The sequence below is a fragment of the Streptomyces sp. NPDC005141 genome (assembly GCF_053599975.1).
The window spans coordinates 1-80920 of sequence record NZ_JBSFYW010000042.1 but is presented as its reverse complement, the minus strand read 5'-3'; the positions used below and the strand labels follow the sequence as shown (position 1 = coordinate 80920).

Below are 80920 nucleotides of genomic sequence, written 5' to 3'. Positions count from 1 at the left end.
CGGCACCATCGCCGCCGAAGGCACCGCCGACGAACTCAAACGCCTCATCCCCGGCGGCCACGTCCGCCTCCGCTTCACCGACCCGACCACCTACCAGTCAGCCGCCCTCGCACTCGACGAAACCACCCGCAACGACGAAACCCTCACCCTCCAGATCCCCAGCAACGGCAGCCAACGCCACCTGCGCACCATCCTCGACCGACTCGACACCACCGGCATCGAAGCCGACGAACTCACCGTGCACACCCCCGACCTCGACGACGTCTTCTTCGCCCTGACCGCCAACACCACCATGCCCACCCAGCCCAACCAGCCGGACCAGCCCAACCAGCCCAAGGAGACCGTCCGATGAGCACCCTCCCCCTCGCCGTACGCGACTCGACCACGATGCTCCGCCGCAACCTCCTGCACGCCCGCCGCTACCCCTCCCTCACCCTCAACCTCCTGCTGACGCCCGTGATGCTCCTGCTGCTGTTCGTCTACATCTTCGGGAACACCATGAGCGGTGGCGCGGGTCGCTCCGCCTACATCGCGTATCTCGTGCCGGGCATCCTGCTGATGACGATCGGCTCCACAGTGGTCGGCACCGCGGTGTCGGTTGCCACGGACATGAACGAGGGCATCATCGCCCGCTTCCGCACGATGGCCATCCACCGCGGGTCGGTGCTCTTCGGCCACGTCGTGGGCAGCGTGCTGCGGGCGATCGTGAGCGTGGTCCTCGTCGGCGCGGTCGGTGTCGCCATGGGTTTCCGCTCCACGGACGCCGGCGTTCTGGAATGGCTGGCGGCGTTCGGGCTGCTCGCGTTCTTCGCTCTGGCGTTCACCTGGATCGCGGTCGGCATGGGCATGGGCAGTCCCAATGCCGAGGCGGCCAGCAACAGCGCCATGCCGCTGATCCTGCTGCCCCTCATCTCCAGCGCCTTCGTCCCGCTGGATTCCATGCCGGGCTGGTTCCAGCCGATCGCCGAGTACCAGCCCTTCACCCCCGCCATCGAGACCCTGCGCGGACTCCTCCTCGGTACCGAGATCGGCAACAACGGCTGGATCACCATCGCCTGGTGCCTGGGCTTGAGCGTCCTCGGCCACCGCTGGTCGAAGGCGCAGTTCAACCGCGACCCCGAATAGACGACGTGACAACGCCTCCCCCACCCGCAAACCCGTTCCGCCGCAGGGCGGCGCCGCGGCTCCCCGAACCGGGACAGGGACAAGGGCAGGGACAGGGATACGCAGAAGGGGTGCCGCTCCGGAGAGTGGCACCCCTTCTGATCTGCACAGCCGCTGATCCGCACAGCCTCTGATCCGCTGCGGTGGGTGTGGGATTTGAACCCACGGTGACTCGCGCCACGACGGTTTTCAAGACCGTTCCCTTAGGCCGCTCGGGCAACCCACCTGCGCCCCGGCCCACCTGGGACGGAGCGGGTACAGCGTACCCGGCCCCGAGCGTCTCGCGGGGGCGTGGTCCCCGCGAGGCCCGCCTTCTCCGATCCCGTCCACCTCCATGCGTACGAACCCCTGGGGTACGAACGCACTCGCCAACGCGGCAGCCCATCGGACCCAGTTCACGAAAAGACGCTTTCGTGAATACTTCCGCCGCGTTGCGCTCACTCATTTGCCACACATCTGACGAAGGGGGCACGGCGTTAGCGAAATATGGCGAAAGCAAGCCCCCTCGGCCCACCCACCTCCAGAACCGCGGCGGAGGATTCGGGCGCGGACCGCACGGTGACAGTCGGGCGATACACCTACACGCCTGCCACCGCGTCCTCATCACCTGACGCCCGTAGCCCGGTGCACGGAGACGGCGCGCGAGTCGAACCGCGTGGCAGTGCGTCGCTGCTCGGTGACTTCCTGACGGTGCTGGACCTGGTTCAGGAGGAACTCAACCAGCGATGGAAGGCCAGGGACGCTCCAGCCACTACGCGGTCCTCTCGTGACGGGGCGAAATTTCAGTGAATGACGAATATCCGGATCTCTCCTTCGCTCGGTACGAACAGCATCCCGGATACCCCACCGAGACGGCCGCCGGTCGATACGGCGATCCTGTCGACGCCCGATACGAACAGGGCTGGGACCCGGTCGAGGAGCTCACCTACCTCCTGCAGGATGCCGCGGCGGAGCAGGAGGCCTTCGTGCCGCCACCCCGCAGCGAGCCGTCGTACGGCGAAGAGTCCGCCGGTGACACGATGGAAAACCTGGTGCACATCACCGCCGAAGTGCCGCCCTTCCGGCGTTCCTCGTCCGGACATCGAAAAGTGCGCGTCCGCAAGCCCCGCTTCGCCTGGCTGCAGACCGTCAGCTTCGTGATAGCCGCATGCGCTGCCGTCATCGTCTCGATGGTGAGCGTCTGCAGTGGCATGGCGGCGTATGCGCCTCTGCAGCACATCGCGTCCTCCACCGGGACGAACACGGGATCCTGGTGGCCTCTACTGATCTACGGCCCCTGGATGGTGGCCTCGCTCTCCATCCTGCGCGCTGCCCTGCACCAACGCCGTGCTGTGCACTCGTGGTACGTCGTGGTGCTGTTCTCCTCCATCGCCGTGCTGTTCTGTGTGGCCGCCACCCACAAGTCCATCACCGGTGTCGCCGCAGCCGTCGTACCGGCCCTCGCGTCCCTGACCTGCTTCCAGCAACTGGTCCGTCAGATCACACTGACCCGGCCCCCTCGACAGAGCCTGTCCCGCCATCGGCAACGCCCCGGTCCCGCGTCTCCGGAGCGCGTTGAGGGCAAGGTCGGCAGGACCACTCCGAAACCGCGTCGTACCTGATGCGAGCCGCGCGTCTTCCCGACCGGTCTCTCCACGAGGGTTCCCCCTGTTGCCACGCGGAGGACGCGACAGTTCCAGCGATGTCGGCCACATGGCTCGAGACCGCACCCCGGACAAAAGAGGAGCCCCCGTGCCGCCGGTGAACGGGGGCACGGGGGCACAGGTCCGGTGTCGGACGCTCAGGTCAGCTGTCGCCCTCTCGGGAGCCGAGGGTGACGTCGGCGGTGTGGGTCTTGCCGTCGCGCGTGAAGGTGAGCTTCACGGTGTCGCCGGGCTTGTGGGTCCAGATCGCGCCGATGAGCGTCGGGCCGCTGTCGATCACCATGTCGTCGACCTTGGTGATGACGTCGCCGGGCTTGAGACCCGCCTTGGCGGCGGGGCCACCGGACTCGACCGCGGCCGAGCCGCTCGCACCCTGCTCGGTGATCTCCGCGCCGCCCGTGCCCTCGTTCAGGGAGACCGACGCGCCGATCTTCGCGTACACCGGCTTGCCGGTCTTGATCAGCTGCTGGGCGACGTACTTGGCCTGGTTGACCGGGATGGCGAAGCCCAGGCCGATGGAACCGGACTGACCGGAGCCGCCGAGGCCGCCGCTGCTCGACGACTGGATCGCGGAGTTGATGCCGATGACCGCGCCCGAGGCGTCGAGGAGAGGCCCGCCGGAGTTGCCCGGGTTGATCGAGGCGTCCGTCTGCAGGGCGCTCATGTACGAGGCCTTGCTGCTGGAGCTGCCGTCACTGGAGGCGACCGGACGGTTCTTCGCGCTGATGATGCCCGTGGTCACCGTGTTGGACAGACCGAAGGGCGCGCCGATCGCGATCGTGGAGTCGCCGACGGCCACCTTGTCGGAGTTGCCGAGCTGGAGCGGCTTCAGGTCCGAGGGCGCGTTCTTCAGTTTGATGACCGCGACGTCGTAGCCCTGCGCGTGGCCGACCACCTCGGCGTCGTACTTCTTGCCGCTCGGGAAGGTCGCGGTGAGCTTGCCGCCGTCGACGGCGTCAGCCACCACGTGGTTGTTGGTGAGGATGTGGCCCTGCGTGTCGAAGACGAACCCCGTGCCGGTGCCGCCCTCGCCGTTGCTGCTCTGGGCCTCGATGGTGACGGTGCTCGGCAGCGCCTGGGCAGCCACGTTGGCGACCGTGCCCGAGGCGCGCTTCACCTCGCCGCTGCTGCTCGGCGCGGAGACCGTCGTCGAGTCGGTGGAGTCGTCGTTGTTCTTGGCCAGGGAGTAGCCGAGGCCGCCGCCCACTCCGCCGGCGACCAGCGCGGCCACCAGAATCGCGGCGACCAGGCCGCCGCGCCCGTTCTTCGGCTTCGGCGCGGGCTGCTGGTAGGAGGAGCCCCAGCCGCCGGCTCCCGAACCGCCGCCGTCGGCGTACGAAGGAGTGGCGGGCGGCGGAGGCGGCCAGCCCGCCTCGGGCGCGGAGCCCTGGACCCCGGCTCCCTGCCCGTAGGGGTCGGACCCCTGTCCGGCTCCGGCCGACGCGTACGCCGGCATGCCCGTGGGCGCCGACGGGTGCTCCGGTGCGCCGGGGGCACTGGGCACCGCGGGGATCGGAGCGGTCGGCTCGCTCCCCGTGTGCGAGGCGCCCTGTGCGGAAGCAGCGGGAGTTTCCACCGGCACAGGAGGTGCGGACGGGGCCGGGGGTACTGCAGTGCCCTCGTTCTCGGTGCTCACAGCTCTTCTCCTCGATCCACGGCTGTTGTTCTCGGTCGCACTCGGTCACGCCCACTCACACTTGTCGATGGCCCGGCGCGATGCAGCTGTGCATGTGCTTTTGTACGCCGTCAGCTTTTCCCACGAGGCGTCAGGGCACCATAAGCGGTGGCTGTGCGTCCAAGACCATCCTTTATAACGGGCCTTTAATGTCAAAAGGGTCGAATTGCGACGCATCTCACCTCACACCCGCACCCCGACGGTGGCACCATGACGCGGTGACCCTCGCACGACAGCACCCGATTCAGGTCGTCGCCCACCGCGGAGCCTCCGAAGAGGCCCCGGAGCACACGCTGGCCGCGTACAAGAAGGCGATCGAGGACGGTGCGGACGCCCTCGAGTGCGATGTACGGCTGACCGCCGACGGCCATCTCGTCTGCGTCCACGACCGCCGCGTGAACCGGACGTCCAACGGCCGCGGGGCCGTCTCCGCCCTGGAGCTCGCCGAACTCGCCGCCCTGGACTTCGGTTCCTGGAAGAACCGCGACGAGTCGCCGGACTGGGAACACGCCCCCGGTGACCTCGAGGACACCTCCGTCCTCACCCTGGAGAGACTGCTCGAGCTCGTCGCCGACGCCGGCCGCCGCGTCGAGCTGGCCATCGAGACGAAGCACCCGACGCGCTGGGCGGGCCAGGTCGAGGAGCGGCTGCTGCACCTGCTGAAGCGCTTCGGTCTGGACGCCCCCGAGTCCGCCGGCGATTCCCCGGTGCGTGTCATGAGCTTCTCGGCGCGCTCGCTGCACCGTGTCCGGGCCTCTTCCGCGACCTTGCCGACGGTGTATCTGCTCCAGTTCGTCTCGCCCCGGTTGCGGGACGGACGGCTGCCCGCGGGTGTCCGGATCGCGGGCCCCTCGATGCGGATCGTACGCAGTCACCCCGGGTACATCGAACGACTGAAACGAGCCGGACACCAGGTGCATGTCTGGACCGTGAACGAGCCCGAGGACGTGGATCTCTGCGTTGAACTGGGCATCGACGCCATCATCACCAACCGCCCGCGCGCCGTGCTGCGGCAGTTGGGCCGCTGAGCTGGCCTTGCCGCAGGGCGGACCCTCACGGAAAACACCAGGATCGCCCATCGAAAACCACCGAGAATCAGCCATCCGATCACAGGGAGTGCTCCGGCGCGTTCGCTCCGCATTCGATCGTTACGAGTGCGTCAGCAGACGTTGATTGGCCGGTTTCCGGTCCAGTCCAAAGGGGCATTCACACCGTGGCGTGGGGCAAAGGAGGTCTCGGGGGTGGCGTTGGTGGTGGCACAGGAGGTGCCCACGTCGTCGAGCATGGCCGTACCCCATGGCCCTGCGGGCGTGGGGGAAGCAAGACACCGGATGCGTGATCAGCTCCGCTCCGGCGGTGTGGCGGAAACGGTCATCGACGACGCCGTACTGATCCTTTCCGAACTGCTCAGCAATGCCTGTCGGCATGGCAGGCCCCTGGGCGACGCCCTGGCGGGCGACGGCGATGTGCGTGCGACGTGGCGCGTCGACCCGGCCGGACGGCTGACGGTCGAGGTGACGGACGGCGGTGGTCCTACCCGCCCCGTTCCCGCGACGCCCTCGGTCACCGCACGCGGCGGCCGCGGGCTGAACATCATCACGGCGCTGGCCAAGGACTGGGGTGTACGGGACGACATCCACGGCGAGGTCACGGTGTGGGTGGTCATCCAGGACGACGTGAAAACGGCGCGCCGGCACGACGACTTCGCTACGCGCGTCGCGTCACCGAGGGTGTCCGGGATATCCGACCTGGACTTCACGGACGCCTTCGACGATCTGGACTGAGGCGCACGCAGGCGCACGCGGACCGAAGCACCGGGTTCCAGGACGACGCGGTGCGTTGTCCACAGGATCCCGTCGACCCCCGTACGAACGGCTAGGCTCGCGCCAGTACGAGACGAGCCGTGATCGGGAGACACCCACGATGGCCAAGAAGCGACCCCAGACGAAGGCCAAGCAGCCGCAGCCGAAGGACGGCGGCGAGATCCCGGTTGTCGGCGCTCGCGAGCCCTGCCCCTGTGGCAGCGGCCGCCGCTACAAGGCCTGCCACGGCCGAGCTGCCGCGCACGCCGTGACCGAGCTGGTGCACCGCCCGTTCGAGGGCCTGCAGGGCGAAGGGGACTGGGTCGCGCTGCGCGAGCTGGTGCCCGCCGCGACGGTCGAGCTCAAGCTCAAGGAGAGCCTGCCCGAGGGCGTCCCCTCGGTCACCCTCGCCACCGTCCTGCCGATGGCGTGGCCGGCGCTGCGCCGCGACGACGGCTCGGTGCTGCTCGGCCTCCAGAACGACACGGCGTCCGGTGACATCAGCCGCGACCTCGCCGACACCCTCCGGCGCGCGCTCACCGCGCCGCCCGGCACCCCGGTCGAGGGCCGGCGCGCCCCGGCCGACGGTCCGCGGCTCCAGGACCTGCTCGATCCCGAAGGCACGTTCGAGCCAGTTGTGCACAGCGGCTTCGAATTCTGGGTCCCCGACGCGGAGAACGCGACGGCCGAGGTGACCGCCTCGCTGGAGCGGGCCAACGCCGCCGCCATCCCGACCGTGAAGCTCTCCGGCGTCGACGCCGCCTACTGGTGCGAGACGCCCGACAAGAACCACCTGCGCTGGGTCATGCCCTACCCGGAGGAGCAGCTTCTGGACGCCCTCGCGCGACTGCACGCGGCGGGCCGGTCGAGCCTCGGGGAGGGCACCCGGCTGGTCGGCTCCTTCCGTGCGCACGGGCTCACGGTGCCGGTCTGGGACCTGCCGACCGGTGTCACGGCGGACGACATCGAGAAGCCGGCGGCCGAGTTCGCCGAGCGCCTCACCGCCGCTCTGGCCACGGACGCGCCGCTGACGGCGGACGAGCGCCGTGCGCGCGGGGGGCTCACCAACCGACAGGTGACGCTCAGCTGACACACAGCGGACCCGCAGATCCAGAAACTGACCGACCGGTCAGCTGGTCAGGGTCTCGGAAACGGGTGACTCCTGTCACAACTCCCCGTTGTGACAGGTAAATCCGTGTCCGAATAGCCGAGATCGAATTTGCGAACCGCCGATCTCTTGTTACCGTTCGAGTAGCCCGGTTGCTGGTGCATCCCCCGTCGCCAGCAACCGGGTCTTTCCATGTGCGGAATCCCGTACGACATCAACAGCCTTGCTACTGGGCCGAGTTGCTCCCCGAGCGCAGCAGCAGCGGCCCGGCGGAGCCGGTGCCTTTCGCGAACTCCGCGACCGCCGTGTACGCACCCGCATCCCCCGCCGTACGTTCCCTGGGCGTCTCGCACACCCCCGGATCGTCCTCCGCGTCCACCGCGCAGTTCATCTGCACCGTGCGGCCGCCGGGGCCCATCAGACTCAGTACGGAGCTCAGCGCGTCGCCGGTCGCGTTGCGGTAGTAGGTACGCGCCCAGGTCTCCTCGCCCTGCGTCAGGACACAGGTCTGTGCCTCGACGCCGTCGGGCGAGGAGAGCTCGGGGCCGCACCGGGCGGCGGTCGCGAGGCCGAGGCCGAGCAGCCGGGGAGAGCGTCCGGGTTCGGGTGTCGCCGGCCGGTCGTCCGAGCGAACCGTCTCGCGTACGGCCGTGGTGTCGTCGTCGCCGACGGAGCCGGCCGAGGCCACGGCCAGCGGCAGGGCGAGGACGAACGCCACGACGCCTGCCAGCGCCACAAGTCGAACTCTTCGGGGGTCCGGCCCGCCGGGCGGCGGCGATGAGGCGCTGTGCCCCCCAGAATGACGCTGCATACGCGGACGATAACGAGCGGGGGCGGGCGCGCGGCTCACCGCGCGCCGGACGCCCCTACAACTCGGGCGCGCTCACACCCGTACGAGTGAGTGCCTCAACCACGGCGTCCACCACGGCCTCCACATCGGGCACCCAGGGGGCGGCGGAGCCGGGCAGCGGAGCGCGCTCCCAGCGGATCTGGCCCTGGCCCGTCTCGGACGGCGGCAGGGCGATGTAGCCGCCCTCGCCGTGGAAACGCAGGGAGCCGGGAACGAAGTCCTTCGCGTAGAGGAGTTCGCCGAGCTGTTCCATGGAGTACGGGGCGACGAGGATCGCCCAGCGGGTGGGGGACGCGACGACCGGGCCGAGGCGCATGCCGTTGCGGTCGAGGGCGTCGAGAGCGCGGGCCGCCGCGAGGGCGGGCAGGCTCACCGCGCACGGGGCGCTGCCTCCGGTCGCCAGCACGATGGGTGCCGACGGCCGGTTGGTCCACCACCAGCGCACCATGCGCTCGTCGGTGGTGGCCGCGAGGAGGCCGGGGTCGAAGGGATGGGCGCCGGGCACCGTGCACTCCGGGTCGGGGCATCCGCAGCGGGCACGCCCCTGCGGGTCCGCCGCCACACCCGGGAGTACGGGCCACCGCCATTCGGTCGCGAAGGTCAGGGCCGCGCTGAGCATCTCAGGCCTCCCGTTGTTCCGCCTGGACAGGAGCCTGCGTCGCCTTCCGAGGATCTCGCGCATGAGCGCTCGTTCCTTTCCGTTGCACGCCTGGCAACACCGAGGATCACATCACACCATGTGTCGATCACTTCACTGTGCGTACCTGCTGGCGCATCACACCCCTGCTGGAGACAAGGGGAACCCCTCTGGGCCGAGCATGTGGCTGCGTCCGCGCCCATACCGCGTGTACCAAAGCATGGGCATGGCGTGGGGTGGCGGCGCCTGGCGTTTTGCGTCCCGCGTATTTCTTGCCGCCTCCGCCACGGGGAGGATGGGGCACGGTCGTCGGTGGTTAAGACGCCCGGGTCCGTCGCCAGGTTCCGGGCGGATCTCAACCACCCCTGGCCTTCACCGAGTACGTACCCATCACGACCGCTGTGACGCTCCGTCGAACGAGGCCAGTCGACCTCAATAAGCCGTTGCCCGAGTCAGTTTTAGGCCAACTTTGTTTTCCCGCAAGGGTTACCGACGGTCTCATGGACACCAGTAATCCCAGCAGGACAATGCTGGACATCCCCTCACGAGTACGTGTACATGTGGAGACACCGCTAGCGGCGCAGAACGACATGGGGGTTTGCGATGCTATTGAGCAATACGCACCGGTCGGAAAGCCGGACGTCATGAACGCCCCTCACCTTCCGAAAGTGGCTGGAATCGATTCAACGGTTCCTTCGCCCGCACACACTGTCGCGCCGACGCCCGCTCCCACGGGGGCCTCCTCGGCCGTTTCCCCGGTCGACGCCGGGGCCGTTCTCCAAGATCGCCTCGCGGGCTGGGTCTCGGATCTCACCACGCTCCACGAACTCACCGAGCGCCTGGCACGCACCGCGACACTGAGCGACGCACTGCAGGAACTGCTGCGCGCCGGAGCCGCCCTCGTGGGCGCCCGGCGCGGTCTCGTCGTCATGGAACCCGGCGACGGACTGGGTCCCGACACCACGATCGGACTCGGCCTCGCCCGAGCGGATCTCGGCCACATCGAGACGGTGCCGCGCAGCTCCATGTCGTACGGGAAGATCCTGGACGGGCTGCCGGGCGGCGAGAGCGAGATCACCCAGCCGGACCTCCTCTCGGAGGACGGGCTCGACCCGCGCCACCGCGAGGTGGCCGCCCGTCTCGGCTACGCCGCGAGCTACGCGCTGCCGCTGTCCACCGAGGCGGCCGGCCGCCTCGGTGCCGCCGTCTGGCTGTACGACGAGCCCGCCGAACCGGTGGAGCGCCAGCGCCACCTCGTCGGCCTCTACGCCCGGTACGCCACGGAGCACCTGGCGCGGCTGGTGGAACTGGAACGCACGCGGACGGCCATGACGACCATCTCCACCGAACTGCTTCCCCCGCGGCTGCCCCGGGTCCCCGGCGTCCAGCTCGCCGCCCGGCACCGCACCGGCCCGCGCGGTGGCGGCGACTGGTACGACGCGCTGCCGCTGCCCGACGCCGCGCTCGGTCTCGCGGTCGGCTCCGTCAGCGGGTCCGGCCCCAGCGCGATCGCCGCCATGGGCCGGCTGCGGGCCTCACTGCGGGCCTACGCCGTCATGGAGGGCGAGGACCCCGTCGCCGTGCTCTCCGACCTCGAACTGCTGCTGCGGCTGACCGAACCCGCGCGCTCCGCGACCGCTCTCTTCGCCTACTGCGAACCGGCCCTGCGCAGGCTCACCCTCGCCGGTGCCGGACACAGCCCGCCCCTGGTGATCGGCCCGCGGCGCACCGAGTTCGTGGAGACCTCCCTGTCGGCCCCCCTGGGCATGCTCGCCTGCTGGGAGGCCCCGAGCGTCGAACTGACCGCCGACGCCGGCGAGACCGTGCTGATCTACACCGACGGTCTGCTGCACCGCACCGGCGATCCGATGGACCGTGGCTTCGCGCGGCTGCACGCGGCGGCGGCGAGTGTCCCGAGGTCCGTCCGCGACGACCCCGGCGCGATCGCCGACCACGTCCTGCGCTGTGTACTGCCGGACGGTCTCGACGAGGCGGACACCGACGAGGACATCGTCCTGCTGGCCGCCCGGTTCGAGTGAGGGGACGAATACCTCGTGTAACAGGCCTTCCGGCCCTGGGCCCCCTTCAGTACGACCGTACGATGGGAGGCGGTCCACAGTCGTATCTAGGAGGCAGACCGTGTCGGAGGCGCTCACCCCGGAGACCCCGGAAGCCGTGCTCGACGAAACCGCTGACGGCGAGGAAGAGCCGATCAAGCAGCGCAAGAACGGCCTGTACCCGGGCGTGTCCGACGAGCTGGCCGACAGCATGAAGTCCGGCTGGGCCGACACCGAGCTGCGGGGCCTCACCCCGATCGCGCAGGCCGAGTACACCGCGGCCCGCCGCGCCGCGCTGTCCGCGCGCTTCCCGGGCGAGCGCCTGGTGATCCCGGCGGGCAACCTGAAGACCCGCTCGAACGACACGGAGTACCCCTTCCGTGCCTCGGTCGAGTACGCGTACCTCACCGGCAACCTCACCGAGGACGGCGTCCTCGTGCTGGAGCCGGTCTCCGAGGGCCACAAGGCGACGATCTACCTGCTGCCGCGCTCCGACCGCGAGAACGGCGAGTTCTGGCTGTCCGGGCAGGGCGAGCTGTGGGTCGGCCGCCGTCACTCCCTCGCCGAGGCCGAGCAGCTGTACGGCATCCCGGCGTCAGACGTCCGCGAACTCGCGGCGGCGCTGAAGGAAGCCACCGGTCCCGTCCGGGTCGTGCGCGGCCACGACGCCGCCATCGAGGCCGCCCTGACCGACAAGGTCACCCGCGAGCGCGACGACGAACTGCGCGTCTTCCTCTCCGAGGCACGGCTCGTCAAGGACGCGTTCGAGGCCGGCGAGCTGCAGAAGGCCGTCGACTCCACCGTGCGCGGCTTCGAGGACGTCGTGAAGGTCCTCGACAAGGCCGAGGCCACCAGCGAGCGCTATATCGAGGGCACCTTCTTCCTGCGCGCGCGGGTCGAGGGCAACGACATCGGCTACGGCTCGATCTGCGCCGCGGGCCCGCACGCCTGCACGCTGCACTGGGTGCGCAACGACGGCCCGGTCCGCTCCGGCGATCTGCTGCTGCTGGACGCGGGCGTGGAGACCCACACCCTCTACACCGCCGACGTCACGCGCACGCTGCCCGTCAACGGCACGTACACGGAGATCCAGAAGAAGATCTACGACGCCGTGTACGAGGCCCAGGAGGCCGGTATCGCGGCCGTCCAGCCGGGCGCCAAGTACCGCGACTTCCACGACGCCGCGCAGCACGTGCTGACCGAGAAGCTCGTCGAGTGGGGCCTCGTCGAGGGGCCGGTCGAGCGCGTCCTGGAGCTCGGCCTCCAGCGCCGCTGGACCCTGCACGGCACCGGCCACATGCTCGGCATGGACGTCCACGACTGCGCCGCCGCGCGCACCGAGACGTACGTCGAGGGCACGCTGGAGCCGGGTATGTGCCTGACCGTCGAGCCCGGCCTGTACTTCCAGGCGGACGACCTGACCGTGCCGGAGGAGTACCGCGGCATCGGCGTCCGCATCGAGGACGACATCCTCGTCACCGAGGACGGCAACCTGAACCTGTCGGCCGGCCTGCCGCGCCGGTCGGACGAGGTCGAGGCATGGATGGCGTCCCTCAAGGGCTGACATAGTGCCCGCGAGGGCTGATACGAGACTGATGGCCGGGTGCCCTCCAGGGTGCCCGGCCATCGGTGTGTCCAGGGGGCGGCGGTGGCCCCCGGACGTCGGCGTGCCCGCGGGCCCGGCGGCGCGCCCGCGGGTTTTCGGTGTGCCTAGGGGGCGGCTTTTCGTGGACGACGACTTCTGGTCCGGCGTCGGAGTGGACCTGCATCTGGAACCGGACGCGTCGGCCGGGCGCAGAGCCGGGCTCGAACGGGCCCTTCGGGACGCCGTCCGCACCGGACGGCTCACCCCGGGCACCCGGCTGCCCGCGACCCGGCGGCTCGCCACCGAACTCGGCATCTCCCGGGGCACGGCGAAAGCGGCGTACGACCAGCTCATCGCCGAGGGGTATCTGACGGCCCGGCAGGGCTCGGGCACCGAGGTGGCCCCGCTCCCGGCCGACGGCGCGGCGGCCCACGTACGGGCACCACGCGCGCGTGCGCCCCGTTTCGATCTGCGCCCCGGCAGCCCGGACGTCGGTACGTTCCCTGCGGCGGCCTGGCTGCGGGCACTGCGCCGCGCCATCGCGACGGCGCCCTCCCTGGCGTACGACTACGGGGATCCACGCGGCCGGATCGAACTGCGGACGGCGTTGTCGGGCTACCTCGGGCGGGCACGCGGGGTGATCGCGCCGCCGGAGCGGATCGTCATCACCTCGGGCTACGTCCAGGGGCTCGCCCTCCTCACCCGTCTGCTGGACGGCGGGACGGTGGCCATGGAGGACCCCGGGCTGCCGTTCCACCGGGACGTGGTGCGCAAGAGCGGCGGAAACGTGGTGCCGCTGACCGTCGACGAACACGGCGCCCGCGCCGACGGGTTGGCGGCGCTCGGGGCGGACGCGGCCGTCGTCACCCCCGCGCACCAGTATCCGACCGGTGTCACGCTCCACCCCGAGCGGCGGCGGGCGCTCACCGACTGGGCACGCACACGGGACGGGCTGATCATCGAGGACGACTACGACGGGGAGTTCCGCTACGACCGGCAGCCGGTCGGCGCCCTCCAGGGAATGGCACCGGCCCACGCCGTCTACCTCGGCACGGCTTCCAAGACACTCGGCCCCGCCCTGCGGCTCGGCTGGATGGTGCTGCCCCCTCACCTGGTCGAACCGGTCGCCGACATCAAGCTGCACAGCGACCATCACACCGAGTCCATCGGCCAGTTGGCGCTCGCCGAGATGATCGAGAGCCACGCGTACGACCGTCATGTGCGCGCGTGCCGGCTGCGCTACCGGCGCCGCCGCGACCAGCTTCTCGACCGGGTGGGGGCGCGCAGGGGCGTACGGGGGATCGCCGCGGGGCTGCACGCGTTGGTCGAGGTGGCGGACGAGTCACGGGTGCTGGCGCGCGCCGAGGAGGAGGGCCTCGCGGTCGGGCGCCTGGGCGACCACTGGCACACGCCGGGCGACGGCCGGACGCAGGGGCTGGTCGTCGGGTACGGGACGCCCCGCGAGCGGATGTATCCCGAAGCCCTGGAGGTACTGGGGCGGGTGCTGGAAGGGGCCGAAGGGCGCCGGGGCGGGCCGATGTGATCCGGAGCGGGCCGCCGAGCGGGGTGGTCCGGCCAGGCGTCGGGTCCTGAATTGGACCATCGAAAGTCTCGGCGAATGGGCCTGCCGACCGGTCCATCCGGCTCGTAGCGTCGAAGCCATGACGCATCGCGCCGCACGATCCGCAGAGCTCGCGCAGAGCAACGCTTCGGGTACCCCCTCGGGGAAGGACGCGTACGAATCCTCCGCGCACGAGTCCTCCGTGCACGAGACTTCCGCGCGCCAGGCCTCCGCCGACGAGGCCTCTTCACCGCTCGCGGCGGCGCGTGACCTCTCGGGAGCTCGTACGCCGCGCGGCTCGGCCCGGGCGAGCCGTCTCCTCCCGCCCTCCGGGCCGCAGCGGGTGCTCGCGCTCGCGCAGCTGAGCAACTCCGTGGGTGACGGCGCCTATTACGTGTCGTCCGCGCTGTACTTCACGCACGTCGTCGGGCTGTCTCCCGAGCGCGTGGGGCTCGGGCTGACCGTCGCCTGGGCGATCGGTTCGCTCGTCGGTGTGCCGCTGGGCGGGCTCGCCGACCGTCGCGGACCGCGCGGCACGGCGGTGCTGCTGGCGCTGGCCACCGCGGCGGCGGTGGCGTCCTTCCTGGTCGTCCAGGGCTTCGTCCCCTTCGTCGTCGCGGCCTGCGCGTACGCGTCCGCGCAGTCGGGGCTCGGGGCGGCCCGACAGGCCCTGCTCGCCGCGCTGATACCGGCAGGGGAGCGCACCGGGCTCCTCGCGCATCTCCAGTCGACGCTCAACGCCGGTCTGGCGGTGGGCGCGGGCCTCGGCGGTCTCGCCCTGCACGCCGGGACGCGGTCGGCGTACCTCGGGGTGTTCGCGCTCGACGCGGTGGGTTTCCTGGTGTGCGCGGCGCTGTTGTGGCGGCTGCCTTCGGTGGCGCCGGCTCGCGGGGACCGAAAGGGGAATCGGGGGCCCGGCGTGCTGCGGGACCGCCCGTATGCGCTGGTCACGTTCCTCAACACCGTGCTGCTGCTGCGGATGCCGCTGCTCAGCCTCGGCGTACCGCTGTGGATCACCGAGCGCACCGAGGCGCCCGTCTGGCTGGTGTCCGCCCTGTTCGTGCTCAACACCGTTGCGGTGATGGCATTCCAGGTGCGGATGGCCCGCGGTGTCACGGGCCTCTCCACGGCGACCCGCGCCATTCGCCGCTCCGGGATCGTGATGGCGGCGTCCTGCGCGGTGTTCGCGCTGTCGTCCGGTGCCTCCCCCTGGGTCGCGGCCACCGTCCTCGTGGCGGGTGCGGTCCTCCAGGTCGTCGCCGAGATGCAGCAGTCCGCCGGCTCCTGGCAACTGGCATTCGATCTGGCCCCGTCCGACCGCATGGGCGAGTACCAGGGCTTCTTCGGTACGGGGGTCACGGTGGCCCGCACCATGGGCCCCCTCGTCCTGACGGCGCTTCTGGTGGGCTGGGGGACACCGGGGTGGCTGCTGCTGGGGGCTCTGACGGCCGGGGCGTCGTACGCGATGGGACCGGCGGCGAGGTGGGCGGCTTCCCGCGACGCGGGGGCCACGGGTCACCGGGCCGACGTCCGTCCCCGTAACGGCGGAGCCCGACGCACGCCGCTCACCGCGACCACCCGGAACTGAGCCCCGAAGCACGTCGATACCGGTCCGGTCTCCTCAGGCGACGCGGACCGGCACAGGTCGCGCCGTCTCAGGCGACGCGGACCGATGAGCGGGTCCTCACCGGCAGGGAATCCACGAACAGCGCCCCGGCGAGCAGGGCGCCGCTTCCCCGGGGGCTCCACGCGCGCGCGTGGAGATCGTCGTCGAGGGCGGACAGACTCGCGCGCCCCTCCTCCGTGGAGGAGCCCCCCGCTTCCAGCACCCCCCGGGCGCCCGCCTGGACGTGCCGGAGGCCGTGGGGACCGGCGGTGTACAGCAACTCGGTGTCCTGGAGGGTGGACATGACGGTGAGGAGTGCGTCGAGGCGGGCGCGCGGTTCGGGCACGCCGGCCGAGCGGGCGGTGGCGAGCGCGTCCAAGGCCCGCCGCACGTGGGGGAATCCGGCACGCGCCTCACCGCGCGCACCGGCCGCCCCGTACTTCGCGGAGACCGACGAGCCGCGGGAGGGCCGCCGCGGTGCGCGCCGGTCGGTGTGTGCCGCGATCCGCTTGGCGGTCGCGGTGACGTCGGGCCCGGTGGCCCGGGGGTCCAGGGCCGCCGCGGCGACCAGGAGGCCGAGAGCCCACAGGGCACCACGGTGCCCGCCGCCCGTCAGGGCCACCGAGTGCTCGGTGCAGCGGCCTATCGCGCCCAGCTCCGCACGGAGTTCGGGCGTGGGCCGGCCGGTGCGGCGGGCGGCGGCCGCCATGGCCGCGAGACCGGGTGTCAGCGCCTTGGCGGACCAGCGCAGGGAGCAGAGATCCCGCCGGGTGGCCCGGGCGCGAAGGTCGCGCGGGTCGGGCAGTCCGGGTTTGGGAGCCAGCTCCAGTTGCCGGGTCAGCGCGGCCACGGCGGCCCGCGCCAGCGCCTCGTCGTCCTCGCGGCTGCTCATGGACGTACCCCTTCTTGTGAGGACGCCGGCGGTGAAGGCGCCCATGGACGAACTCGGCTACGAGCGAAGGAAGTCACGGACAAAAGAGGTTCCGGCAAAGAGGGTTCCGGCAAAGGAGGTCGGGGCGAAGGAGGTTACTGACGGGGACGGCCGTGGGGGAAGACGGCGGGTTCACGAGGACGCGGAGGCCGACGGGCTCGCGCTGTCGCTCGGGGCGTCACTCGGCGGTGTACCGGTGGGGGCGTCACCCGGCGCGCCGCTCGGGGGCGTGCCACCGCCCGCGCTCGCCGAAGCGGTGGCCGCCGCGTCGGTGGTGGCCGTCCCGCCGGCGAACGCCGTCCGGTAGCCGGCGGCCGCGAGACCTCCGGCGGCGACCGTGCCTCCGGTCACCGTGATCGCTCGGCGCCGGGTGATCGACTTGGCTTTGTGGCTTCCCGTCATGCCGGGAAACCTAGGAACGTCAGCCCTCAGGAGCGTGGGTGAGCGCTGTGACGGGCCTGTGGGCCCTGAGAAAGCCGAAGTCGCGTCACGCAGCGTCCCGCCGGACGTCAAACCGGCAGCAACGAAGGGACCTTCCTCCACTTGAGGATCTTGTCGAAGCTCACCACCGCACCGCCGCGCCCCGGCTTGTTGCCGATGTGGACATGGTCGGCGAGCTCCTGGATGAGACACAGACCGCGACCGTGCTCGGCGTCCTCCCCGGCCGGGCGGAGCAGGGTGCGGGCGTTCCCGGCCGGAAAGCCGGGGCCGGAGTCGGCGACTTCGATGCGGCACTGATCACCGTCGAGGTAGGCCGTCACGCGGTAGGCCTCGGCCTCGCAGGAGGTGCCCCGCACGGTGTCCCCGCCGTGCTCGACGGCATTGGCGCAGGCCTCGGTGAGAGCGACGGAGAGGTCGTACGAGATGTCCGGGTCGACGCCCGCGCTCTCCATCGTGCCGAGCAGCAGACGCCTGGCGAGCGGAACACTCGCAGCCTCGCGCCGCAAATGGAGTGACCACCAGATGCTCATGCTCCAGCCTCCTGGGCGCGGCTCGACATACCGTTACGTATTGCCGCAACCACCCGTGCGCAATCGCCTACGGGACGTGATGCCGCCCATACGGCGGACGCGCTCACCTGAGAGGTCGGTGTATGCGCGGGCGAATCACGGCCGGATGACGACCTTTCGGCCGTACGCCGCGTTGCGGACGGACCGGCCGCATGCCATCGATCGGACCTGCCGTCCGTGGCGGGTGGGCCCAATGCGATGATGAGCCCGCCATGACTGCCCCCCACCAGCGTTCGGCGCGCTCCGGAGCCGGCCTCCGGACCCTGAGGGCCGCGGTGTTCGCCGCGGTCTGCGTCGTGCTGGCCGCGGCCGGTCATGGGATCGCCTCCTGCACCACGGTCCCTCTCTGGACGGTGGGCGCCGGCTTCCTCGCGGTCTTCGCCGTCGCCGCCGCACTGGCGGGACGGGAACGCGAGCTTCCGGGCATCGTGGCGGTCCTCGCGTTCGGCCAGACCGTGCTGCACACGCTCTTCGGACTCGGCCCGCACGCCAGTACGACGGCCACCGGGTCCATGGGCTCGATGGCCTCGGGGATGTCGATGTCCGACGCCTCGCTCGTGGCGCGGGCCGCCCGCCTGGTGTGCGGGACGACCGCGGCGGCGATCAGCCCCGTACAGGCCCAGAAGATCCTCGCCGACGCGCGGATCGACACGGGCACGACGGACATGACGTCGTCCATGCACCATGCCGCCGACGCCGTACCGGCAGCCGCGGGCACCCCGATGTCGGTGCTGCCCTCTCTGCCGATGCTGCTCGGCCACGTCCTCGCGGCCGTCGCCGCCGGGTGGGTGCTGCGCCGCGGCGACCTCGCGCTCCTGCGTCTCATGCGCCTGTCGGCGCAGGGAGTCGCGGAAGGGGCGCTCGTTCGGTCCTTGCGCGCGGCCCTCACCCTCGTACGCGCCCTGCGCATGGGACTTCCCGGGGCGCCCGAGATCACGCGCACGCCTCGCACCGCGCTGCTCGCGACCCCCACTCCACGGACGACCGCCCTCCAGCACACGGTCGTCCGACGCGGGCCGCCCGCCTCCACCGCACTCGTCCTCGCCGCCTGACACGACGCGCCGCTTCACGGAATCCACGGAAGCCCCTGAGTCCATGCCTTCACGGACTCCACGGACTTCCCGGACCTCTCGGAGGGGACGCGGTCGTGCCGCACGCGCGCGTGCCCGCCCGGCTCCCCCGGACACGGATTCATCCCTCTCCCGGGACACCGAGGCGCACCCGCACGCGCATCCCCTCTGTCACCGGACTGAAAGTGGAGTGTTCTCTTCCATGAAGGCTTCTCGCATCGCCGCCGTCTGCACCGTCGCCGCCTCGGCCGTTCTCGCCGTCTCCGCCCCCGCGTTCGCGCACGTCAGCGTGCAGCCCGAGGGCGTGGCGGCCAAGGGCGACTACGCCGTCGTGAACTTCAAGGTTCCCAACGAGCGCGACGACGCCTCGACCACCAAGCTCGAGGTGAGCTTCCCGGCCGACCACCCGCTCTCCTCCGTCATGCCGCAGCCGCTCGACGGCTGGAGCGTGAAGGTCACCAAGTCCAAGCTGGCCAAGCCGCTCACCGCGCACGGCAAGAAGATCGACGAGGCCGTCACCAAGGTCACCTGGACCGCCGACGGCAAGGGCATCGAGGCAGGCTTCTTCCAGAAGTTCCCGCTCTCCATCGGCGCGCTGCCCGAGGACACCGACGAACTCGTCTTCAAGGCCGTCCAGACGTACTCCAACAAGGAGGTCGTGCGCTGGATCGAGCCGCAGAAGGAGGGTGCGGAGGAGCCCGAGAACCCGGCTCCGGTGCTCGCGCTCTCGGCCGCGGCCGCGGCCGAAGGGGGCCACCACGGGGCCGGCGCCGCGGAGGAGACCTCGCACGACGAGAAGGCCGAGGACGCCGAGAAGACCGCCAAGGACACCACCGAGGCGGCCTCCTCCACGGACAGCAGCGACACCACCGCGCGCGTGCTCGGCATCGTGGGCATCGCCGCCGGCCTGGCGGGCGTGGCCTACGGCGTGCTGGCCGGTCGGCGGCGTACGAACGCCTGAGGTGCCGCACGGCACCTGAGGTACTGAGACACACCCGCTCTCGGTGCGCACCGGGGGGTCGCTGGACGCGGCTCCCCGGGCCGGACCGGACCCGGCCGAACCGGCTCGCGGCGCGGACCGGACCTGCTCGACCCGGTCCGGCCCGGACCCGCCCCGGTCACGTCCGACCTGGCCCTTCGGCCTCGTGCGGCCCCCGGTGCGCACCGGAGCGCTCACATCTGGGACATTTTTCTATGCGCAAGAAGACGTACGCAGTGGCCGCCCTGTTCGCCGCCGCTCTGACCCTCTCCGCCTGCGGCAGTGGCGACGACAGCAACAAGCCGGTCGCCGACGTGTCTGCCGAGGCCGGCTCCGGCAAGGCCGCGACGGTCCTCGACAAACCCTTCGAGAAGCCGGACCTCGTGCTCACCGACACGACCGGCGAGAAGTACGACCTGCGCGCGCGGACCAAGGGCCGGCCGACGCTCGTCTACTTCGGCTACACCCACTGCCCCGACGTCTGCCCGTTGACGATGAACAACCTCGCGGTCGCCAAGAAGCAGTTGCCGAAGGCCGAGCAGGACAAGCTGCGCGTCGTGTTCGTCACCACCGACCCGGACCGCGACACCCCCGCCGCGCTCGGCAAGTGGCTCAAGGGCATCGACTCCGACTTCATCGGCCTGACCGGCGACTTCGCCACGATCCAGGCCGGTGCCCGCACCCTGGGCATCTCCATCGAGCCGACCTCGAAGGACAAGGACGGCAAGCTCGTCTCCGTGCACGGCACCCAGGTCATCGCCTTCTCGCCGAAGACCGACGGCGGCTATGTGCTGTACGGCGAGGGCGCCACTGTCGACGACTACACCAAGGACCTTCCCAAGATCGCCGAGGGGAAGACCCCGTGAGGCGCCGTCCGGGCCGTCCCGCGGGGCTCCTCGCCCTCGGCGCGCTGGTGATAGCCGCCGCGGGGACGCTGACGGGCTGCTCCTCGGACGACGACGGCTCCTCGGGCTCCTCGTCGTCCTCCTCGTCCTCCGCTGCCAGGCCCGAGCTCGAGGTCAGCGGCGCCTACATGCCCGCCCCGAGCATGGACACCATGGCGGCGGGCTTCTTCACCGTCACCAACTCAGGCGGCGCCGACACCCTGACCTCGGTCACCAGCGACCTCTCGGACGACGTGACGCTGCACTCGACCAAGGGCGGTGCGATGCAGGAGGAGAAGTCCTTCACCGTGCCCGCCGACAGCACCCTGGACTTCGCGAGCGGCGGCAACCACCTCATGTTCGCAAAGCTCACCCACAAGCCCCGGCAGGGCGAGAAGGTGTCCGTGGAACTGCACTTCGCCAAGTCCGGCACGGTGAGGATCTCCATGCCGGTGAAGTCCGCGACGTACAACCCGAAGACCGGGCACTGAGGGAGGCATCACCGTGACACTGACCATCGCCTCCCGCTTCCGGACCCTCCTGCTGCTGTTCCTCGCCGTCACCGGCGTGCTCCTGGCCGGCGCCGCGCCCGCCTCCGCGCACGCCGCGCTGACCGGGAGCGACCCCAGGCAGGGATCGGTGGTCGACAAGGCACCCACCCAGATCTCGCTCACCTTCTCCGAGCAGGTCTCCCTCAGCGACGGCTCGCTCCGCGTGCTCGACCCCAAGGGCAAGCGGGTCGACGCCGGCGGCGCGAGCAACCTGGGCGGCACCACGTACGGCGTGAAGCTGCACGCGGGGCTGCCCGACGGCACGTTCACCGTCACCTACCAGGTGGTCTCGGCGGACAGCCACCCCGTCTCCGGCGCCTTCACCTTCTCCATCGGCGCCCCCTCGCAGACCTCCGTCGCCCTGTCCGACCAGGCGGTGGGCGGCGGCGTCGTGGGCTTCCTCTACGGAGCCGCGCGCTACTTCTCGTACGCCGGATTCATCCTGCTCGTCGGCGGCGCCGCCTTCGTGCTGGCCTGCTGGCAGCGGGGCTCCGGCATCCGGCCGGTGCAGCGGCTCGTGGTCTCCGGATGGCTCACGCTGACCGTCTCCACGCTCGCTCTGCTGCTCCTGCGCGGTTCGTACGTCGGGTCCGGCAAGGTCGGCGACATCTTCGACCTGACGCTGCTCGGGCAGGTGCTGCAGACCAAGTCGGGTGCGGCGCTGGTGTCGCGGCTGCTGCTGCTCGCCGCGGCGGCGCTGTTCATCGCGGTGCTCTTCGGCGCGTACGCCAAGCGGGACGAGGACGAACGGGCGGCGGCCGAGGCCGCCTCCGGGGGCGTCGCCGCCGCGACGGTGACGGGCGCGAAGGCGACCGCTGCCGCGAAGGCGGTCGGCGCGAAGTCGGCCACCGCCGCGAAGGCCGCGGGCGCGGAACCGGCCGGGGCCGTGAGGACGGCATCAGGCGACGCGTCGGAGGGCGGGCCCGGCGGCGCCGCGGACGCCGACGATCTGGCCGCGGAGAAGAAGGACCTCACCTTCGGACTCACCATCGGCGGCGCGGTCGTCGCGGCCGGCCTCGCCGCGACCTGGGCGATGGCCGAGCACGCCTCGACCGGCATCCAGGCCGGCATCGCGATGCCCGTCGACGTCCTGCATCTGCTGGGCGTCGCCGTCTGGCTAGGCGGCCTGTCGGCACTGCTGGTGGCTCTGTTCCGGGCGCCGGTGGAAGCGCAGATCGAGGCGGCGGCCGTGCGCCGGTTCTCCCGCCTCGCGTTCGGCGGTGTCCTCGTCCTGGTCGCGACCGGGATCTACCAGTCGTGGCGGCAGGTCGGCTCCTGGCCGGCGCTCACCGACACGACGTACGGGCAGCTGCTGCTCGTGAAGGTCGGCCTGGTGGCGCTCCTCGTGGGCATCGCGTGGATCTCACGGCGCTGGACGGCCCAGCTCGCTCAGGCACCGGCCCCCGAGGCCGTGGCCGCGGCCCTGGTGGAGCAGCGCTCGGCCGGCAGGACGCCCGCCACCGTCCCCGCCGACTCCCGGCGCGCCGCACAGCTCGCCCGGCAGCAGGCCGCCGTGGCCTCCGCGCGCGACAAGCGTGTCCGCGACGCCGACCCGCACCGCTCGGGTCTGCGCCGCTCGGTGCTGGCCGAGGCCGGGGTAGCGATCGCCCTGCTCGCGGTCACGACCGCGCTGACGGCCACCGAGCCGGGTCGTACCGAGGAGGCGGCCCGGCAGGCCACGGCGTCCGCCTCGCAGCGCTCCGGGCCGCTGTCCCTGAAGATCCCGTTCGACACCGGCGGCGAGGACGGCAAGGGCACGGTGGAGGTCACCCTCGACCCGGCCCGCGTCGGCGGCAACGAGATGCACGTCTTCGTGGTCCGGCCGAACGGCAAGGCCTTCGACGTCCCCGAGGTGAAGGTCGCCTTCACGCTCGCTTCGAAGGACGTCGGCCCGCTGCCCGTGACCCCCGACCGGATCGCCACCGGACACTGGACGGCGACCGGGGTGCAGATCCCCATGGCGGGCGACTGGAAGATCGCGGTGACCGTGCGCACCTCGGACATCGACCAGGCCACCGTGAACAAGAACGCGCAGATCGGCTGAACCTGACCATGGCTGACCAGTCCACCCCTGGGACCTCCTCCGCCCGCACGACGCCCTCCCCCGAGGCGTCCCCCGACGCCGCGTCGTCGAACGCCTCCCCGAAGGGGGTCATGTCGCGGCGCCGGCTGCTCGGCACGGCGGGCGCCACCGGGCTCGCCCTCGGAGCGGCGGGGGCGGCCGTGGGTTACGCGGCGGCACCCTCGGCCGAGAAGGCCGCCCCGCTGGCCTCGGTCGGCATGGACACGGTGATGTTTCACGGGAAACATCAGCCCGGCATCACCACCGCGCTTCAGGCGCGCGGCCACCTGGTCGCCTTCGACCTGGCGGCCGGTTCGGGCCGCAGGGAGGCCGCCGCGCTGCTGCGCCGCTGGTCGGAGACGGCCCGGCGGCTGATGACGGGCGAGGCCGCGGCCCACGAGGACACGGACGTCGCACGCGACGCCGGCCCGTCGTCCCTGACGGTCACCTTCGGCTTCGGACACAGCTTCTTCGCGCGTACGGGCCTGGAGAAGCAGCGTCCGGTCGCCCTCGACCCGTTGCCCGACTTCTCCTCCGACCACCTGGACAGGGCCCGCAGCAACGGCGACCTGTGGGTGCAGATCGGCGCGAACGACGCCCTCGTCGCCTTCCACGCGCTGCGGGCGGTCCAGAAGGACGCGGGCAGCGCGGCACGCGTGCGCTGGCAGATGAACGGTTTCAACCGTTCGCCGGGCGCCACCGCCGAGCCGATGACCGCGCGCAACCTGATGGGCCAGATCGACGGCACCCGCAATCCGAAGCCGTCCGAGCCCGACTTCGACGGGCGCGTGTTCGTACCCGCCTCCGGTGACCCGGAATGGATGGCGAACGGCTCGTACGCCGTCGTCCGCCGCATCCGCATGCTTCTCGACGACTGGGAGAAGCTCTCGGGCAAGGCCCAGGAGGACGTCATCGGACGGAGGAAGTCCACCGGGGCGCCGTTGAGCGGCGGCACCGAGACGACCGCGATGGACCTGGACAAGGCCGACGCCGACGGCAACCTGGTCGTGCCCATCAACGCGCACGCCCGGATCACCCGGCCCGACCAGAACGGCGGCGCCGCGATGCTGCGCCGCCCCTTCTCCTTCCACGACGGCATCGACGCCGACGGAGTGCCCGACGCCGGCCTGCTCTTCGTGTGCTGGCAGGCCGATCCGGTGCGCGGCTTCGTTCCTGTCCAGCGCAAACTCGACCGCGGCGACGCGCTCTCGACGTTCATCCGCCACGAGTCGAGCGGACTGTTCGCGGTTCCGGGTGGCGCGGCGGCGGGGGAGTACGTGGGACAGCGGTTGCTGGAGGGCTAGGAGACCTCCGCTAGGGGCCAGGGGCCTTCCGGCGCCGGGGCTATGCCTCGGATGCCTGAAGCGCCAGGGCGCCTGGGTGCCCTCACACGTGCGTGCCATTGATTCCGCAGGCGTGAGCCGCGTGAGGCAGGGCCCATTAGGGTGACGGTATGTCGGCGACGCGCTACACCTATCTCGGCCCCGAGGGAACGTTCACCGAGGCCGCCCTCCGCACGCTTCCCGAGGCCGCGACGCGGGAACTGGTGCCCATGGTGTCCGTCCCGGCCGCGCTCGACGCGGTGCGCGGCGGCCAGGCCGCGGGGGCGCTCGTCCCGATCGAGAACTCCGTCGAGGGCGGTGTCACCGCCACCCTCGACGAGCTCGCCAAGGGCGACCAGCTGATGATCTACCGCGAGGTCGTACTGCCGATCGCCTTCGCCCTGCTGGTCAGGCCCGGCATGGCGTTGAAGGACGTCAAGACGGTCACCGGACATCCGGTCGCCCAGCCCCAGGTGCGCAACTGGCTGGCCGCGCACCTGCCGGACGCCCTGTGGGAGTCGGCGGCGTCGAACGCGGACGGCGCCCGGCTGGTCCAGGAGGGCCGTTACGACGCGGCCTTCGCGGGTGAGTTCGCCGCGGCGACGTACGGCCTCGAACCGCTGGTGACCGAGATCCACGACGCGGCGAACGCCGAGACCCGCTTCGTGCTGGTCGGCCGCCCGGCCCGCCCGGCCGCACCGACCGGCGCCGACAAGACGTCCGTGGTCATCTGGCTCGGCGACGACCACCCCGGCGCGCTGCTGGAACTGCTGCAGGAGTTCGCCGTGCGCGGCGTCAACCTGATGCGGATCGAGTCCCGCCCGACCGGCCAGGGCATCGGCAATTACTGCTTCTCGGTGGACGCCGAGGGCCACATCACCGAGCGCCGGGTGGGCGAGGCGCTGATGGGTCTCAAGCGGATCTGCCCCCAGGTGCGCTTCCTCGGTTCCTATCCGCGGGCCGGTGTCGGCCTGGACGACGTACGGCCGCTGCGGCCCGGAACGTCGGACAACGCGTTCTCCGCCGCGTCGGACTGGCTGGCGCGCTGCGCGGACGGCCGGTTCTGAGCGGCGGTTCCACACCCGTCCGAGCATTTCCCCACGGTCCTACCTGCTGATTTTCGTCATCCACAGATGTTATCCACAGGTGCGCTTCTCGACCTGGGGACAAGTCGACAACGAAGCACTACATCATCGACAAATCGGTTACTGGACCCAAGTCCTTCCACACCCTCGTACGCCACCCTTCGTCTACCCTTTTCCATTGATCAACCCTATTGAGGGAATCATTTACACCCGAAAGTGGGTGTACGGAGGGTTTGAGCCGGGAATTCCTCAGCCGCTGAAAGGTACTCGGAATGATCAATTCCGACATCCACAGATCTTCCACACAGCCTGTGGATAACTATCCGAGGGGATGGACTCCTGTGGACAACCCGACTCGCAAGTCCCGTCCCCCGCAAGGAAATCCGGTCAACCGGTGCGGCGCGGCCTGCCCCGTTTCGGGGAGTTGGACCCTTTTCATTGACGCCGTTCGGTGATCAAGGGGTTCAGTCCGGCATTTCACTCATACCGTGACAGCCCTCACGCTCCGGAATATCGGGTCGTTGGCCGGAAGCCCGCACCGGTAGCCTTGAGGGGTGATTGACCTTCGCCTGCTCCGTGAGGACCCCGACCGTGTTCGCGCCTCCCAGCGTGCCCGTGGAGAGGACGTCGCGCTCGTCGACTCCCTCCTCTCCGCCGACGAGCGGCGCAGGTCGTCCGGCGTCCGCTTCGACGAGCTGCGCTCCGAACAGAAGGCGCTCGGCAAGCTGATCCCCAAGGCCTCCCCGGAGGAGCGCGCCGAGCTGCTGAAGAAGGCGGAGCAGCTCAAGACAGACGTCAAGGCCGCCGACGCCGAACAGAACGAGGCGGACGAGGAGACCAAGCGGCTCCTCCTCCAGCTCGGCAACCTGGTGCACCCCGACGTCCCGGTCGGCGGCGAAGAGGACTTCGTCGTCCTGGAGACGCACGGCATCATCCGCGACTTCGCCGCCGAGGGCTTCGAGCCCAAGGACCACCTGGAGCTCGGCGAGGCGCTGGGCGCCATCGACGTCGAGCGCGGCGCCAAGGTGTCCGGCTCGCGCTTCTACTACCTGACGGGCGTCGGCGCGCTCCTGGAGCTCGCTCTCGTCAACGCGGCGATCGCGCAGGCCACCGAGGCCGGCTTCACGCCCATGCTGACCCCCGCGCTGGTCCGCCCGCGCGCCATGGAGGGCACCGGCTTCCTCGGCCAGGCCGCGGAGAACGTGTACCACCTGGAGAAGGACGACTACTACCTGGTCGGCACCTCCGAGGTCCCCCTCGCGGCGTACCACATGGACGAGATCCTGGACGCCGACAAGCTGCCGATGCGCTACGCCGGTTTCTCGCCGTGCTTCCGCCGCGAGGCCGGCACCTACGGCAAGGACACCCGCGGCATCTTCCGCGTGCACCAGTTCGACAAGGTCGAGATGTTCTCGTACGTCGACCCCGCGGACGCCGAGAACGAGCACAAGCGGCTCCTCGAATGGGAGAAGCAGTGGCTGACCGGCCTCGAACTGCCCTTCCAGGTGATCGACGTGGCGAGCGGCGACCTGGGCTCCTCGGCCTCCCGCAAGTTCGACTGCGAGGCGTGGATCCCCACCCAGGGCAAGTACCGCGAGCTGACCTCGGCCTCCAACTGTGACGGCTTCCAGGCCCGCCGCCTGTCCGTCCGTATGCGCGACGGCAAGAAGGTCCAGCCGCTCTCCACACTGAACGGCACGCTGTGCGCCGTCCCGCGCACCATCGTCGCGATCCTGGAGAACCACCAGCTCGCCGACGGTTCGGTACGCGTTCCCGAGGTGCTGCGGCCCTACCTGGGCGGCCGTGAGGTTCTGGAGCCGATCTCCAAGTGACCGGCAATTCTGGGTCGACCGGATCGTCCGGCGCCACCGGGCCGGGGGCGTTCCCGTACAAGCTCGTCGCGACCGATCTCGACGGGACGCTGCTGCGTCCCGACGAGACGGTCTCGGCGCGTACGCGTGAGGCGCTCGCCGCCGTGACGGCGACGGGCGCGGCCCACATCGTCGTCACCGGGCGCGCGGTGCCCTGGACGCGGCACATCCTCGACGACCTCGGCTACCAGGGCCTCGCGGTCTGCGGTCAGGGCGCGCAGGTCTACGACGCGGGGGAGCACCGGCTGCTCACCTCGGTGACGCTGGACCGGCAGCTGGCCGGTCTCGCGCTCGCCAAGATCGAGGCGGAGGTCGGCCCACTGCTGCTGGCCGCGAGCCGTGACGGGCTCGACGGCGAGGTGCTGGTCGGCCCCGGCTACCGCAGGCTGGACGGCTCCCTGCCGGTCGTCCCGATCAAGGACGCGACGGACCTCTGGTCGGCCCCTCTGAACAAGGTGTACGTCCAGCACCCGACGCTCTCCGACGACGAGCTCGCGGCCGTGGCCCTGGAGGTCGCGGGCGGACTCGTCGGTGTGACGATGGCGGGCGCGGGGATAGTGGAACTCCTCCCCCTCGGCCTCTCCAAGGCGACGGGACTGTCCCTGGCGGCCCGGCGCCTCGGCCTCAGGGCGGCGGACACCATCGCCTTCGGCGACATGCCGAACGACCTGCCGATGTTCGCCTGGGCGGCGCACGGGGTGGCCATGGCCAACGCCCACGACGACCTCAAGGCGATCGCGGACGAGGTGACGTCCTCGAACGAGGAGGACGGCATCGCGGTGGTGCTGGAACGGCTGCTGACGCGGTCGTAGCGGTCGCCGTGGCGGCAGCGGCGACTGGTGGCCACTCCCGGACGGAGCCGGACGGAGCTGTCGGTCGGGCGCGTGCGAACGTCTTGCGGAGGATGCGCGGATCGAACGCGCGCGGGGTTTCACCCCCGACCACGGCTTAGCAAGCCGGTGCCTTTCCACTCGGCCAATCCTCCGGGTGGGCGGCCCGCGCGTGACGCGCGCTCGAAGCGGCCGCCCCGGACAGCTCCCCGTGCGAGCGGGTTCGACGGAGGGGTAACTACTCCGGAACCCGCCGCGGGCTGCCCTGTCGGGAGCTCGACGTACTGCTCCTGATGAACATCGTCGCGCTCCTCTCCCAGAACGTGGCGCCGGCTCGATGCGGCGGGGTGGACACAATTACTGTGCCCGTACGCCGACTTGGGCGCCACTGATTAAAGGCCGCCCCAGACGGTCTCAGCGGCGGCGCCACCTGCGCCGGCGCCCCTTGCTGAAGAACCACCCCGCGGGCGGCTCGTCCGAGCGCCAGGGCTGCGGATCGGGGCCTCCCTCGCGCCAACGGGCGGCGAGCATGCGCGCGCGGGCCGACGGCTCGGTCGTCTCCGCGGACCGTATGAAGTTCTCGTCCAGGACGAGGTCGTCCCACCGCTCCCCGGCCGCGTCCCTGGACCCTGACTCGTCCCCGGCCTCGTCGCGGCCGTCACCCCGTGGTTCTTCGGATGCCATCCCCGTTCCTCCTGGCCGTGCGTCCCCGTTCGGCCAGTGTGCCCGTACAAGGATGAAGCCGCTGTCAAGAAAAAAGGGGCTCTTCGCGCGCGTGCCCGGTGAACCGGTGCCGCGCGCGAAGAGCCCTCGCTCACTCCTCGCCGGCCAGCGTCAGCGACCGCAGCCGCTGCCCGGCGTACCAGGTGGTGAGGACGGTGACCAGGATCAGCAGAACCGTCGCGGTCGGCAGGCCCACGTCCGAGGTGACGAGATCGCCGCCGGTCACCTTGTGGCCCACGGCGAGCGCCCACTGCTGGACGCTGAGCGTGCGCGCGCCGGACACCAGTGACCCGAACAGGGCCTCCCAGACGAGCGCGTAGACGAGTCCGAAGACCACCGCGTGCCGGGTCACGGTCCCGAGGAGCAGGAACATCGCGGCGTAGGCGATCGAGGCGACCAGGGCGGCCACGGTGTAGGCGACGGCGATCTGCTGGCCGTTGCCGTTCAGGATCATGCCCGCGATGAAGGTCGGCACCGCCGAGAACGCCATGGTGACGGCGATCGCGACGATCAGCTTGGTGAAGATGATCGTGGGCCGCTTCAGGGGCTTGGCCAGCAGATACACCACCGAGCCGTCGTCGATCTCGGGCCCGATCGCTCCCGTGCCGGCGATGACGCCGATGATCGGCACCATGGTGGCGAGCGCGAACCCGCCGAGCAGGTCCGAGGCCACCTGATCGTCCGCTCCGGAGAAGCTCCGCACGGCCAGGGAGATCACGATGAGCAGGACGGGCAGGATGCCGAGGATGAGGGCCCGGCGGCGGCCGAGCAGGCCCCGATAAGTGAGCCGGGCGACTGTGGGGTCGTACATCTTCGGCCTCCTACGCCGCGACAAGATACGAGAAGACGGATTCCAGGGACTCGTCGGACGGTGACACCGTCAGCAGCCGGATGCCGTGCTCACGCGCGACCTTCGGCAGCAGGGCGGTGAACCGGCCGAAGTCGACGGCCTGGATGCGCAGCGCGCCCTCGGCGAGGTCGACTTCGATGCCGGACGTCGACGGGTCGGCGATCAGCGCGGCGGCCAGGGCCCGGTCGTCGCTGGAGCGGACCAGGTAGCGGTGCGGGCGGTCGGTCATCAGCCGGCGGATGCGCCGGAAGTCGCCGCTCGCCGCGTGCCGTCCGGCGACGATCACCTCGATGTGGGCGGCCAGTTGCTCCACCTCTTCGAGGATGTGGGACGAGAACAGCACGGTGCGGCCCTCGTCGCCCATGCGGCGCAGCAGATCCATGAGCTGCATGCGTTGGCGTGGGTCCATGCCGTTGAACGGCTCGTCGAGCAGCAGCAGCGAGGGGTCGTGGACCAGCGCGGACGCCATCTTCACGCGCTGCCGCATGCCCTTGGAGTACGTGGAGATCTTGCGGTCCTGCGCGTACTCCATCTCGACCGTGGCGAGGGCCCGTTGGGCGGACTTCGCGCCGAGACCATGCAACTCCGCGTTGGCGACGACGAATTCGCGCCCGGTGAGGAAGTCGTACATCGCCTCGCGCTCGGGGACGATGCCGATGTGCCGGTAGATGTCCTCGTTGCGCCAGGTCGGCCGGCCGTCGAGGGTGACGGTGCCCGTCGAGGGGGCGAGGAAGCCGCCCATCATGTTGATGAGGGTGGACTTGCCGGCGCCATTCGGGCCGAGCAGGCCGGTGACGCCGGGGCCGATCGTCATCGTGATGTCGTTGACCGCCACCACGTTGCCGAACCAGCGCGAGACGTGGTCGATGTTGAGCGTGGTCACAGCCCGACCTTTCGGTAGCGGCGCATCAGGAGGCCGTAGCAGCCCGCGATGAGACCCAGGACGACGATGAGGTAGACGACGCCCTGTCCGGACGAGGGGCCCACCTCCCCGGGGAAGGCGGAGGAGGCGCCGAGGAAGGCCGTCTGCACTCCGTCGATGAGCGTGATCGGCGAGAAGAGCCCGAGCCACGGGACGACGTCGCCGCTGGACTGCTCGAAGGCGATGGCCTGAACGGTGGAGACCGCTCCGTAGGAGATGGTCAGGGCGGCGATGACGGCCGCGATGCCGAAGCCGCGGCGCGGGGTGACCGCCGAGATGACCAGGCCGATGCCCGCGAAGAGCAGCGACAGCAGTGCCACGGAGACCAGTCCCTGCCCGAAGCCCTTCGTCTGGTCGGCGAAGTCGAGCTTGGCCAGGAGCGCTCCCACGTAGAGCACGATCAGCGGGGCGGCCGTGAGGATGAACAGCGCCGAGGTCAGCGCCGCGTACTTGGCTCGCACGTAGTCGCTGGTCTCTATGGGACGGGAGAAGTACAGCGGCACGGTCTTGAAGCGCAGGTCGCGGGAGACCGCCTGGGGGCCCTGCGAGGCGACGTACAGGCCGATGACGGCCTGCATGATCACCGCGTAGCGCGTGTAGTCGACCGGCAGGTCCTTCGCCTTGGTGGCGACCGCGACGGCCACCATGATCAGTGCGGGGACGCACATCACCACGAAGAGCAGCATCGGCAGGACCTTGGACTTGACCGAGCGGCCGAGGCCGTAGGCACCGCGCAGGGACTGGGAGTAGAGGGAGCGGCGGGCATAGCCGCGGCCGAGGCGCGGGCCGTCGTAGTTGCGGTAGCCGATGTTGTGGATACGGGACTGCTCACCGCGCTGGGTGAGGGGCTGCTCAACCGCCATGGCCGACCGCCTCCTTCCGCTGCTCGTCGCCGGTGCGCGGATCGGCGCTCGCCGCGCGCTCGTCCTTCGTGCGCTGCTCGTCGCTGTCCTTGAAGACCTCGGCGATGTGGTGCCTGCGCTGCTCCATGCGGACCAGGCCCAGACCGAGGTCGGCGACCACGTCACGGACGAGGTCGTAGGTGTCCTCGCTCTCGGTGGTCAGCAGCAGGATGTGTCCGGCGCCCGGCAGACCGCTGCCGTCGTGGGTCTCGACACCGCGCGCGTGGAGCACCTCGCGGACCGCGGCCGTGCCGTCCGGGTGCTCGTCGGTGTCGGTGACCTCGATGGCCAGGGTCGTGGTGGTCTGGGTGAAGTCCGTGGTGGAGCTGGAGCGCAGCAGTTTGCCGCCGTCGACCACGACGACGTGGTCGCAGGTGCGCTCCAGTTCGCCCAGGAGGTGCGAGGTGACCAGGACCGAGATGCCGAAGTCCGTGTGGATGCGGCGGATCAGCCCGAGCATGTCGTCGCGGCCGACCGGGTCCAGGCCGTTGGTCGGTTCGTCCAGGAAGACCAGCTGGGGGTCGTGGACGAGGGCCTGCGCGAGTTTGACGCGCTGCTTCATGCCCGTCGAGTAGCCGCCGATGGGGCGGTAGCGCTCCTCGTACAGGCCGACATGGCGCAGGGTGTCCGCGGTGCGTTCGCGGGCCGCGGCCGGCGGCAGCCCGGACATCCGCGCCATGTGGACGACGAACTCGGTGGCCGAGACGTCGGGCGGCAGGCAGTCGTGCTCGGGCATGTACCCGACCCGCTCGCGGATGGCGCCGCCCTCGGTGGCGACGTCGAGGCCGAGCACGGTCGCGCGGCCCTCGGTGGCGGGGGACAGACCCAGCAGGATCTTGATCAGTGTGGACTTGCCGGCTCCATTGGCTCCGACGAGTCCGGTCACACCGGGCCCGACGTCCACGGAGAGCCGGTCAAGCGCGGTCACCCGGGGGAACCGCTTGCTCAGGCTTTCGGTCGCGATCACAGTCACGATTCGAAGGTAGTGGCGCACACCACAGGGGTCGTCAACCCACGGAGGTGGATCCGCGTCAGCCTCGAGTCGTACGGGCCCGTAGGGGTCCCCCTCAGGTATACCGACCGGGAGCCGTCCCCGTCCGACCGGTTGTCCACAGGTTGCCCACGGACCTATTGACGCAGCCTCTAACGACTGTCACATTCGCCAGTGTCAAGTTACGGGCACGTACCGCAGTCGGCGCGGACAGGGTGAGGCGGTGGCATGACGACGGCAGTGGCAGGCGAACTCTCCTCGGAACTGCGGGGGTTCAGAGAGGTGCAGCGGCTCGCGTACGAGTGCGCGGAAGCGGTCGCGGCACAGCTGAAGCCCGGCGTCACCGAGCGCGAGGCGGCGCGCATGCAGCGCCGGTGGCTGCGTGAGCGCGGGGTGCGGGACTGGTTCCACCTGCCCTTCGCCTGGTTCGGTGACCGCACGGCCTTCGTCGGCTTCCGGATCCCGCTGCAGTTCTTCCCCACCAACCGCCGGCTGGAGCCGGGAATGCCCTTCATCCTCGACATGGCCCCCGTGTACAAGGGCTTCACCGCGGACATCGGCTATTCGGGCTCGCTCGGGCCGAACCCCGTGCAGGACAAGCTGCTCGCCGATCTGGAGGCGCACCGCGCGCTGATCCTGCGCGAGGTGCGTGAGCGGCGGTCCCTGCGCGAGATCTACGAGGACGTCGACCGGCTCATGACCCGCCAGGGCTATGCCAACCGGCACCGCGCGTATCCGTTCGGCGTGATCGCGCACAAGGTGGACCGGGTGCGGGAACGGTCCTGGTCACCCCGCCTGTTCGGGTTCGGCACCCAGTCCCTGAAGGGGCTGGCGAGCGACGCGCTGCACGGGCACCGGGACGGCTGGTCACCCCTGTGGTCGCCGTACACATTCTCCGACCACCCGCCCCGGCCGGGGTTGTGGGCGGTCGAACCGCACCTCGGATTCCGGGGTACGGGCGCGAAGTTCGAGGAGATCCTGGTCGTCACCGACTCCAAGGACCCCGAACAGAGCGCGTTCTGGCTCGACGACGATCTGCCGCACGTGCGGCGCTGGGCGGAGGACAAGTGAGTCCCGTGGGCGCGCGCGAGCGCTGGGTGCGGACGGGCGGAGTCGAGCTGTGCGTCGCCGAGTTGGGCGACGACAGGCAGCCGACCGTGGTGCTCGTGCACGGCTATCCGGACTCCAAGGAGGTGTGGTCCGAGGTCGCCGTCCGTCTCGCCGACCACTTCCATGTCGTGCTGTACGACGTCCGGGGACATGGTCGGTCGACGGCGCCGCAGCCGCTGCGCGGCGGGTTCACGCTGGAGAAGCTGACCGACGACTTCCTGGCGGTCATCGACACGGTCAGCCCCGACGAACCGGTGCACCTGGTGGGCCACGACTGGGGTTCGGTGCAGTCGTGGGAGTTCGTCACGGTCGCGCGCACCGAGGGCCGGATCGCGTCCTTCACGTCGATGTCCGGGCCGTCCCTCGACCACCTCGGCCACTGGATCAAACAGCGGGCGAAGCGACCCACCCCGCGAAGGATCGGCCAGCTCCTCGGCCAGGGCGCCAAGTCCTGGTACGTGTACCTGCTGCACACGCCGGTGCTGCCCGAGCTGGCCTGGCGCGGCCCCCTGGGCAAGCAGTGGCCGAAGATCCTCCAGCGGATCGAGAAGGTGCCCGCGGGCGCGTACCCGACCTCGTCGCTGCCCGACGACGCGGCGCACGGCGCTTGGCTGTACCGCGACAACGTACGGCCCCGGATCGCCCGCCCCCGCGAGGACGCGTACGCGCACGCGCCCGTGCAGCTCGTCACGCCGCTCGGGGACGCCTTCCTCTCCGGGCGGCTCTACGACGAGCTGGAGACGTGGGCACCGCGGCTGGTGCGCCGCACACTCCCGGCCAAGCACTGGGTTCCGCGGACCCGCCCCGACCAGCTGACCGCCTGGATATCCGAGTTCGTGACGGCCAACGAGGGCCGCGAGGCCGGGTTGCCGGCCTCCGAGCCCGCGGCCACCGGCAAGTACGCCGACCGGTTCGGCGGGCAGCTGGTGCTGGTCACCGGCGCGGGCAGCGGCATCGGGCGGGCCACCGCCTTCGCGTTCGCCGAGGCCGGCGCGCGCGTGGTGGCCGTCGACCGGGACGCCGAGGCGGCGGCCCGTACGGCGGAGATGTCCCGGCTCATCGGCTCGCCCGCGGCCTGGGCCGAGACGGTCGACGTCTCCGACGAGCAGGCCATGGAGAAGCTCGCCGACAAGGTCGCCACCGAGTACGGCGTGGTGGACGTGCTGGTGAACAACGCCGGGATCGGGCTGTCGGGCTCCTTCTTCGACACGACACCGGAGGACTGGAAGAAGGTCCTCGACGTCAATCTGTGGGGCGTGATCCACGGCTGCCGGCTCTTCGGCAAGCAGATGGCCGAGCGCGGGCAGGGCGGCCACATCGTCAACACCGCGTCGGCGGCGGCGTACCAGCCCTCGAAGGCGCTGCCTGCCTACAGCACCTCCAAGGCGGCCGTTCTGATGCTCAGCGAGTGTCTGCGGGCGGAGCTGGCCGGGCAGGGCATCGGCGTCTCGGCGATCTGCCCGGGCTTCGTCAACACCAACATCACCTCGACCGCCCGCTTCGCCGGCGTCGACGCGGTCGAGGAGAAACGGCGCCAGAAGAGGTCGGCGCGGCTGTACGGGCTGCGCAACTACCCGCCGGAGAAGGTCGCCGACGCGATCCTGCGCGCGGTCGTGCGCAACGAGGCGCTCGTGCCGGTCACCCCGGAGGCGCGCGGCGCCCACCTCATGCACCGCTTCGCCCCCAGGGCGCTGCGCGCCATCGCCCGGATGGAGCCGAAGCTGTGACCGAGCGACCGAACGACGCGACGGACGCGGCCGGTGGATCCGTGAGCGGCGGTCACCACGCGATCGTCCCGAGACGGGTGTCCTTCGACTGGGAGGACACACCGCTGCACTGGATCCCGGACGAGCCCACCGCCACCCACGTCATCAATGTGCTGCATCTGCTGCTGCCCGCCGGGGAGCGGTGGTTCGTGAGGGTCCTCAAGGAGGCCCTGCCGCTGGTCCGCGACCCCGAACTCCGCAAGGACGTGAAGGGGTTCATGGGCCAGGAGGCCACGCACAGCGTGCAGCACGCGTACGTCCTCGACCACCTCGCCGCCCAGCGGCTCGACACCTCCGGTTTCACCAAGCACGTCGACTTCCTCTTCGAGAAGCTGCTCGGTGACGAACCGCCCCTGGGAGCACCGGTTCCGGCCCGGGAGTGGCTGCGCTTCCGGCTGTCGGTGATCGCGGCGATCGAGCAGTTCACGGCGGTGCTGGGCGACTGGGTGCTGACGGCCGAGGGCCTGGACCTCGCCGACGCCGACGAGGTCATGCTGGACCTGCTGCGCTGGCACGGCGCCGAAGAGGTCGAGCATCGCGCTGTGGCCTTCGACATGTACCAGCACTGCGGCGGCGAGGGCGCGCCCCGATACGCCCGGCGGCTCGCGGGCATGGCCGTCACCGTGCCGATGATGCTGTACATGTGGGCGTGGGGCGCCGCCTATCTGATCCGTCACGACCCTCGGCTCGACGGCCGTCTGCGCTATTCGCTCAGCGCCCACAACAAGGCGGTCCGCAAGGGGCTTCTGCCCACCTGGAAGGAGCTCGGCGCGGCCGTACCGCGCTATCTGCGGCGGTCGTACCATCCGTCGAAGGAGGGCTCGCTGCTCAGGGCCGTCGAGTATCTGGCGCAGTCACCCGCGGCGCGGTCGGCGGTGGGGGCGATCGGGCGGGCGGCGGCCTCGTAGGTCCGAGGGCGGGAGGGCGAGAGAGATGGGCGACGAGCCGGGCGGGGTCGCGTACCGCATCGAGGACCTGGCGCACCGCAGCGGCGCCACGGTCCGGACGATCCGCGCCTACCAGGACCGCGGACTGCTGCCCCGCCCCGAGCGGCGCGGCCGCGCCAATGTGTACGCGGACGCCCATCTGGCACGGCTGCGGCAGATCGCCGATCTCCTCGACCGCGGCTACACGCTGGCCTCGATCAAGGAACTCCTGGAGGCCTGGGACGCGGGCCGCGGCCTCGGCGGGATACTCGGTCTGGTCGCGGAGGTCGACGGGCCGTGGACCGACGAGGAGGCCGCCCGGATCTCCCGGGCCGAGCTGGACGAGCGGTTCGGGGGTCGCCCCGACGACGCCGCGGTGGCGGACGCGGTCGAACTCGGAGTGCTGGAGCCCATTCCCGGCGAGGAAGGCTCCTTCGTCGTTCCGAGCCCTCAAGAGCTGTCCGCTGCGGTCGAGTTGTACACGGCGGGCGTTCCGCTGTCCGCGATCTCTGGCCATCTCAGGGAGTTGAGAGGTCAGGTCGAGCACATCGCTTCCCGCTTCCTGGAGTTCACCACGGAGCATGTCTTCGCGCGCTATCTCGGGGAACATCCACCGAGCGACGCGGAAGCGGCCGAAGCTGCCTCGCTCGTCCGGCGGCTGCGACCGCTCGCGCAGCAGACGGTGGACGCCGAACTCGCGCGTGCCATGCGGCTCTTCGCCACCCGCCATCTGAGCAGACACCTCGCGGCGGGGTCGCCTCCGGTGGACCAGGAAAGCGTACGTACCGTGGAGGTCTCCGCAGGGACAATGCGCGCTGTGGAGCGGCTGGTTGGTGCGGAGCACGCCGCGGAGTTCGTCACCGCTGCCGCCGAACGGGAGCTGCAGGCACGCACGTTGGACCGGCTGGCCGCAAACAGCTCCCATCACAGCATTGTTGACGAAATACCTTAAAACGCCTGCGCGTTGTCCACAGATTCGTCAATTCCCCTGTGGATAACAGGACTTGGTTGTGGACCAAACCTCCGGATCAAAATCAAATGCGTGATCCGTCTCTCGCCAGGCACGCTGGGGAGATGAAGGAACAGACAGATGGACGGACGCAGGGACGGACGCCGGGACAGCCGGAGGGGCGGACGGATGAGCAGGCGGATGAGCGGATGAACGGACGGGCGGATGATCGGATGGACGAAAGACGCACCGTGAAGGTGTCGAAGTACCTCTCGAAGCATCTGCGGCATCAGCCCGAGCGGATCGGCCTCACGCTCGGCGAGGGCGGCTGGGTCGAGATCGACACACTGATCGCCGCGGCGGCCGCGCACGGCTTCCCTTTCACCCGCGACGAGCTCGATCACGTGGTGGCCCACAACGACAAGCGCCGCTTCGCCGTCGAGGGGACGCGGATCCGGGCCAGCCAGGGCCATTCCGTCGAGGTCGACCTCGGGCTGTCCCCGGCGACCCCGCCGGCGTACCTCTACCACGGGACCGTGGCCCCCCACCTGGACGCGATCCGCGCCGAGGGCCTGAAGCCGATGAACCGGCACGACGTACACCTGTCGCCGGACCGGGAGACCGCCACCCGGGTCGGCGCCCGCCGCGGCCGCCCGGTCGTGCTCTCCGTCGACGCGGCGGCCATGCACCGCGACGGCCATGTCTTCCGGGTCAGCGCCAACGGTGTCTGGCTGACGGAGGGCGTACCCCCGCGGTACCTGCGGTTTCCCGGGCCGCGCTGATCCCGCGGTACCGGGGCCGCCGGGCGGGGGACGACACCGAGGCGGCCACGACCACGCTCCGGCTCCGCTTACGCTCGATACATGAGTCTGCGCCTGAGCACCGTGATCCTGCCGTACGTCCGCTGGCACGAGGGCGGGCGTTCCGCGTGGCAGCGTGCGGAGCAACTCGGCTTCCACACCGCGTTCACCTACGACCATCTGTCCTGGCGGACCTTCCGCGACGGCCCGTGGTTCGGGGCGGTGCCGACCCTGACCGCGGCGGCCGCCGTCACCGACCGGCTGCGCCTCGGCACCCTCGTGACCTCACCGAACTTCCGGCACCCGGTGACCCTCGCCAAGGAACTGATCTCCCTCGACGACATCTCGAACGGCCGGATCACCCTCGGCATCGGCGCCGGCGGCACCGGTTTCGACGCCACCGCGCTCGGTCAGGACCCGTGGACCCCGCGTGAGCGCGCCGACCGCTTCGGCGAGTTCGTCCCGCTGCTCGACCGGCTCCTCACCGAGGACTCCGTCTCGTACGGCGGCAACTTCTACTCGGCGCACGAGGCCCGCAACATCCCGGGTTGTGTCCAGCGCCCCCGGCTGCCGTTCGCGGTGGCCGCCACCGGCCCGCGCGGGCTGAGGCTCGCCGCCCGTCATGGTCAGGCGTGGGTGACGACCGGCGACCCGAAGCTGTACGAGACGGGCACGCCCGAGCAGTCGGTTCAAGCCATTCGCGGGCAGGTCACCAAGCTGGCCGACGCCTGTGCCGAGATCGGCCGGGACGTGGCGGAGCTCGACAAGGTCCTGCTGACCGGCTTCACCCCCGACCGGAGCCATCCCCTGGAGTCCCTCGACGCGTTCGTCGACTTCGCGGGCCGGCACAAGGAGCTGGGCTTCACCGACATCGTGATCCACTGGCCGATCCCCGACTCGGACTTCGCCGCCGACGAGAAGGTCTTCGAGCGGATCGCCCTGGAGGCGGTCTCTCAGCTGACCTGAGACCGGCGCCGCGAGCCCGGGTTCGACAGGGTGTCACGGCACTGGTGAGGACGGTAACCACTCAAGTGTGCGGACCGCCGCACGGCCGTGCGCGCATATGCGGGAGAATGAGCACGTGACCTCAGCGACTCGCCGGCCCGAGACCCCGGCCTCCACCGTCCCGCCCCGGCTGATCGCCACGGACCTCGACGGCACCTTGTTGCGCGACGACAAATCGGTGTCCGACCGCACGATCGCCGCCCTCGCCGCCGCCGAACAAGCCGGCATCGAGGTCTTCTTCGTCACCGGCCGCCCTGCCCGCTGGATGGACGTCGTCAGCGACCACGTCCACGGGCACGGCCTGGCGATCTGCGGCAACGGCGCCGCCGTGGTCGACCTGCACGGCGGCCCCGGCGCCCACCGTTTCGTCAAGATCCGCGAACTGGCGCCCGACATCGCCCTCGACGTCATCCAGCTCCTGCGTTCCGCCGCGCCCGGCACCGTGTGTGCCGTCGAGCGGACGTACGGCCTCCATCTCGAACCGGGCTATCCCCTGATGCACATGGAGCCCCCCGAGATCGTCGCGCCCGCCGAGAAGCTCCTCGCCGAGGACGCTCTGGACGCCGACCAGCCGGTACTGAAGGTGCTCGCGTTCCACCCGGACATGGACCCGGACGACTTCCTCACCGTCGCCCGCCCGGCCATCGGCGAACGCGCCAACGTGACCCGGTCGAGCCCCAGCGCCCTCCTGGAGATCAGCGGCCCCGGCGTCTCCAAGGCCAGCACCCTCGCCCTGTGCTGCGCCGAGCGCGGCATCTCCCCCGAGGAGGTCGTCGCCTTCGGTGACATGCCGAACGACGTCGAGATGCTCAGCTGGGCCGGCCGGTCGTACGCGATGGGCAACGCCCACCCCGCGGTGATCGCCGCCGCCTCCGGTCGCACGGTCGCGAACAACGAGGACGGGGTGGCGGTCGTGATCGAGCAGATCGTGGCGGACCGGGACTAGTCACCCGACCACCCGACCCCGGGGCCTGCGACAGAACCGCCGCAGGCCCCGGGGCGGTCGCTTCGCGGGCCCGCGGTGCCTTCCGCGGGCCTATACGTCGACCCCGTGCTCCGCGAGCCACGGCACCGGGTCGATCGCCGATCCCAGCTCCGGCGTCACCCGCACCTCGAAGTGCAGATGCGGCCCCGTCGAGTTGCCGGACGTGCCCGACTGACCGATCCACTGCCCCGTCGACACCCGCTGCCCCTGGTCGACGGCGACGGCCGCGAGATGCGCGTACTGCGTGTAGTAGCCGCCGGGATGCTCGACCACGACCTCGATACCGAAGGCGCCGCCACAGGACACCTTCACCACCCGGCCCGCCCCGACCGCCCGGACCGGTGTGCCGATGGGCACCGCGAAGTCCTGCCCGGTGTGCCGGTGCGCCCAGCGCTCGCCCCCGCTGCCGAAGCCCGCGGAGAGTTCGTACGTCTCCACCGGCGCGACCCACGCACGCGTGGAGTCCAGCGGCGGCTGGTCGAGACGGACCGCACCGCGGCAGGCGCCCGCCGCCACCGAGGCGTCCGCCCGGCTCTGCAACGCCGACCGCGCCTCGTCGAGCTTCGCGTCGATGGTCCGCTTGATCTCGGCGAGTTCACCGTTGCGCTTCTCCAGCGCCTGCCACTCGGCCTGGGCCTGCGCCTCGTCCGCGGCGAGCCGGTCCTCGGCGCGCCGGCTCTTCGCGACCGCGTTGGCGACGGCCAGATCGGCTCTCCACACGGCACGCTGACCGCGCATCAGATCATCGGGGTCCTGTGCGAACAGAATCTGAGCCGTGTACGGCAGCCCGCCGCCCTGCCGGTACTGAGCGCGCGCGATACGGCCCAGGTCCTGGTGCAGTACCGCGATCTCCTGCCGCTCCCGCGTGAGGAGCTGCTCCGTCCGCTCGGCCCGGCCGCGCTGCGCCTCGGCGTCCTGCCGTCCCGCCTCGTACTGCCGCGTCGCCACGGAGGCGTCCTCGTACAGCCGCGCCACCTGGGTACTGAGGCCGGGGTCCGCGCCGTCGCCCTCGGCCACCGCCGGCTGGGCCGCGAGGACCGCCAGCGCGCACAACAGCGCCGGTACGAACAGGGGATGGCGACGAGATGAGCGCATGACAGCGATCGTGACCCGCCCCTTCGGACCCGGCCTGTTGAAGGGGTGCACCTGGGGGACGGGACGTCACGAATGGCCCAGGGCGGACCGGACGGCCCCGTCACGGCGGCGCCGTGTCTGCGGCCTCGTCACAGCGGTCCCCGTAACAGCGGGGCGGACCGAACAGGGCCCGCCGCACGGACCGCAGAAGACGCCGGCCGACGCTTGCGCGAGAAGCGCCGAACAGACCCCCCGCGCAAGAGGATTCAGTGCGGCACCTGCCACACCACCGTCGTCCCGCCGCCGTCCTCGCCGATGCCCGGCCCGTACCAACTGGCGCCGCCCAGCGACTCGGCACGCCGCTCGAGGTTCTTCAGCCCGCTGCGCCGACCGCCTTCGGGGATGCCGACGCCGTCGTCCGCGACGGCGAGGCGCACTCCCGGACGCCCGTCCGGCAGGAGGACGTCCGCGTCGACGGAGACCTCGATACGGGAGGAACCCGCGTGCCGGAAGGCGTTGGAGAGGGCTTCTCGGAGCGCGGCGATGAGGTTCTTGCCGGTGAGTTCGCCGACCAGCGTGTCGACGGGCCCGGTGAAGCGGTGCCCGGGCTTGAAGCCGAGAGGGACGGCGGCCATCTTGATCTCCCGCAGGACGCGGGTGCGCAGCCCGGACGGCACCTCGGCGGGGCCCTGCTGGAGCGCGAAGATCGCGGTGCGGATCTCCTGGATGGTGACGTCGAGCTCGTCGACCGCCTTGCCCACGCCCCGCCGCACCTCGGGCACGTTCGACCGGCGCTGTGCGCTCTCCAGCATCATCCCGGTGGCGAACAGCCGCTGGATGACCAGGTCGTGCAGGTCGCGGGCGATCCGGTCGCGGTCCTCGTACACCGCGAGCCGTTCCCGGTCGCGCTGTGTCTCGGCCATCATCAGCGCCAGCGCGGCCTGCGAGGCGAACTGCGCGGCGAGGGTCCGTTCGGTCTCCGTGAACGGACGTCCTTCGCGGGTGCGCGGGGTGACGAGGGCCCCGAGGACCCGGCCGTCGCTCTGCAGGGGGAGCATCATGACGGGCCCGTACGCGCGGGCGAGGTCCAGGGGCATGCGCGGGTCGACGGCCGCGTCCTCCACGAACACCGGCTTCCCGTCGCAGACTTCGGCGACCAGCTCGCTCTCCGGCGGGACGACCACGCCGAGCACCCTGGAAGGATGTTCCGAGGCGACCGCGACGATCTCCAGGCCGCCCTCCTCGGCGGGCAGCAGCACGATCCCGGCTGCGGAAGCGGAGAGCCGGCGTGCCTGTTCGGCGACGACCTGCAACGCCTCCTCGATGTCGCCGCCCGCCAGAAGCGCGGTGGTGACGGCCACCGAGCCGTCGATCCAGCGCTCACGCTGCTGCGCCGCCTCGTACAGACGGGCGTTGCCTATGGCGATGCCCGCCTCCGCGGCCAGCACCCTGAGCATGTCGAGGTCGTAGTCGCCGAAGGTCCCGCCGTCACGCTTCTCGGCGAGGTACAGATTGCCGAAGATCTCTCCCCGCACCCGGATCGGCACTCCGAGGAAGCTGTGCATCGGTGGGTGTCCGGCCGGGAACCCGCAGGAGCGCGGATCGTCGGTCAGATTCGCGAGCCGCACCGGATCCGAGGCCTGGATGAGCTCCCCCAGCAGCCCCTTGTGGCCGTCGGGCATCCGTCCGATCCGCCGGACGGTTCCCTCGTCGACGCCGTGATGGACGAAGTCCGCGAGTCCCTCCCCGCTCTCGGCCACGACCCCGATGGCCGCGTATCGCGCGTCCGTGAGTTCGGCCGCGGTCTCGCAGATCCGGTTCAGCGTGGAGTGCAGCTCCAGTCCTGATCCGACCGATCGCATCGCCTCCAGCAACCGCGGCACCCGTGCGGTCAGCTCGGCGGGCAGCCCTCTCAGGCCACGGACCGCCTGGTCCGCCGCGCCCGTGCCGCCGCCCGGAGCGGGGGAGTCTGGGGCTGCTGACATGCCTTGAGCCTAGTTAGTCCTCTTTATAACGGAAAGTCGGACCTTGTGAGAGGGCAGAGTCCGTGAGGGCAGAGTCCGTGAGGGCAGAGTCGGCGCCGCGCCCCCTGCCCACCATCCATCTCCCACCGCGCACGGCGCATGACGCATCGCCCACCAAGCTCATCACCCACGACCGCCCGTACCGCGCTCAGCGAGCCACCGCGCCGACCAGCAGATCTCCCGCGGTCTCCCGTTCCACCATCTCGCGCAGGGGTCCCTCGACGGCCGACAGCTCCGCGAACGCCCCACGCTGGACGACGCGCCCCTCCGCGAGCACGATCACCTCGTCCACCGCGTCGAGCCCGGCCAGCCGGTGAGTGATCAGCAGAGTCGTACGGCCCTCGGTAGCGGCCAGCAGATCCGCGGTGAGCGCATCGGCCGTCGGCAGGTCGAGATGTTCCGCCGGCTCGTCGAGAACGAGGACGGGGAAATCGGCGAGCAGGACGCGGGCCAGCGCGAGTCGCTGGCGCTGGCCGCCGGACAGCCGTGCCCCGTGCTCACCGATCAGGGTGTCGAGCCCGTCGGGGAGCCCGTCCACCCAGTCGAGGAGCCGGGCCCGCCCGAGCGTGTCGTGCAGTTCGGCCTCGGTCGCGTCCTTGCGGGCGAGCAGCAGGTTCTCCCGCACGGTGCTGTCGAAGAGGTGCGCGTCCTGGGCGCAGAGCCCGACCAGCCGGCGCACGGCGTCCCCGTCCATCCCGTACGCGTCCGCGCCGCCCAGCGTGTAGGCCCCCGCCTCCGTGTCCAGGAACCGCAGCAGCACCTGCGCGAGCGTCGTCTTGCCGGCCCCGGACGTACCGACGACGGCGATCCTGCGGCCCTCTTCGAGGGTCAGGTCGAAACCGGCCAAGGCATCCCGGTCCTGTCCCGCGTGACGGGCCCGGAGCCCCTCCACACGGAGCGGGAACGGCGACGCGGGCGCCGGTCGCGGCTGTTCGGGTTCGCGTACGGGATCGGCGGCGTCCAGTACCTCGTACACGCGCTCCGCGCTCTTGCGCACCCGCTGCCGGTACTGGCCGGCGAGCGGCAGCCCCATCACGGCCTCGAAGGCGGCGAGCGGAGTGAGGACGACGACGGCCATCACCACACCGTTCAGACGCCCGGCGGCGACCGCTTGGGCGCCCACGAGAGCGGTAGCCGTGACGGTGAGCCCGGACACGAGCGCCGTGAGTCCGTCGCCGAGGGCGGTCGCGGTGGCGGCCCGCGAGGCGATGCGGGTGAGGAGGTTGTCGGCCCGCCGTGTCTCCGCGGTACGGGCGGGCAGTGCGCCCGCGACGGTCAACTCGGCTGTTCCGGTGAGCAGATCGGCTACCTGGGTCGCCAGCGCGCCGCGTGCGGGAGCCAGCCGTCGCTCGGCACGGCGCGCCACGGCGCCGGTCACCGACGGAACGCCGACAGCGGCCGCCAGCAGACCGACGGCGAGCACGGCACCGGCCTCGGGCAGCAACCAGGCGGTGAATCCGACGGAGGCGGCGGACACCAGGACCGCCGCTCCGGCCGGCAGCAGCCACCGCAGCCAGTAGTCCTGCAGGGCGTCCACGTCGGCGACGAGTCGCGACAGCAGATCACCGCGCCGGGTGGCCCGCAGCCCGGCGGGCGCGAGCCGTTCCAGACGCCGGTAGACGGCGACCCGCGTATCGGCCAGCATCCGCAGCACGGCGTCGTGCGACACGAGCCGCTCCGCGTACCGGAACACCGCCCGGCCGATGCCGAACGCCCGGGTGGCCGTCACGGCCACCATCAGATAGAACACCGGCGGCTGCTGCGAGGCCCGCGAGATGAGCCATCCGGAGGTGGCCATCAGACCGACGGCGCTCCCGAGCGCGAGGCTGCCGAGGATCACGGCGAGCGCGAGCGGCCTGCGCCGGGGAACCGCCATGGCCCGGACGCGGGCGAGCACGCCGGCCCGGCTCCGGGACGCCGGAGCCGGCTCTTCGATGTCGTCCGAAGGCGCGCCTTGCGGCTCGACTCCCCGCGGCGGCTGTGTGCGACCCGGTTCCGCGGAGCCGTGGACCTGGACCGGGAGCGCGGGCTCCAGCCGCGATACGCCGGACGCAGGGGCTTCCAGGCGCACCACCCGGTCCGCCAGCCCCAGCAACGCCGGCCGGTGTACGACCAGCAGGACGGTTCGCCCCACGGCGAGCCGCCGGACCGCCGCGACGACCTCGGCCTCGGTCGCCCCGTCGAGTGAGGCGGTCGGCTCGTCGAGAAGCAGCACGGGCCGGTCCGCGAGGAACGCCCGGGCGAGTGACAGGCGTTGACGCTGACCGGCCGACAAGCCGGTGCCGTCCTCGCCGAGGACCGTGTCGGCCCCGTCGGGCAACGCGTCGACGAATCCGGCCGCGCCCGCGTTGACGAGGGCCTCGCGCAGCGCCGCGTCGTCCGCGTCGGGCCGCGCCAGCCGTACGTTCTCGGCGATGGTTCCGGCGTAAAGGTGCGGTCGCTGCGGCACCCAGGCGATCCGCGAGCGCCACTCCGCGAGATCGGCCTCGGCAAGATCGACTCCCCCGGCCCGGGCCCGGCCCGCGGTGGGCTCGACGAACCCGAGCAGGACGTTCAGCAGCGTCGACTTGCCCACCCCGCTGGGCCCGACCAGAGCGACCGTCTCACCGGGTGCGACCGTGAAGGAGACGTCCGAGACCGCGTCCGCGGAGCGCCCCGGGTACCGCACGGTCACCCCCTCGAAGGCGATCTCCCCCATGGGCACGTGCAGCGAACCGGACCTCGGCGCCGGGGTCTCCAGCACCGAGAAGATCTCTTCGGCCGCCGCGAGCCCCTCGGCGGCGGCATGGTACTGGGCTCCCACCTGTCGCAGCGGCAGATAAGCCTCGGGTGCCAGGACGAGGATGACGAGCCCCACGTACAGGTCCATCTCGCCATGGACGAGCCGCATTCCGATGGTCACCGCGACCAGTGCGACCGAGATGGTGGCGAGCAGTTCCAGGGCGAAGGACGACAGAAAGGCGATCCGCAGCGTCCGCATGGTCGCCTGCCGGTACTCGCCGGTGATCTTCCGGATCGACTCGGCCTGCGCCTTGGCCCGGCCGAACACCTTGAGGGTGGGCAGTCCCGCGACGACGTCCAGGAAGTGCCCGGACAGGCGGGACAGCATCCGCCACTGGCGGTCCATCTGGGTACGGGTGGCCCAGCCGATCAGCACCATGAACAAGGGGATCAGCGGCAAGGTGCCGACGATGATCGCCGCCGACACCCAGTCCTCGGTGACGATCCGCGCCAGTACGGCCACCGGAACCACCACCGCGCGTCCCAGCTGCGGTAGATAGCGCGAGAAGTAGTCGTCGAGCGCGTCGACTCCCCGCGTCGCGAGGGCGACCAGCGAGCCCGTCCGCTGGCCGCTGAGCCACCCGGGCCCGAGGGAAGCGGCCCGCTCCAACAGGCGCCCCCTCAACTCCGACTTGACCGCGGCGCTCGCCCGGTGCGCGGCGAGCTCCGTGAGCCAGGCCACCACCGCCCGCCCGATCGCCACGACCGCCAACAGCATCAGAGGGGTGCGGAGTTCGGTGACGGAGAGACCGTGCCGGAAGGCGCCGACCACCACTTCCGCGATGAGCATCGCTTGGGCGATGATCAGCGCCGCTCCGACGACGCCCAGCCCCACGACCGCCCCAAGAAAGAGGCGGGTGGCTCGGGCGTACCGAAGCAGACGCGGATCGATTGGTTTCACGTGAAACACACCCCTGGCTCATCAAGCATGTTTCACGTGAAACATGCCACTACGTCGGAATCAGTGCGACACATCCACGGCGATGTGCTGCGTACCGATGCGCTTGCGGAACACCCAGTAGGTCCAGCTCTGGTAGAGCAGGACGATCGGCGTGGCGATCGCGGCACACCAGGTCATGATCTTCAGGGTGTACGGGCTCGACGAGGCGTTGGTGACCGTGAGGCTCCAGTCCTCGTTGAGCGAGGACGGCATGACATCCGGGAAGAGCGACAGGAAGAGCATCGCGACGGCGGCCACGATGGTGACCCCCGAGAGCATGAAGGCCCATCCCTCACGCCCGCCGTTGACCGCCACCAGCGCCCCGACGAGGGCGGCCACGGCCACGACCAGCGCGACCAGTGACGCGCCGTCACCGTTCTCGACCTGGGTCCAGAGCAGGAAGATCAGCGCCAGCACGGCCGACGCGAGGCCGACTTGCAGCGCCTGCCTCCGCGCCCGCTCCCGGATCTCGCCGACCGTCTTGAGGCCGACGAATACGGCCCCGTGGAAGGTGAACAGCGTCAGCGTGACCAGACCGCCGAGAAGCGCGTACGGGTTGAGCAGGTCCCAGACGTTGCCCACGTACTCGAAGTTCCGGTCGATCTTCACTCCACGCACGATGTTGCCGAAGGCCACACCCCACAGGAACGCCGGGATCAGGGAGGTCCAGAAGATCGCCGTCTCCCAGTTGCGCTGCCAGTGCTCCTCCGAGCGCTTCGCCCGGTATTCGAAGGCGACACCGCGCACGATCAGGCAGACCAGGATGACCAGCAAGGGCAGATAGAAGCCCGAGAAGAGCGTGGCGTACCACTCGGGGAAGGCCGCGAAGGTCGCACCGCCCGCAGTGAGCAGCCACACCTCGTTGCCGTCCCACACGGGACCGATCGTGTTGATCAGCACCCGCTTCTCGGTGCGGTCACGGGCCAGCAGCTTGGTGAGGATGCCGACCCCGAAATCAAAGCCCTCCAGGAAGAAGTAGCCGATCCAGAGGACCGCGATGAGTACGAACCAGACGTCGTGAAGTTCCATGACTCAGCAGCTCCCTGAGCCTAGTAGGAGAAGGCCATCGGCTTGTCGGCGTCACTGGAGTCGCCGCCGATCTTGGTGGGCGGATTGAGGTCGGACTCGGTTAGCTCGGGGGGCCCTGCCTTGACGTACTTCACGAGCAGCTTGACCTCGATGACGGCGAGGATCGCGTAGAGCAACGTGAAGACGGTCATCGAAGTGATGACCTCGCCCTGCGAGACCGTGGGGGAGACCGCGAACCGGGTCTGCAGAACGCCGTACACGACCCACGGCTGGCGGCCCATCTCGGTGAAGATCCAGCCCCAGGAGTTGGCGATCAGCGGGAAGCCCAGGGTCCAGATGGCGATGCGCCAGCCCCACTTGGTGAGCGTCGGACCGAGTGCCTTGCTCTTGAACAGAACCAGATGCGGCACCTCGTCCTCGCCGACCCTCAGGTGCTGCGGCAGCATGAACTTCTTGCGGGTCAGCCAGAGTCCGACCACGCCGATCAGGAAGGACGCCATCCCGAAGCCGATCATCCAGCGGAACGCCCAGAAGGTGACCGGGATGATGGGGCGGTAGTCGCCGGGGCCGTACTTCTCCTGCTCGGCCTTGTTGGTGTCGTTGATGCCGGGGACATACGAGTTGAAGTTGTCGTCGGCGAGGAACGACAGTATCCCCGGGATGGACAGCTCGACGGTGTTGTGGCCCTTGCTGACGTCTCCGTACGCGAAGATCGAGAACGGGGCGGAGTCCTGACCGTCCCACAGCGCCTCGGCGGCGGCCATCTTCATCGGCTGCTGCTTGAACATGATCTTGCCGAGAGTGTCGCCGCTGATCGCCGTGAGCAGACCGGCGATGACGACGGTGATGAGGCCGAGCCGCAGCGAGGTCTTCATGACGGCGACATGCCGTTTGCGGGCCAGGTGGATCGCGGCGATGCCCACCATGAAGGCGCCGCCCGTCAGGAAGGCCGCCGTGAGGGTGTGGAACGCCTGGGCGAGCGCGGTGTTCTGGGTCAGCACGTGCCAGAAGTCGGTGAGTTCGGCGCGCCCCTTCGCCTTGTTGATCCGGTAGCCGACGGGGTGCTGCATCCACGAGTTGGCCGCGAGGATGAAGTACGCCGACAGGATCGTGCCGATGGAGACCATCCAGATACAGGCGAGGTGAAGCTTCTTCGGGAGCCTGTCCCAGCCGAAGATCCACAGCCCGATGAAGGTGGACTCGAAGAAGAAGGCGATCAGGGCCTCGAAGGCGAGCGGGGCACCGAAGATGTCGCCGACGAACCGCGAGTAGGCGGACCAGTTCATGCCGAACTGGAACTCCTGCACGATGCCGGTGACGACACCCATCGCAATGTTGATCAGGAAGAGCTTGCCCCAGAACTTGGTGGCCTTGAGGTACTTCTGGTTCTCCGTACGCACCCAGGCTGTCTGCAGGCCGGCGACGAGCGCGGCGAGCGAGATCGTCAGGGGGACGAAGAGGAAGTGGTAGACGGTGATAATGCCGAACTGCCATCGCGCCAGAGTCTCCGGCGCCAAAGCCAATTCCACGTCGTCAGTCTCCTTACGTCGCCATGGTCACAGCGGCAGTTTGCCCGCTTTGTTGCAGACATCACGGGAGGAACAGGACACGCTTGTGAACGCGTTCACATTCACAAGCAATTATGACGCATACCCGTTCGAGGGGTGAGGGGTGGGGGGTCCCTAAGCGGGACCGATGGGCCCCGACCGGTAGGGACCGGTCGCCCCCTGGCGCGCGCGAGGCTTCCCGACTCTTCCCTGCCCGTGATCTCCCGGATCCGCGGGCGGAGTGCGACCCGCAGGCCGGACTCGCAGGTTCTGCCTGATGCGCGCGCCCACCGACCACCGGCCCGCGGGGCACCTCACCGCGGCCCTCGCGCCCCGACCGCCCTCGCTCTCCCCCGGACGCCACCCGGATCGCACACACGCCGAAGGGCCCCGTACGCGGGGAACGCGTACGGGGCCCTTCCCGGCTCGCGGGCGGACGCCCCGGAAGCCCTGGGCAGGCGCGCTCCGCCGGACGACTACAGGTCCTTGCGGAAGCCCTCGGTCGCCTTCAGGAAGATGTCGTTCGCCTCGGTCTCGCCGATGGTGACGCGGACGCCCTCGCCGACGAACGGACGCACGACGACACCGGCCTGCTCGCAGTGGGCGGCGAAGTCGAGGGTGCGCTCCCCCAGACGCAGCCACACGAAGTTGGCCTGCGTCTCGGGCACGGTCCAGCCCTGACCGCGCAGCGTGTCGACGACCCGGGTGCGCTCGCAGACCAGCGAGCCGACCCGGCCGAGCAGTTCGTCCTCGGCGCGCAGGCTCGCCACGGCGGCGTCCTGGGCCAGCTGGCTCACTCCGAAGGGCACGGCCGTCTTGCGCAGCGCCGCCGCCACCGGCTCGTGAGCGATCGCGAAGCCGACCCGGAGGCCGGCCAGCCCGTACGCCTTGGAGAAGGTGCGCAGCACACAGACGTTGGGCCGGTCGCGGTAGATCGCCACGCCGTCCGGCACCTCGACGTCACGGATGAACTCGCGGTACGCCTCGTCCAGGACGACCAGCACATCGCTCGGCACCCGGTCCAGGAACCGCTCCAGCTCGGCCCGGCGCACCACGGTGCCGGTCGGGTTGTTCGGGTTGCAGAGGAAAATCAGCCGGGTCCGGTCGGTGATGGCGTCGGCCATCGCGTCCAGGTCGTGCACATCGCCCGGGGTCAGCGGCACCTGCACCGAGGTCGCCCCGCTGATCTGCGTGATGATCGGGTACGCCTCGAAGGACCGCCAGGCGTAGATGACCTCGTCACCGGGACCGCTCGTGGCCTGCAGCAGCGACTGCGCGACACCGACCGAGCCGGTGCCGGTCGCCAGGTGCGAGACCGGGACGCCGAACCGGTCCGCCAGCTCGTTCATCAACCCGGTGCACGCCATGTCCGGGTAGCGGTTGAACGACCCGATCGCCGCCGTGACGCTCTCGATCACCCCGGGCAGCGGCGGATACGGGTTCTCGTTGGAGGACAGCTTGTACGCCACGGCGCCGGCCGCGGCAGGCTTGCCGGGCTTGTAGGTGGGGATACCCGCCAGCTCCGCACGCAGCTTGGGGCTCGTCTCGCTCACCGCAGTCCTCCTCGTGACCACCAGCGGCTCATGACCACCACCGGCTACCAATGCTTCTCACCTTATGAGGATTCGGCGCCGCTGCGAATGGCCTGTGGACAACCGGACACCACCTTGTGTCCGACGAGGTGATCATTCACCTGCGCGGGCCCCCGCCGTCGGCGTCGCACGACCGGCGATCATCCGCGTACTAAGTCGTACGAAAAGGGGGCGCGCCGACGGCCGCCACATGCGCCGGTGGCTCGCGCCGTGGCGCGCATCCCTCGTACAGGTGAGTTGAGACCTCTTCGAAACATGGCCCACTTGGCAGGCCTATGCGCGCCGACAAGTCACGTCCTGGCATGGGATCGTTCAACTACCTTCACTTCAAAGGGAGTTAGGCCATCTCGATCATGCAGAAACGTGCCTGTCAACGCGTGCATATGCGTCCGCACTACCCCACCGCATGACCCCTACTATCGGCTCGCCATGACAGCAGCAGGGAAGCACCAGGTGAGCCGGGCGGAGACCTCCCGCCGAGGCGGTCGGCCGGGCCGGGCGGGCATCAGAGACGTGGCCGCGGCAGCAGGGGTCTCCATCACGACTGTGTCCGATGCCCTCAACGGCAAGGGCCGGCTCCCGGACGCCACCCGACGCCATGTCCGCGAAGTCGCCGACCGGCTGGGCTATCGCCCGTCGGCAGCGGCCCGAACCCTCCGTACCGGCAGGTCGGGCCTGATCGGCCTGACCGTGACCACGTACGGGGATGAACCTTTCACCTTCACCGAGTTCGCGTACTTCGCCGAGATGGCCAGAGCCGCCACCTCGGCCGCGCTCGCCCGGGGATACGCCCTGGTCATCCTTCCCGCGACCTCCCGCCACGACGTGTGGTCGAACGTCGCCCTGGACGGAACCGTGGTCATCGACCCGTCCGACCACGATCCGGTCGTGAGCGAACTGGTCCGCCAGGGTCTGCCGGTCGTCTCCGACGGCCGCCCCGCGGGATCGCTCCCGGTCACCGCCTGGGTGGACAACGACCACGAGGCCGCGGTCCTCGGCATCCTCGACCACCTGGCCGCCGCGGGAGCGCGCCGCATCGGCCTCCTCACCGGCACCACGACGGACACTTACACCCACCTGTCCACCACCGCATACCTGCGCTGGTGCGAGCGCGTGGGCCAGGATCCGGTGTACGAGGCCTACCCCGCGCACGATCCGTGCGCGGGAGCCGTGGCCGCCGACCGGCTCCTCGCCCGGCCCGACCGCCCCGACGCCGTCTACGGCCTCTTCGACCCGAACGGCACCGATCTGCTGGCCGCGGCCCGCCGCTACGGTCTGCGCGTGCCCGAGGACCTGCTGCTGGTCTGCTGCAGCGAGTCCACGGTCTACGCCAACACCGAACCGCCCGTCACGACTCTCTCCCTCAAACCGCGCCGAATCGGCACAGCCGTCGTCCAGCTGCTGATCGACGCCATCGAAGGGGTCGAATCGGACCAACCGGTCGAGCAGGTGATACCGACAGAGCTGATCGTGCGGACCTCGTCGGAACGCCGTCCGTCCCGCACGACGGTCAGTCCGCCCCGATCACCCGAGGCGGGTTGACGCCCGAGACCGTGAGGGCGGGACAAGCCCCGCCCAATTCGGACGAAATCCTCGGTGAACTGGACTCCTGTTCCGATTCACCACCCCTGGGTCATCACATGGCGCGATCCGCATTCCTATGATGGGCGGACGACACCGCGGGCCGCTGCGACCAGGCAGTCCGAACGGGTGCAGATGCGGCGCGATGGTGGTGGAGGGGTCGATGACTCAGGGGGCCGGTCAGGGACCCGAGGTGGTGCGGACGGCGACGTTGCGCGACTTCCGGGTACCCGCGTACGTCCACGAGACCGGTCCGTATGCGCAGAACACGCCTCACGGCGAGAGCGCGGGACCCGTGGGGGAGGCTGCGCGGTACGCGTCGGGGGAGTCCTCGCCGTACGCCTCCGTGGACTCCCCCGAACAGTTCCCGGGGGAGTTCTCCGAGGGGTACACCCCCACACAGCGCGATCTGCCGGTCATCCATCGGGGTGACACTCTTCAGGTCGCCGTCGACACCGTCGCCGTACCCGCCCCGGCTCCCGGCGCGGGCCCCGGGCCGCTGTACGTCGTCGGCGATGTGCACGGCTACCTCGACCAGCTCGTCGCCGCGCTCCAGGAGAAGGGCCTCGTCGACGCCGCGGGCAAATGGTCGGCCGGCACCTCGCGTCTGTGGTTCCTCGGGGACTTCACCGACCGCGGCCCGGACGGCATCGGCGTGATCGACCTCGTGATGCGGCTGTCCGCCGAGGCGGCGGCGGCCGGCGGCTACTGCAAGGCGCTCATGGGCAACCACGAGCTGCTGCTGCTCGGCGCCAAGCGGTTCGGCGACACCCCCGTCAACTCCGGCGCGGGTACCGCCACCTTCCAGGCCGCCTGGCTGCTCAACGGCGGCCAGAAGACGGACATGGACCGCCTCCAGGACCACCACCTGCAGTGGATGGCCCGCCTCGACGCCATGGAACAGGTCGACGGACACCTCCTGGTGCACTCCGACACCACCGCCTACCTGGACTACGGCGACTCCATCGAAGCGGTCAACGACACCGTCCGCGAAACCCTCACCCGCAACGACGCCGACGAGTGCTGGGACCTCTTCCGCAAGTTCACCAAGCGCTTCGCCTTCCGCGACGACGGTGGCGCCGAGGCCGTCCGCGAACTGCTCGGCGCCTACGGCGGTTCGCGCATCGTCCACGGCCACAGCCCCATTCCGTATCTGCTGGGCGAGGTCGGCCCGGAGGAAGGCGAGAACAGCGCGGGCCCCGTGGTCGAAGGACCGCACCTCTACGCCGACGGGCTGGCCATCGCCATGGACGGCGGAGTGACCATGGCCGGAAAACTGCTGGTCCAGCAACTTCCGCTGGATACCTGAGCGTTCGCCGGGCAGGCGTCCCCCCGGGCGGACCACGTCGGCCGAGGGGCCAATTTCTGGAAACCCCCTGTCACGGCGTGCCGTCGCCGCTCTACCATCGGCTTATCCGTAGCAGGCTCCCCTCCGTTTCTGCCCGACGGCTCGTCAGCGTGCGAGCCACCAGCCCTACGGAGCATCGGGGGATGCAGATGAACAGCGTTCCGCAGCACCTGCTGAGCGAGGACCGCCAGGACTACGAGCGGATCCTCGATGAGGCGCTGCGCTCCGCACCACACCGCCCGGAACTCGCCGCTGTCGGCCAGCGGCTCAACCTCGAACAACTGCGCACCATGGCGCTCAACGCCACGGCCCTCATCACGACGGCCGCGGCGGACGAGTACGCGCACTATGTGAAGGCCCGCGAGGAACTGCGCCGCCCGGCGCGGCCCACCACGGTCGTGAGCGAGGAAGTCGGCTCCGCGGAGCCGGGTACGACCGCGATGGGGCTCGCCGCCACCGTGGGGGAGGTCACCGAGACCGCCGGTGCCGGCGCGGTCGCCGTCGTCGCGGTGCTCGCTCCCGTCCTCGCCGGGACAGCCGCGGTGATATTCCTGCTCGTGGGCTACGTCCTGAAGATGCTCGCCCCCGAGCCGGCCATCGCCACGACTCTCCTGACCACCGGATGGGTCTTCGGCGCGGTCACGGCGGCCGCGATTCTAGTCGCCGCGGCCGGACTGCTGTTGACCGCACTGCGCAACAGCTCGTCCTCGCTCCGGGCCGGAGCGGGGGGCGAGCTGTCCGAACAGGTCACCCGGGCCCAGCGGGCCTGGCACGACGCCCTGCTGGAGCGCGGCATCCTGCCGTTCCTCCGGGAGGCTCTCGCGGACCCGGGGTCGGCGGCACTGGGCCGGGCCGCACCGGCCCCCAGCCGCATCCCCCACCTCGGCTACGACCGACCGGGGTTCAGCAGCCCCGACGGCGGACCCGCGGCCGGCCCGCGTCCGAGCTTCTCCAGCCCGGACTTCTCCAGCCCGGACTTCGGGGGACCGGAACACCAGCCCGAGTGACCCGGCCGGGCCGACGGCCGGGCTCACGAGAGGGAACGGGCCCGCGCGGGTGCGCGGGCCCGTACGGCTGCGGGAGCGGGCCCCTACGACAGCCGCGTCCATACGGTGGGCCGTCCTCGGCGCCCGCCGCGGCGGCGGTTCCGGGGGCCCGCCATGGCTCCGGGTCCGTACGGCCGCCGCGTTGCGGGTCCGAAGGCGTCGTCCGATGCCCTCGGCCGGTTCAGAAGATGCCCAGCCGCCGTGCCTCGCTCATCCACGACGGGAACTCGGACAGCAGCCGGTCGTAGAGCTCCGGATCCGGTACGTCGCTGATGTCGTCGACCGCGAAGAAGCCCACGTTGTCGACGCGCCGGCCCGGCAGCGTGTCGAACCGCTCCAGTACGCCGTAGTTGGAGCGCCCCAGTCCGACGAACTGCCAGAAGATCGGCTCGTCCACCGCCTCCCGCAGCTCCTTCTCGATCTCCTTGTTGCGGTAGACACCCCCGTCGGAGAAGAAGAGCACCAGCGTGGGATCGGCGGCCGGGTGCTCGCGGACGTACGTCCGGACCTCGGCGATCACCTTCTGCTCCTCGTTCTGGATGCCGACCGCCCGCATGTCCACCTGCCCGGGCAGCATTCCCTTCCGAGGCTTCTTGCTCCGCCGGAACAGGGTCAGTTCACCGACTCGGACATGGTGCTCCAGCCACTCCGGCAGGTCCCCCACGGCGAGGTCCGGCAGCCGGGCCGGGTTCGACGCGAAGGTCCACGCCTGCATCTCTCCGTCGTCGTCCAACTGGGCGGCCACCGCGGCCATCCGCTCCACCACATCGGCGACGACGCCCTTCGAGTACAGGAACGACATCGACCCGGAGGCGTCCAGAACCAGGATGACGCGGGCTCTCACACCCACCGCCCCGTGCTTGCGCAGGCTGACCGCCACCTGCTCCTTGCGCAGGGAGAGCCGCTTGCGCATGTCCACGGGCAACTGATCCTCGCCCTTGATCAGGCGAGGGGCGGAACCGCGCGCCGGAGTCGGAGCCGGAACCGGGGGAGCCGAGGGAACCGGCGGAACGGTCGCGGTCGGAGGGGTGGGGGCCGGAGGGGGCATCGGGGCGGACGGGGGCGACATCGTGGGCCGAGACGGAACGGCGGGCATGGCCGCGGAGGCTGCCGCCGCACCGGGCGCACCTCCGGAGCCCGTGACTCCGGACGCCGCGCCCCTGGAACCCGTGCTCCCGGACGCACCCGGCTCCTCGTCCACGCTGATCCCGAAGTCGGTGGCCATGCCGGCGAGTCCGGAGGCGTACCCCTGGCCCACCGCGCGGAACTTCCACTGACCGCCCCGCAGATACAGCTCACCCCCGATGAACGCCGTCTCCGTCGTCGCCTCCATCTCGAACAGCGCCAGCTCCTGCCCGGTCGCGGCGTCGAGCAGTGTCAGCCTCAGACCTGTCAGCCCGCCGAAGGTGCCCCCGTCGGCGGAGGCGCCCAGGACGACCCGCTGGATCTCCGGCTCCAGGGCACGCAGATCCACCCCGACGGTGTCCGTCGTCCCTCCGCCTTCCCTCCGCTTCCCCAGGTGACGCACGGCGCCGGAGGCATGCCTCGGCTGGTTGTAGAAGACGAAGTCACCGTCGTCCCGCACCCGTCCGTCCGCACGGAGCAGCAGAGCCGAGGCATCGGCGTCCGGCGCACCGGGGCCCCCGGACCAGCCGAGCACGACCCGCACCTCCTGCGCCGCGACGGGAAGGTTGGCGCCCTTGCTCATCGATGTCGCTGTCATGCGCCCAGTCTGCCTAGAGAACCCGGCACCGGAACCGTCCGATACGCATCCGCGCCCATCGGGCGGGTCGCAAGTCTCATGCCCCCGCCCTCGTCCCGATCCCGATCCCGATCCGAAGCCGGAGACCCGGCAAACGGCTTCGGGCTCCTGACAGCTCCCGGCTCCTGGCACCCGGTTCTCGGCACCAGGCACCAGGCACCCGGCTCCTGGCTCTGGTCTCGGGTCTCGGCTCCGCTTCAGGGGGAGCCGGTCGCGTCCGTCGCGGCCCGTACGAACTCGCGCACCCGCTCATTGGTGTTGCCCTCCCTCCACACCAGTCCTCGTTCGATCGGCTGCGCGTCGTGAAGAGGCACGTACGCGACGTCGGGTCGGGGGTAGTACTGGCGGGAGTGCTCCCCGACCGGCAGGACACCGCGGCCCATCGCGACCAGCGTCAGCATCTCGGAGAACGACCCGCCGACCGGGCCCTTCGGAACGGGCCTGCCCGAAGGAGTGCGATCCGGTGTGCGCTCCCGTTTGAACCCCGCCGAGGTCACCTCCGGGTACTGCACCACGGGGTGCTCCGCGAGAACTTCGACAGAGACCCGCTCCTCGCCGGCGAGCGGATGACCGGCCGCCACGGCCAGTACCCGTCTCTCCCGCAGCAGCGCCGGCCCGCAGGCCATCCCGTCGAAGGGAAACGAGGCGAGGAGGAGATCGATCGAGCCGTCCACCAGACTCGCCCGGGAGTTGGACAGCTGAACCTCCCGCACGTCGACCCGGCAGTCGGGGTGCCGCTCACCGAACAGGCCGACCGCCCTGAGCAGTGCTGGTGCCGTCCACTCACCGAGGAAGGCGACCCGGAGCTCTCCAGTGACCCCACGACTGGCATCGGCAGCCCTTCGCAACGCCGTCTCCATCGCGGCGACCAGCGGCACCAGGTCGTCCGCCAGTTGCCGGCCGATCGGAGTGAGCCGGACGGAACGGCTGTTGCGTTCGAACAGCGGCCCGCCGACCCTGCGTTCAAGCTTCTTGATCACCTGGCTGACCCGCCCGGTCGTGATGAGCAACCGCTCTGCGGTCCGGCCGAAGTGCATTTCCTCGGCCAGCGTCAGGAAGGACTCGATCTCCAGCCGCTCCAGCATGAAACCCCCGGCGTTAAATCTGGCTCAACGGTCGTACGTCGATCCTGCCTTGATGGCTTGTGTCCCGCGGCGGATCGTAGAAGGCGTCCAACCGGCCCCTCGGAGGGACCGGAACGAACCCCTCGGACAACCGAGCGCCCCAAGACGCACGGTGCACAGGCACACAGGCACGTTGGTGCTCGGTGCCACCCACCACCCCCCTCCTGAACGGGACCCACATGAACGCCTCGGACATCACCTCCTACCTGAACGGGCTCGACGGCCCCCTCCGCGACATCGGCGAGAAGATCCGCCCCGTCATCGACTCCGCCCTCCCCGACGGCTCCGGTGCGATATGGCACGGCCATCCCACCTGGAGCCTCGGGGACAAGCCCGGTCAGACCCCGATCTGCCTGCTCAAGGGCTACACGTCCCACGTCACCTTCGGCTTCTGGCGCGGCCAGGAGGTGGCCGATCCATCGGGCCGACTGGTCGCCGGAGCCCGCCGGATGGCCTCGGTGAAGCTCAGTCGTACCGACGACGTCGACCCCGTCCTGTTCGGTGAGTGGCTTCGCCTCGCCGTCGCCCTGGAGACGAAGTGACCTCGATGCGCGTGAAGGCCTTCGACCACCTGGTCCTCAACGTCGAGGACGTCGAACGGTCCCTGGGCTTCTACACCGGGCTTCTCGGACTGGCACCCGTACGCCTTGCCGAGTGGCGAGCCGGCCAGGTCCCGTTCCCGTCGGTGCGGATCACCGCGGAAACCATCATCGACCTGGTGGACGGCCCCCGAGGGGAGTCCAACGTCGACCACATCTGTCTCACCGTGGAACCGCTGGACTGGGACGAGGTCATCGCGTCGGGATCCTTCACTGTGCTTCAGGGGCCGGTCGCGCGCTTCGGGGCGCGGGGCACCGCCAGCTCGGTGTACGTCCAGGACCCGGACGGCAACACGGTGGAACTGCGCTGGTACCCACAGGACACCGCGGCGTGACCGGGCGGGCCGAGGGCGACGGTCCGGGCGTTCCGTGCCCCGGACCGCGCCCCCGTGGAGCAGCTCAGTCGGCCAACGGCAGGTACACGCGGTTGCCCGCCTCCGCGAACTCCCGGGACTTCTGAAGCATGCCTTCGGAGATCTCCGCCGCGGAAGCGCCTTCGGCCGCGTCACCGCCGAACCGCTCGTTGATGCTCTGGCTGATCTTCATCGAGCAGAACTTCGGCCCGCACATGGAGCAGAAGTGGGCCGTCTTGGCGGGCTCGGCCGGCAGTGTCTCGTCATGGAACTCCCGTGCCGTGTCCGGATCGAGAGCCAGGTTGAACTGGTCCTCCCACCGGAACTCGAAGCGGGCGTCGGAGAGCGCGTCGTCCCAGTCCTGTGCACCTGGGTGCCCCTTGGCGAGGTCGGCCGCATGGGCAGCGATCTTGTAGGTGATGACACCGGTCTTGACGTCGTCACGGTTGGGCAGGCCCAGGTGCTCCTTCGGCGTGACGTAGCAGAGCATGGCCGTGCCCCACCAGGCGATCATCGCGGCACCGATGCCGGAAGTGATGTGGTCGTACGCAGGCGCGACGTCCGTCGTCAGCGGGCCGAGCGTATAGAACGGAGCTTCATCACAGATCTCCTGCTGAAGGTCGATGTTCTCCTTGATCTTGTGCATCGGGACATGTCCCGGGCCTTCGATCATCGTCTGCACTTGAAAACGCTTCGCGATGGTGTTGAGTTCCCCGAGCGTCCTCAACTCCGCGAACTGTGCGGCGTCGTTGGCGTCCGCGATGGAGCCGGGCCGCAGTCCGTCGCCGAGCGAGTAGGTGACGTCGTAGGCGGCGAGGATCTCGCAGAGTTCCTCGAAGTTCTCGTACAGGAACGACTCCTGGTGGTGCGCGAGGCACCAGGCCGCCATGATCGAGCCGCCGCGCGAGACGATGCCGGTCTTGCGGTTCGCGGTGAGCGGCACGTACGCCAGGCGCACGCCCGCGTGCACCGTCATGTAGTCCACGCCCTGTTCGGCCTGCTCGATGACCGTGTCCTTGTAGATCTCCCAGGTCAGCTCCTCGGCACGACCGTCGACCTTCTCCAGCGCCTGGTAGAGCGGCACCGTGCCGATGGGGACGGGGGAGTTGCGCAGCACCCACTCGCGCGTGGTGTGGATGTTGCGACCGGTCGACAGGTCCATGACCGTGTCGGCGCCCCAGCGGGTCGCCCAGGTCATCTTCTCGACCTCCTCCTCGATGGAGGACGTGACCGCGGAGTTGCCGATGTTGGCGTTGACCTTCACCAGGAACCGCTTGCCGATGATCATCGGCTCGATCTCCGGATGGTTGACGTTGGCGGGCAGCACCGCGCGGCCGGCGGCGATCTCCTCGCGTACGACTTCGGGGTCGACGTTCTCCCGGACCGCCACGAACTCCATCTCGGGCGTGATCTCGCCACGCCGCGCGTAGGCGAGCTGGGTGACCGCCTGCCCGAGGCGCCCCCGCCTCGGCTGACGCGGCCGCCCCGGGAAGACCGCGTCCAGGTTGCGCAGTCCCCCGCGCGGGGACGTGTGCTTGATCCCGTCGTCCTCTGGGCGGGCGGGACGGCCCGCGTACTCCTCGGTGTCTCCGCGGGCGATGATCCAGTTCTCGCGCAGCGGCGCGAGCCCCCTGCGTACATCGGTGTCGATGGTCGGATCGGTGTACGGGCCGGAGGTGTCGTACAGCGTTACGGACTGCCCGTTGGTCAGGTGCACCTGACGAACCGGCACCCGCAGATCGGGACGCGTACCCCCGACGTACGCCTTGTGCCAGCCGATGGACTTCCCGGCCTCGCCGTTCAGCGACGGTGAAGAAGCCCCGTCCGTCTGGCTGAAGGCAGGCGTGCGTACATCCTTGTTGGTCATGAGACCTACTCCCTACGCCGGCATTACCCGGTAACAGGTTCAGCGGTCGACGCAGCGGATTCCGTTCGTCGATGTTTCATGTGAAACATCGCGAAGACGGAGGTCAGCGCCCTCTCAGCCCGGTGCTCCGAGCTCCCGCGTGTGCAAAGGTGCCTCCACGCTAGCGTCATATTTGGCGCGGTGAACAGAGGGCCCTTGTCGTTCTTGCGATGATCGGTCGGTGACAACACCCCAGCGATCCCCGTTCCCACCGTCCGAGCCTCCGCGCCGTCCGGGCTCCGACGACGGCTACGGACACGGACATGGACACGGTTCCGGCAACGGCCATGGACATGAGCACGGGCCGGGTGGTGGGCACGGTTCCGGACCGGACGGCGGTCACGACGGTCGTGGCGGCGAACACGGGCCGGGCCCGGGCGGCGGGCACGGTGGGGGTTCGGGCGGCGGGCACGGGCACTCGCACAGTCACGGTCCCGCCGCGCCGGTCTCCAAGCACCTGCGCAAGGTCATCGCCGCGGTACTGATCCCGTTCGCGGCCGCGGTCGCGGTGGGTCTCGTGGTGCTGTGGCCCGGCGGCGCCCCCGCCCACGAGCGAACCGGTGTCGGCTTCGACCGGCAGAGCCAGCAGGCGACGGTCACCAAGATCGACCAGGTGGGCTGCAAGTCCGTGAACGCCTCGGGGGAGACCCCGACGGGCGACACCTCCACCGCCGAGGGCTCCTCCGCCCAGCAGCAGGCGACGGGTGAATGCAAGAAGGCCACGATCCGGATCGACACCGGCAAGGACAAGGGCCGCACGTTCACGGAGATCGTTCAGCCGGACCAGTCACGGCAGTTGCACCAGGGCGAGAAGGTCGTCGTCGCGTATGAACCCTCCGCCCCCAAGGATCTCCAGTACTCGGTCACAGACGCGAACCGGAAGCTCCCCCTGACGCTGCTCGCCGGGATCTTCGCCGTGGTCGTCGTGGTGATCGGCCGGATGCGCGGCGTCATGGCACTGATCGCCCTGGCCATCAGCTTCATGATCCTGAACTTCTTCATCCTGCCCGCGATCCTGCAGGGCTCGAACCCGTTGGTCGTGGCCGTCGTCGGGTCCAGCGCCATCATGCTGATCGCTCTCTACATGTGCCATGGTCTGTCCGCCCGGACATCCGTGGCGGTGGTGGGCACTCTGCTCTCACTCGTGCTGATCGGCATTCTCGGCTCGGTCTTCATCGACTGGGCCGTGCTGACCGGCAACACGGACGACAACACCGGTCTGATCCACGGCCTGTACCCGTCCATCGACATGAGCGGTCTGCTGCTGGCCGGAGTCCTCATCGGTTCGCTCGGTGTTCTCGACGATGTGACGGTGACGCAGACGTCCGCGGTGTGGGAACTGCACGAGGCCAACCCCACGATGGGCTGGCGTGGCCTCTACCGCGCGGGCATCCGGATCGGCCGCGACCACATCGCGTCGGTCGTCAACACGCTCGTCCTCGCCTACGCGGGTGCCGCGCTGCCGCTGCTGCTGCTCTTCTCGATCGCGCAGAGCAGCGTGGGCACCGTGGCCAACAGCGAACTGGTCGCCGAGGAGATCGTGCGCACCCTGGTCGGCTCGATCGGCCTGGTCGCCGCGGTACCGGTGACGACCGCGCTGGCCGCCCTCGTGGTCGCCGCCGACCGTGAAGGGGCCGCGACGGGCCCTGTCGAGCCCGCGGGTGCCAGAACGCCGGCACGGAGCGGGAAGGGCCGCCGCCGCAAGCACTGAACCGTCGTCGGAAGTGCCGAAACCATCCGGCACAGACGCCCCTGTTGAGGAAGCGTTACTCCGCTCGGAGGTGACGGGGTTTCAGCCCGCGCTCTGCTCCTCCGCCAGGATGCGGTCGAGCGCTTCGTCGAGAGATGTGTCGAAACCGGCGAGGGAGCGCTCCTGCCCGAGCGGCACCAGTTTGTCCGTGCGGTCGAGGAACGCGACGAGCGGCGCGGCTCCGGACCGGAACAGGGCGTGATCTCCCCCGACCTGAAGCCGGATCAGCACCTCGCCGAACGCCTCCGGGTCGGCCGGAGCGATGTGCACATCACCGTCACCACACGGCCTGCCCACCCCGTCGATCAGCAGCTCCCGCCCGAACGCCCAGGTCACGGGCGCGTCTCCGGGCAAGTGGAAGGTCAACCGCACCGCGTACGGATCACAGGTCTCGTATCGCAGCTCCACCGGGATGCGGAAGGACAGCTCCTCGGACACGAGGAAGCTCATCATGACCTCTGCCTGCACCGACTCGCGCATCGCCTACCCCGTCGTTTGCCATCGACCGGCCAGGAATCGTCCCCTGACACTGCTGGAAATCTTGCTCAACGTGCACGACAGATCACAAGGAGTGAGTTTTCAGATACTGATAGAGATGGCGAGTGTCCCTAGCAGCCTGCCGATTTCGCTCTGCAACTTGTGTGCCGCGGGCAGCAGTCGATCGACCTGATGGGACGGAAAGGAAATGGCCATGGCCGCGGCGGTACTGCCCGCGGTGATCGGGATCGCGGCACAGACCGCGCCCAGCGCGTACTCCTGCCGCTCGATCACCGGTTCCATCCGCCCGGTCCGTTCCAGGCGCCGCAGCAGACGGTCCTTGTCACGCACCGTGTACGGGGTGATCGACTGCACCGGGTAGCGATCGAGGTGGTCCCGCCGGGACTTGTCGTCCAGCTGGGACAGCAGACACTGGCCGATCGCGTGGGCGTGTCCGGTCTCCCGGAAGTCGGCCCACTCCTCGACCGCGGGATTCGCCGGGGTGTCGGCGACGCACATGACCTCGATCTCGCCCTCGCGGTAGACCGCGTAGTACACGGGCGCCCCGATCGCATCGCGCCAGTGCGCGAGCGTGTCACTCACCGTGCTGCGACGTTTCTGCTGGGCTCCGCTGCTACTCAGCCGCTCGGCGGCCTCACCGAGGTAGAACAGCCCTCTGTCCCTGCGCAGATAGCCCTCGTGAACGAGGGTGCGCAGCAGGTGGTACGCCGTCGGCAGCGCGAGACCCGCCTCCCGGGCCAGCTGTTTGGCGGGTGCCCCCTGCTCCCGCGAGGCGACGGCCTCCAGCAGGCGCATCGCCCGCTGCACCGAGCCGATCAACGTGGTGGAGTGGGAATCCAGCGGGGTGGCTTCGGGCTCCGCCGGAGAGGTGCGGGCGAGCCGTGCCGCCCCAGGGGCCGGAGAGCGCGGACCGCGGGTCACCGACGGCTGTGTGCGCCCGGTGAGCCCGTCCGCCGGCAGGGCGCGCCGCGCGGGTGTCTCCGCCGTCGGAGTACGCGGTTTCGCCGGCTCGCCCGGCGAGGGGCGTGAAAGAGGCGGCTCTCCCGGCGAGGTGCGCGGCTGGACCGGTGGAACGCGTGCCGCCGCGGGCATGCCCGATCGCCGGAAGGGCGGAGCGATTGATGGTGCGGGTGCGGTGTCAACCGTGGCCAAGGGGCACTCCCGAAGCGCGAGGAGGACCGCCCGTGCGGGGAAACACGGGAGGGGGCTGTGCGCTGCCCGCGGGGTCGACCCCCGCGTCGAATTCCGGACTTTAACCGCCAGTCACCGCTGGCATACGGCCTCGCCGGAAAACTTCCCTCGCCCGAGGGAACCTTGGGTTCCCTTTCCCCCTTCGCCGTTACCTTCCGCTCACCCTCTCGCGCCTCACCAGTCGCTGCGCGAGGACGAACTCGACATGAACTTCCGCACGATGTAGATCAGCCCGCCGACCAGCGCGACGAAGACGAGCAGCTTGAAGAGCAGGGCGATGACGAAGCCGACGACGCTCGCTATCAGGCCGCCGAACACCACCAGGGCGATGACCGGCACCGCGACCCACTTCACCCACCACGGCATCCCGTTGAAGATCTCTCGCATCGCCCTGTCCTTACCTCTCCTCGCCCGTGGCCCCAACACCGGGACACTGCTTCCGGGTTCTCTTATGTCGTGCATCCGATGCTAGGTCGAAGAGGGGCCGTACGGTGGCCGCGCACCCCTTGTCCTCCCCTGACCGTCCCCCTAGGGAACCCTGAGACGCAGGTCAGCTCTCGGGCGGAGAGAACACCACCAGGACACGCAGATCCTCCGTGATGTGGTGGAACTTGTGGGCGACCCCGGCGGGTACGTACACGACGCTGCCCCGCGCCACCTGGGTGGTCTCCAGGCCGACCGTGATCGACGCACGTCCGCTCACCACGAAGTACACCTCGTCCTGTGCGTGCGGCTTCTGCGGGTCGAACCCGCCCGCGTCGAGCGCGTACAGCCCGACCGACATGTTCCGCTCCCGCAGAAACTGCAGGTAGGCGCCGTCGTTGGCGGCGCGCTCCGCCTCCAGTTCATCCAGCCGGAATGCCTTCATCGCCCTCGTCCGCTCTCGTGCACCACAGGCTGTGTCCACAGCCCCTTCTTGCCAGTCGATCTCTCTGTCACGATCAGACACATGAAGAATTTCGTAGTCAAGACGCTCGCCAACGCGGGGGCCCTGGCCGTCGCCGTCTGGCTGCTCGACAAGATCACCCTCACGGGCGACAGCACGGGCAAGAAGATAGGCACGCTCGTTCTCGTCGCACTGGTCTTCGGACTGGTGAACTTCCTGGTCAAGCCGATCGTGAAGGTACTGACCTTCCCGCTCTTCATCCTCACGCTCGGCCTGATCACCCTTGTGGTGAACGCCTTGATGCTGCTGCTCACCTCCTGGCTCGCCGACAAACTCGACTTGAGCTTCCATGTGGAGGGCTTCTGGACCGCCGTCCTGGGCGGCCTGATCATCTCCGTCGTCTCCTGGGCGCTCAATGTCGTCCTTCCCGACGGCGACAACGACTGAGAGAGCTCATGCCCTATCGCGTCTGCTTCGTCTGCACCGGCAACATCTGCCGCTCGCCGATGGCCGAGTCCGTCTTCCGCGCCCAAGTGACGGAAGCAGGACTCGACGAGTTGGTCGAGGTCGACAGCGCGGGGACGGGCGGCTGGCACGAGGGCGACGGAGCGGACGAGCGCGCCGTCGCCGTGCTGGAGGCGGGCGGCTACGAGAGCGATCACGCGGCCCGGCAGTTCCAGGCCTCGTGGTTCTCCCGTCTCGATCTCGTCATCGCCCTGGACACCGGCCATCTCAAGGCCCTGCGCCGCCTCGCGACCACGGCCGAGGACGCGGCGAAGGTCCGGCTGCTGCGCTCGTACGACCCAACCGCGAACGACGATCTGGAAGTCCCCGATCCGTATTACGGACATATGGACGGCTTCGAGGAATGTCTTGAGATGGTGGAGGCGGCGAGCCCCGGATTGCTCGCCGCGGTACGAGAGCAAGTGGAAGGACGAACGGCATGACGTCAGGGGCTTTCGACACGGCGAGCGGTGAGGGAGCGGGCCCGGCAGGTCGGAGCGAGGACACGCGCGGGACGGTGCGGGGAGACGGCACCCGCGCGGTGCGCGCCGGGCTGCCCGAGCCCGTCAAGTACGAGCCGACCCTTCCCGGCCCGGTCTTCGCCGCGCACTTCCATCTCCCCGGTGAACCCACCGGCCCGTACACCTACGGCCGTGACGAGAACCCGACCTGGACACTCCTGGAACGCGCCATCGGCGAGCTGGAAGCGCCCGGACAGGACTCCGTGGAAACGCTCTCCTTCCCCTCGGGCATGGCCGCCATCTCCGCGGTGCTCTTCTCCCAACTGCGCTCCGGCGACATCGTCGTCCTGCCCGACGACGGCTACCAGGTGCTGCCGCTGGTGCGCGAGCAGCTGACCGCGTACGGCATCGAGGTCCGCACCGCGCCCACCGCCGGCGATGCCCAGCTGGAGGTACTCGACGGCGCGAAGCTGCTGTGGATCGAGACACCGTCCAACCCGGGTCTCGACGTCTGCGACCTGCGACGCCTCGTCGCTGCCGCACACGCGCAGGGCACGCTCGTCGCCGTCGACAACACGCTGGCGACCCCGCTCGGACAGCGCCCGCTGGAGCTGGGTGCCGACTTCTCCGTGGCCAGCGGCACCAAGATGCTCACCGGGCACGGCGACATCCTCCTTGGGTACGTCACCGGGCGGGACGCCGCGCTGATGGCTCCCGTACGACGCTGGCGGAAGGTCGTCGGTGCCATCCCCGGCCCGATGGAGGCCTGGCTGGCTCACCGTTCGCTCGCCACTCTCCAGCTGCGGGCCGACCGGCAGACCGCCAACGCCAGGACGATCGCCGAGGCCCTGCGGGAACGGCCCGAGGTGACGGGGCTGCGCTACCCCGGGCTGCCCGACGACCCGTCGCACAAGATCGCATCGCAGCAGATGCGTCGCTTCGGATGCGTGGTGTCCTTCACTCTGCCCACGCGCGCGCGTGCCGAGCGCTTCCTCGGCGCGCTGCGCCTGGTGGACGACGCCACCAGCTTCGGCGGGGTGCGGTCCACGGCCGAGCGGCGCGGCCGTTGGGGCGGGGATGCGGTCCCGGAAGGCTTCATCCGCTTCTCCGCCGGCGCCGAAGATCCCGAGGACCTGGTGGCAGACGTGCTGCGGGCCCTCGACGCCTCCGCGGAGTAGGGCGGCATGGCAGCGGGATGAGTACCCCGCTACGTACAACGGACGGTCCGAGCCTCCCCCCTCGTGGCTCGGACCGTCCCGGTTCCGCGCGCGAAGAACCGCGCAGACAAGGCTAGTTGACTCTGTGTCAGTGTCCAATCACCGTAGCGACAGAGACCTATCGACTTATTTATAGTTGGGGCTCGCGCGGGGGTGCTGAAAGGGGAGGGGCACCATGGACTTGGCCTTGCTGCGCACTTTTGTGACTGTGCACCGGGCCGGTTCCTTCACTCGTGCTGCCGCGCTGCTCGGACTCTCACAGCCGGCCGTCACCTCGCAGATCCGCACATTGGAGAGGCAACTGGGACGGCCCCTGTTTCTGCGCCAGGCGCGCGGGGTGACCCCTACTACCATCGGCGACGAGCTGGCCCACAAGGCGGCGCCGCACCTCGACGCCCTCGTGGAGATAGCCGAGACCGGTCTCGACGAGGACTCTTCTCTTCGCACCCTGCATCTCGCGGGGCCGCCGGAGTTCACCGCGGAGCGCGCACTGCCCGCTCTCACGGAGCTGACCGGCGACGACGGCCAGGGCTTCGCGCTGCGCGCCTCCTTCGGCAATGCGGAGGAGACGCTGGAGGGACTCGCCGCCGGGCATCATGATCTGGCCATGACGACGGCCCGCCCACGCGGTGCGCTCCTCACCGCGACTCCGCTCTGCGACGAAGAGCACGTCCTGGTCGCCTCTCCGCGCTGGGCCGCCGAAGTCGGCCCCGGCAAACTCCGCCGGAAGGGCGCCCACGCGCTCGAGGACGTCCCCATCGTCGAGGTCCACGAGTCGCTGCCGCTCGTCGCCCGCTACTGGGCCTCGGTCTTCGACTGCCGCCCGGCCGCCTCCGGCACGGTCGTCGTCCCGGATCTGCGGGCGGTCCTCGCCTGTGCCTCCGCGGGCGCCGGGCTCGCTGTCCTACCCAAATACCTCTGTTCCGATGCCATCGAACGCGGAGACGTCGTGGCGCTCCTCGACCCCGCGGTGCCCCCGTTGCGTACGTACTTCCTTGTCGTCCGGACCGGAACGCTCGCGATGCCGCACATCGCCAGGGCGCACGAATGGCTGCTGCGAGCGGCCGCCGACTGGAGCTGAGATCGGCGCCGGCCGGAACCGAGACCAAGGAGCAGTGCCTACCGCTGCGGTCGAAGGCCGACGGTTCGGGCGATGGCCGTCCCCCGACTTCTCGGAGCCTTCAGGACGGGCTCCAGGGCGTTTCACACGGAATCCCGGCCGGGTGATGTTTCACGTGGAACCAGCCGGGCCACATTTCTCCCATGACCGTCCGACCCGTGGTCAAGCGCACCGCCCGCGCCGTTCTGCTCGATGGTGACGACCTGATCTTGATCAAGCGCACCAAGCCCGGCGTCGATCCCTACTGGCTCACACCGGGTGGCGGGGTCGAACCGGAGGACACGACTGTCGTCGAAGCACTCCATCGTGAGGTGCACGAGGAGCTCGGAGCCAAGGTCATCGATGTGGTGCCCTGCTTCGTCGACACCGTCGAGCACATCGGCGACGACGGCGGCGCGACCGGTGTGAAGGTCCAGCACTTCTTCGTCTGCCGGCTGGAGTCCATGGACCCTGCCCTGCGGCACGGCCCCGAGGTGGACGAGCCGTGTGGTGAGTACGAGATCGTCCGCGTCCCGTTCACCCGGGTCGGGATCGCCTCCGTCCACCTCGTACCGCTCTCGCTGAGGCACTATCTCGACGGCAACATCGAGGGCGTACGGGCCATGCACGCACCTGACCTGGGCTGACGCCGGGAGAAGCCGCCGCGGGTCAGCTGCCGGCCGCGACGAGTTCTTCCACCGAGTCGTGGCGGATCCGGTCCGACGGGATGCCTATGTCCCTGAGGGTGTCGACACCGCTGCGGATCATGCCGGGCGGCCCCGAGAGATACGCATCGAACTCGTTCCACGGCCCGTACTCGCGTACGACGTCCGGCAGCTGGAGATGGGCCTGCTGATCGACGACGGGGCGTACCGCGAGCCAGGGGTGGCTCTGCTGGAGCCGCAGCATGGTGTCGATGTCGTAGAGGTCGTGATCGGTGCGAGCCCCGTAGAAGACCTCGACGGGTCGGCGCTCCCCGTGTTCGGCGACGTCCTCGACCAGGGCCTTGATGGGTGCAATGCCGGTGCCGCCGCCCAGACAGAGCAGGCCGCTGTCGGTGGTGTGGTCGACGGTCATGGAGCCGGACGGCGGTCCGAGCCGGATGACATCGCCGGGCCGGGCGCGGTGCACCAGCGCGTTGGAGACCCAGCCCGCCGGAACCGCCTTGACATGGAACGTCAACAGCCCGTCCGAGCGGGGCGCCGAGGCAAAGGAGTAGTGCCGCCAGATCCGTGGCCACCACGGTGTTTCAAGGCTTGTGTACTGCCCGGCCAGGAACGGGTACGGCTGGTCGGGCCGGACCGTGACGACAGCGACGTCCGGCGTCCTCAGGTCGTGGGACACCACTTCGGCGTACCACCAGGCCGGAGCACGCAGCTCGTCGGCGGCAGCCGCGTCGATCATGACCTGGGAGATGGTCGTGTACGTGCGCACCCAGGCCGCCTCCGTCTCGGCGTCCCAGATCGCCGAGGCGTACCGGCTGAGCGAGCCGATGAGGCACTCACCGACGGCCGGGTAGTGCTCCGGCCGGGTGCCGTACTTGCGGTGTCCCCGGCCGAGGTTCTGCAGATACGCGACAAGGACCTCGGTGTTGTCGATGTGTTCCGCGGCGGTCAGCAGCGCCTTGAGCAACCGGTCCCGCTGGGTGTCCATCGCGGCGGGAAACAGAGAGCGCAGCTCCGGGTGGCGCACGAAGAGCAGCGCGTAGAAGTAGGAGGTGACCTTGTCGGCGATGTCACCGACCTCGGCCATTGTCCGGCGGATCAGCACGGCGTCGGGAGAGGCCTTGGGGCCGGAGTCCGGCGGCCGGCCCGTCACAAGCGGCTCAGGGCGGGCCTCGGGCCCCGGAGAGCCGTGGTGGGGCGGCGGGGGCCTGTACTGGGGCGCGGAGGCCTGTGAGGGCCGCGGAGAGCCGAACTCCGCCGGCCCGGGGCCCGACTGCGGTCGCACGGCTTCGTGGGCGGGCTCCGGCTCGAAGTGCCGAGAGGCCTTGGGCGCTTCGGCGACCGGGGATATTCGTTCCTGCTGGGGTGTTCCCTGCCCGGGGGCCGCTTGCTCGGGGACGGTTTGCCCGGGTTCCCCCTGCGTTGCTGCGGACCGGCCCACCGGGCGCAACGCGGCCAGTCGACGGCCGTCCGATGGTCCCTGGTCACCGCTGGGAGTCGGCGGCTCCTTGTGCGGCGTGAACCAGCCGCCCCCGCCGTTTCCGCCTGAAGTGCCGTTGTCGGCCGACGTGGTGGTCGGAGCGTCCATGGTCTGCCTCGCCTCGAGCATCTTTCGGTCGGTCTGCGCACCTCCGTGGTCGGAGGATGCCTGCGTTCCCCCGCAGACGGCTTGCTCTCTTTCCCGGTTCAGTCCCGTCGGCCCAATGCGGCCGCATTGAAGCCGGATTCCCGCCCCGTACGGACAAGTAAGGCGAGAATGTGACATTGGCCGCAGCGCTCTCGCCGAGCATCCCACTCCGGGTCAACGCCCGGCCTCATAACGGAAAACGTGGGTCTTCGATCTCTCCGTCCCGTTACGCTGCTTTGGCCTGCGTTGCCGGTAGCCCGCGTCGGCGGGACGAGTACACATCTCGGCGGGCGGGAACCGGAGTCGACCATACCGGCAGTAGCTCTCGGCACAAGTACCCTCTTCTCTCAGGGCGAATGAGGGCGGCACTGACCTGCCGATTTCCTCAATTACCTTGCTGTGCACACCAATTCATAGGCAGCCCACAGGTCCCGTCCCACGTAGGAGTGTGTGGCCAGGCCGCACAGATGCCGGTCCGCATTGACCGCGACGGACACCGGCACAGCACCGAAAAGGTCCTTGTCCGAGAGGGAGTCGCCATAAGCGACACAGTCGGCCCGACCCACCCCGAACTCTTCACAGAGCCGGTCCGCGATCTGCACCTTTGCCGCGGCACTGAGTACGCCCGCCGGGTCCATCGGCTCCGCGAACGGCACGGTGGGAAAGCGCGAGCCATGGGCCGCGTGCGCTCCCCACGACATCAGACGCTCCACAAAGAACGAGGGCGACAACGAAACAACGGCGCAGTAGTCACCGCTTTCCCGGATCTCCCTCCAGACGTCTTCGATGCCGGACATCCATGGCGCTCCGTCGAAAGCCGCCGTCACATGCGCCTCGGTGAGTTCCGCCCACAGGGCGTGCACCCCCGTCGCGTACTCGGGAGGCCCTATGAGCCCCGCGGAAATGGCCTTCTCGAGCGCCATGGTCTCCGCTTCCAGCCCGAGCTGCCGGGAGATCTCCAACGGTGCGGTGCTGCCGTGGAGCAACGTCCCGTCGAGGTCGAAGAGATGAAGTCTCGCCATGTCCGCCGAGGGTACTGGGGCAGGCGACGTTCAGAGGTCGAGGTTTCACGTGAAACAGCTGTCCGTTGCTGTCCGCTCGCTTGCTGTCCGCTCACTGTGGGGCAGCGCAGAGCATGGCCAAAAGAGAGTAGGGCTGCCTCGAAAGCGGTGGACGGCAGCGGCCCATGTCAGACAGCCTGACGTGCGTGTCGACACCTTCCCTCACCGCACTGCCCGTTCGTCGTCTGACGCCTCGCGACCTCGCCGCCTGCGCCGACTTGTCCGAAGACCGGGGCTGGCCCCGTGAGGAACACAAGTGGGGCCTGCTGCTCGCCGCAGGGGTCGGATACGGCATCGACGACCCCGCCGGCGGTCTCGTCACCGCCTGCGTGGTGACCGAATACGGACCCCGCGACCGCCCCGAGCTGGGTGCTATCGGCATGGTTCTCGTCGCCGAACGGCATTCCCGCCAGGGTGTCGGCCGTCATCTGATGCGACACGTCGTCGAGGACATGGGCAGCATCCCGCTGACCCTGCACGCGACCGTGTACGGGCGCCCGCTCTACGAGGAGTTGGGATTCAAGGTCACCGGCCGGGCCGAGATGTTCCGTGGGGTGTTCAGTGCTGGTGGCCCTGAGCCCGAGGTCTTCACCCGCCCTGCCACGGCGGAGGACCTCGCCACCGTCCTCCGACTGGACGAAGAGGTCTTCGGCGCCGACCGCACCCACATGATCACGCGGTTGCCCGCCTTCTCGGACCAGCTGCGCGTGGCCGAGGAGAACGGCCGGATCATCGGCTACGCCGCCGCCTGGCCCAACATGACCGACCATGTCGTCGGCCCGCTGATCGCCCGGGACACGGAGACGGCGAAGGCACTCGTCTCCTCGCTCGCCGCCCACTCCCGCCGCCCGTTGCGCACCGACATCGACGTGCGGCACGAAGAGCTGCTGGCCTGGCTGAAGGAGCGCGGGCTTGCCTCCGTCGCCTTCAACTCGGTCATGACGTACGGGATCCCGGAACTGCCCGGCGACTGGACTCGCCGCTTCGCGCCGCTGACGGTCGCCGCCGCCTAGACCTCCGCCATGCCGACAGACGAAGCGCCGGTCCCCCGGACACGGTGGGAGACCGGCGCTTGCGGGCTGTCCTACGTCGGACGGGTGCGGTGGCTGCCGAGCGTCAGACGAGCGAGGCTACGGCGGTGACGGCGAAGCCGTGGTCCTGGTCGGGCATGCCGCCACCGATCCCGATCGCACCGATCAGACGGCCGTCGCGGTGGACCGGCACGCCGCCCGCGATGAACAGCAGGGGGCGGTCGAGCGCGGTGGGCAGGGTGTGGAAGAGACCACCGGGCTGCACCGCGTCGACGAGATCGGCGGTTGCCGCGTTCAACTGGAGTGCCGTGTAGGCCTTGCGCGTGCTGGTCTCTCCCGAGATCAGCACAGCCTGGTCGTCGCGCCGGAAAGCGAGGAGGTGGCCGCCCGCGTCGAGGACGGTGGCGCTGATCCGAACGCCGGCGGCTTCGGCGGCGCGACGGGCCGCGGTGACGAGAACCTCGGCGTCCTCGATCGTCAGGGGGGCAACGGCGGTGGTGGTGCTCATCAGGGGTTTCTCCTTGTGGGGGCGTGCTGTTTCGAGTAGAGGACGTGCCGGGTCGAGACGATGCGGGGACGGCCCTGGCCCCGCGCCGGGCCCGGTTCCGGTCAGTGGTGGACGGCGGTCCGCGGCTCGGCCGGGGTGCCACCGGCGACCACGGAGCCGGGCAGAGCCGTGCGGCGCTCCAGAGCGGCCGAGAGGACGGCCAGAACGAGCGCGCTCGCGGCGAGAACCGCACCGACCCAGTTGGGGGCGGTGTAGCCGAGACCCGCCGCGATGACGATGCCGCCGAGCCAGGCCGAGAGGGCGTTGCCGAGGTTGAAGGCGCCGATGTTCACGGCCGAGGCCAGGGTGGGCGCGCCGTGCGCCTGGTCGAGAACGCGCTTCTGCAGCGGAGGCACGGTCGCGAAGCCGAGAGCGCCGATCAGGGCGATCGTGACGGCCGCCAGGATCTTGTTGTGCGCGGTGACGGTGAAGAGGGCGAGCACGACGGCGAGGCCGCCCAGAGACACGTACAGCATCGGCATCAGCGCGCGGTCGGCGAACTTGCCGCCGACCAGGTTCCCGCCGACCATGCCCAGGCCGAAGAGAACCAGCAGCCAGGTGACCGATCCGTCGGCGAAGCCCGCGACGTGCGTCATCATCGGCGCGATGTAGGTGATGGCCGCGAAGACACCGCCGAAACCGAGCACCGTCATCGCCATCGCGAGCAGGACCTGGACGTTCTTGAAGGCGGCGAGTTCGTGGCGCAGGTGCACACCCTCGGGCTTCGGCATCTCCGGCACCAGCTTGGCGATGCCCAGCAGCCCGATGACACCGAGCGCGGCGACACCCGCGAAGGTGACGCGCCAGCCTGCGGACTGTCCGATCAGCGTGCCCAGCGGGACGCCGACGACATTGGCGATCGTGAGCCCGCTGAACATCATCGCGATGGCGCCGGCCTTCTTCTCGGGCGCGACGAGTTCGGCGGCGGCCACCGACCCGATGCCGAAGAAGGCACCGTGGGCGAGGGAGGCGACCACCCTGCCCACGAACATCAGCCAGAAGGCCGGGGCCACGGCGGATATCAGATTGCCGAGGACGAACAGACCCATCAGCACCATGAGCATCCGCTTGCGGGAGACCTTCGTGCCGAGCGCGGTCATGATCGGCGCGCCGATCACCACGCCGAGGGCATAGCCGGTCACCAGCAGTCCGGCAGTGGGGATGGAGACGCCGAAGTCTCCGGCGACCTCGGGCAGGACGCCCATGATCACGAACTCCGTCGTTCCGATTCCGAAGGCCCCGATCGCGAGGGCCAGAAGCGCGAGAGGCATGGTGGAGGTACACCTTCCAGAAGATTGCATGGGCGCTTTGCCTGCGCTCACAATAGTTGCAGACGCGGGTTATATGCAACAGTGGGCTATTGCGCCCGTGCTCTATCCTGGGTTTCAGCCGCTCCGGGACGGAGGAAATGCCATGACAGCCACGGACCCCGCGCTCACCGCCCTCGCTCAGGGATGGTGCGCACTCTCCCTGCTGCACGGGAGGATCGAGGCCCACATCGAGCGGGCCCTGCAGGCAAGGCACGGGCTCAGCGTGCGCGAGTACTCCCTGCTCGACGTGCTCAGCCGGCAGCACGACGGCGACGGCGGCCATCTCCAGATGAAGCAGGTCGCGGACGCGGTCGTCCTCAGCCAGAGCGCCACCACACGGCTGGTCACCCGCCTTGAGGACCGAGGGCTGCTCGCCCGCTATCTCTGCCCGACCGACCGCCGCGGCATCTACACGAACGTCAGCGAGGCCGGCCTGGAGCTCCTCGCCGAGGCGCGGCCCACCAATGACGCCGCCCTGCGCGAGGCTCTCGACGAAGCGGCCGAGAACCCTGAGCTGGCCCCCCTGGTCCGGGTCGTGGAGTCGGCGAGCGTGCCCGTGCAGCCCATGCCCGCGGTAGGCGTGCCCTCGTAAGGTGCGCTCATGGCAGATCTTGAGATACGAGCCGCGGTCGCAGAGGACGTGCCCGCCATTGTCGCGATGCTCGCCGACGACCCCCTGGGTGCCCAACGGGAATCGCCCGACGATCTGACCCCGTATGTGGGCGCCCTGGAGCGCCTGAGCAAGGACCCGAACCAGCACCTGGTCGTCGCCGTACGCGAGAACCGCGTTGTCGGCACCCTGCAGCTCACCGTGATTCCCGGGCTGTCCCGCAAGGGGGCGACGCGCTCCATCATCGAGGCCGTACGCATTCACGCCGACGAACGTGGCAGCGGTCTCGGGACGGAGCTCATCGAGTGGGCGATCGAGGAGTCCCGCCGCCAGGGCTGCCACTTGGTCCAGCTGACCTCCGACGCCTCCCGCACCGACGCACATCGCTTCTACGAGCGGCTCGGCTTCGAGGCATCACACGTCGGCTTCAAACTCCCGCTCTGATGCAGGCCGCTGACCGCCCGGCTCCCGGCCGTACCTGTCGTCCGCGACGCACCTCAGCGACGTTCAGGGGGCGGTCTTCTCCGTCTGCCCGGCCGGAGGCACGCGTGTTTCACGTGAAACACGCCGCCTCCGGCTCCGGTGACGCCTACTGAATGCCTCGCCAGCCCTCAGGGTCCACGCCACCGGGCACAGGAGCCTCCTCGGCGTACGGCTGGCGCGTAAACACGAACGACCCGAGGTCCAGATGACTCACCGAGCCGTCAGGCCGCAGTACGGGCCGCAGAAGCTCGCCCGCGTAGTAGCCGTCGAGCCCCGTCCACGTCCCGTCCCCGTTCGCCGTGAAGCGTGCACCCCGACCGACACCCGAGAGCGGGCCCAGAACGAGCCCTCCACCGGCCGGCAGCCGCAGCCCGAAGGCTTGAGTCCCCCAGTACCACTGACCCGCCAACTCCAAGACACCATGGTCGACTTCGGTCATCGGACGCCAGGGTTCGGGAATCCGCGGCTCCGCCTCCGCGACGATCCTCACCAGATCGGCGGCGACGGTGAACACGGGCGGACCTGAGGTGCAGTTGGACAGCACCACCGCCGCCACGTCGTCCTCCACGCTGATCACCAATCCGGCGACGAAGCCCGGCAGGGAGCCCCCATGTCCTACGAGGGTTCGGCCGTCACGGTGCACGATCTGCAGGGCGAGCCCGTAGGACGACCCCGCAGCCAGCTCCGCGGTCTCGGGCGGCGCGGCGGGCGCACGCATCTCCCTCACGGACTCCGCGCTCAGCACTCGGTCGTCGCCCTGGGTGAGGAAGACGGCGAAGCGGGCCAAGTCCCCTGTGGTGGACCACAGCTGCCCGGCCGGAGCCATCCGCCCCAGGTCCTCCGAGGGCTCGGGCATCATCGCGTCCGCCCAGGGGTGGACCGCCCATCCCCCCGCGTGCGGCGCCTGCGGGCGACCACTCGTACGGTGCAGCCCGAGCGGTTCCAGAACCTCGCGGCGCAGCACTTCTTCCCAGGGGGCACCGCGTAGCTCCTCGACCAGCGCTCCGAGCAGCGTGTAGCCGGGGTTCGAGTAATGGTGCCGACGGCCGACCGGATGCCGGAACGGCTGCTCACCCAGTACGTCGGACAGTTCGGGACGGAGCGAGCCTGGTGTGCGCTCCCACCATGGCGCGGGCGACTCGGCGGCCAATCCGCCGGTGTGCGCGAGCAGTTGGGAGATGGTGACCTCCCCCGCACCGGTGCCGGGCACATGCTTCTCCAGCGGGTCACCGAGGTCCAGGACGCCTTCGTCACGCAGCCGCAGTACGAGAACGGCGGTGAAGGTCTTGGTGATGGAGCCGATCCGGTACTGCACGTTCTCGTCCGGCCCGTGACCGTCCACCGAGGTCCGCGCCCCGTTCCACACCGCCTTCCCGCCCCGGACCACCGTCGCGACGAGTGACGGCGCCCGCCCCTCGCTCTGCGCGACGGCAATACGGTGCAGCAGGGCTCGGCGCGTGCCGGGAAGGAGATCATCGTGGGGTGTCGTCATGACACCAGTCCACCCGTCCCACCACCGAACGTCGAGCGGATTAACCCGAAGCGGCCCCGCAGGGCGCCGGATCAGGTCTGTGCCATGTCCACGAAGCGTGAGTAGTGCCCCTGGAAGGCCACAGTGATCGTGGCCGTCGGGCCGTTACGGTGCTTGCCGACGATGATGTCGGCCTCGCCGGCACGCGGGGACTCCTTCTCGTAGGCGTCCTCGCGGTGGAGCAGGATGACCATGTCCGCGTCCTGCTCGATCGAGCCGGACTCACGCAGGTCGGAGACCATGGGCTTCTTGTCCGTGCGCTGCTCGGGGCCACGGTTGAGCTGCGACAGCGCGATCACCGGCAGTTCCAGCTCCTTGGCCAGCAGCTTCAGGTTTCGCGACATGTCGGAGACCTCCTGCTGGCGGCTCTCGGAGCGCTTGCCGCCCGACTGCATCAGCTGGAGGTAGTCGATGACCACGAGCTTCAGGTCACTGCGCTGCTTCAGGCGGCGGCACTTGGCACGGATCTCCATCATCGACAGGTTCGGGGAGTCGTCGATGTAGAGGGGCGCGGCCGAGACGTCCGGCATACGGCGGGCGAGCCGGGTCCAGTCCTCGTCGGTCATGGTGCCGGACCGCATGTGGTGCAGGGCCACGCGCGCCTCGGCCGACAGCAGGCGCATGGCGATCTCGTTGCGGCCCATTTCGAGCGAGAAGATCACGCTGGGCATGTTGTGCTTGATCGAGCAGGCTCGGGCGAAGTCCAGGGCCAGGGTCGACTTACCCATGGCGGGACGAGCCGCGATGATGATCATCTGGCCGGGATGCAGACCGTTGGTGAGCGAGTCGAGGTCGGTGAAGCCGGTCGGTACGCCGGTCATCTCCCCCGAACGCGATCCGATGGCCTCGATCTCGTCGAGCGCGCCCTCCATGATGTCGCCGAGCGGAAGATAGTCCTCGGTGGTGCGCTGCTCGGTGACCGCGTAGATCTCCGCCTGGGCGCTGTTGACGATCTCATCGACGTCGCCGTCGGCCGCGTATCCCATCTGCGTGATGCGCGTGCCCGCTTCGACCAGGCGGCGCAGGACCGCGCGCTCGTGCACGATCTCCGCGTAGTACTCGGCGTTCGCCGCGGTCGGGACTGTCTGCACAAGCGTGTGCAGATAGGGCGCGCCACCGACCTTGGTGATCTCTCCCCGCTTGGTGAGCTCGGCCGCGACCGTGATGGGGTCGGCCGGCTCGCCCTTCGCGTACAGGTCGAGGATCGCTCCGTAGATCGTCTCGTGCGCCGGCCGGTAGAAGTCGTGGCCCTTGAGCACCTCGACGACGTCGGCAATGGCGTCCTTCGACAGAAGCATGCCGCCGAGGACGGACTGCTCGGCATCGAGGTCCTGGGGCGGTACCCGTTCGAAGGACGAGCCGCCGCTTTCCCATGAGCCGGTGTCCCGGTCACGGTCGTGCTGCTCGTCGCGGCCGCGGCCGCCACTCCCACGTCGGCGGGACGAGGGCAGACGATCACTGGGCCCACTGTCCGCCCAGGGGTCGTCCAAGGGCTCGGAAATAGTCACCGAGCCACCTCCTCCCGTCCGCAGAGCGGACCTAGCAGTGCCCTTAATTTCTACGGCACGGCACTGACAACTGAGCTGCCCAACTCCGGTTCTCACGCGTCGGTTTTGCGTGGTTTCCGAGGACGGAGGAGAGAACGGGCGCCGCACCACGTTAGGCCCGCGGGCACCGTCAGCCAATCTGGTTATCCACAGGCCATGTGGACGACGGCCCCGATGCTGTGGAGAACTCCACAAAACCTGTGCACGACCCGGTGGACAGCCCTGTGAACAAGCCCTCACCTCTTCTGGTCAATCCGCCCTGACCTGGCATTTTCCCATCCACCGGCTGTGCAGAAGAAAAACTTCCACACTCGAATCAAGATCGCTGCAAACGGCGTGCCGCGACACGCCCCACCCAACAGAGAGTAAGGGTCCTTCGCGCATTGCATCTCTTACCTGTGGAAGATTAGATTGGTGCTCATGACACAGGCTCCCGCGGCGCCCAGGGCCGCCCGACGCCGGCACGACCGAGAGATCGTCGCGCTGGCCGTTCCGGCCTTCGGCGCACTCGTCGCCGAGCCTCTTTTTGTGATGGCCGACAGCGCCATCGTCGGTCATCTCGGTACGGCTCAGCTGGCCGGGCTCGGCATCGCTTCGGCCCTCCTCATGACAGCTGTCGGAGTCTTCGTCTTCCTCGCCTATGCCACTACGGCCGCAGTCGCCCGCCGAGTCGGCGCCGGCGACCTGCGCGCCGCGATCCGCCAGGGCATGGACGGCATCTGGCTCGCTCTACTCATCGGCGCGGCCGTCATCGCCGTCGCCCTGCCCACGGCCCCCTCCCTCATGGAGTTGTTCGGCGCATCCGACACCGCGGCCCCGTACGCGACGACCTATCTGCGGATCTCGGCATTCGGCATTCCCGCCATGCTCGTCGTCCTGGCCGCCACCGGAGTGCTGCGTGGACTCCAGGACACGAAGACCCCGCTGTACGTCGCCGTCGGAGGCTTCGTCGCCAATGCGGTTCTCAACGTCGTCCTTGTCTACGGCGCCGATCTCGGGATCGCCGGCTCCGCCTGGGGCACCGTCATCGCTCAGTGGAGCATGGCCGCCGTCTACCTGAACGTCGTCATCCGCGGAGCTCGGAACCACGGCGCCTCCCTGCGGCCGGATGCCACCGGGATACGAGCTTGTGCCCAGACCGGAGCTCCACTGCTCGTCCGTACGCTGTCGCTCCGCGCGATCCTTCTGATCGCCACGGCCGTCGCCGCCCGGCTCGGGGATGCCGATATGGCGGCCCACCAGATCATCCTGTCGCTGTGGAGCCTGCTCGCCTTCGCGCTCGACGCCATCGCCATCGCGGGACAGGCCATCATCGGGCGCTATCTCGGCGCGGACGACGCCCAGGGTGCCCGTGAGGCATGCCGCCGCATGGTGCAGTGGGGTGTCGTCACCGGAGTCGTGCTCGGTCTGCTGGTCCTGGCGGCTCGTCCCCTGTTCCTTCCGCTGTTCAGCAGCGACTCTGGCGTGCGGGACGCGGCGCTGCCCGCTCTGGTGTTGGTGGCCGTCTCCCAGCCGATCTGTGGGATCGTCTTCGTCCTGGACGGCGTCCTGATGGGTGCGGGAGACGGGCCCTACCTGGCCTGGGCCATGCTGCTCACGTTGGCGGTCTTCACCCCCGTCGCCCTGCTCGTTCCCCTTCTCGGTGGCGGACTGACCGCGCTCTGGGGGGCGATGACGCTGATGATGACGATGCGGATGCTGACCTTGTGGCTGCGCTCTCGCTCGGGCCGCTGGATCGTCACGGGCGCGACGCGCTGACGTAGGCCGACCGTTTCACGTGAAACGAGGGTTTCACGTGAAACGACGAGCCCGGGCATCCATGGAGAACGCGCGAGGACGCGCTCGTGGGACGCAGAAGGGGCGCCCCCCCCCGGGGGGGGGCCCGCCCCGCGGGGGGCGGGCACCTGCGCCGGGGCAAAACGGGTGAGGGGGGCGGGGGCGCCCCCTGCCGGGGGCGGGGGCGGGTCGCCCCCCCACACCGCCG

The 80920-nt window shown here is 70.0% G+C and carries 70 protein-coding genes, 2 tRNA genes and 1 pseudogene; 41 read left to right on the top strand and 32 right to left on the bottom strand.

Annotation, left to right across the window (positions count from 1 at the left end; genetic code table 11):
• Both ACWD68_RS28365 and ACWD68_RS28360 read left to right on the top strand, forming a co-directional pair.
• Window positions 1-352 (top strand): annotated as a pseudogene (locus ACWD68_RS28365) (ABC transporter); the annotation flags it as partial.
• Window positions 349-1125, top strand: coding sequence for an ABC transporter permease (locus tag ACWD68_RS28360; protein WP_451809289.1), 777 nt, complete (start codon window positions 349-351; stop codon window positions 1123-1125). The pseudogene ACWD68_RS28365 and the gene ACWD68_RS28360, both read left to right, overlap by 4 nt.
• Before the next feature lie 180 nt (window positions 1126-1305).
• Here the strand turns inward: ACWD68_RS28360 and ACWD68_RS28355 are convergent.
• Window positions 1306-1390, bottom strand: a tRNA-Ser gene (locus ACWD68_RS28355).
• Between the two features lie 559 nt (window positions 1391-1949).
• Here ACWD68_RS28355 and ACWD68_RS28350 point away from each other — a divergent pair.
• Entirely contained in the window at window positions 1950-2765 is an 816-nt protein-coding gene (locus tag ACWD68_RS28350) for a DUF2637 domain-containing protein (RefSeq protein WP_451809288.1), read from the top strand.
• A gap of 184 nt (window positions 2766-2949) precedes the next feature.
• Here ACWD68_RS28350 and ACWD68_RS28345 read toward each other — a convergent pair whose 3' ends face one another.
• A complete protein-coding gene (locus tag ACWD68_RS28345; RefSeq protein WP_451809287.1) occupies window positions 2950-4443 on the bottom strand; it encodes a S1C family serine protease in 1494 nt (497 codons plus the stop codon).
• 257 nt (window positions 4444-4700) lie between these two features.
• On the opposite strand from ACWD68_RS28345, the gene ACWD68_RS28340 reads away from it, so the two are divergent.
• From ACWD68_RS28340 to ACWD68_RS28330, 3 genes are all read left to right on the top strand, one after another.
• On the top strand, window positions 4701-5510 hold the full coding sequence (locus ACWD68_RS28340; RefSeq protein WP_451809286.1) for a glycerophosphodiester phosphodiesterase: 810 nt from the start codon (window positions 4701-4703) through the stop codon (window positions 5508-5510).
• Between the two features lie 126 nt (window positions 5511-5636).
• Window positions 5637-6266, top strand: a complete 630-nt coding sequence (locus tag ACWD68_RS28335) for an ATP-binding protein (RefSeq protein WP_451809285.1) — start codon at window positions 5637-5639, stop codon at window positions 6264-6266.
• A 139-nt stretch (window positions 6267-6405) separates the two neighbouring features.
• On the top strand, window positions 6406-7374 hold the full coding sequence (locus ACWD68_RS28330; RefSeq protein ID WP_451809284.1) for a DUF5926 family protein: 969 nt from the start codon (window positions 6406-6408) through the stop codon (window positions 7372-7374).
• A gap of 244 nt (window positions 7375-7618) precedes the next feature.
• Here the strand turns inward: ACWD68_RS28330 and ACWD68_RS28325 are convergent, their stop codons facing one another.
• Both ACWD68_RS28325 and ACWD68_RS28320 read right to left on the bottom strand, forming a co-directional pair.
• Entirely contained in the window at window positions 7619-8203 is a 585-nt protein-coding gene (locus ACWD68_RS28325; protein ID WP_451809283.1) for a hypothetical protein, read from the bottom strand.
• A 55-nt stretch (window positions 8204-8258) separates the two neighbouring features.
• On the bottom strand, window positions 8259-8924 hold the full coding sequence (locus tag ACWD68_RS28320) for a bifunctional DNA primase/polymerase (RefSeq protein ID WP_451809282.1): 666 nt from the start codon (window positions 8922-8924) through the stop codon (window positions 8259-8261).
• A gap of 482 nt (window positions 8925-9406) precedes the next feature.
• On the opposite strand from ACWD68_RS28320, the gene ACWD68_RS28315 reads away from it, so the two are divergent.
• The 4 genes from ACWD68_RS28315 to ACWD68_RS28300 all read left to right on the top strand — a co-directional run bounded on the left by ACWD68_RS28315 (window position 9407) and on the right by ACWD68_RS28300 (window position 15670).
• Window positions 9407-10918: a PP2C family protein-serine/threonine phosphatase gene (locus tag ACWD68_RS28315; RefSeq protein WP_451809292.1), complete on the top strand. Its 1512-nt coding sequence runs from the start codon at window positions 9407-9409 to the stop codon at window positions 10916-10918.
• A 100-nt stretch (window positions 10919-11018) separates the two neighbouring features.
• Window positions 11019-12500 (top strand): aminopeptidase P family protein, encoded by a 1482-nt coding sequence (locus ACWD68_RS28310; protein WP_451809281.1) that lies wholly within the window; start codon window positions 11019-11021, stop codon window positions 12498-12500.
• 163 nt (window positions 12501-12663) lie between these two features.
• Window positions 12664-14064, top strand: coding sequence for a MocR-like pyridoxine biosynthesis transcription factor PdxR (gene pdxR, locus ACWD68_RS28305; RefSeq protein WP_451809280.1), 1401 nt, complete (start codon window positions 12664-12666; stop codon window positions 14062-14064).
• Between the two features lie 118 nt (window positions 14065-14182).
• Complete coding sequence (locus tag ACWD68_RS28300) at window positions 14183-15670, top strand: MFS transporter (protein WP_451809279.1); 1488 nt, start codon at window positions 14183-14185, stop codon at window positions 15668-15670.
• Window positions 15671-15737: 67 nt separating this feature from the next.
• Here ACWD68_RS28300 and ACWD68_RS28295 read toward each other — a convergent pair whose 3' ends face one another.
• From ACWD68_RS28295 to ACWD68_RS28285, 3 genes are all read right to left on the bottom strand, one after another.
• A complete protein-coding gene (locus tag ACWD68_RS28295; protein WP_451809278.1) occupies window positions 15738-16580 on the bottom strand; it encodes a triphosphoribosyl-dephospho-CoA synthase in 843 nt (280 codons plus the stop codon).
• Between the two features lie 171 nt (window positions 16581-16751).
• A complete protein-coding gene (locus tag ACWD68_RS28290; protein WP_451809277.1) occupies window positions 16752-17021 on the bottom strand; it encodes a hypothetical protein in 270 nt (89 codons plus the stop codon).
• Between the two features lie 107 nt (window positions 17022-17128).
• Window positions 17129-17590: an ATP-binding protein gene (locus ACWD68_RS28285; protein ID WP_451809276.1), complete on the bottom strand. Its 462-nt coding sequence runs from the start codon at window positions 17588-17590 to the stop codon at window positions 17129-17131.
• A gap of 251 nt (window positions 17591-17841) precedes the next feature.
• On the opposite strand from ACWD68_RS28285, the gene ACWD68_RS28280 reads away from it, so the two are divergent.
• From ACWD68_RS28280 to ACWD68_RS28240, 9 genes are all read left to right on the top strand, one after another.
• Window positions 17842-18681, top strand: coding sequence for a hypothetical protein (locus ACWD68_RS28280; RefSeq protein WP_451809275.1), 840 nt, complete (start codon window positions 17842-17844; stop codon window positions 18679-18681).
• A 220-nt stretch (window positions 18682-18901) separates the two neighbouring features.
• Window positions 18902-19660: a YcnI family copper-binding membrane protein gene (locus tag ACWD68_RS28275; protein WP_451809274.1), complete on the top strand. Its 759-nt coding sequence runs from the start codon at window positions 18902-18904 to the stop codon at window positions 19658-19660.
• Between the two features lie 233 nt (window positions 19661-19893).
• Window positions 19894-20544, top strand: coding sequence for an SCO family protein (locus ACWD68_RS28270; RefSeq protein ID WP_451809273.1), 651 nt, complete (start codon window positions 19894-19896; stop codon window positions 20542-20544).
• Window positions 20541-21053: a copper chaperone PCu(A)C gene (locus ACWD68_RS28265; protein WP_451809272.1), complete on the top strand. Its 513-nt coding sequence runs from the start codon at window positions 20541-20543 to the stop codon at window positions 21051-21053. The genes ACWD68_RS28270 and ACWD68_RS28265 overlap by 4 nt, the downstream gene beginning before the upstream one ends.
• Window positions 21054-21066: 13 nt before the next feature.
• Entirely contained in the window at window positions 21067-23157 is a 2091-nt protein-coding gene (locus ACWD68_RS28260; protein ID WP_451809271.1) for a copper resistance CopC/CopD family protein, read from the top strand.
• 8 nt (window positions 23158-23165) lie between these two features.
• Window positions 23166-24479 carry an iron uptake transporter deferrochelatase/peroxidase subunit gene (gene efeB / locus ACWD68_RS28255; protein WP_451809270.1) on the top strand — a complete coding sequence of 438 codons (1314 nt, stop codon included), beginning with the start codon at window positions 23166-23168 and terminating at the stop codon, window positions 24477-24479.
• A gap of 149 nt (window positions 24480-24628) precedes the next feature.
• Complete coding sequence (gene pheA / locus ACWD68_RS28250; protein WP_451809269.1) at window positions 24629-25564, top strand: prephenate dehydratase; 936 nt, start codon at window positions 24629-24631, stop codon at window positions 25562-25564.
• A 572-nt stretch (window positions 25565-26136) separates the two neighbouring features.
• Window positions 26137-27414, top strand: a complete 1278-nt coding sequence (gene serS, locus ACWD68_RS28245) for a serine--tRNA ligase (protein ID WP_451809268.1) — start codon at window positions 26137-26139, stop codon at window positions 27412-27414.
• Window positions 27411-28265: an HAD family hydrolase gene (locus ACWD68_RS28240; RefSeq protein WP_451809267.1), complete on the top strand. Its 855-nt coding sequence runs from the start codon at window positions 27411-27413 to the stop codon at window positions 28263-28265. Before serS ends, ACWD68_RS28240 begins: the two co-directional genes overlap by 4 nt.
• 86 nt (window positions 28266-28351) lie before the next feature.
• Here ACWD68_RS28240 and ACWD68_RS28235 read toward each other — a convergent pair.
• The 6 genes from ACWD68_RS28235 to ACWD68_RS28210 all read right to left on the bottom strand — a co-directional run bounded on the left by ACWD68_RS28235 (window position 28352) and on the right by ACWD68_RS28210 (window position 32647).
• Window positions 28352-28438 (bottom strand) — tRNA-Ser (locus tag ACWD68_RS28235).
• Between the two features lie 259 nt (window positions 28439-28697).
• Window positions 28698-28967, bottom strand: coding sequence for an SGM_3592 family protein (locus ACWD68_RS28230; RefSeq protein WP_451809266.1), 270 nt, complete (start codon window positions 28965-28967; stop codon window positions 28698-28700).
• A gap of 130 nt (window positions 28968-29097) precedes the next feature.
• On the bottom strand, window positions 29098-29817 hold the full coding sequence (locus ACWD68_RS28225) for an ABC transporter permease (protein WP_451809265.1): 720 nt from the start codon (window positions 29815-29817) through the stop codon (window positions 29098-29100).
• A 10-nt stretch (window positions 29818-29827) separates the two neighbouring features.
• Window positions 29828-30739, bottom strand: coding sequence for an ABC transporter ATP-binding protein (locus tag ACWD68_RS28220; RefSeq protein ID WP_351536000.1), 912 nt, complete (start codon window positions 30737-30739; stop codon window positions 29828-29830).
• Window positions 30736-31641 carry an ABC transporter permease subunit gene (locus ACWD68_RS28215; RefSeq protein WP_451809264.1) on the bottom strand — a complete coding sequence of 302 codons (906 nt, stop codon included), beginning with the start codon at window positions 31639-31641 and terminating at the stop codon, window positions 30736-30738. The genes ACWD68_RS28220 and ACWD68_RS28215 overlap by 4 nt, the downstream gene beginning before the upstream one ends.
• Window positions 31631-32647, bottom strand: coding sequence for an ABC transporter ATP-binding protein (locus ACWD68_RS28210; protein WP_351536346.1), 1017 nt, complete (start codon window positions 32645-32647; stop codon window positions 31631-31633). The genes ACWD68_RS28215 and ACWD68_RS28210 overlap by 11 nt, the downstream gene beginning before the upstream one ends.
• Window positions 32648-32899: 252 nt before the next feature.
• Here ACWD68_RS28210 and ACWD68_RS28205 point away from each other — a divergent pair, with 252 nt between their 5' ends.
• The 7 genes from ACWD68_RS28205 to ACWD68_RS28175 all read left to right on the top strand — a co-directional run bounded on the left by ACWD68_RS28205 (window position 32900) and on the right by ACWD68_RS28175 (window position 40173).
• The gene (locus ACWD68_RS28205) at window positions 32900-33742 is read left to right on the top strand and encodes a M24 family metallopeptidase (RefSeq protein ID WP_451809263.1); all 843 of its coding nucleotides are present in this window, start codon (window positions 32900-32902) and stop codon (window positions 33740-33742) included.
• Window positions 33739-35508 (top strand): SDR family oxidoreductase, encoded by a 1770-nt coding sequence (locus ACWD68_RS28200; protein ID WP_451809262.1) that lies wholly within the window; start codon window positions 33739-33741, stop codon window positions 35506-35508. Before ACWD68_RS28205 ends, ACWD68_RS28200 begins: the two co-directional genes overlap by 4 nt.
• Window positions 35505-36455 (top strand): metal-dependent hydrolase, encoded by a 951-nt coding sequence (locus ACWD68_RS28195; protein ID WP_451809261.1) that lies wholly within the window; start codon window positions 35505-35507, stop codon window positions 36453-36455. Before ACWD68_RS28200 ends, ACWD68_RS28195 begins: the two co-directional genes overlap by 4 nt.
• 25 nt (window positions 36456-36480) lie before the next feature.
• Window positions 36481-37425 carry a MerR family transcriptional regulator gene (locus ACWD68_RS28190; RefSeq protein ID WP_451809260.1) on the top strand — a complete coding sequence of 315 codons (945 nt, stop codon included), beginning with the start codon at window positions 36481-36483 and terminating at the stop codon, window positions 37423-37425.
• Window positions 37426-37655: 230 nt separating this feature from the next.
• The gene (locus ACWD68_RS28185) at window positions 37656-38204 is read left to right on the top strand and encodes an RNA 2'-phosphotransferase (RefSeq protein ID WP_451809259.1); all 549 of its coding nucleotides are present in this window, start codon (window positions 37656-37658) and stop codon (window positions 38202-38204) included.
• 81 nt (window positions 38205-38285) lie between these two features.
• Window positions 38286-39188: an LLM class flavin-dependent oxidoreductase gene (locus ACWD68_RS28180; protein ID WP_451809258.1), complete on the top strand. Its 903-nt coding sequence runs from the start codon at window positions 38286-38288 to the stop codon at window positions 39186-39188.
• Between the two features lie 97 nt (window positions 39189-39285).
• Entirely contained in the window at window positions 39286-40173 is an 888-nt protein-coding gene (locus tag ACWD68_RS28175) for a Cof-type HAD-IIB family hydrolase (RefSeq protein WP_451809257.1), read from the top strand.
• A gap of 90 nt (window positions 40174-40263) precedes the next feature.
• Here ACWD68_RS28175 and ACWD68_RS28170 read toward each other — a convergent pair whose 3' ends face one another.
• The 6 genes from ACWD68_RS28170 to hisC form a co-directional block, all read right to left on the bottom strand.
• Complete coding sequence (locus ACWD68_RS28170) at window positions 40264-41307, bottom strand: M23 family metallopeptidase (protein ID WP_451809256.1); 1044 nt, start codon at window positions 41305-41307, stop codon at window positions 40264-40266.
• 245 nt (window positions 41308-41552) lie between these two features.
• Window positions 41553-43271: a sensor histidine kinase gene (locus tag ACWD68_RS28165; RefSeq protein WP_451809255.1), complete on the bottom strand. Its 1719-nt coding sequence runs from the start codon at window positions 43269-43271 to the stop codon at window positions 41553-41555.
• A 187-nt stretch (window positions 43272-43458) separates the two neighbouring features.
• Complete coding sequence (gene cydD, locus ACWD68_RS28160) at window positions 43459-46992, bottom strand: thiol reductant ABC exporter subunit CydD (RefSeq protein ID WP_451809254.1); 3534 nt, start codon at window positions 46990-46992, stop codon at window positions 43459-43461.
• Between the two features lie 60 nt (window positions 46993-47052).
• Window positions 47053-48060, bottom strand: coding sequence for a cytochrome d ubiquinol oxidase subunit II (gene cydB / locus ACWD68_RS28155; protein WP_451809253.1), 1008 nt, complete (start codon window positions 48058-48060; stop codon window positions 47053-47055).
• Window positions 48061-48080: 20 nt separating this feature from the next.
• A complete protein-coding gene (locus tag ACWD68_RS28150) occupies window positions 48081-49589 on the bottom strand; it encodes a cytochrome ubiquinol oxidase subunit I (RefSeq protein ID WP_451809252.1) in 1509 nt (502 codons plus the stop codon).
• 494 nt (window positions 49590-50083) lie between these two features.
• Window positions 50084-51160 (bottom strand): histidinol-phosphate transaminase, encoded by a 1077-nt coding sequence (gene hisC / locus ACWD68_RS28145; protein WP_451809251.1) that lies wholly within the window; start codon window positions 51158-51160, stop codon window positions 50084-50086.
• A 468-nt stretch (window positions 51161-51628) separates the two neighbouring features.
• On the opposite strand from hisC, the gene ACWD68_RS28140 reads away from it, so the two are divergent.
• From ACWD68_RS28140 to ACWD68_RS28130, 3 genes are all read left to right on the top strand, one after another.
• The gene (locus ACWD68_RS28140; RefSeq protein ID WP_451809250.1) at window positions 51629-52741 is read left to right on the top strand and encodes a LacI family DNA-binding transcriptional regulator; all 1113 of its coding nucleotides are present in this window, start codon (window positions 51629-51631) and stop codon (window positions 52739-52741) included.
• Between the two features lie 202 nt (window positions 52742-52943).
• Window positions 52944-54089: a metallophosphoesterase gene (locus ACWD68_RS28135; protein ID WP_451809249.1), complete on the top strand. Its 1146-nt coding sequence runs from the start codon at window positions 52944-52946 to the stop codon at window positions 54087-54089.
• A gap of 182 nt (window positions 54090-54271) precedes the next feature.
• On the top strand, window positions 54272-55135 hold the full coding sequence (locus ACWD68_RS28130) for a hypothetical protein (protein ID WP_451809248.1): 864 nt from the start codon (window positions 54272-54274) through the stop codon (window positions 55133-55135).
• A 220-nt stretch (window positions 55136-55355) separates the two neighbouring features.
• Here the strand turns inward: ACWD68_RS28130 and ACWD68_RS28125 are convergent, their stop codons facing one another.
• Window positions 55356-56897 carry a VWA domain-containing protein gene (locus tag ACWD68_RS28125; RefSeq protein ID WP_451809247.1) on the bottom strand — a complete coding sequence of 514 codons (1542 nt, stop codon included), beginning with the start codon at window positions 56895-56897 and terminating at the stop codon, window positions 55356-55358.
• A gap of 236 nt (window positions 56898-57133) precedes the next feature.
• Window positions 57134-58021, bottom strand: coding sequence for a LysR family transcriptional regulator (locus ACWD68_RS28120; RefSeq protein ID WP_451809246.1), 888 nt, complete (start codon window positions 58019-58021; stop codon window positions 57134-57136).
• A gap of 182 nt (window positions 58022-58203) precedes the next feature.
• Here ACWD68_RS28120 and ACWD68_RS28115 point away from each other — a divergent pair, with 182 nt between their 5' ends.
• Together ACWD68_RS28115 and ACWD68_RS28110 are read left to right on the top strand one after the other, a co-directional pair.
• Window positions 58204-58602: a DUF1801 domain-containing protein gene (locus ACWD68_RS28115; RefSeq protein ID WP_451809245.1), complete on the top strand. Its 399-nt coding sequence runs from the start codon at window positions 58204-58206 to the stop codon at window positions 58600-58602.
• A gap of 5 nt (window positions 58603-58607) precedes the next feature.
• Window positions 58608-58994 (top strand): VOC family protein, encoded by a 387-nt coding sequence (locus ACWD68_RS28110; RefSeq protein WP_451809291.1) that lies wholly within the window; start codon window positions 58608-58610, stop codon window positions 58992-58994.
• Window positions 58995-59058: 64 nt separating this feature from the next.
• Here ACWD68_RS28110 and thiC read toward each other — a convergent pair whose 3' ends face one another.
• Window positions 59059-60879: a phosphomethylpyrimidine synthase ThiC gene (thiC, locus tag ACWD68_RS28105; protein ID WP_451809244.1), complete on the bottom strand. Its 1821-nt coding sequence runs from the start codon at window positions 60877-60879 to the stop codon at window positions 59059-59061.
• 220 nt (window positions 60880-61099) lie between these two features.
• On the opposite strand from thiC, the gene ACWD68_RS28100 reads away from it, so the two are divergent.
• Window positions 61100-62629: a YibE/F family protein gene (locus ACWD68_RS28100; protein WP_451809243.1), complete on the top strand. Its 1530-nt coding sequence runs from the start codon at window positions 61100-61102 to the stop codon at window positions 62627-62629.
• An 81-nt stretch (window positions 62630-62710) separates the two neighbouring features.
• Here the strand turns inward: ACWD68_RS28100 and ACWD68_RS28095 are convergent, their stop codons facing one another.
• From ACWD68_RS28095 to ACWD68_RS28080, 4 genes are all read right to left on the bottom strand, one after another.
• Window positions 62711-63148, bottom strand: coding sequence for an SsgA family sporulation/cell division regulator (locus ACWD68_RS28095; RefSeq protein ID WP_266760541.1), 438 nt, complete (start codon window positions 63146-63148; stop codon window positions 62711-62713).
• 99 nt (window positions 63149-63247) lie between these two features.
• A complete protein-coding gene (locus ACWD68_RS28090; protein WP_451809290.1) occupies window positions 63248-63973 on the bottom strand; it encodes an IclR family transcriptional regulator in 726 nt (241 codons plus the stop codon).
• Between the two features lie 558 nt (window positions 63974-64531).
• Window positions 64532-64744: a DUF5326 family protein gene (locus tag ACWD68_RS28085; RefSeq protein WP_351536064.1), complete on the bottom strand. Its 213-nt coding sequence runs from the start codon at window positions 64742-64744 to the stop codon at window positions 64532-64534.
• Window positions 64745-64907: 163 nt separating this feature from the next.
• Window positions 64908-65225 (bottom strand): cupin domain-containing protein, encoded by a 318-nt coding sequence (locus tag ACWD68_RS28080; protein WP_451809242.1) that lies wholly within the window; start codon window positions 65223-65225, stop codon window positions 64908-64910.
• A gap of 81 nt (window positions 65226-65306) precedes the next feature.
• Between ACWD68_RS28080 and ACWD68_RS28075 the strand changes: the two genes are divergently transcribed.
• The 5 genes from ACWD68_RS28075 to ACWD68_RS28055 all read left to right on the top strand — a co-directional run bounded on the left by ACWD68_RS28075 (window position 65307) and on the right by ACWD68_RS28055 (window position 69171).
• Window positions 65307-65690, top strand: coding sequence for a phage holin family protein (locus ACWD68_RS28075; RefSeq protein WP_451809241.1), 384 nt, complete (start codon window positions 65307-65309; stop codon window positions 65688-65690).
• A gap of 8 nt (window positions 65691-65698) precedes the next feature.
• A complete protein-coding gene (locus ACWD68_RS28070; RefSeq protein ID WP_451809240.1) occupies window positions 65699-66190 on the top strand; it encodes a low molecular weight protein-tyrosine-phosphatase in 492 nt (163 codons plus the stop codon).
• The gene (locus ACWD68_RS28065) at window positions 66187-67386 is read left to right on the top strand and encodes a cystathionine gamma-lyase (protein ID WP_451809239.1); all 1200 of its coding nucleotides are present in this window, start codon (window positions 66187-66189) and stop codon (window positions 67384-67386) included. Before ACWD68_RS28070 ends, ACWD68_RS28065 begins: the two co-directional genes overlap by 4 nt.
• Window positions 67387-67600: 214 nt before the next feature.
• Complete coding sequence (locus tag ACWD68_RS28060) at window positions 67601-68506, top strand: LysR family transcriptional regulator (protein WP_451809238.1); 906 nt, start codon at window positions 67601-67603, stop codon at window positions 68504-68506.
• 182 nt (window positions 68507-68688) lie between these two features.
• Window positions 68689-69171 carry an NUDIX domain-containing protein gene (locus ACWD68_RS28055; protein WP_451809237.1) on the top strand — a complete coding sequence of 161 codons (483 nt, stop codon included), beginning with the start codon at window positions 68689-68691 and terminating at the stop codon, window positions 69169-69171.
• A 22-nt stretch (window positions 69172-69193) separates the two neighbouring features.
• Here the strand turns inward: ACWD68_RS28055 and ACWD68_RS28050 are convergent, their stop codons facing one another.
• Together ACWD68_RS28050 and ACWD68_RS28045 are read right to left on the bottom strand one after the other, a co-directional pair.
• Window positions 69194-70798, bottom strand: coding sequence for a globin domain-containing protein (locus tag ACWD68_RS28050; protein ID WP_451809236.1), 1605 nt, complete (start codon window positions 70796-70798; stop codon window positions 69194-69196).
• Window positions 70799-71205: 407 nt separating this feature from the next.
• Window positions 71206-71838 carry an HAD family hydrolase gene (locus ACWD68_RS28045; RefSeq protein WP_451809235.1) on the bottom strand — a complete coding sequence of 211 codons (633 nt, stop codon included), beginning with the start codon at window positions 71836-71838 and terminating at the stop codon, window positions 71206-71208.
• Window positions 71839-72023: 185 nt separating this feature from the next.
• Between ACWD68_RS28045 and ACWD68_RS28040 the strand changes: the two genes are divergently transcribed.
• Window positions 72024-72890 (top strand): GNAT family N-acetyltransferase, encoded by an 867-nt coding sequence (locus tag ACWD68_RS28040; protein ID WP_451809234.1) that lies wholly within the window; start codon window positions 72024-72026, stop codon window positions 72888-72890.
• Window positions 72891-72993: 103 nt separating this feature from the next.
• On the opposite strand, the gene ACWD68_RS28035 is transcribed toward ACWD68_RS28040, so the two are convergent.
• Both ACWD68_RS28035 and ACWD68_RS28030 read right to left on the bottom strand, forming a co-directional pair.
• A complete protein-coding gene (locus tag ACWD68_RS28035) occupies window positions 72994-73416 on the bottom strand; it encodes a GlcG/HbpS family heme-binding protein (protein WP_356464960.1) in 423 nt (140 codons plus the stop codon).
• A gap of 101 nt (window positions 73417-73517) precedes the next feature.
• The gene (locus ACWD68_RS28030) at window positions 73518-74726 is read right to left on the bottom strand and encodes an MFS transporter (RefSeq protein WP_451809233.1); all 1209 of its coding nucleotides are present in this window, start codon (window positions 74724-74726) and stop codon (window positions 73518-73520) included.
• A 142-nt stretch (window positions 74727-74868) separates the two neighbouring features.
• On the opposite strand from ACWD68_RS28030, the gene ACWD68_RS28025 reads away from it, so the two are divergent.
• Both ACWD68_RS28025 and ACWD68_RS28020 read left to right on the top strand, forming a co-directional pair.
• Window positions 74869-75357 (top strand): MarR family winged helix-turn-helix transcriptional regulator, encoded by a 489-nt coding sequence (locus ACWD68_RS28025; RefSeq protein WP_451809232.1) that lies wholly within the window; start codon window positions 74869-74871, stop codon window positions 75355-75357.
• A 9-nt stretch (window positions 75358-75366) separates the two neighbouring features.
• A complete protein-coding gene (locus ACWD68_RS28020; RefSeq protein ID WP_451809231.1) occupies window positions 75367-75819 on the top strand; it encodes an N-acetyltransferase family protein in 453 nt (150 codons plus the stop codon).
• Window positions 75820-75964: 145 nt separating this feature from the next.
• Here ACWD68_RS28020 and ACWD68_RS28015 read toward each other — a convergent pair whose 3' ends face one another.
• Both ACWD68_RS28015 and dnaB read right to left on the bottom strand, forming a co-directional pair.
• The gene (locus tag ACWD68_RS28015) at window positions 75965-77350 is read right to left on the bottom strand and encodes a serine hydrolase domain-containing protein (protein ID WP_451809230.1); all 1386 of its coding nucleotides are present in this window, start codon (window positions 77348-77350) and stop codon (window positions 75965-75967) included.
• A gap of 71 nt (window positions 77351-77421) precedes the next feature.
• Window positions 77422-78897 carry a replicative DNA helicase gene (gene dnaB, locus ACWD68_RS28010; RefSeq protein WP_451809229.1) on the bottom strand — a complete coding sequence of 492 codons (1476 nt, stop codon included), beginning with the start codon at window positions 78895-78897 and terminating at the stop codon, window positions 77422-77424.
• A 459-nt stretch (window positions 78898-79356) separates the two neighbouring features.
• Between dnaB and ACWD68_RS28005 the strand changes: the two genes are divergently transcribed.
• Window positions 79357-80694 (top strand): MATE family efflux transporter, encoded by a 1338-nt coding sequence (locus ACWD68_RS28005; RefSeq protein ID WP_451809228.1) that lies wholly within the window; start codon window positions 79357-79359, stop codon window positions 80692-80694.
• Window positions 80695-80920 lie beyond the last annotated feature (226 nt).

Bases quoted from the DNA above. Each gene is read 5' to 3' on its own strand.
- ACWD68_RS28055 (WP_451809237.1), top strand. From the start codon at position 68,689: ATGACCGTCCGACCCGTGGTCAAGCGCACCGCCCGCGCCGTTCTGCTC.
- ACWD68_RS28015 (WP_451809230.1), bottom strand. From the start codon at position 77,350: ATGACGACACCCCACGATGATCTCCTTCCCGGCACGCGCCGAGCCCTG.
- ACWD68_RS28125 (WP_451809247.1), bottom strand. From the start codon at position 56,897: ATGACAGCGACATCGATGAGCAAGGGCGCCAACCTTCCCGTCGCGGCG.
- ACWD68_RS28110 (WP_451809291.1), top strand. From the start codon at position 58,608: ATGCGCGTGAAGGCCTTCGACCACCTGGTCCTCAACGTCGAGGACGTC.
- ACWD68_RS28320 (WP_451809282.1), bottom strand. From the start codon at position 8,924: ATGCGCGAGATCCTCGGAAGGCGACGCAGGCTCCTGTCCAGGCGGAAC.
- ACWD68_RS28185 (WP_451809259.1), top strand. From the start codon at position 37,656: ATGGACGAAAGACGCACCGTGAAGGTGTCGAAGTACCTCTCGAAGCAT.
- ACWD68_RS28295 (WP_451809278.1), bottom strand. From the start codon at position 16,580: ATGAGCAGCCGCGAGGACGACGAGGCGCTGGCGCGGGCCGCCGTGGCC.
- ACWD68_RS28190 (WP_451809260.1), top strand. From the start codon at position 36,481: ATGGGCGACGAGCCGGGCGGGGTCGCGTACCGCATCGAGGACCTGGCG.
- ACWD68_RS28120 (WP_451809246.1), bottom strand. From the start codon at position 58,021: ATGCTGGAGCGGCTGGAGATCGAGTCCTTCCTGACGCTGGCCGAGGAA.
- ACWD68_RS28300 (WP_451809279.1), top strand. From the start codon at position 14,183: ATGACGCATCGCGCCGCACGATCCGCAGAGCTCGCGCAGAGCAACGCT.
- ACWD68_RS28130 (WP_451809248.1), top strand. From the start codon at position 54,272: ATGCAGATGAACAGCGTTCCGCAGCACCTGCTGAGCGAGGACCGCCAG.
- thiC (WP_451809244.1), bottom strand. From the start codon at position 60,879: ATGACCAACAAGGATGTACGCACGCCTGCCTTCAGCCAGACGGACGGG.
- ACWD68_RS28215 (WP_451809264.1), bottom strand. From the start codon at position 31,641: ATGGCGGTTGAGCAGCCCCTCACCCAGCGCGGTGAGCAGTCCCGTATC.
- ACWD68_RS28285 (WP_451809276.1), bottom strand. From the start codon at position 17,590: ATGAGCATCTGGTGGTCACTCCATTTGCGGCGCGAGGCTGCGAGTGTT.
- ACWD68_RS28135 (WP_451809249.1), top strand. From the start codon at position 52,944: ATGACTCAGGGGGCCGGTCAGGGACCCGAGGTGGTGCGGACGGCGACG.
- ACWD68_RS28005 (WP_451809228.1), top strand. From the start codon at position 79,357: ATGACACAGGCTCCCGCGGCGCCCAGGGCCGCCCGACGCCGGCACGAC.
- ACWD68_RS28140 (WP_451809250.1), top strand. From the start codon at position 51,629: ATGACAGCAGCAGGGAAGCACCAGGTGAGCCGGGCGGAGACCTCCCGC.
- ACWD68_RS28045 (WP_451809235.1), bottom strand. From the start codon at position 71,838: ATGGCGAGACTTCATCTCTTCGACCTCGACGGGACGTTGCTCCACGGC.
- ACWD68_RS28060 (WP_451809238.1), top strand. From the start codon at position 67,601: ATGGACTTGGCCTTGCTGCGCACTTTTGTGACTGTGCACCGGGCCGGT.
- ACWD68_RS28330 (WP_451809284.1), top strand. From the start codon at position 6,406: ATGGCCAAGAAGCGACCCCAGACGAAGGCCAAGCAGCCGCAGCCGAAG.
- ACWD68_RS28180 (WP_451809258.1), top strand. From the start codon at position 38,286: ATGAGTCTGCGCCTGAGCACCGTGATCCTGCCGTACGTCCGCTGGCAC.
- ACWD68_RS28270 (WP_451809273.1), top strand. From the start codon at position 19,894: ATGCGCAAGAAGACGTACGCAGTGGCCGCCCTGTTCGCCGCCGCTCTG.
- ACWD68_RS28360 (WP_451809289.1), top strand. From the start codon at position 349: ATGAGCACCCTCCCCCTCGCCGTACGCGACTCGACCACGATGCTCCGC.
- ACWD68_RS28325 (WP_451809283.1), bottom strand. From the start codon at position 8,203: ATGCAGCGTCATTCTGGGGGGCACAGCGCCTCATCGCCGCCGCCCGGC.
- ACWD68_RS28085 (WP_351536064.1), bottom strand. From the start codon at position 64,744: ATGCGAGAGATCTTCAACGGGATGCCGTGGTGGGTGAAGTGGGTCGCG.
- ACWD68_RS28165 (WP_451809255.1), bottom strand. From the start codon at position 43,271: ATGTCAGCAGCCCCAGACTCCCCCGCTCCGGGCGGCGGCACGGGCGCG.
- ACWD68_RS28230 (WP_451809266.1), bottom strand. From the start codon at position 28,967: ATGGCATCCGAAGAACCACGGGGTGACGGCCGCGACGAGGCCGGGGAC.
- ACWD68_RS28065 (WP_451809239.1), top strand. From the start codon at position 66,187: ATGACGTCAGGGGCTTTCGACACGGCGAGCGGTGAGGGAGCGGGCCCG.
- cydB (WP_451809253.1), bottom strand. From the start codon at position 48,060: ATGGAACTTCACGACGTCTGGTTCGTACTCATCGCGGTCCTCTGGATC.
- ACWD68_RS28280 (WP_451809275.1), top strand. From the start codon at position 17,842: ATGACTGCCCCCCACCAGCGTTCGGCGCGCTCCGGAGCCGGCCTCCGG.
- ACWD68_RS28315 (WP_451809292.1), top strand. From the start codon at position 9,407: ATGCTGGACATCCCCTCACGAGTACGTGTACATGTGGAGACACCGCTA.
- efeB (WP_451809270.1), top strand. From the start codon at position 23,166: ATGGCTGACCAGTCCACCCCTGGGACCTCCTCCGCCCGCACGACGCCC.
- ACWD68_RS28070 (WP_451809240.1), top strand. From the start codon at position 65,699: ATGCCCTATCGCGTCTGCTTCGTCTGCACCGGCAACATCTGCCGCTCG.
- ACWD68_RS28290 (WP_451809277.1), bottom strand. From the start codon at position 17,021: ATGACGGGAAGCCACAAAGCCAAGTCGATCACCCGGCGCCGAGCGATC.
- ACWD68_RS28025 (WP_451809232.1), top strand. From the start codon at position 74,869: ATGACAGCCACGGACCCCGCGCTCACCGCCCTCGCTCAGGGATGGTGC.
- ACWD68_RS28080 (WP_451809242.1), bottom strand. From the start codon at position 65,225: ATGAAGGCATTCCGGCTGGATGAACTGGAGGCGGAGCGCGCCGCCAAC.
- ACWD68_RS28175 (WP_451809257.1), top strand. From the start codon at position 39,286: ATGCGGGAGAATGAGCACGTGACCTCAGCGACTCGCCGGCCCGAGACC.
- ACWD68_RS28035 (WP_356464960.1), bottom strand. From the start codon at position 73,416: ATGAGCACCACCACCGCCGTTGCCCCCCTGACGATCGAGGACGCCGAG.
- pheA (WP_451809269.1), top strand. From the start codon at position 24,629: ATGTCGGCGACGCGCTACACCTATCTCGGCCCCGAGGGAACGTTCACC.
- ACWD68_RS28205 (WP_451809263.1), top strand. From the start codon at position 32,900: ATGACGACGGCAGTGGCAGGCGAACTCTCCTCGGAACTGCGGGGGTTC.
- ACWD68_RS28275 (WP_451809274.1), top strand. From the start codon at position 18,902: ATGAAGGCTTCTCGCATCGCCGCCGTCTGCACCGTCGCCGCCTCGGCC.
- ACWD68_RS28050 (WP_451809236.1), bottom strand. From the start codon at position 70,798: ATGCTCGAGGCGAGGCAGACCATGGACGCTCCGACCACCACGTCGGCC.
- ACWD68_RS28225 (WP_451809265.1), bottom strand. From the start codon at position 29,817: ATGTACGACCCCACAGTCGCCCGGCTCACTTATCGGGGCCTGCTCGGC.
- ACWD68_RS28095 (WP_266760541.1), bottom strand. From the start codon at position 63,148: ATGCGCGAGTCGGTGCAGGCAGAGGTCATGATGAGCTTCCTCGTGTCC.
- ACWD68_RS28030 (WP_451809233.1), bottom strand. From the start codon at position 74,726: ATGCCTCTCGCGCTTCTGGCCCTCGCGATCGGGGCCTTCGGAATCGGA.
- ACWD68_RS28075 (WP_451809241.1), top strand. From the start codon at position 65,307: ATGAAGAATTTCGTAGTCAAGACGCTCGCCAACGCGGGGGCCCTGGCC.
- ACWD68_RS28020 (WP_451809231.1), top strand. From the start codon at position 75,367: ATGGCAGATCTTGAGATACGAGCCGCGGTCGCAGAGGACGTGCCCGCC.
- ACWD68_RS28170 (WP_451809256.1), bottom strand. From the start codon at position 41,307: ATGCGCTCATCTCGTCGCCATCCCCTGTTCGTACCGGCGCTGTTGTGC.